General features: G+C 54.3%; 96 protein-coding genes, 9 tRNA genes and 2 rRNA genes (1 of these 107 running past the window's edge). 92 read left to right on the forward strand and 15 right to left on the reverse strand.

All coding sequences use genetic code 11. From position 1 onward, the window contains the following. From AEAE_RS01030 to AEAE_RS01055, 6 genes are all read left to right on the forward strand, one after another. Positions 1–519, forward strand: a 23S ribosomal RNA gene (locus tag AEAE_RS01030); the annotation flags it as partial. A gap of 156 nt (positions 520–675) precedes the next feature. Further along, positions 676–793: ribosomal RNA gene (gene rrf / locus AEAE_RS01035) — 5S ribosomal RNA — on the forward strand. A gap of 458 nt (positions 794–1,251) precedes the next feature. Beyond that, positions 1,252–2,571 (forward strand): ABC transporter substrate-binding protein, encoded by a 1,320-nt coding sequence (locus AEAE_RS01040; RefSeq protein WP_094689331.1) that lies wholly within the window; start codon positions 1,252–1,254, stop codon positions 2,569–2,571. Positions 2,572–3,017: 446 nt separating this feature from the next. After that, on the forward strand, positions 3,018–3,872 hold the full coding sequence (locus AEAE_RS01045; protein ID WP_094689332.1) for a carbohydrate ABC transporter permease: 855 nt from the start codon (positions 3,018–3,020) through the stop codon (positions 3,870–3,872). Continuing rightward, positions 3,869–4,726, forward strand: a complete 858-nt coding sequence (locus AEAE_RS01050; protein WP_094689333.1) for a carbohydrate ABC transporter permease — start codon at positions 3,869–3,871, stop codon at positions 4,724–4,726. Before AEAE_RS01045 ends, AEAE_RS01050 begins: the two co-directional genes overlap by 4 nt. Before the next feature lie 301 nt (positions 4,727–5,027). Further along, complete coding sequence (locus AEAE_RS01055) at positions 5,028–5,654, forward strand: YesL family protein (protein WP_094689334.1); 627 nt, start codon at positions 5,028–5,030, stop codon at positions 5,652–5,654. A gap of 50 nt (positions 5,655–5,704) precedes the next feature. Here the strand turns inward: AEAE_RS01055 and AEAE_RS01060 are convergent, their stop codons facing one another. Next, entirely contained in the window at positions 5,705–8,146 is a 2,442-nt protein-coding gene (locus tag AEAE_RS01060) for a DUF6020 family protein (RefSeq protein ID WP_094689335.1), read from the reverse strand. A 282-nt stretch (positions 8,147–8,428) separates the two neighbouring features. On the opposite strand from AEAE_RS01060, the gene AEAE_RS01065 reads away from it, so the two are divergent. Beyond that, positions 8,429–10,030: an MFS transporter gene (locus AEAE_RS01065; RefSeq protein ID WP_094689336.1), complete on the forward strand. Its 1,602-nt coding sequence runs from the start codon at positions 8,429–8,431 to the stop codon at positions 10,028–10,030. Between the two features lie 181 nt (positions 10,031–10,211). Here AEAE_RS01065 and AEAE_RS01070 read toward each other — a convergent pair. Then, positions 10,212–10,285 (reverse strand) — tRNA-Pro (locus tag AEAE_RS01070). 181 nt (positions 10,286–10,466) lie between these two features. On the opposite strand from AEAE_RS01070, the gene lysS reads away from it, so the two are divergent. Continuing rightward, positions 10,467–12,230: a lysine--tRNA ligase gene (lysS, locus tag AEAE_RS01075; protein ID WP_094689337.1), complete on the forward strand. Its 1,764-nt coding sequence runs from the start codon at positions 10,467–10,469 to the stop codon at positions 12,228–12,230. Positions 12,231–12,442: 212 nt separating this feature from the next. On the opposite strand, the gene AEAE_RS01080 is transcribed toward lysS, so the two are convergent. After that, the gene (locus tag AEAE_RS01080; protein WP_094689338.1) at positions 12,443–13,765 is read right to left on the reverse strand and encodes a TRM11 family methyltransferase; all 1,323 of its coding nucleotides are present in this window, start codon (positions 13,763–13,765) and stop codon (positions 12,443–12,445) included. Between the two features lie 152 nt (positions 13,766–13,917). On the opposite strand from AEAE_RS01080, the gene AEAE_RS01085 reads away from it, so the two are divergent. Next, positions 13,918–15,021, forward strand: a complete 1,104-nt coding sequence (locus tag AEAE_RS01085) for a prenyltransferase (RefSeq protein ID WP_094689339.1) — start codon at positions 13,918–13,920, stop codon at positions 15,019–15,021. 83 nt (positions 15,022–15,104) lie between these two features. Beyond that, positions 15,105–15,842 (forward strand): phosphoglyceromutase, encoded by a 738-nt coding sequence (locus AEAE_RS01090; protein WP_094689340.1) that lies wholly within the window; start codon positions 15,105–15,107, stop codon positions 15,840–15,842. 181 nt (positions 15,843–16,023) lie between these two features. Here the strand turns inward: AEAE_RS01090 and AEAE_RS06885 are convergent, their stop codons facing one another. After that, on the reverse strand, positions 16,024–16,452 hold the full coding sequence (locus AEAE_RS06885; RefSeq protein ID WP_244569575.1) for a hypothetical protein: 429 nt from the start codon (positions 16,450–16,452) through the stop codon (positions 16,024–16,026). Positions 16,453–16,919: 467 nt separating this feature from the next. Between AEAE_RS06885 and AEAE_RS01100 the strand changes: the two genes are divergently transcribed. From AEAE_RS01100 to AEAE_RS01125, 7 genes are all read left to right on the forward strand, one after another. After that, positions 16,920–17,681, forward strand: a complete 762-nt coding sequence (locus tag AEAE_RS01100) for a CHAP domain-containing protein (RefSeq protein WP_094689341.1) — start codon at positions 16,920–16,922, stop codon at positions 17,679–17,681. A 254-nt stretch (positions 17,682–17,935) separates the two neighbouring features. Next, on the forward strand, positions 17,936–19,069 hold the full coding sequence (locus AEAE_RS01105) for a universal stress protein (protein ID WP_094689342.1): 1,134 nt from the start codon (positions 17,936–17,938) through the stop codon (positions 19,067–19,069). Between the two features lie 169 nt (positions 19,070–19,238). Beyond that, complete coding sequence (locus tag AEAE_RS01110; protein WP_158520458.1) at positions 19,239–19,586, forward strand: helix-turn-helix domain-containing protein; 348 nt, start codon at positions 19,239–19,241, stop codon at positions 19,584–19,586. Between the two features lie 177 nt (positions 19,587–19,763). Next, the gene (locus AEAE_RS07045; protein ID WP_420835604.1) at positions 19,764–20,054 is read left to right on the forward strand and encodes an ImmA/IrrE family metallo-endopeptidase; all 291 of its coding nucleotides are present in this window, start codon (positions 19,764–19,766) and stop codon (positions 20,052–20,054) included. Between the two features lie 249 nt (positions 20,055–20,303). Further along, positions 20,304–21,050 (forward strand): DUF4417 domain-containing protein, encoded by a 747-nt coding sequence (locus AEAE_RS01115; RefSeq protein ID WP_158520459.1) that lies wholly within the window; start codon positions 20,304–20,306, stop codon positions 21,048–21,050. Position 21,051: 1 nt separating this feature from the next. Then, the gene (locus AEAE_RS01120) at positions 21,052–21,579 is read left to right on the forward strand and encodes a hypothetical protein (RefSeq protein WP_094689345.1); all 528 of its coding nucleotides are present in this window, start codon (positions 21,052–21,054) and stop codon (positions 21,577–21,579) included. Between the two features lie 2 nt (positions 21,580–21,581). Then, on the forward strand, positions 21,582–21,908 hold the full coding sequence (locus AEAE_RS01125) for a hypothetical protein (protein ID WP_094689346.1): 327 nt from the start codon (positions 21,582–21,584) through the stop codon (positions 21,906–21,908). Positions 21,909–21,979: 71 nt separating this feature from the next. Here the strand turns inward: AEAE_RS01125 and AEAE_RS01130 are convergent, their stop codons facing one another. After that, positions 21,980–22,393 carry an OsmC family protein gene (locus AEAE_RS01130; protein ID WP_094689347.1) on the reverse strand — a complete coding sequence of 138 codons (414 nt, stop codon included), beginning with the start codon at positions 22,391–22,393 and terminating at the stop codon, positions 21,980–21,982. 149 nt (positions 22,394–22,542) lie between these two features. On the opposite strand from AEAE_RS01130, the gene AEAE_RS01135 reads away from it, so the two are divergent. From AEAE_RS01135 to AEAE_RS01155, 5 genes are all read left to right on the forward strand, one after another. Continuing rightward, on the forward strand, positions 22,543–23,415 hold the full coding sequence (locus tag AEAE_RS01135; protein WP_094689348.1) for a thymidylate synthase: 873 nt from the start codon (positions 22,543–22,545) through the stop codon (positions 23,413–23,415). Between the two features lie 147 nt (positions 23,416–23,562). Then, positions 23,563–24,291 (forward strand): dihydrofolate reductase, encoded by a 729-nt coding sequence (locus AEAE_RS01140; protein ID WP_094689349.1) that lies wholly within the window; start codon positions 23,563–23,565, stop codon positions 24,289–24,291. A gap of 43 nt (positions 24,292–24,334) precedes the next feature. After that, positions 24,335–24,850, forward strand: a complete 516-nt coding sequence (locus AEAE_RS01145; RefSeq protein ID WP_094689350.1) for a low molecular weight protein-tyrosine-phosphatase — start codon at positions 24,335–24,337, stop codon at positions 24,848–24,850. Between the two features lie 387 nt (positions 24,851–25,237). Continuing rightward, positions 25,238–25,540 carry a hypothetical protein gene (locus AEAE_RS01150; RefSeq protein ID WP_094689351.1) on the forward strand — a complete coding sequence of 101 codons (303 nt, stop codon included), beginning with the start codon at positions 25,238–25,240 and terminating at the stop codon, positions 25,538–25,540. A gap of 266 nt (positions 25,541–25,806) precedes the next feature. After that, positions 25,807–25,882 (forward strand) — tRNA-Gly (locus AEAE_RS01155). 103 nt (positions 25,883–25,985) lie between these two features. Here AEAE_RS01155 and AEAE_RS01160 read toward each other — a convergent pair. Next, on the reverse strand, positions 25,986–28,913 hold the full coding sequence (locus AEAE_RS01160) for a multicopper oxidase domain-containing protein (protein WP_244569576.1): 2,928 nt from the start codon (positions 28,911–28,913) through the stop codon (positions 25,986–25,988). Positions 28,914–29,362: 449 nt separating this feature from the next. On the opposite strand from AEAE_RS01160, the gene AEAE_RS01165 reads away from it, so the two are divergent. From AEAE_RS01165 to AEAE_RS01180, 4 genes are all read left to right on the forward strand, one after another. Further along, on the forward strand, positions 29,363–31,228 hold the full coding sequence (locus tag AEAE_RS01165) for an isopeptide-forming domain-containing fimbrial protein (RefSeq protein WP_158520460.1): 1,866 nt from the start codon (positions 29,363–29,365) through the stop codon (positions 31,226–31,228). Positions 31,229–31,451: 223 nt separating this feature from the next. Beyond that, positions 31,452–32,486 carry a class C sortase gene (locus tag AEAE_RS01170; protein ID WP_094689354.1) on the forward strand — a complete coding sequence of 345 codons (1,035 nt, stop codon included), beginning with the start codon at positions 31,452–31,454 and terminating at the stop codon, positions 32,484–32,486. 285 nt (positions 32,487–32,771) lie between these two features. Then, positions 32,772–34,070 carry an amidase domain-containing protein gene (locus tag AEAE_RS01175; protein ID WP_094689355.1) on the forward strand — a complete coding sequence of 433 codons (1,299 nt, stop codon included), beginning with the start codon at positions 32,772–32,774 and terminating at the stop codon, positions 34,068–34,070. 54 nt (positions 34,071–34,124) lie between these two features. After that, positions 34,125–35,153, forward strand: coding sequence for a lipid II:glycine glycyltransferase FemX (locus AEAE_RS01180; RefSeq protein ID WP_094689356.1), 1,029 nt, complete (start codon positions 34,125–34,127; stop codon positions 35,151–35,153). Between the two features lie 188 nt (positions 35,154–35,341). Here AEAE_RS01180 and AEAE_RS01185 read toward each other — a convergent pair. Together AEAE_RS01185 and AEAE_RS01190 are read right to left on the reverse strand one after the other, a co-directional pair. Beyond that, positions 35,342–35,417, reverse strand: a tRNA-Phe gene (locus tag AEAE_RS01185). A gap of 34 nt (positions 35,418–35,451) precedes the next feature. Next, positions 35,452–35,525 (reverse strand) — tRNA-Asp (locus tag AEAE_RS01190). Positions 35,526–35,747: 222 nt separating this feature from the next. On the opposite strand from AEAE_RS01190, the gene AEAE_RS01195 reads away from it, so the two are divergent. The 7 genes from AEAE_RS01195 to AEAE_RS01225 all read left to right on the forward strand — a co-directional run bounded on the left by AEAE_RS01195 (position 35,748) and on the right by AEAE_RS01225 (position 42,750). After that, the gene (locus AEAE_RS01195; protein ID WP_094689357.1) at positions 35,748–36,650 is read left to right on the forward strand and encodes an IMPACT family protein; all 903 of its coding nucleotides are present in this window, start codon (positions 35,748–35,750) and stop codon (positions 36,648–36,650) included. A 35-nt stretch (positions 36,651–36,685) separates the two neighbouring features. Further along, positions 36,686–37,390 carry an AbrB family transcriptional regulator gene (locus AEAE_RS01200; RefSeq protein ID WP_244569577.1) on the forward strand — a complete coding sequence of 235 codons (705 nt, stop codon included), beginning with the start codon at positions 36,686–36,688 and terminating at the stop codon, positions 37,388–37,390. A 254-nt stretch (positions 37,391–37,644) separates the two neighbouring features. After that, the gene (gene malQ, locus AEAE_RS01205) at positions 37,645–39,813 is read left to right on the forward strand and encodes a 4-alpha-glucanotransferase (protein ID WP_094689358.1); all 2,169 of its coding nucleotides are present in this window, start codon (positions 37,645–37,647) and stop codon (positions 39,811–39,813) included. Between the two features lie 456 nt (positions 39,814–40,269). Continuing rightward, a complete protein-coding gene (rplM, locus tag AEAE_RS01210) occupies positions 40,270–40,719 on the forward strand; it encodes a 50S ribosomal protein L13 (protein WP_094689359.1) in 450 nt (149 codons plus the stop codon). A 26-nt stretch (positions 40,720–40,745) separates the two neighbouring features. Then, on the forward strand, positions 40,746–41,237 hold the full coding sequence (gene rpsI, locus AEAE_RS01215) for a 30S ribosomal protein S9 (RefSeq protein WP_094690059.1): 492 nt from the start codon (positions 40,746–40,748) through the stop codon (positions 41,235–41,237). Between the two features lie 281 nt (positions 41,238–41,518). Further along, positions 41,519–42,088: a M57 family metalloprotease gene (locus AEAE_RS01220; RefSeq protein WP_094689360.1), complete on the forward strand. Its 570-nt coding sequence runs from the start codon at positions 41,519–41,521 to the stop codon at positions 42,086–42,088. Between the two features lie 14 nt (positions 42,089–42,102). After that, a complete protein-coding gene (locus tag AEAE_RS01225) occupies positions 42,103–42,750 on the forward strand; it encodes a hypothetical protein (protein ID WP_094689361.1) in 648 nt (215 codons plus the stop codon). A gap of 235 nt (positions 42,751–42,985) precedes the next feature. Here AEAE_RS01225 and glgX read toward each other — a convergent pair whose 3' ends face one another. Continuing rightward, positions 42,986–45,475 carry a glycogen debranching protein GlgX gene (gene glgX, locus AEAE_RS01230; protein ID WP_094689362.1) on the reverse strand — a complete coding sequence of 830 codons (2,490 nt, stop codon included), beginning with the start codon at positions 45,473–45,475 and terminating at the stop codon, positions 42,986–42,988. Between the two features lie 448 nt (positions 45,476–45,923). Here glgX and rpsJ point away from each other — a divergent pair, with 448 nt between their 5' ends. From rpsJ to AEAE_RS01390, 32 genes are all read left to right on the forward strand, one after another. Continuing rightward, positions 45,924–46,232, forward strand: coding sequence for a 30S ribosomal protein S10 (gene rpsJ, locus AEAE_RS01235; RefSeq protein ID WP_094689363.1), 309 nt, complete (start codon positions 45,924–45,926; stop codon positions 46,230–46,232). A 13-nt stretch (positions 46,233–46,245) separates the two neighbouring features. Continuing rightward, the gene (gene rplC / locus AEAE_RS01240; RefSeq protein WP_094689364.1) at positions 46,246–46,905 is read left to right on the forward strand and encodes a 50S ribosomal protein L3; all 660 of its coding nucleotides are present in this window, start codon (positions 46,246–46,248) and stop codon (positions 46,903–46,905) included. Positions 46,906–46,907: 2 nt separating this feature from the next. Next, positions 46,908–47,582 carry a 50S ribosomal protein L4 gene (gene rplD / locus AEAE_RS01245; protein WP_094689365.1) on the forward strand — a complete coding sequence of 225 codons (675 nt, stop codon included), beginning with the start codon at positions 46,908–46,910 and terminating at the stop codon, positions 47,580–47,582. Between the two features lie 5 nt (positions 47,583–47,587). After that, complete coding sequence (gene rplW / locus AEAE_RS01250; RefSeq protein WP_094689366.1) at positions 47,588–47,890, forward strand: 50S ribosomal protein L23; 303 nt, start codon at positions 47,588–47,590, stop codon at positions 47,888–47,890. Positions 47,891–47,920: 30 nt separating this feature from the next. Continuing rightward, positions 47,921–48,751 (forward strand): 50S ribosomal protein L2, encoded by an 831-nt coding sequence (rplB, locus tag AEAE_RS01255; protein ID WP_094689367.1) that lies wholly within the window; start codon positions 47,921–47,923, stop codon positions 48,749–48,751. A gap of 14 nt (positions 48,752–48,765) precedes the next feature. Beyond that, positions 48,766–49,047 carry a 30S ribosomal protein S19 gene (gene rpsS / locus AEAE_RS01260; protein ID WP_094689368.1) on the forward strand — a complete coding sequence of 94 codons (282 nt, stop codon included), beginning with the start codon at positions 48,766–48,768 and terminating at the stop codon, positions 49,045–49,047. Positions 49,048–49,070: 23 nt separating this feature from the next. After that, a complete protein-coding gene (gene rplV, locus AEAE_RS01265; RefSeq protein WP_094689369.1) occupies positions 49,071–49,436 on the forward strand; it encodes a 50S ribosomal protein L22 in 366 nt (121 codons plus the stop codon). Then, the gene (rpsC, locus tag AEAE_RS01270) at positions 49,436–50,233 is read left to right on the forward strand and encodes a 30S ribosomal protein S3 (RefSeq protein WP_094689370.1); all 798 of its coding nucleotides are present in this window, start codon (positions 49,436–49,438) and stop codon (positions 50,231–50,233) included. Before rplV ends, rpsC begins: the two co-directional genes overlap by 1 nt. Positions 50,234–50,239: 6 nt before the next feature. Next, entirely contained in the window at positions 50,240–50,662 is a 423-nt protein-coding gene (gene rplP / locus AEAE_RS01275) for a 50S ribosomal protein L16 (protein ID WP_094689371.1), read from the forward strand. Next, positions 50,662–50,973 (forward strand): 50S ribosomal protein L29, encoded by a 312-nt coding sequence (rpmC, locus tag AEAE_RS01280; RefSeq protein WP_094689372.1) that lies wholly within the window; start codon positions 50,662–50,664, stop codon positions 50,971–50,973. The genes rplP and rpmC overlap by 1 nt, the downstream gene beginning before the upstream one ends. A gap of 2 nt (positions 50,974–50,975) precedes the next feature. Continuing rightward, complete coding sequence (gene rpsQ / locus AEAE_RS01285) at positions 50,976–51,245, forward strand: 30S ribosomal protein S17 (RefSeq protein ID WP_094689373.1); 270 nt, start codon at positions 50,976–50,978, stop codon at positions 51,243–51,245. 76 nt (positions 51,246–51,321) lie between these two features. Then, a complete protein-coding gene (gene rplN, locus AEAE_RS01290) occupies positions 51,322–51,690 on the forward strand; it encodes a 50S ribosomal protein L14 (protein WP_094689374.1) in 369 nt (122 codons plus the stop codon). Next, positions 51,690–52,025: a 50S ribosomal protein L24 gene (rplX, locus tag AEAE_RS01295; protein WP_094689375.1), complete on the forward strand. Its 336-nt coding sequence runs from the start codon at positions 51,690–51,692 to the stop codon at positions 52,023–52,025. The genes rplN and rplX overlap by 1 nt, the downstream gene beginning before the upstream one ends. Then, a complete protein-coding gene (gene rplE / locus AEAE_RS01300; RefSeq protein ID WP_094689376.1) occupies positions 52,022–52,582 on the forward strand; it encodes a 50S ribosomal protein L5 in 561 nt (186 codons plus the stop codon). Before rplX ends, rplE begins: the two co-directional genes overlap by 4 nt. Before the next feature lies 1 nt (position 52,583). Then, on the forward strand, positions 52,584–52,769 hold the full coding sequence (locus AEAE_RS01305) for a type Z 30S ribosomal protein S14 (RefSeq protein WP_094689377.1): 186 nt from the start codon (positions 52,584–52,586) through the stop codon (positions 52,767–52,769). A gap of 71 nt (positions 52,770–52,840) precedes the next feature. Then, complete coding sequence (gene rpsH / locus AEAE_RS01310) at positions 52,841–53,239, forward strand: 30S ribosomal protein S8 (RefSeq protein WP_094689378.1); 399 nt, start codon at positions 52,841–52,843, stop codon at positions 53,237–53,239. Between the two features lie 16 nt (positions 53,240–53,255). Continuing rightward, on the forward strand, positions 53,256–53,795 hold the full coding sequence (gene rplF, locus AEAE_RS01315) for a 50S ribosomal protein L6 (protein ID WP_094689379.1): 540 nt from the start codon (positions 53,256–53,258) through the stop codon (positions 53,793–53,795). Between the two features lies 1 nt (position 53,796). After that, positions 53,797–54,168, forward strand: a complete 372-nt coding sequence (gene rplR, locus AEAE_RS01320; protein WP_094689380.1) for a 50S ribosomal protein L18 — start codon at positions 53,797–53,799, stop codon at positions 54,166–54,168. Next, positions 54,165–54,878: a 30S ribosomal protein S5 gene (rpsE, locus tag AEAE_RS01325; RefSeq protein ID WP_094689381.1), complete on the forward strand. Its 714-nt coding sequence runs from the start codon at positions 54,165–54,167 to the stop codon at positions 54,876–54,878. The genes rplR and rpsE overlap by 4 nt, the downstream gene beginning before the upstream one ends. Then, entirely contained in the window at positions 54,878–55,063 is a 186-nt protein-coding gene (rpmD, locus tag AEAE_RS01330) for a 50S ribosomal protein L30 (protein WP_094689382.1), read from the forward strand. The genes rpsE and rpmD overlap by 1 nt, the downstream gene beginning before the upstream one ends. A gap of 2 nt (positions 55,064–55,065) precedes the next feature. After that, positions 55,066–55,521 (forward strand): 50S ribosomal protein L15, encoded by a 456-nt coding sequence (rplO, locus tag AEAE_RS01335; RefSeq protein ID WP_169711586.1) that lies wholly within the window; start codon positions 55,066–55,068, stop codon positions 55,519–55,521. A gap of 228 nt (positions 55,522–55,749) precedes the next feature. Next, positions 55,750–57,048 (forward strand): preprotein translocase subunit SecY, encoded by a 1,299-nt coding sequence (gene secY, locus AEAE_RS01340; protein WP_094689384.1) that lies wholly within the window; start codon positions 55,750–55,752, stop codon positions 57,046–57,048. Positions 57,049–57,119: 71 nt separating this feature from the next. Next, complete coding sequence (locus AEAE_RS01345; RefSeq protein ID WP_094689385.1) at positions 57,120–57,689, forward strand: adenylate kinase; 570 nt, start codon at positions 57,120–57,122, stop codon at positions 57,687–57,689. Positions 57,690–57,940: 251 nt separating this feature from the next. Then, positions 57,941–58,159 carry a translation initiation factor IF-1 gene (infA, locus tag AEAE_RS01350; RefSeq protein WP_094689386.1) on the forward strand — a complete coding sequence of 73 codons (219 nt, stop codon included), beginning with the start codon at positions 57,941–57,943 and terminating at the stop codon, positions 58,157–58,159. 27 nt (positions 58,160–58,186) lie between these two features. Further along, a complete protein-coding gene (gene rpmJ / locus AEAE_RS01355) occupies positions 58,187–58,300 on the forward strand; it encodes a 50S ribosomal protein L36 (protein WP_094689387.1) in 114 nt (37 codons plus the stop codon). 160 nt (positions 58,301–58,460) lie between these two features. Continuing rightward, positions 58,461–58,835: a 30S ribosomal protein S13 gene (gene rpsM / locus AEAE_RS01360; protein WP_094689388.1), complete on the forward strand. Its 375-nt coding sequence runs from the start codon at positions 58,461–58,463 to the stop codon at positions 58,833–58,835. A 45-nt stretch (positions 58,836–58,880) separates the two neighbouring features. Next, positions 58,881–59,285: a 30S ribosomal protein S11 gene (gene rpsK, locus AEAE_RS01365; RefSeq protein ID WP_094689389.1), complete on the forward strand. Its 405-nt coding sequence runs from the start codon at positions 58,881–58,883 to the stop codon at positions 59,283–59,285. 80 nt (positions 59,286–59,365) lie between these two features. Further along, positions 59,366–60,364, forward strand: a complete 999-nt coding sequence (locus AEAE_RS01370; protein ID WP_094689390.1) for a DNA-directed RNA polymerase subunit alpha — start codon at positions 59,366–59,368, stop codon at positions 60,362–60,364. Between the two features lie 131 nt (positions 60,365–60,495). Then, positions 60,496–60,990 (forward strand): 50S ribosomal protein L17, encoded by a 495-nt coding sequence (rplQ, locus tag AEAE_RS01375; RefSeq protein ID WP_094689391.1) that lies wholly within the window; start codon positions 60,496–60,498, stop codon positions 60,988–60,990. A 193-nt stretch (positions 60,991–61,183) separates the two neighbouring features. Further along, complete coding sequence (locus AEAE_RS01380; protein WP_094689392.1) at positions 61,184–62,068, forward strand: tRNA pseudouridine synthase A; 885 nt, start codon at positions 61,184–61,186, stop codon at positions 62,066–62,068. Positions 62,069–62,199: 131 nt separating this feature from the next. Next, positions 62,200–63,096 carry an SPFH domain-containing protein gene (locus AEAE_RS01385; protein WP_094689393.1) on the forward strand — a complete coding sequence of 299 codons (897 nt, stop codon included), beginning with the start codon at positions 62,200–62,202 and terminating at the stop codon, positions 63,094–63,096. Positions 63,097–63,491: 395 nt separating this feature from the next. Further along, positions 63,492–63,576 (forward strand) — tRNA-Ser (locus AEAE_RS01390). 442 nt (positions 63,577–64,018) lie between these two features. Here the strand turns inward: AEAE_RS01390 and AEAE_RS01395 are convergent. Then, the gene (locus AEAE_RS01395) at positions 64,019–64,738 is read right to left on the reverse strand and encodes an HdeD family acid-resistance protein (protein WP_094689394.1); all 720 of its coding nucleotides are present in this window, start codon (positions 64,736–64,738) and stop codon (positions 64,019–64,021) included. Positions 64,739–65,173: 435 nt separating this feature from the next. Here AEAE_RS01395 and AEAE_RS01400 point away from each other — a divergent pair. The 12 genes from AEAE_RS01400 to dinB all read left to right on the forward strand — a co-directional run bounded on the left by AEAE_RS01400 (position 65,174) and on the right by dinB (position 72,831). Beyond that, positions 65,174–65,256 (forward strand) — tRNA-Tyr (locus tag AEAE_RS01400). A gap of 1 nt (position 65,257) precedes the next feature. Further along, positions 65,258–65,332, forward strand: a tRNA-Thr gene (locus tag AEAE_RS01405). Position 65,333: 1 nt separating this feature from the next. Next, a tRNA-Met gene (locus AEAE_RS01410) sits at positions 65,334–65,407 on the forward strand. 46 nt (positions 65,408–65,453) lie between these two features. Next, a complete protein-coding gene (gene rpmG, locus AEAE_RS01415; protein ID WP_094689395.1) occupies positions 65,454–65,618 on the forward strand; it encodes a 50S ribosomal protein L33 in 165 nt (54 codons plus the stop codon). Between the two features lie 264 nt (positions 65,619–65,882). Then, a complete protein-coding gene (locus tag AEAE_RS06890) occupies positions 65,883–67,307 on the forward strand; it encodes an FAD-binding protein (RefSeq protein ID WP_244569578.1) in 1,425 nt (474 codons plus the stop codon). Positions 67,308–67,519: 212 nt separating this feature from the next. After that, entirely contained in the window at positions 67,520–68,884 is a 1,365-nt protein-coding gene (locus AEAE_RS01425) for an SGNH/GDSL hydrolase family protein (RefSeq protein ID WP_158520461.1), read from the forward strand. 122 nt (positions 68,885–69,006) lie between these two features. Beyond that, entirely contained in the window at positions 69,007–69,351 is a 345-nt protein-coding gene (fdxA, locus tag AEAE_RS01430; protein WP_094689397.1) for a ferredoxin, read from the forward strand. Further along, positions 69,348–69,749, forward strand: coding sequence for a hypothetical protein (locus AEAE_RS01435; RefSeq protein WP_094689398.1), 402 nt, complete (start codon positions 69,348–69,350; stop codon positions 69,747–69,749). Before fdxA ends, AEAE_RS01435 begins: the two co-directional genes overlap by 4 nt. Before the next feature lie 191 nt (positions 69,750–69,940). Continuing rightward, positions 69,941–70,027, forward strand: a tRNA-Ser gene (locus AEAE_RS01440). A 133-nt stretch (positions 70,028–70,160) separates the two neighbouring features. Continuing rightward, complete coding sequence (locus AEAE_RS01445) at positions 70,161–70,907, forward strand: DUF4190 domain-containing protein (RefSeq protein WP_094689399.1); 747 nt, start codon at positions 70,161–70,163, stop codon at positions 70,905–70,907. 224 nt (positions 70,908–71,131) lie between these two features. Next, on the forward strand, positions 71,132–71,473 hold the full coding sequence (locus AEAE_RS01450) for a hypothetical protein (RefSeq protein ID WP_094689400.1): 342 nt from the start codon (positions 71,132–71,134) through the stop codon (positions 71,471–71,473). A 17-nt stretch (positions 71,474–71,490) separates the two neighbouring features. Then, on the forward strand, positions 71,491–72,831 hold the full coding sequence (gene dinB / locus AEAE_RS01455) for a DNA polymerase IV (protein ID WP_094689401.1): 1,341 nt from the start codon (positions 71,491–71,493) through the stop codon (positions 72,829–72,831). Positions 72,832–72,882: 51 nt separating this feature from the next. Here dinB and AEAE_RS01460 read toward each other — a convergent pair whose 3' ends face one another. Continuing rightward, positions 72,883–74,184 (reverse strand): Mbeg1-like protein, encoded by a 1,302-nt coding sequence (locus AEAE_RS01460; protein ID WP_094689402.1) that lies wholly within the window; start codon positions 74,182–74,184, stop codon positions 72,883–72,885. A gap of 358 nt (positions 74,185–74,542) precedes the next feature. Between AEAE_RS01460 and AEAE_RS01465 the strand changes: the two genes are divergently transcribed. The 8 genes from AEAE_RS01465 (at position 74,543) to AEAE_RS06755 (ending at position 93,843) form a co-directional block, all read left to right on the forward strand. After that, positions 74,543–78,931: a PD-(D/E)XK nuclease family protein gene (locus tag AEAE_RS01465; protein WP_158520462.1), complete on the forward strand. Its 4,389-nt coding sequence runs from the start codon at positions 74,543–74,545 to the stop codon at positions 78,929–78,931. Beyond that, on the forward strand, positions 78,928–83,427 hold the full coding sequence (locus AEAE_RS01470) for an ATP-dependent DNA helicase (protein ID WP_094689404.1): 4,500 nt from the start codon (positions 78,928–78,930) through the stop codon (positions 83,425–83,427). The genes AEAE_RS01465 and AEAE_RS01470 overlap by 4 nt, the downstream gene beginning before the upstream one ends. A gap of 207 nt (positions 83,428–83,634) precedes the next feature. After that, positions 83,635–84,276: a hypothetical protein gene (locus AEAE_RS01475; RefSeq protein WP_094689405.1), complete on the forward strand. Its 642-nt coding sequence runs from the start codon at positions 83,635–83,637 to the stop codon at positions 84,274–84,276. Between the two features lie 6 nt (positions 84,277–84,282). Beyond that, the gene (locus AEAE_RS01480; protein ID WP_094689406.1) at positions 84,283–85,815 is read left to right on the forward strand and encodes an MFS transporter; all 1,533 of its coding nucleotides are present in this window, start codon (positions 84,283–84,285) and stop codon (positions 85,813–85,815) included. 313 nt (positions 85,816–86,128) lie between these two features. Next, positions 86,129–88,033, forward strand: coding sequence for a ribonuclease J (locus AEAE_RS01485; protein WP_094689407.1), 1,905 nt, complete (start codon positions 86,129–86,131; stop codon positions 88,031–88,033). Between the two features lie 144 nt (positions 88,034–88,177). Beyond that, positions 88,178–90,787 carry an aminopeptidase N gene (pepN, locus tag AEAE_RS01490; RefSeq protein ID WP_094689408.1) on the forward strand — a complete coding sequence of 870 codons (2,610 nt, stop codon included), beginning with the start codon at positions 88,178–88,180 and terminating at the stop codon, positions 90,785–90,787. 607 nt (positions 90,788–91,394) lie between these two features. After that, positions 91,395–92,831: an HsdM family class I SAM-dependent methyltransferase gene (locus AEAE_RS01495; RefSeq protein WP_244569579.1), complete on the forward strand. Its 1,437-nt coding sequence runs from the start codon at positions 91,395–91,397 to the stop codon at positions 92,829–92,831. Continuing rightward, positions 92,821–93,843 carry a restriction endonuclease subunit S gene (locus tag AEAE_RS06755; protein ID WP_158520463.1) on the forward strand — a complete coding sequence of 341 codons (1,023 nt, stop codon included), beginning with the start codon at positions 92,821–92,823 and terminating at the stop codon, positions 93,841–93,843. The genes AEAE_RS01495 and AEAE_RS06755 overlap by 11 nt, the downstream gene beginning before the upstream one ends. A gap of 116 nt (positions 93,844–93,959) precedes the next feature. Here the strand turns inward: AEAE_RS06755 and glyA are convergent, their stop codons facing one another. Then, a complete protein-coding gene (gene glyA / locus AEAE_RS01505) occupies positions 93,960–95,294 on the reverse strand; it encodes a serine hydroxymethyltransferase (RefSeq protein ID WP_094689409.1) in 1,335 nt (444 codons plus the stop codon). 210 nt (positions 95,295–95,504) lie between these two features. Here glyA and glmM point away from each other — a divergent pair, with 210 nt between their 5' ends. The 3 genes from glmM (at position 95,505) to AEAE_RS01520 (ending at position 99,152) form a co-directional block, all read left to right on the forward strand. Then, a complete protein-coding gene (gene glmM / locus AEAE_RS01510) occupies positions 95,505–96,860 on the forward strand; it encodes a phosphoglucosamine mutase (protein ID WP_094689410.1) in 1,356 nt (451 codons plus the stop codon). Positions 96,861–96,942: 82 nt separating this feature from the next. Next, positions 96,943–97,746, forward strand: a complete 804-nt coding sequence (locus AEAE_RS01515; protein WP_094689411.1) for a peptide deformylase — start codon at positions 96,943–96,945, stop codon at positions 97,744–97,746. Positions 97,747–97,934: 188 nt separating this feature from the next. Beyond that, on the forward strand, positions 97,935–99,152 hold the full coding sequence (locus AEAE_RS01520; RefSeq protein WP_094689412.1) for an RNA-guided endonuclease InsQ/TnpB family protein: 1,218 nt from the start codon (positions 97,935–97,937) through the stop codon (positions 99,150–99,152). A gap of 149 nt (positions 99,153–99,301) precedes the next feature. On the opposite strand, the gene AEAE_RS01525 is transcribed toward AEAE_RS01520, so the two are convergent. Continuing rightward, positions 99,302–102,001: a hypothetical protein gene (locus tag AEAE_RS01525; RefSeq protein WP_094689413.1), complete on the reverse strand. Its 2,700-nt coding sequence runs from the start codon at positions 101,999–102,001 to the stop codon at positions 99,302–99,304. Between the two features lie 109 nt (positions 102,002–102,110). Between AEAE_RS01525 and AEAE_RS01530 the strand changes: the two genes are divergently transcribed. The 3 genes from AEAE_RS01530 to AEAE_RS01540 all read left to right on the forward strand — a co-directional run bounded on the left by AEAE_RS01530 (position 102,111) and on the right by AEAE_RS01540 (position 111,453). Further along, a complete protein-coding gene (locus AEAE_RS01530) occupies positions 102,111–107,249 on the forward strand; it encodes a hypothetical protein (protein ID WP_094689414.1) in 5,139 nt (1,712 codons plus the stop codon). An 8-nt stretch (positions 107,250–107,257) separates the two neighbouring features. Beyond that, positions 107,258–110,101 (forward strand): NAD-dependent DNA ligase LigA, encoded by a 2,844-nt coding sequence (ligA, locus tag AEAE_RS06760; protein ID WP_094689415.1) that lies wholly within the window; start codon positions 107,258–107,260, stop codon positions 110,099–110,101. 170 nt (positions 110,102–110,271) lie between these two features. Beyond that, a complete protein-coding gene (locus AEAE_RS01540) occupies positions 110,272–111,453 on the forward strand; it encodes a P-loop NTPase (protein ID WP_244569629.1) in 1,182 nt (393 codons plus the stop codon). Between the two features lie 53 nt (positions 111,454–111,506). Here the strand turns inward: AEAE_RS01540 and AEAE_RS01545 are convergent, their stop codons facing one another. Then, the gene (locus AEAE_RS01545) at positions 111,507–112,517 is read right to left on the reverse strand and encodes a linear amide C-N hydrolase (protein ID WP_094689416.1); all 1,011 of its coding nucleotides are present in this window, start codon (positions 112,515–112,517) and stop codon (positions 111,507–111,509) included. Positions 112,518–112,755: 238 nt separating this feature from the next. On the opposite strand from AEAE_RS01545, the gene AEAE_RS01550 reads away from it, so the two are divergent. Next, on the forward strand, positions 112,756–114,384 hold the full coding sequence (locus AEAE_RS01550) for an ATP-binding cassette domain-containing protein (RefSeq protein WP_094689417.1): 1,629 nt from the start codon (positions 112,756–112,758) through the stop codon (positions 114,382–114,384). 230 nt (positions 114,385–114,614) lie between these two features. On the opposite strand, the gene glnA is transcribed toward AEAE_RS01550, so the two are convergent. After that, a protein-coding gene (gene glnA / locus AEAE_RS01555; RefSeq protein WP_244569580.1) for a type I glutamate--ammonia ligase crosses the window boundary here: on the reverse strand, positions 114,615–115,343 show its 3' portion. Its footprint extends 714 nt past the window's final position; only the last 729 of its 1,443 coding nucleotides appear in the window; its start codon lies beyond the right edge, outside the window — the gene reads right to left on this strand; its stop codon occupies positions 114,615–114,617.

Below are 115,343 nucleotides of genomic sequence, written 5' to 3' on the forward strand. Positions count from 1 at the left end.
GAGCTAGTGATCCGGTGCCGGCGTACGGACGCGGCATCGCTCAACGGATAAAAGGTACCCCGGGGATAACAGGCTGATCATCCCCAAGAGTCCATATCGACGGGATGGTTTGGCACCTCGATGTCGGCTCGTCGCATCCTGGGGCTGGAGCAGGTCCCAAGGGTTCGGCCGTTCGCCGATTAAAGCGGCACGCGAGCTGGGTTTAGAACGTCGTGAGACAGTTTGGTCTCTATCCTCTGCGCGCGTTGGAGCCTTGAGGAGGCCTGCCCCTAGTACGAGAGGACCGGGGTGGACGGATCTCTGGTGTGCCGGTCGTCCTGCCAAGGGCGCTGCCGGTTGGCTAAGTCCGGATACGATAACCGCTGAAAGCATCTAAGCGGGAAGCGTTCTCCAAGATGAGGGTTCCGTGAACTTCAATGTTCGGGAAGCGGCATAGAGATGATGTGCTTGATAGGCGGGATGTGGAAGCCCTGTGAGGGGTGGAGCTGACCCGTACTAACCGCTGAAGGGCAATACAACTCTTTTCTGTCAGTCTGCAAAACGTTGGGATGACATGGGAATGAACGTTCACCTGTATCCATGTATCGAACCTGTAGCGTAGTCGTGTCCACTGTCCGGTTTTCTTACAGTCAACCTGTAAGATAAGGAAAATGTTGTGATAGTTGAATATGATTTTGCGGTGGTCATAGCCCCGGGGAGACGCCCAGCCTCCATTCCGAACCTGGAAGCTAAGCCCGGGCACGGCGATGGTACTGCACTCGAGAGGGTGTGGGAGAGTAGCACGCTGCCGCATTAAACTTTGTTGAGGGGAGTTGAGAGCCTGCCAGGGTTGGTAGGGTTGTCTCACTCCCCTCTTTTTCATATCCACACCATTAACAAAAAGAAAACAAGCGGGGAACGTTTGCACAGAGTAGTCAGCAGTACCCAGCAATAGGCTTCAGCCGAGAGCGTGAAGGCTGATAATCTCAAGAAATGCCCAGAGGAACACGTGCGGCAACCGTTTGCAAAATGGAGCTGAACGTGGCACAATAGCTATCGAGAGGAAACATCAATGACGAAAGCCTCTCACCCTTCTCGACGATGAGAAACCGTACACTACATCTGAAGCTGTATGAACGGCGAACATCGCCGAGAAATGCAGGCAGACAGTCTGCGAAACCTGATTGAGCGCTTGGCTTTTGGGTAATACAAGCGGGTCAGGGTTCACAATGGCTTGTCCAATGAGGGGCAATCGGAAAGGTAGGGTTCGTAATGAACGCTCGTATTAAGTCAGCAATCGCTCTTGTTGCAGTCTCCAGCATGGCGCTCGGCGCTCTGGCAGGTTGCGGTTCCAGCAACTCTAAGGGTGAGGTTTACTTCCTGAACTTCAAGCCAGAAGCTGCAAATGAATGGAAGCAACTCGCTGCTGACTACACCAAGGAAACTGGCGTTAAGGTTACCGTGCAAACTGCTGCATCTAACACTTATGAGCAGCAGCTGAAGAGCGAAATGGCCAAGAAGAACGCTCCAACCCTGTTCCAGGTCAACGGCCCAGTTGGTTATGCAACATGGAAGAAGTACATGGCTGACTTGTCCAAGTCTGAGGTCTACAACGACTTGGCCAACAAGGACGTCGCAATGAAGGATGGCAGCAAGGTTGTTGCTATTCCTTACGTCATGGAAACTTACGGCCTGATCTATAACAAGGATCTGCTCAAGAAGTACTTCGCTCTTCCTGATGCAAAGGTGAAGTCTGTTGAAGAGATTAACAGCTTCGACAAGCTCAAGGAAGTTGCCGACGGCATTCAGGCACACAAGGCAGACCTCGGCGTTGAGGGCGCTTTCACTTCCGCAGGCTTTGACGCTTCTTCTGACTGGCGCTTCAAGACCCATCTGGCAAACTTGCCACTGTACTATGAGTTCAAGCAGGACAACGTCAAGGGCCAGCCAGCAACCGTGAAGGGTACCTTCCTTCCTGAGTATAAGAAGATCTTCGACCTGTACCTGAAGGATTCCACCACCGATCCAAAGCAGCTGTCCGGCAAGACCGGCGAGGACGCCACCTCTGAGTTCGCCACCGGCAAGGCTGTGTTCTATCAGAACGGTACCTGGGCATGGTCTGACTTGCAGAAGGCTGGTATGAAGCCAGAATCTGTGGGCATGATGCCAATTTACATTGGTGCAAAGGGCGAAGAGAAGCAGGGCTTGGCCACTGGATCTGAGAACTACTGGGCTGTGAATGCTAAGGCTTCCGAGGCCGACCAGAAGGCAACCTTGAAGTTCCTCAACTGGGTCGTCACCTCCAAGACTGGTGTTGAAGCTCTGACTCAGAAGATGGGCTTCGTTACTCCATTCAAGGCAACTCAGGACGTCAAGTCGGATAATCCATTGGTTCAGGCTGCTATCGACGATCAGAAGTCTGGTCGTACTGCTGTGTCGTGGAACTTCTCCGTCATTCCTTCTGAGAAATGGAAGAACGACCTCGGTAGCGCTCTGCTCGAGTACGCTCAGGGCACCGGCAAGTGGAATGCTGTAGAGAAGGCATTCGTTGACGGTTGGAAGACTGAATACGACGCAGCTCACAAGGGCTGAGGCTAGGGCTGAGGTAAAGCTCGAGCCTGGGTGGCGCTCTCGGTATGCGAGGGCTTCGATCTCAGGACTTGAGATTATCAGCGTGAGTTCGCCATCGGCGAGCTCTACGAAAGCACTGCGGTAACTGTAAAGCAAGGCCGGTTGCCGCAGTGTCGTTCACCAAAGGGGCCGGGCCAAATCCGGCCCCTCTTTACTCTTCACTTGAGAGAACTTATTCTGAACGGCCCTGTACAGGAGATCATTCACAACTGCTCTTCGCGCAACGCATATTCACGTCACACCGGAGAAAAAGCTATCCTGTGAGAAGGAGCACTGACGCTCCGTACGCTCAGCGTTCAGAACACTCATGCAATCAAAGAAGATTGCACAGCAATTGTCAGCGAGCGCCGCTGCCGGCGCGACGAACAATTGCATAAGGCACAGCAATCGGAAAGGAGTGAGCCGAAATGACGAATACCGTAGGCAAGGCAATTCGCAAATGGGGATGGCTATTCGCACTTCCTACCTTCGCAGCCTTCTGCATCGGCTTTATCGTGCCGTTCATTTTCGGCATTTACCTGAGTTTTATGGACTTCACTACAGTGACCGATGCCACTCCTGTGGGCTTGGCTAACTATAAGGAAGCCCTCAGTGACCCAGAGTTCTGGCGAGCATTAGGCACGACAGTGCTGTTCACTATTGTCACCACGATCATCATCAATGTCATTGGTTTTGCCATTGCATACATGTTGACGAAGGCAATTAAGGGTTCAACTCTGTTCCGCTCTGTGTTCTTCATGCCAAACCTCATCGGCGGCATTATTTTGGGTTATGTGTGGCAGCTGCTGCTCAACGGTGTGCTGTCCAAGTGGGGAGCTTCCCTCACCTTCTCCGAAAAGTATGGCTTCTGGGGCTTGGTAATCTTGGTGTCCTGGCAGCAAATTGGCTATATGATGATCATCTACATCGCTGGCCTCCAAGCTGTTCCGAGCGACATCATTGAGGCTGCTCAGGTCGATGGTGCAACTGGCCCGCAGCGCCTGTTCCAAGTGATTTTGCCAATGATGATGCCAACAATCACTGTGTGCACCTTCCTCACCGTCACGAATGGCTTCAAGCTTTATGATCAGAACTTGGCTTTGACCAACGGTGCTCCTTCGAATAAGTCCGAGTTGGTGGCACTCAACATCTTCCGTACCTTCTACGGCCGCGTTGGCTATGAAGGTGTTGGCCAGGCTAAGGCAGTCGTGTTCTTCCTTATTGTGGCAGCAGTCGCGCTGATCCAGAATAAGCTGACAACGAGCAAGGAGGTGGAAGTATGAACGTGAATGAAACTCGTCACCCGAAGTTCTGGACGGTCTTCTTCTCTATTCTCTCGCTTTTGTGGGTGTACCCACTGATCCTGGTGTTGATCAACTCCTTTAAGAAGAAGATCTTTATTTCTGCTAATCCGTTCTCTTTGCCAAGCGGTTCGGTGTCGAACCCGAAGGATACGGCAGCAGGACTGCAAAATTATACGGTCGGTATTCAGCGTACAGACTTCTTTAGCTCCTTCCTGTGGTCGTTGGTCATCACTGTGGGTGCTGTTGCTCTGATCTTGCTGTGCTGCTCGATGTGTGCATGGTGGATTGTTCGCGTGAACAATTGGGCTGCACGTTTGCTGTACACGCTCTTCTTGTTCAACATGATCGTTCCTTTCCAGATGGTGATGTTCACTTTGTCGAATATCACTGATCAGTTGGGCTTGGCAACTCCGTGGGGCTTGTGGATCATTTACCTGGGCTTCGGCGCTGGTCTTGCAGTCTTCATTTTCACTGGTACGGTGAAGGGCATTCCTCAGTCGCTGGAAGAGTCGGCAATGATCGATGGTGCTAATGTTCCGCAAATCTTCTTCCAGATTGTGGTGCCTATTATGAAGCCATCGATTGTTTCTGTTGGCATTCTGGAGACCATGTGGATTTGGAACGACTACCTGCTGCCGTACCTGACCCTCGACCTCAACAAGTACAAGACCATCCCGATCGCCGTACAGTATTTGCGCGGCGGTTACGGCTCGATTGATATGGGCGCTATGATGGGCTGCTTGGTGCTCGCCATCATCCCGATCGTCTTATTCTACGTGGTGTGCCAGAAGTACATCGTTAAGGGTGTTCTCGCCGGCGCCGTGAAGGGCTGACGAATTTCCCGAGATTATCAGCGCGCGTTCATCGCGTCTGATCCGCATTGATTGTGCTAGCTCAAGGGCCGCGTTTGCGGCCCTTTTGCGTTATGCTAGCCTGTGCATGTAGCCGGGCATGCTTGCGCATGCAACCGGCTTCCACCCGCCCGCTGCCCGCAAGAGCGCGCCGCCCGCCTGTGCTCGCTGTGCTAGCTTGCGCTCGCACGGTCTGCGCCAGCTCGCACGGTCTGCGCCAGCTCGCACGGTCTGCGCCAGCTCGCACGGTCTGCGCCGCTCCGTATTCGTCTGAAGGAGAGTTATGAACCCTTTCAACCCGAACAACAAGTTCATGCAGCTTCTCTCCCAAGTGATTGACGCACTGGGGACGAATATCCTGCTCGTGCTCACGAGTATTCCGGTGATGACGATCGGCGCATCGCTCACTGCTGCGCATGATGTTGTGCGTCGTCAGCAGAGGGGAGAGGGGCACCTCACTCGCGCGTATTTCCGCGCTTTCCGTCGCAATTTTGTTCAGGCGAGCCAAATTTGGCTCGTGTTTTTGGTAGCTGGTGGCTTGCTTGCAGCGAGCTGGCTGTACGCTCCAGCGAGCTTGGCTGTGCTTGTTCTCCAGATTTTTGTCGCGCTCATTCTTGTCGTGGGTTTTGAATGGGCGTTCTACCTGCAGTCGCGCTTTGCCAACCCGACGGCTCTCACCTTGCGTAACGCTTGGATTTTCGCCGTTTCCCACATTGGCGTCACGCTGTTATTGGTTGCTTTCGACGCAGCATTTCTCGCGATCATTATTGCCGCATGGTTCTACTGGCCGCAATCCGAATTCCTGATTCTGCTGCTGGGTTACGGCTCGCTGTTACACGCGCATCTGCCCTTGCTCGAGTATGCGATGCGCCAGTATTTGCCGCACGACAAGCGCGAAGAAGATCAGTAGCGCGCCCGTACCGCGCGCAACCTCAGCTCGCGCGCCTGCACCGCGCGCACCTACACTCCCGTGGTCACGGCCTTGCGCTTGCCCTGCGAATTCTCGCGCACGCGCACAGCGAACAAATCCACCAGCACGAAGGCGGCCATCACCGCAATGCCAATCATGTGTCGGTCAAAGTTGTTCGCCGGCGCCAAAACCATCACGCCCATCTGGGCCAACAGAGGCAACATCCAGATCAGCGAGAGCTTCCTTCTCAACCGCATTTGCACGCAGAAGGCGAGCAGCGTGATAATCACCCACGTGTTGCCATGAGCCAGCCAGCCGAGCACCGGGGTTGCGCTGAAATCTTGAATCGCGTTATCCACCGCCGTTCTCACCGGTGACTTGCAAAACTCCTCGTCATGGCCCATCACTTCACACAGAGAGCGGTTCGTCACATAGTAGATCAGTGGCACATACGGCTCGTCGGTGATGTCGAAATAGCCGTAGAATTCGGCGATAAACGCATCGATAGCAATCAGCGGGCTGGACTTCACGGTCTGCCACCACAGCTTGTTGAAATTCTTCATCTGGGCAGCGCTGACCGTACGCCACCGGTAAGTTTCCGGCTTTGGAAGAAGCTCCGAAATGCTAATCCAGGTTTGGTCCTTCCTGTTATCCCACCAATAGGAGCCCGTGTTGATATGCGTTCCTGACGACTTCACATAGTCGGCGTCGTCGGGGAAATAGTTGTGGCTCATCGCGTCGAGGTCGAAAATCTCCGCGAGCTCACGCTTGGTTTGCGCCGGTATCGCACGCGGGTTTCGCTGGTACACCCTGGCAATCTGTTGAAGCTGAACAGCCTTACCCTCAATAGGGTCGGAGTCAGTGGCGAGGCCTGAGCGGTACATGCCGGTCAAAAAACCCTCAAAGATTACCACTGGAATGACCAGGCACAGAATGGTTTTGATTTTGAGCTTCCACGCCATCATCGAGAAGAGGACGACCACCACTTCAATCGCCATCAGATACAGAGCGTACTTCACCGAGATCAGCGAAAGCAGGGTGCTGATAAACAAGCCCACCCACAGCTTGTAATCGGAATGCTTGCGCGTGCCAGCCAGGCCAATACGCGAGATTTCCACCAAAATGGAGCACCACCAGGCGGACGCAAAGCCAAAGAGCGGGGATTTCGTGAGCTCAATGGTGGAGAGCGTCACCATCGGGGAGAGCCAGAGAATTCCCATGGCGATGCTGCGGCCGCGGAAGCCGAGCAGCGGGTGAAGCCTGACCAAGCGCGCAACAATCGAGGCGCAGACGAAGGCGGCGAAAATGTACTGCAAAACGCTCAACACGACGACTGCGGGCACGACGGTTTTAAACAGCGAGTAGGAGAGATTCCACATGCCGCCGTAAAAAAGCGTGAGCAGCAGATTGTGCTGGTTGGACAGGAAAACCGTGTGGTTGCGAGGAAGCAGATAGTGGGCGATCGGGTAGACGTCGAACTGGGTGAAGCCCGAAACCGGCGCCGGCTTTCCTTGCAAGTTGTTGAGGAAGTTGTGCATCTCGGTGGATTGGGCGAGAATGTCGTAGCCAAAAGCTGTGACGAAGATGAGCGGCACCCACACCCAGCCGATGAAGAAGAACCAGAACAGCGTCGACTGCTTGCTTGACAGTTTGAGAATAAAGCTCGGGTAGGCGCGAGCCACGCGGTGAAGGCGCGGGCGTACCTGGTGGCGCCAGAAGTGGCGTAGCGCGTGGACGGCTACTTGCAACTTGTCGATAAAAGATTTCCAGGACGGGTGATTGCGCAAGAAGCGCTGAGACGCGGAATCGAGTTCCTCATCAGCGGCTTCGTCCTGCTCGCGCAAGCTGTTTACATATGCGTCTTCGTCGAAATCGTCACCGCGGCTTAAGGCTGCGTGGCGAGCGGCGATGAGCTCGAGCGCTTGGTCAGGTGTGAGGGCGTCAGCGGGTGCGGTCGCTGTGGTTGCTTTGCTCGCTGCGATGGTTGCGCTCGCGGTGGTTGCGGCGATATCAGCGCCCGCAACCATCTTCGCGCCGGCCTCTACAGCAGCGTCCGCAGCTGAGGTTGGCGCAGAGGGGGTAGGGGCGGAAGCAGGCGATGAAGCGGACTGATAATCTGGAGAAGAAGTGCTGGAGAGAGGGAAAAAGCCGAGCCAACTATCGGGCTGGCCAGTGATCGCCAAGTGCGTGCGGTAACGAATGAGAGCGGTTGCGACGATGATGAGCGACCAATAAATAAGGCTTGCGATGAGGAAAGTCAGAGCGTTGCCGAAGCCGAAAACCGAGAGCGACAGGTTCGCGCGGTAAATCGGGCCGACGGAGGTGCAAAAGCCTAAAAAGAGCGCGACAACGACGGTGAGTATGCGGGCGAAAACGGGGGCCGCGTGGTACTCGTCACGGTGAATTCGCAGGAACCAAGTAACCCAGGTGCGCGTGTGAGCAGTGATGACGCTCGCCACACGGCGAGAATTCTGGGTGATCTGCTCTTTCATGAAACCTCCTCAACGCTACTAGTTTATGGCGTTGCGCCCCGATTAGCCACTCATGCGAATGCGGTTGTCGATGCGGTTGTCGGCGCGGTTGTTAATGCGGTTGTAGAGGTCGCGATACACTCACCAAGGCGGCGAAAGCTCCTACAGCTCAGGCTGTGCAAGGTAACGGAAGACCTGCGCAAGCTCAAGCGCGAGTGGCGAAAGCCTGGTACGGCGCATATGCGCAGGACGAGACGCTGATGCAGTGCACGGCGCGCACAGCGTAAGGAAGAGGTATACAGCATGCTGGAAACCGAGCGGGAAACCGAGCCGGAAACCATGCCGAAGAACACAACACATTTCGAGCAGCAGGGTAATTCTCATCAGAGCAATTCTCTGGCGGAGGAAGCTGCAGGAAAAGAAAGCTCCATGCACGAGCGCTCAGCCCAGCCTGGACGCTACGGTGAGCAACACCTGATGCGCTTCGTGCTCTCGCTCATCGCTGTCGGCGGCTTCTCCTTTATCGGCATTTTCACCGAGACCATGATGAACGTGATCTTCCCCGACCTTATGCGCGAATTTCACATTGACTCTGCAACAGTGCAATGGGTGACTACTGCAGCCCTTCTTCCGCTGGCAGCAATCGTGCCTCTCTCCGTGTGGTTCAACCGCCGCTTCCACTTCAAGCAGATCTTTATCATTTCCGGCACGCTCTTCATCATCGGCGCTCTCATCGCCTTCTGGTCGCCCAGTTTCGCGGCTCTCTTGGTCGCTCGCGTCATCCAAGGTGCTGCTACCGGAATCATCATGCCGGTGATGTTCAACATGGTGATGGAACAAGCTCCTGCTTCTCAGATTGCGCTTTTCATTGGCTTTGGAAACCTTGTGGTCAGCCTTGCACCAGCTACTGGCCCAGTTTTTGGTGGCGTTATGGCAAGCGTGATGCCGTGGCGTGACACCTTCCTCATCATCTTGCTGCTCACTGTTGCCCTGCTGGTGCTCGGCCTGTTCACTATCCGTCAGTCGCATGAGGTGAACCCCCAGCAGCGTTTCTCCGCACTGCAGTTTGCCATGGTGTCGCTAGGCTTGGTGCTCTTTATGGTCGGCTTGCAACAGTCCGGTTTGGCGCTCGAAGCTCAGATCGCTGGCAAGTTTGAGCTCATGACCACGCTTCTGGGTGTGGGCAGCCTGGTGGTGGGTATCTGCTTGCTCGTTGCGTTTGGTTTCACAGCATTACGCTCCAGATTGCCACTGATCAATATGCATCTTTTCCAGCACCGCACGATCACGCGCATCGCGCTGGCTTGCCTGTTTATTCAGATGTGCCAGCTTGGCCAGTCCTTCATCGTGCCGAACTTCAGCCAGATTGGCTTGGGCGTGAGCATGAGCATGGCCGGTTTCGTCGTTTTGCCAGGAGCTTTGCTGGGATCACTGTTCACCATCGTTTCTGGCCGCGTTTACGACGCCATTGGCCCGAAGATCCCGATGTTTACTGGTATCAGCATGGCAACAGCAGCACTGGTAATCTCGGCGCTTCTGGCATGGCATATGAATGCGACGCTCCTCTGCTTGCTCTACGCATTGTATGAGGTGGGTTATGCTTTCGTCTACTCCAATTCGGTGACCTTGGGCTTGAGTTCTCTGCCTGTCAATCTCTCGTCGGATGGTAACGCCTTGATTAACACGCTTCAGCAGGTGGGTTGCGCTTTGGGTACGACTGTTTTTGCCGTTACTTTCTCGATTGGCCAGTATTTGGGTACGCATTCGCACGGCTTGACTCAGGCTCAGGCGTCGATGTGGGGTGCACAAATGGCCTATATCGGCATGGTTGGTGCAGCCTTGTTGTACGTGGCCCTAGCGGCGCCCCAGATTATCAGTGCGGCACGCTCTCGCGCGACGAAGTGAGTGCGAGTGTGAATTGCGAATGCGCGCTGTGCGCTCCTTGCGCTGGAGGTTGTTGCCATGATGACGATACAGCGGTGTAAAGAACATGGTGCCTCCTGAGAGTGTTCAAGGCAAAAAATAATCCTGTAACCGGCCAGCACTTACATAGAGAAAGGAAAAAGCAGCCAATCACAGGATTAAGTCGGGTTGGTGGGATTTGAACCCGCGGCCTCCTCGACCCGAACGAGGCGCGCTACCAAGCTGCGCTACAACCCGAATACGTCACCAGTAACCCCTTCAAGAAACCACAGCCCGCAATAAGCGCGCTGGTAATCTTCCTGCAGCAGAAACTACGCCGTACGAACTCAACATTTTATACTGATAATCTCAAAAACTCAAAGACTTTTGCCCCTGTTGCGTGTCGTTCCTGTAGCGAGGCTCAAGTAAAGTCGAAACCATGAGTGACGTTAAGAATTCTTTGAAGTCTTCCGAGCAAACAGCAGCACAAGTCGCTGAATCGGAAAAGCTGCAAGCCCAGCAGCAGTTGCTGACCGTGCGCCATGCTGAGCTGATGAGCCAGCAGGATGACGACATCCAGGAGCGCATTAACAATGGGCAGGATATGGTTGAAGCTGTCAGCGAGTCGATGGCGAAGTTCGGCCGCGAATCAGCCTCAGAACAGGTGCTCATGCGTACCGCTAAGCGTGCTCAAATGCTGAAGCAGGGCATGGATCCTTACCCAGTTCACCTTGACGTGACCACCACCATTGAGGAAATTCGCGACAAGTACGACGGCAAGCTGGAAGCCGGCGAAGAAACCCAGGATGAAGTGGGTGTTGCTGGCCGTGTGATGTTCCTGCGCAACTCCGGCGGCCTGTGCTTCGTGCAGCTGCAGGCAGGCTCCGGCGTGACCTTGCAGGGTATGATCTCCAAGCGCGAAGTGGGCAAGGAAAGCCTCGACGACTTCAAGAAGCTCGTCGACCTGGGCGACCACCTCTTCCTCAAGGGCCGCGTGATCAGCTCCAAGACGGGCGAGCTCTCCGTGTTCGCGAGCTCCTGGGCTATCGCCACCAAGGCTTTGAAGCCACTGCCAGCCAAGCATTCGACCCTGAGTGATGAGGCACGCACCCGCGAGCCATACCTGAGCATGGTCGTCAACCAAAGCACTCGCGATATGCTGCGTCAGCGTGCGGCTGTGGTGAACTCGCTGCGTAACAACTTCGCCCGCCGCGGCTACCTCGAGGCGGAAACCCCGATGCTGCAGACCATTCGCGGTGGCGCTAACGCTCGCCCGTTCATCACTCATATGAACGCTTTCAACCTCGACCTCTACCTGCGCATCGCTCCAGAGCTCTTCTTGAAGCGCATGCTCGTCGGTGGCGTTGACAAGGTGTTTGAGATTAACAGGAACTTCCGCAACGAGGGTGCTGACGGCACTCACGCTCCGGAGTTCACCATGCTCGAGGCCTACCAGGCTTACGGCACCTACGACGAGATGACCGAGCTGACCAAGGACCTCGTCATCACCGCCGCCAAGGATGTTTTCGGTACCACCAAGGTGACTTTGCTCGACGGCACTGTTTACGACATTGGTGAGGGCTGGAAGTCCATTTCCATGTATGAGTCTCTCTCCGAGAAGCTCGGCGAAGAGGTGAATGCTGACACTCCAATCGAGAAGCTCAAGCAGCTCGCTGCATCCTTGGGCCTTGAAGAGGAAGTGGTGGAGAACCGCGGTAAGTACGTGGAACACATGTGGGAGCACTTCTACGCTGAGGACCCCCACATGCTGTGGCAGCCAACCTTCGTGCGTGACTTCCCAGTGGAGACCACCCCGCTGACCAAGATGAGCCGTTACACCAAGGGCGCTGTGGAGAAGTGGGATCTCTATGTTCGCGGCTTCGAGCTGGCAACTGCTGATTCCGAGTTGAACGACCCTGTTGCTGAGCGTAAGCGTTTCGTTGAGCAGGCCAAGCAGGCTTTGGCTGGCGATGTTGAAGCGATGGCCATCGATGAGGACTTCTTGAACGCTCTGAGCGTGGGCATGCCTCCTGCTGGTGGCATGGGTATGGGTATCGACCGTCTGTTGATTGCTCTGACTGGTGCAACCATTCGCGATACGATCACCTTCCCGTTGGTCAAGCCACTGGCTGCTGGCGCTCGCCCTGCTGATGAGGAGGGTTCCTCTGATGAGAGTTCTGACGACGGTGAGGCTCAGGCCTGAAGCTGAGGCTTCTGGCGGCTGACGGTGCTGAACGCGCCAAACTGCTGAATGCGCTGAGATTATCAGTGCGCTGACTTGCCGCTGACAGCAGAGCATATGCGAAGGGGGCTGGAGTGATAGGACTCCAGCCCCCTTTTGTGTGCCTTGAGCGGATGTCGCGGCTGTCGCTCGCGTGATACGCGAGTACTGCGCGCGGTTTGCGTGGTTGTTGCTTACGCTGCGCTCGGCTTGTGTGCGCACACAGCAAACTCATACAAGGCTTTATTTGAGTTGCGCTTGCGCAGCGTATCAATATGAATATTCGTATAACCCAGAGCTTCCATCATCTGCGCATACCAGCGGTGAGTCGGAACCTCAGTGCCAGAGAAGGTAGAATTCCCAATCACATAGCACATGTCACCACCCGCTTTGAGCACCGGGTCGATCATGAGGAAATGCTGCCACATATCCAAGAAATACTTGTGAACATAAGGGGCGAGAATATCACCCGACTTACCCTTCTCAATATTCTCCAACGCAGCAGCCAACTCAGAAGCGATCGGCAGACTCGCTTCGAGTTCAGCAGGGGTGGGCACAGGAGTGCCGTCCTGAGAATCGTCGGACTGATAATCTGGAGAAATACTGGGTGACCAGCCACGAAGGCGAGTAGAAGCCTTGCCCCACGTGCCACCCGTCGACTTCCAATCCAGGTCGCTCGCCTGCTCGCCAGAAGTGAGGAAACCCAACCAATACATATAAGGGCGCAGCTCGCGAATGTAAGACATGCGGTTGCAATACGGCGGGGACGTGAGCACCATATCGGCCGGCTCAAAAGCGTCAAAAGGAGTTTTCGAATCGCCCTGATGCACCGAAGCAGTCAGGCGCAACGGTTCGGCAAGTGTCGTCACCACCTCGCCAAACTCCAGCTGGAAACGAGTGAGAACATCCTGGTACGTGTTCGCAGGAAGCTCGAAAGCAGGCTGATCCGTGTCTGCCTCGAGCTTTTTCAGACTCATCGACTGATGGTTAAACACTACATTCGACGTGCCCATCATCACACGGCAAAAAGCAACATCCAACAGGTTGCGCACCTGGCCCGAGTGAATATTGATGAAACTTTTCAGCGCGGCCAGAGCCTTCAGCGTCACCGGGTCCCACCAGCGCTCAATATGGTGGATCGGGGGAGTCCAAAACGGGATATCTGCTTTCTCGCACGCTGAAGCCTGGCTCAAAACCTGAGAGGCCGCCTGCTGAGCCTCACTGCGAGTTTGCGGAGAATAATAATCGAGCTTCGCATTGGTAAACCACACGAGGAAAGGGTTGATTTCACGCGCCTGGCAGTGCAAGCCCATCTCCTCAGCGACCAAAGGCGTCGTGCCAGAACCGGCGAAAGGTTCGAGAACGGACGAGCCAGGAGCCAAATGAGCCATGCGCTCGCGCGCCAACGTCAGAGAGTATGCGGTAGTCAGGCGCAGCCAGCCGTGGCGGCCGGAGTGCACGTTGCCGCGGAAAGTGAGGTCTGCGCGCTGCTGAGTTTGAGATCTGTCAGGTAACACCTTCCCAGCTTATCGAGCAGCGATGATGAATGGCAGTGGCGAGGTGATGGGGGAGCTGACAGTTCCGCTGACAGTTCTGCTAACAGTACGGCTTCGGCCTGGTGAGCACTTCCAGCTAGAATGTTCCTCAGACTCGACAGAAAGAAGAAGGAATGAGCTCGACTGAATATACTTCTGCTAGCTTTTCGCAATGGGTGCAGGCTGGCCGCCCGCTCACCCTTCTTCTTGGCCTTTCCAGCTCGGTGACAGGTGTTGCCGTGGCATGGATGGCAACGACAGACCACTCAGGTAACTGGTACACAGTTGCACTGCTGTGCATTCTCACGACGCTTCTGCTCCAGATTGGTGCAAACTACATCGATGATTACGCCGATGGTGTGCGCGGCCTCGATTTGGGTAGGAGCTTCGCGCCAGAGTCTGCTTCTTCGCACGAAGTGACTAGATCTTCTGAGCCAGCCGCCTCTGCTGAGCCAGTCGCCTCACAAGAGCTGGCACAAGTCTTTGAACCGCATGAGCGTGCTCTCGGCCCGGCTCGCTTGGTGGCCAGTGGTGTGAACCCTCGCTCAGTGCTCGCGGCCGCCTTGGTGTGCTTCGCTTTAGCCTGCGCCACCGGGATTGCGGCAACCGTTCTCACCGGCCGCTGGAAGCTGTTGCTCATAGGTGCAGCCTGCCTGTTCGCCGCCTGGAGTTACGTGTGCAAACCATTGCGCTTAGGCTCGCACGCATCAGGTGAGGTGCTGGTTTTCGCCGTGTTTGGCATCGCAGCAGTCTGCGGCACGCAATACGCGCTGGTCGGTTTCGCTTCGGCAATTGGCTGGTTCGCTGCGGCCAGCATGGGCTTCACCGCCGTTACAGTTCTCCTTGTCAACAACACGCGAGATTTGCGCGTTGACAAGGCTCACGGCAAGGTGACGCTTTCCGTGCTCACCGGCCATATCGGCTCCGTGGCAATCATGCGTTTCGCCCTCATTTTGGCTGGCATCGCAACCTTAGTCCCGGCCGTGTGGACGCGCGGCTCGAGCCTGTTTGTCAATATTAATTTGATGCTCAATTCCGGCTCGCCTGCATTTGTCGTCAATATTGTGGCGCTCGTGCTGGCGGTGTGCCCGTTCTTCTTGGCCTTGCTCAACCCGGTGAGTTTCGAAAGGGCACTTTCAGATTATCAGCGCTCTTTCACCCTCACCTGCATTCTCGATTTGGCTCTCGCCCTCGACTTCATCTTGATGGCCGTCGCCGTCACGCCAATCGTGTACTGAGTAACTCTTTAGTTTTTCGCCCCTCAGTTGCACTGCGCTAGCCACCGGCCGCGCTGGTCGAATAAACCCGATATGCTTAAAGCATGACCTACACACTGATTCTGCTCCGGCACGGCCAGAGCGCATGGAATAAGTCCAATCAGTTCACGGGCTGGGTCGACGTCCCGCTCACCGAGCAGGGCATCGAGGAAGCTAAGCATGGCGGCGACCTGATGAAGGAAAAGAACGTCCTGCCAGACGTTGTTTTCACTTCTCTTCTGCGTCGTTCCATCAGTACCGCTTTCTACGCACTTGATCATGCGGACCGCCTGTGGATTCCTGTGAAGCGCAGCTGGCGCTTGAACGAGCGTCACTACGGTGCTCTGCAGGGCAAGAACAAGAGCGAGATCCGCCAGGAGTACGGCGATAAGCAGTTCATGATCTGGCGTCGCTCCTACGCAACCCCACCGCCAGAGATCGCAGTGGACGACGAGTTTTCTCAGTCCAACGATCCTCGCTACGCTGGCGAGCCAGTTCCCCGCACTGAGGCCCTGGCAAACGTGGTGACTCGCGTTGAGCCTTACTTCGAGAACGAGATCAAGCCAGAGCTCAAGGCTGGCAAGACTGTCCTCATCGCAGCTCACGGCAACTCTCTGCGCGCTATCGTCAAGATGCTCGATGGCCTCTCTGACGAAGAGATCGCTAAGGTGAACATTCCAACTGCTATGCCATTGGTGTACAAGCTGGATGAGAACTTCAAGCCGATCGTTCCTCGCGGTGAGTACCTCGACCCTGAGGCTGCTGCAGCCGGTGCTGCTGCCGTGGCAAACCAGGGTAAGTGACCTGCTTGAGCTGGTATAGCTTAAGATTGTCACCACGGTTGAAGCCATGCATGGCTTGTTAACAACCGCAGAAAATGAAGGCTGGCATACTACGATGTATGCCAGCCTTTGTCGTCTCAGTGAGCTATTCGGCCACGCGCTGCGAAGCGATGCCATTGTGGCTCGCTTGCACTCTGCGCTGTTATGCGCGAGCGCTCTCGGCCTCGACTGAGTTCTTTTCGTCAGTGCTCTTTTCAGCAGTGGTAATCTCAGCGTGTTCCTCAGAAGTACGCCCTGATTCTTCTTCGCTGCTATCTTTGCGACCGTCGTCTTCAGAGCTTCCCTCAGCGTCTTCTTCAACGATGACGTCATCTTCAGCAAGCTTCATGTAGTGCGAACGAGTGCGCTTCTCCCATAGCAGCATGAAGGGGCCCAACACCAAACCAAAAGCGCAGGTAAACAGGGTGAGCGTATTCAAGCGGGTCTGGGAGGAGAGGCGTAATACTAACGCCAAAATGAGCATGACAAACCATATCGCTTCACCAGCGAGGAAAATTTTGCGCAAGTCAACGCGCGCAGGCTTGGGGCTCGGGCGGCGAGCGGCTGGGTCAAGGATAGGTGCAAGTTTCATAGTCTCCATCCTATAGCAGTGCGACAACTGGTTGACTAACGGTATCGCAGCGGCTAGGAACCGTGACGGGGAAGTGCAACGTTTGTTGGCTTAAACGCGCTGTGTGATGAGCTGTCGGCATGCTGAGTGCGCGGCCTGACTTTCTCAGCCCGCTTGTCATCGAGAGTGGGCTTTGCTCTGGGCAAAGCGACACGGCGACAGACAAATTTTCAGGATATTTTGAGGTTTCTTCACAAATGAGCTGCGTCTCAAATCGGCCCCAGTAGAAAGCCTGTTATTCCAACTGTTACAAGTTGAAGAAAAATGTCCACAGAATCCACCGTACTGAAAATCTGATAACGAAATATCGCAAAAGTGGGCACCACACTAAAATTGCTCTTATGTAATCCTGCTCAAGGGCTACTATAAAGCTTGGAAGTCCGTAAGGGTGTTACCCATCCCCAAAGCTCTCACAGTGAAGGAACAAGATGAGAAAGTCACGACAACTGCGCAAAACTGCTGCTTTATTGGCAACTGCAACTATGGCAGTGTCCCTCGCTATTCCAGCTCTGGCAACCGCTCAAATCTCTACCGTAGCCGGTTCCGAGCGTTCCTTCCCAGCACAGGGTGGCGCTGACCGCAAGAACATCCTTGCTGAAGCTACTTCAATTTCTTCCGATTCCAAGGCCAACTGGGGCGGCATCGAATCCCTGACCATTGAGAAGACGGATTCCCCAGCCGAGGTTTCTGCCAAGGAAGCAGCCCGCAAGGCCGCTGAAGAGGCTGCAGCTTCCCAGCGCGCTCAGGCTCAGAAGCAGGCTGAAGTATCCCGCTCCGAGCAGCGCTCCACCGTTGGCGTCATGGTTTTGAAGACCAGCTCCAACGTCAACTTGGGCACGTATGACCCTGCTTGGGCTGGCACTTACCCCTTCGGCCAGTGCACATGGTGGGTTGCTATTCGCCGCGCTCAAATTGGCCGTCCAGTCCCCGGTAACATGGGCAACGGCAAGGATTGGGCAAATTCCGGCCGCGCACATGGTATGAAGGTTGATCACACTCCTGAAGTGGGTGCCGTGCTCGTCTTCCAGCCTGGTCAGCTCTACGCCGATCCAGTCTACGGCCACGTCGCATTCGTTGAGCAGGTTCTCGACGACGGCTCGATTATCACCTCCGAAACCTCTGGTGGTCGCGGTGGCGTTGGCTTCTCTCGCCACATCTACAACGCCAGCGTTTTCGAGTACGTCCACTGAATTCGTTGAGTTCTGAACTCCCCGAGTAACGGTTTGTAGCTCCTTGTGAGCTCGCTTACTCTCGAGTTCTTAAGATTTTCACTGTGCTTATGCCTCGCTTCGGCGAGGCATTTTTGTTGCTCGCCAGCGGGTTTCTTCCATCCGTCAAGCAAGCGTTATCACAATGATTTCCGCATTTCTTGCTCAGTGCGATATCCTTAAAGTAACTGCTCGTGCAATGGCGATGCTGCTATTGCTGAAGGAAGGAGGACGCAATGAGCACCGAGAAGAAGGCTGTGCTTGTCGGCGTTGATGGAACCGATGCGAGCTATAAGGCTGTGTGGTGGGCTGCAAATTACACGAAACATGCTGGTTTGGAACTGCAGATTGTCTGCGCATATTCTTTGCCTAGTTATGCTGCTGTCTCCTTCGATGCAACGTATACAGCATTGGGTGACGATGCTGTAGCTCATACTGATGCTCAAGAAATTTTGGCCCGTGCAAAGGCTATCGCTTCTGAACAGGGAGTTGATGCTCGAACCCTGATTGTCACTGGCGACCCGAGCTCGGTTTTCGTTGAGCTTTCTCGCAACTACAAGCTCATCGTTATCGGCAACCGTGGTAAGGGTGGTTTGGCAGAAAGGCTTTTAGGCACTCCTAGCTCGAGCTTGCCTGCTTACGCTTACTGCCCGATTGTCGTTGTTCCTTTCACTGATGATGAAGATCACCTCTTGCATTTGAACAATGAGATCAAGAAGGTTGCTGTCGGTTCAGATGAATCGCGGTGGGGCATGAAGGCTCTCGACATTGCTGCCGAGTTTGCCAACTCGTGGGGTGCTGAGCTCAACGTTCTTTCCGCAGTACCAATCTATGGCACGTTGGGCGGCGTTTTCTCTGTTGCTCCTACTCAGGAGGATATGCGCCGTGTGGTGGATTCCTACCTCGATGATCTTCGCGCTCGCGTCACGCCAATTCGTCATCGTTACCCTGACCTGTCAATCAACTTGAAGGTGATTCCTGGTTCCGCTGTGGACGCTTTGGCGAAGGCTTCCGGGCGTAATGACGTTGTCGTTGTCGGCTCTCGTGGTCGCGGTGGCTTTACTGGTCTGATTCTCGGCTCGACATCTCAAGGCTTGGTTCAGCACTCGGTGTGCCCAGTCTATGTGGTTCCGCGCAAGTACGTGGAGGCTGAGGAAGCTGAGATGAGCAAGCTGGAGAAGGTCGTTCCGGTGGAGAACATCGAAGGCGTTCAGACTGTTGAAGTCGCTTCTTCTGGTAAGGCCGATGCTGAGCGTATCGAAGCTATCATCGACCCGTTGAAGGAGAGCCCGCGTGAGCACGACAAGTCGGATGTAACGCCACAGTTGCCTCACTTGGACCCAGAGGAGCGTTTAAGCGCTGACGAGTAACTCAGTTTCTCAAGATTATCAGCGCCAATGCTGAGCTAGCGCTCTAACGTTGAGCTGATTTTGTTGTTATCAAGGGCGGAAGTTTTTCTTTCGCCCATTGAATAATCTCAATCTTTCCGTTATGATAAACTTAAGAAAAATAATTACCGACCGTATCGAGGTAAGGGCGATGAATGAAGGTATAAACGCGATTGAATTTGGTAATCGACTGATGTCATTAATGAAAGCTCGTGGTATGACTCAGCGTCAACTTTCTGAGGTAACTGGACTGACTGAAGCCGCTATTAGTAGGTATATATCAGGGAAAAGAACTCCAAGAGCTCTGACCATTGGGATTATTGCTAATGCGCTGAATGTTACTTCAGACGAATTAATTGGTATGTCATCACAGGAGCGGAACACTTTGAATGATGCTATTGACCTTGTTCAGCGCAGTGCGAAGCAGATTCCTTTGAATGAGAAGAAACAGCTAATTAGTGAATTGGTGAAGTATCTAGATAATACTGAAGGAGATTAATTGAATATCCAGGAAGCATCTAGGACTGGACTTGCACTCACGTCCAGTGACTATAGCTCGATTATGCGTGCAGCTATCGAGACTTCTCTAGACTTTAATTTTATTCAGTATCCAGTCTCAATGGAGAGGGTACTGAAGACTCTTCATATGCGCACAGTTAGGTATCAACAACTTCCTATGGACTTACGGCGAAAAGTTGATAATTCAGATGCTTTGACAATCCCTCTCCCAGATAAAACATCCGCTGAAGGATTTGCCATCTTTGTTAAAGACTATTCATGGATCCCTGGATCGAGAATACGTTTTAGTCTAGCTCATGAATTAGCACACCTTGTTTTGCCAGAGTATCAAAATCACCCTATGGATGAACGGGCGTGCGAGTTCTTTGCAGCAAATTTTTTAGCTCCAACTTGTCTAATTCTCAGGGAGGGATATTCAGAAGTAAGTAATGGAAGCATTTCATGTTAGTCGATCTTGTGCAGCACATAGTCTTCACAGAGCACAACAACATGCGGGAAAGCCTCTGCTTGATTGTGAGATAGAGCTGATGAGAGAGGCAACCGTCTTGAGAAGAGTGTGAACCCTTAAAATAAAAACGTGCTTGCTAGAACTGCAATTCTAGCAAGCACAAGATCGCATGATTACATACGATACGACAAAGCTAATTGTGTCATGCGATCCCCATTTTGTAAAACTGTCAAAAGGATGGTGTTTCTCTTGACTCAACAAAATAGCTTTTTATACAAAGATGGCATACCTGAGTTACGAAAAAGAAATCTTTCGTTTCTGAACCTTGTCGATCGTTCTTTAACGACCGATGATGAATATCAATTCCCAGAGCTTTCATGTGATATCCACATGTTACCCGACTATATTGCAATGTCTTCACAACCGCACTTGTTTCACAATACTTCACGGACAGCAGTAGGCTTCTGGGAATATGACCGAAGATTCAACAACCCACAGGGTTTGACTGCAGCACTATATTGGGATGATAAGAAGCAGCTGGAAAGGTACAAACAACGTTTTTCTGGTGTGAAGTATATTTTTACACCTGACTATTCAGTTGTCGAAGATATGCCAGCTTGTCTTGAATATTCTTATGTCTATTTTTCACGTATCGTTGCCCTGTGGCTGATGACTGAAGTTGGAACTACCGTGATCCCTACAGTTTCAGCATCTACTATTGAGAGATTGTCTGTCGCATTATTGGGTCTAGACAATTGCAACGTCATTGCTATCAGTACTAAAGGCTATCTCAGAAACTCAACTGAAAAAGGTTATTTGAGAGAGATGGTTCGATATGTTGTTGATCACAAACAACTTGATTCTATTGTTGTTTATGATACTTGTTCTTCTGAGGATGAGGTTTATGACATTTTTGAGTATGCTCTCGAACATAATATCAACATTGATGTTCCGCTAAATTCCTATAGAGAGCTTCATATGAAGGAGCGGGGCTGATATGGGTCGAGTCAAGCGGAAGGTGTTCCTTCATGGAACTAAGAGAAACCCTCAGTTGACACTGGCGCAGGCGGCTTCCGCTGTCGGCGCTGAGTCGAAGCTTGGGGTTCGGTTTACTGATTCGCAAGATGCATGGATTGATGAGTCTCTTGTCGTTGAATTGCAAAAGAACAAGGTGAAATTCTCACGAGAAGATATGGTCTTTATCACTCGCGACAAGTCAGGACAAATTATTTGGTTAGAAAGAGGAAATGATACCGCGGGCTTGAAACATATGTCCAAGCATGAGGGAGGCACGTCTCACATCGAACAGTTTATGAGACGGTTTCATGTAAGTGAGCAAGAAGTCCCTGGCCTGCTCAGAGATGTAATAAGCCGAGGTTCTCTCATCTCTGAGCGTGTCGAGATTCGGCATGGCAGAGAATCTTTGGAAAAGATATATCGCTTTCAAGGAAAAGACTTAGTATTAGCAGGAATTGGTTCCAACGGCTTCATCGTATCAATGTACCCAATTTCGAGAAAGGTATGACAATGCAAACGGTCGTGCTCCAGCTGGATTTTAGGCAAGGACCATTGTGGATCAGTGATTTCAGCACAGGTACTCCACAAACTGGAATTTCTGTGATTGATACCGATGAACAGGTGAGAAAACTCAACTATGAGATTCAAGATCTCTATGATTCTTACTACGAGTTTGATAGTCATGGTCAGGCGGTGTGGTTTAACGAGGAGAAGGAGAAGAGGGATAAGAGCAAGATGTTGGATCTGTTTGCTCGGTTGAATGCACGGCTTGCAGAAATTAACGACGGAACTTTCGTCGTCGATGATAGGGAAACAGAGAGAATCAGTAACCTGTAATGATTGTGGCCTCCGGGAATAACTCTCGGAGGCCACAGATATGTTTATTGCACTGACAATCTCATGTGTGCTCAGCGCTTGATTTCAATTTCAATGTCAACAGGAGTGCGCTGAATATATGTGTGCACCACAGTGCAATCCTTCTCAATATGGGCTCGAATGCGCTTTTGGAGTTTACGAACATCCTCGTCACTCAAGCCCTTATCACTAGCATCCACGATCACTTTTTCGCTGAAGCTGTTATAGCGATCATTATCATCATCATAATCGCCAGAAACTTCGATACGAGCGCCCTTATTCTCGCCCAGCACTCGTTCAACAGGCATGCGAGAGCTCATAGAACCGCACGCTGCCAGAGCGATCTTCATCAGATCGCCAGGGTTAAACATTCCCTCTTCATGACCAATGACGATAGAAGCGCCCTCAGAAGAGTGACCTTCCCAGTTACCGTCCTCACGACGCTCAACCCACAGCTGCTTTGCCATAATGCTCCTTGAACTCAACAATGTGATCCACCTCTATTATGAGCGCGAGCAGCGCAAAACTCAAAGTCTCGCTCACAGTGAAAGGTAGGAGATCGCACGCACCTGCACGCTGAGGGGCGAAAGCCCAAGCACTGCGATAGTCTGAAGGCATGGCTTTAACACAAGAACAGCTCGACGACATTCGCGCGCGCGTCCCTCACCGCCCTCAGACGAGCATTCCTACCCCTTATGAGGACCTGTGCCGTAAGATCTTGCTCGAGGGAAACCTCAAGAATGACCGCACAGGAACAGGAACAATTTCCCTGTTTGGCCAGCAGATGCGCTTTGACTTGAGCGAAAGCTTCCCCCTTATCACCACCAAGCGCGTGTGGTTCAAAGGCGTAGCATACGAGCTGCTCTGGTTCCTCAAAGGCTCGTCAAACGTGAAATGGTTGCAAGCCCACGACGTACACATTTGGGATGAATGGGCCGATAGCGAAGGAAACTTGGGCCCGGTCTACGGTGTGCAATGGAGAAGCTGGCCAGCACCGACCTCTGATGACCCTCACCGCACAATCGACCAGATTGCCAAAGTCATCGAGCAGATCAAGGTCAACCCTGACTCGCGCCGTCTGATCGTTTCGGCCTGGAACCCGGCAGAAGTCGACGATATGGCTCTGCCTCCCTGCCACGCGCTCTTCCAGTTCTACGTGGTGGATGGCAAGCTTTCCTGCCAGCTCTACCAGCGCTCCTGCGACATGTTCCTGGGTGTTCCTTTTAACATCGCTTCTTACGCCTTGCTCACTTGCATGGTGGCACAGCAAACTGGTTTGAAGCCAGGGGAGTTTGTGTGGACTGGCGGCGACTGCCATATTTATGACAATCATGTTGAGCAAGTCATCGAGCAAATCTCGCGCACGCCGTACCCTTACCCAACGCTGGAGATTACCAAGGCTTCTGGCATCGACCGGTACAACTATGAAGATTTCCACGTGCTCAACTACCAGCATGGAGCAACCATTAAGGCTCCCATCGCTGTGTAAGGCAGCAGTGGAGCCTGGATAGAAGGGATGTGCGTTTCAGGCGCGCATCTCACAGAGTAAAGGGTAGAAGTGCGAGCAGCGGTTTGTGTTCGTCGTGCTTTCTCGCTACGATGTTCTTCTGAGTTTTAGCAAAGGAGCCGTGTCATTATGGATGCCGAGGGAAGTAGTAGTACCCGTCCTTATCACGAACCTAAGCCCGCGCTGAGCGGGCACAATGAAGATGCGCCAGAGAATGATCCTTGGCAAGATGCATGGGATGAAGAAGATTCTTCACCAGCTCTGCCCAGCACTCCCGCACGCATCAATTTGATCTGGGCAGAAGCCTTCTCTTCAGAAGGTGTTCCAGGAGCTATGGGCAACAATGGAACCATTCCGTGGCATGTTGCGGAAGATCTCCGCCGTTTCATGGCTCTCACCGTTTCCCACCCCGTCATTATGGGGAGGAAAACCTGGGATTCTCTGCCGAAAAAGCCTCTGAAAAACCGCGATAACATTGTGGTTTCCTATGATGACGAATTCCGTGCTCCTGGCGCTACCGTTGCCGACTCCTTGGATGAAGCGCTCAAGCTCGCCAGCACCCCGGCAATTCCTGACGATGGCATGGACCGCTCCGAAATTTGGATTATCGGTGGCGCCTCCATTTTCCGCCAGTGCCTGCATCTGGCCGATAGCGCTTATGTGACGCAGATTGACCTTCACGTTCCCGCCGATACTTTCGCTCCTGATATGGATGCTGAGGTATCGGAAGGCCAGTGGAAGCTTGCTGAGGACGGCATGTGGCAAGCTGCAGCAATGACGCAAGAAGAGCGCGCTGCTGGAAAGCCTGTGACTCGCTACCGTTACTTGCGCTATGAGCGTCGGGAGGCTCACGAGTAAGGCCTAAGATTATCAGTACTGATAATCTTGAGAGAGGAAAAAGATGACATCACTGCCATACACCATCATGACTGTGTGCACTGGAAATATCTGCCGTTCACCTATGGCAGAGATCGTGCTGAGAAAGCAATTCCACGATGCCGGCCTTGACGATGAGGTTTTTGTCGACTCCACCGGAGTGAGCGACGAAGAGTGGAGCCATCCCATCGACCCTCGCGCCAAGAAGGTTTTGCGAGAGCGCGGCTATGAGATTCCTGACCATCGTGCACGACAAATCAGCCCAGGAGAGGCTGCGACAGTTGACCTTTTGTTGCCAATGACAGCTGACCATAAGCGCGAACTGTTGTGGGTGGTTCCTGATGATCGTAAGGATCATGTGCGCCTCTACCGCAGTTTCGACCCTGCACTGCCAGCTCAGAAGAATGCGTATGATACGTCTCTTGATCTGATCGACCCGTGGTATGGAACTCCGCGTGATTTCATTCGCACGATGGATCAGATCGAACATGTGGCGCCGTACATCGTCGAGTGGGTGAAAGGCCAGCTCAACCAGCGCTGAATGTTCGTAGTTTGACGCTGAGTGGCCGTGGTTTGGCGCGCTGAGTGGCGGGTGGCCGTGGTTTGACGCTGACCGGCGTGGCTAGTGCGACGGCGACTGCCTATTACATTTGATGAGCGGGGAATATTTTCCCCGCTTTTTTGTTAATCTCATAGTCACTGCAGTACAAGAAGACTACAGTGAAAAACAGGAGCGCTACTCGAGCGCTCACTTGCCCGCGGGCTTGTCAGTGGAATATGTGGCTAGATGAGCCAGTACGAATGAAGAGAATACAAGCCAGCCCGCGTAAGGCACGAATGAGGCGTGCGGTGTCAGAGCGCGCCAAGAGGAAAGAACCCGGAAGGTCCGGGAGCTCGAAAGGTTCGAGCAGAAGGAAAGTAGGAAAAAATGAAGAACACTATTGAGAAGAATATGTACTCTCAACTCACCCAGTCGGGTAAGGATGCTCGCTTGAGCGGAGGCACTCGAATCGTCGTTCCGCGCGATCGCGTTTTCTCGCTTGCTCGCGACATTGCTGGTCAAGATGAATATGTTCGCAGGCTTGCAGCAGGTAAGCATTTTGCCCAGATTGTCAATCTGGTTCGTTCTGCCTTCCAACATCTGGGAGTCAGCGTGCAAGAAGATGATATGAACCGTTACGCTCAAGCAGTTCACGAAGGACGAGACTATCGCTTTGTCGTCGCCTTCTGATTGCTCACGGCTTGCGCTCTGTGGCGTGAGTTACTCGGTGTGAAGCACCTTGGCGGGGCCTTGTTTGACTAGTGCTGTTTGGCATTGTTTCGTTTGGCATAGCGTTTTTTGACACTGTGTTGTGAGGTGTGAGACTTCAAGTGTGAGGTTTTCAGTACGAGGTTCCTCAGTACGAGGTTGCACACTGAAAGGAGAACACGCCGGAAGCCTTCTTGCACTTGCCAGGTGCTGAACTCGTATGTTACACTCTTCAAGCGTTCAGCATTGCGGACATAGCTTAGTTGGTAAAGCGCAACCTTGCCAAGGTTGAGACCGCGGGTCCGAGTCCCGTTGTCCGCTCCACGTAAGGCCACCACACGGTGGCCTTTTGCATATGTGACTTCTCAGCGGTCTACCTGAGTAACTCGACAGGTCTGGGTTGCTCTCTGTAGCTATCCCGCATGGGTTATTCCACACGTAAAATTCCGTGTGCACCGCGTTCAGCGAGGCTCATCACATGGTTAACAATTGGATAATCACCCTTCTTTGGCACAGTTAATTCGACGAATCCACCCTGTGCTGGCAGCAGCGAGAGCGCTTGCGAGCCAGTAGCATCTTCTGATGCATTTTCACGCGCGTCGTAATTATCAGATTGGTTTGCTCCAGCTGCTGTATTATGCGCACGAGCGTTCGCTTCACTGCCTGTTGTATTCGGCTGGTGATCATCTTTCACCCAGTAATGACCTTCACTAAAAACAGTGGAAAATTGTGTGCCGACAATATGAAACGACAGGGGAGAATTAGGCCCAGCGTTGAGAACCCATATGCGTACGTGTTCTTTTGCCTTCATAGTCAAAGGATGAGCATCGTATTGGAATGCTCGACCATTGAAAGCGACAATATCCGGGTTCATGCTCGCAATGCGAGTGGCATCAGCACTGTGGCCAGAACCGCCTAAATACTGTTCTGACTGAACGAGCACGTATTCATGGTCAACAGCAGGCAGCTCATGGGCTGGCTCAATGATCACTGCTCCAAACATTCCATTGGCAATATGCATAGACATTGGCATGCTCGAACAGTGATACATCCATATTCCCCAGCGAGTAGCTGTAAAGGAGTACACGAGTGATTTCCCTGGCGCGATACTACGCATTACCTTATTGGGTACAGCATCTGCTCCCGCATGAAAATCGATGGAATGGTCCATATGAGTCGTATTTTTCACTGTAATGATGAAATGATCTCCCAGCTTTCCACGCAGCACAGGGCCTGGCTGACGTGAGTTAAAAGTCCAGGTTTCCCGGCTCAGATCGTTGGTAATCTGTTGTTTTCCTTGAGAAATAGTGATGGTATAGCGTCTGGTTGTCGTCTCTCGGTTTCCTGCTGTATATCCCTTGAGATTGGCAGAGTAGGGAGGCACTTTCTTCGCAAACTGTTGCAACTGAGCAGCAGAGATGAGGCTCGAGAGCGAAGAATTGGTGTTCTCACTGCTAGCAGATGTGCTGTTGCTGGTATCGTCCGCCTTCTCAGAAGTTGCGGAGCGCTTGGCACCGCCTTTCAGCACAATATGGAGGGACATTCCCATCTGACGATGGCCTGGAAGTGAACACCATCCTTCGATCGGCGAGGTGACAAGAGGAACATGCAGCTGCGCTTTTTGCCCAGGCGTTAGCCTTCCTGACGTAGCGCCTGTACTGAGCACCAAATCATGAATCTGGTTTCCTGTATTAATAAAAGTTATGGTCAGAGAGTCCCCTGCAGGCACCGCAAGAGTAGATGGAGTAAAACTCATTCCTTCTACTGAGATTGTCACTGCGGTTGTATGCCCGGTTGGAGTCACAGGTGTAGCAGTTCCTGACGATCCAGCCTGTTCAGTGCTGGTAGAGCCAAGAGATGAGGAAGGCGATGACGAAGAGGATGCGGAAGAAGCAGACGCGGAGGCGTGTGGTGCGGCTAGTGAAGCTTGCGCGCTTGTTGTCGCAAGGTCAGGACGGATCAGCAAACCAAAGCTGCTGAGCACTAATGCTGTACACACAACCCATGTGAGAATCTGAGATCGTTGCAAGGCAAGCTGATCTGTGGTGTTGGACAATCTGGTGTTGCTCTCATGACGTGAAGGAAGCTTCGTGGCAGATTGTCGTGTTGTTGATGCAGATGATTGCCTTTGGCGGGAAGCCTCATGTTTCATACGAAGAGTAACGGATGGGCTGACAATCCGGGGCCGACGATGAGAGCGAGCAAGCATCGTGATGACACTTGCTACCAACGCGAGCATTCCCAGAGCATTGAAGCAATCGCCAGCCTGCCACACAGGCATAGCAACGCGAACAGTGCCAATAAAACGCAAAGCAAGGCCAAGGGTAAAGAGAACCAGAGGAAGCCACAGAATCGGATGGAAAGGCATGCTGCGGTGAATGATAGAGGGGACAATAACACAAACATGCGCAACAACCATCGTCATAATAAAACCAACTGCAAGGCTGTGGACAGCGAAATCCCACCACAAGCTCGAGTCTGCTAAGCCACCCGAATTGCTCACAATCCACGTCAGCGATGCGCACAAGCCCCAGAAATAAGCAACAAGCATAGAAATGCCCATAAAACCAGTGACGCCAGGAACGCGATACGTTTTTCTTGCTGTGTCAAAAAGAAACATCAACACGAGCAAAGTAAGTGTACACAGGCCGAGCAGCGAATAACCCCAGGAAGGGGCGATGAGCGAGCAGACAAGGCTTATCAGTATTGCAGCGCTAACACACACTAAGCCTGGTTTTGCAACCGGATGAATAAAAGCGACATGAGCCAGTTCCAAGCGTTCACCCACAATGGTGAGCACGAGCATCATGAGCCACCACGGTGTGAGAATATCACTATCCAACCTGGTCCATAGCAGCGCTGAACATGCGCCGATAACAGCTCCCATCAGCTGGATGAGGACGGCGAAAGAGTGCTGCCTCGCGTATACCCCTACATAAACAGCGCTCAAGATTATCAGTGACACTGTCCAGCTCAAGCCAGGGAGAATTCGCGTGTATTCGACAGGAAGCGGTGACAATACCGTCACAGCAACGAGAAAGTTAGCAATCACCGAAAACAGAGGCGCTGTGAACGCCCAGCGTGGATGTTTCGGGCTACCAGCGCGGTACGCTACTGCTCTTTCCAGGCTAATTGCAGTACCGAGGAATCCAAACACCATCAGTGCTCCGTGCAGATTCGGTAAAGCTGGGCGCAAGCTTGCCCATGGCCCGGGAATAGAGGCCCTGACAAGCGAGGCGAGCACTCCTATGAGCATGCTTGCCGCTGCAGTGAGAAGAAGCGCAATGCGGAAGGCAGGAAGAGGAAGTTTCTTTCCTGAACGACGCATTGATGATAGTGAATTCAATGATGGCATAACTCTACTGTACCGAACAGCTGAATCGTAACGCGCAGAATTGAGAGGGGCGGTGCAAGCGCTTCTCTGTGAGCTCAATATGGCGTTTTCTACACGTGCTCTGTGAGGTGAGAGTTGTATGACTTTGCCTCGCTTGAGTGAGGATGTCGGTAATTATTTTCCGATTTTTCTGAGCTATGGTCTGAGGTTTTCCCTGGTACTACCGAGGTCGATAACGCCTCAAATGAAACTGTTTAAAAAGTATATTGAACATAAACGCTAAATTCGTTAATGTTGATAGAATAAGTATCAGATATGCCGAGAACAGGGATAGAGAGAAAGTTAGCGCTTCCCGCAAAGGAAAGTGGTTTCTCCTTGCTGGAAATGCTGATCCTTGGATGAGGATATATCCCAAGCTGCTAAGGAGCGTTTTCTTAGCAGGTTAAATAACGACTATGAGAGGAAGAAAGATGATTCAACGTTTGCATCGTTTCGCAGTTGCGGCGATCGCAGTGTTGGCTGGCATCGCCATGGCATTCATTCCCTTCTTGAATGCCGCTCATGCTGCTGAATCTCTCATCTCTGCTGATGATTTGGGCAAGGATGTTACCTTAACTGTTAAAGGTACAGAAAGCCTCGCTAACCACACGCTGGTTGCCTACCGCTTGGGTGACTATTCTGCCGCACGAACTGATGGCACTAACCTGACTGGCTATGACATTAAGGATTCTGGTTACGCCACTCAGGTGAATGCGGCTATTGTTGCTGCCGGAATTGACACGAGCAACTCTGACCCGGTTGCTTATGAGGCAAGCGACCCAATGCCATGGGTTGCTTCTCACCTGCTTCAAGCATCGAAGTACCCCTATGCTGACGACAATGCACATCAGCCAAACCTTCGTGCATTCCTGACGGAGCTCATGGCACAAATGTCCCAGGTTACGGCTGTGGAAAATACCTCTTACCCACTCAGCGCTAGCGACAGTGATAACAAGACTGCTACAGCAACTGTTAAGCCAGGTCTCTACGTAGTGTTCGACCGTACTATTGCTAACAAAGCTGATACCGTTGCTAGCGATACGGCATCCATCCCAATGTTTAACGGCACTGGTGTGCACTTCGGTGATACTGTTCTGACCAAGCTCGTCAATGGTGACACGACCTATGACCTAGGCACTGTCGACTACAAGGTCACTTCCAGCACAGTGACCAAGAAGATCATCGATTCTGACGACAAGGCAGTTGATTACGCCACTGCTAACATTGGTCAGCGCCTGAAGTTCCAGCTCACCACCACTGTTCCTAACTGGACTGGTTACAAGAACAAATACTCCTTCATCGTCAAGGATGAACTGAGCAAGGGCCTGAGCTTCGATAATGCTGGCATTACCGTCAAGGTGACTACCACTGATAACCCAACAGGCACAACTCTTGAGGTTGGTGATGGTAAGGGTTATCAGACCTCTCGCGAATCTAAGAGCGATGGTAGCGAAGAAATTCGCTTCATTCTTGCTCCACAAACCTCTGACTGGGTCAACGACATTCGTAACGACGCCACTGGTCCTGAGGCCTCTAACCTCGTTCGCAACGATGAAACCAAGGCACTGTTCCCAGTAGGTGCTACTGTAACCATCACCTACTACGCATACCTGGACAAGGACGCCATCGTTGATTCCACGGGTAACCCGAACAGCGCCTATGTTGATTACTCTCACAACCCCAACGATCCAGACGACGTTGAGCGTTCTGAGAAGAGCACTGTCAAGGTGTACACCGGCCAGCTCACCATCACCAAGACTGATGTGAAGGGCAAGGTTCTCGCAGGTGCCGAGTTCCAAGTTCTCGATGCACAGAATAACCCAGTCACCTTCATGGATTCGTCTACTGGCGACTACCGCGTTGCTGACAATGGTGAAAAGAATGCTCAGCAAAACCTCGTCACCACAGTGAAGACCCCAGCCTCTGGCGTCCTCACCTTCACTGGTCTTGCTCCAGGAAACTACACTGTGAAGGAAACAAAGTCTCCATTCGCTGGCGGAAACCTGACACTTCCAACCTTCACCACCACTCTGAGCATTACAACTCCAGAGGCAACTGCAGAAACTGAACATCCAGCTACCGTTGCTAGCTCTTCCATCTCCGGTTCTACCGGTGATGTGAACAAGCTGGTTACCGTGGCACAAGACAACGCAACCGTTGTCAACCCACGCAACCTGATGGAAATGCCAAAGACAGGTGCTGCTTGGCTTGCCATCTATGCTGTAGCTGCGCTCTTCTTTGCACTGGGTGGCATCCTGCTGCTCGTGAAGTCTCGTCGCAACCGTGACGACGAGTGAAACTCGGTAACGTCGAGCTTCACTTTCCCGCCGCTTCAGTGAGTTTCTTGAGATTATCAGTACTCACCATCATCTGCACACAGATGAGCGGCTAGCGCACTCAACGAGGAACAGGGCCTTCCCGTCCTGTTCCTCGTTGCATATCTGCATACTTTTTCATAGTCTTGCGTATTCTTGCACAGCCAGTGCAAATATCTCGTAACAACCTGACAGCGAGGCCAGAATGCCAGAAACACAGACGAAGGCACAACCAACCCACAAGCCTTCCTCAAGCAAGCGTCGCCTTTCCAAGACGACCATAGCTGGCCTCATCCTTCTCACTCTCAGCATCATTTCGGCAACACTTCCCTTCATCCTCATGGTCGTTAACTCCGGTATGTCTACTCGCGCGGTTGGCGCCCACGAAAGTGATGTTGACAAATTGAGCGTTGCGAAAGCTAACGAAGCATTCGCACAAGCAGAGGAATATAACGCTCGCCTTTTCCAAGAAGGCGCTCATGTTCTCGGCGAAGTGAGCGACCCGTGGTCCGATGGTAAGAATTCTGTTGCCGATGAGGACAAGACGTACCAAAAAATGCTCAGCATTCCTGCTGATGGCATTATGGCCACCGTCCGCTATCCGCGCCTTGGCATTAACCTTCCCATTCGCCATGGTACGAGTGATGTCGTTCTCGCTTCCGGTGCTGGCCACCTATATGGTACGAGTTTGCCTGTCGGTGGTACAAATACCCATTCGGTTATATCAGCGCATACCGGCTATGACCGTCTGATGTTTGATCGCTTAAGCATGGGCCAAGGCAGAATCGGTGACTTCTTCTACATTACTGTTCTCGGCCATGTGCTGGCTTATCGCGTCAGCAGCATCATCGTCATCGAACCCGATGATTTCTCCCACTTCGCCATCGAAGCGGGAAAAGACCAAGTAACTTTGCTCACCTGCACACCTTACGGCGTGAATAATAAGCGAATGCTCGTCACAGGCCAGCGAGTGAAAATTCCCAACCCTGCACCTGACCCGAAAACCGTTCCACAAGATCACCCTGAGTATTGGTTGATCGCAGGCGTGGTACTGGTGTGGCTTCTCTTCATGCTCTTTGTATTCCTGATTGTCACCAAGCGACGGAAGAAAAAGCTTCCCGTTCGTTCACTCCCAGCTCATCACGCCGCAGGCGTGAAAAACAGTGCGCATAGTATAACGAGCTCAGAGAGTAACGGTAATGGCAGCCCCATCCCTGGTTTACGAAACCACCACCGATGAAAATGGGAGCAATGCCACAGACTGGCCTCGGCTGGTGGGTGTTCGTCCTGCTCGGTTCGGCTCTTCTCACCTTCGCAGGTGCCGCCTGGGAGTTGACTCGCAAGGACGACAGCGAGCGCGAGTAATAACGAATAATTGGGAAATGCCTCCACGGCATGCTGTGTTACCACAGTGTGCCGTGGAGGCATTACTATGTAAGTAGTATCGTGAATGATCTTCTGAGATGCACATGAGTAGCAAAGAAGCTACGGCAAGTGCAGTGCTCAGCCGATAGGGGAGAGAAACATGGTAGAACCTAACTACTCGCAACGCTCAGAAGATTACTTACGCCCCAATGAGCCCGTCAAAAAACACAAGCGCGGCCGATTCGGTGGCCTCATCGTCACCCTCGTCATCATCATCGCCCTCGTCGTCACCGCCGCTTACGTCATCCGATTCCGTAACTCTCATCACACTTTCGCAGCAGACTCGCGCACACCCAAATCCGTGGAAAACGCGCTGTCAGACTATTCCAGCCGCATCAGGCAAGCCATTCTCAAACCGCAAGAAGACGCGGATGCAGAAGCCGCAGTCGGTGCAGGCACGGATGATGTGAGCAAACTGGCAATCTTGAACGCTACAGGATTAACAGAAAACGAATACCTCAAGCCCCAACTGGCAACAGTTAACCAAGTAGTTGCTTCCTTCACCAAAAAGCCGAGCGGCTACGAAGTACTGACCTACCAGACGAGTGTCGTGGAATATACGCCCCAGGAAGGTACGACGATCACCATTAATGGTGTGAAAAAGGACCTGCTTGTCACCTCAACATCGCAAATGCATCGCTTGAGCATGAAAGCTGAAAATGGGATTGGCAATCTCAGTGTGAACAAGGATGAGGTAGTGTCACCCTCTGCCGCGCCGACAGCCACCACCATGCTCGCCACACTGCCGCAAGAAGACGGCGACGCAGCCAAACCAGCAAGCTCAAGTGCCACCTCAGTCAGCGGCTTTAACCCGGGACGAGCCGTAGAATATGCGGAAAACTGGGCGCGAGTGGGAGCAGAAAGCGTCGACGATGCAGAAGTGCGTGGCGGACGCTACCCGGGCGAAGTACTCAACCAAAAGTACCCCTATTACGGCAACGACAATTGCGCGAACTTCGTCTCCCAAGCCCTCGCGGCCGGAGGGCTGAAGCGTGCCAACTCGCTCAAGCTTGACGTGAAGAATCCGGATGCCTGGAGCGACGGGCTGTGGCTCACCCTTGGGGTGAAAGCGACCCGAACCTGGACTCTCGCTAATGCCAACTTCGCGTACATGCTCTCCCAATCTGGCCACTACGTCCAAGCCGGAGAAGCGGATGGCAAGAGCATGAAGCAGATGGCCGGTTTGAAGCCCGGCTCGCTCATCTACGCTGCGTGGAATGGCGGAGAAAACAAGGACCATGTGGCCCTCGTCGTCGGGCAACTCAGCCGCGGCAAGAAGTCGCAGCCGATCATCTCGCAAAAAGGCTGGAACCAGTACAACATGCCGTTGAGTGCTCACCGCGCCCACGAGCTGCAGCAGCACAAGAACGCGCGTTGGACGGCGCTGGCAGTAAAGTAGTGGCGCACCACGGTAATTTTTTGAAGAATTAATTCCGCCGGGAGGGAGGGGCACATGCTCCGCGTTGATGAGTTGACAGAAGAACAGGTTCGCGCCTTGCACGATGAACACCACATGGTCAGCCCGATCGAGCAGACTCCAGCTTGGGCGTGCTACCAAGCGAGCATCGAAGGCCGCGAGCCGTGGGGATGGCTGGGAATCTATGAGGATGGGCAGTTCCTCGCCTACGCTCTCGCCATTGCATACCATACGCATGGCTACACGTACCTCAACGTGGCTCATGGGCCATGCTGGGTTAATAAGCCCGACGAGCAGCGGGAAACGCAGGCTTTCGCCGCGCTGCGCACATTTGTTCATAGCCGCGATAAGTCCGTGGTTTTTGTGAGATTAGCAGCGTGGAATGCAAGCCTGACGAGCCCTGTTCTTTCCACTATTGCGTATGATTCGACAGTCGTGGTTGACTTGCATGGTGGCGATGAGGAAATTTTGAGGCGCATGTCGAGCCGTGGGCGTGCAAACGTTCGTAAAGCGTTGCGTGAAAGCCCAGCTGAGTGCGCGGATGAGACGCAGCGGGCTCTTCGGGGCTTTGACGAGTATTACGGGGTGATGGTGGATACCGCTCAGCGCGATGGTTTCACTCCTGCTCCGGCCAGCACCTATGCTTCGATGTTGCGTGAATTGGGCCCCGAGCACGCCCGGCTGTACGTAGGCCGAATTGACGGGGTGGTGTCGAATTGGTGCTTGATGACGCTCAATGATAATCAGGCGGTGTACTACTACGGATGCATGAGTACGGCCGTTCGCAAGTTGCGTGCGCCGGACAAGCTGTTCTACTACGCTTTCTGCGACCTGGGCCGGCAGGGTTATGACACTCTCGACATGATGGGCATCGGTTCGCCGTTCTGCCCGCAGCTCAACACGCTCAACCAGTTCAAAACGAAATTTGCGCCGAAGATTACCACTATTGCTCCGGCACGAGATCTGCCTGTTCGTTCGCATTTCTATGCGGCCTTAGTTCAGGCCAAAGCGCTGCGTGCCAAGTTGCGTACTGTTCTGCGCACGCTGAAGAGCCAAGCGAAGTAGGAGAGTGGTTGCGGCCGGTCACCGCTGGCTGCTGCTACAGTGCGCGGTGGCGTGTGGTTGTGTGGGGTTGTGGTTGGCCGTCAGTGGCGGCTGGCTGCCGCTGCAGGCCGCTGTTGCTGTGCGCGGTTGCGGCCTCAGTGTTAGACGGGCCAGATACGCAAAAAGCCTTGGGCGAACCCAAGGCTTCGTGGTGGCTCCGAACGGTGTCGATCCGTTGACCTCACGATTTTCAGTCGTACGCTCTACCAACTGAGCTACAGAGCCAAAACAGCTTCCTAAAAGATTAGAAAACTGAAAGCGACCCGTAACGGACTTGAACCGTCGACCTCCGCCGTGACAGGGCGGCGCTCTAACCAACTGAGCTAACGGGCCTGGTGTGAAAACAACCAAGAGATAAATATACAGATATCCAGAAAGGATGCAACTGCCAAAATGAGGAAGTGAGCAATTGCAAGGGCTCAACGGCGTGTCATTATAGTTCGAGCGAGGTACTTTTTAACCTTTTTGCAGCTGGTCATTCGTTCAATTTCTCTGTTCGCGGCGTGTTGCTTCATCGCACACCGGCCGTAGGCTGGAAACAAGTGAGGAGGGGAGATGGGCCACAAAAATAAGGCAAATAAAGCCAGTAGCGCGAAGCAAAGCGTGACTACAGCCGGCAACACGAATAACGCGAGCAAAGTACCAAGCGTCTCTGCGGCCGGTGCAAACCCCGCCGCCAGTGTGCCGACTCAGAGTGCTGCTGACACGACAGACTACGCGGCAGATTACACACCAGCTGGCTACCACGCAGGGCTCATCACCGTCGTCACGCCGGGCAGTGACAAACTTCAGGCAGCTTTCGCCTCGGCGGACAAGCAAGCCATCGCCCAGGCTGCCAGCGAATTCGAATTTTCACGCTATGAAGACCGCAAATCCGTATTCCTCGGCCACATCAAGCATGTTGAAACCGCGCAGGAAGTAGACGAATTCGTCGCACAAATCCGCCAGGCAAACCCCGCTGCCCGTCATGTGACGCACGCTGCAGTGCTCTCCTCAGGCTCGGGTATGGAACGGATGAGCGACGACGGTGAGCCGCAAGGAACCGCCGGTCGCCAAATTCTCGACATCATCCGCAAGAAAGGCCTCAGCGACGTCGTGTGCACAGTGACGCGCTACTTTGGTGGCATTCTGCTGGGTGCCGGCGGCTTGGTTCGTGCCTACGCGTCGACCGCCGCGCAAGCTCTCGATGCCGTGCCTCAAGCCCAACTCGCCTTGCAAGCGCGCTTTGAGCTCACGGTGAACTACTCGCAGCAAAAGGACCTCGACCACATTCTCGACAGCCTCGACGCCACGGTAATTTCGCGAAACTGGGCAGAAAACGTCGAGTCGCTGGTAGGCCTCGACCCGCTCCAGATTGACACTTTTCGTACTCGAATCCGCGACAGCTTTGCAGGTGCTGTTACGCCGGTTCAGCTCATGAGTGAGCCAACGCAAGTGCCGGTGAAGAAGGCGGACTGATAATCTTGAGAAATACTGAGTAAGGGGAGGGGAGCATGGCAGAAAGCAAGCCAGTAGATGAGAATTACGAGACGCTGACGCAAGCCTACGAGCGGATTCGCCACTCGCACGATGCCCAAGTTTTGCATGAAATTGCTCGCCAGCCGCTGCCTCAACGCTCCGACCAGTCAGCCTTCTCGCGCGCCACCGCACTGTTGGAGGCTGTTGCGGGAAATTTGACGACGCCGGTTGAGGACAGGATTTACCTTGGCCAAGAAATGCCCTTCCCTAACGTTTTGGTTAAGCTTTCCTCTGACCCCGACCCTCGAGTACGTGAAGCTGTAGCAGGAAATGCTAACGATAAGAATTGGCTTGTTGGCCAGCTGACCAAGGACCCCGAGCAGCGGGTGCGAACGGCGGCGCTTCTCAACCCCCAGACGTCGTGGAAAATGAGGCTTGAGGGTGCGCAGGATGCGAACACCTCGGTGGAAGCGTTGGAATATTTGGCTAAGCAGGGCTTGGGTGAGGATGCCAAGGGGCCGGCGATTTTGGCGACGATGGTGCGTCACGCGGTTGCGCTCAACCCGACGTCGCCGCGCGAGCTGGTGGAAAGCTTGAAGAATGACCCTGAGGAGGATGTGCGCAGGGCGGTGAAGAGGCGTCTGGAGAAGGGTGCGACTGAGAAGGTGGTGACGCCGTTGCCAGTGCAGTCGGTGCCGGGGCGCGGGCCGATTGGGCTGAGGAGTGCGGACGAAAGCTGATCACAAGCGGTTCTGCTGAGAGCTGGGAGGCCAGCTAGCTGGTTCATGAGAGCTGGTGAGGCCAGCCGGCCGATGAGAGCTAATCTCGAGCTGTCCTCTTAATGGAGCGATATCGGAATGAAAACGATGTCAGTATGAGGCGAGCAGCTCACATCTAAGTCCTAGAGATTGCAATAATTTCATAATCATGAAAACTAATGCAATAATTTAAGAGAAAAGCTGAAACGGCCGCCAAATTCATGTATCGTTAAAGTATGGCAGAAATGACAGAAAGCCAGGAGCGCCTCGCACGTCCGCTCATTAAACTGGCTCGCTTAAACAATGTAGCAACGTCGTACATTGGTCAATTGGGAGAATTCCATGAGATCGACGATGACGTTCTCGTGCGCGTTCTCGAAGCTTTAGGTGTTGATGCATCCAGCCCCGAGGCGATTTCTGAATCGTTGAAGCAGACGAGCGCAAAGAAGCGCATTCGCCTTGTTTCTGGTACGAGCTTGGCCACTTTCGGCAAGGAATCTCGCGTGTACATCAACCATGATGCCAACGAAATCCCTTCTGTTTCGCTGACGCTGGAAGATGGCAACACATACGAGGGAAAGCTTGCTGTCAGCGATGGTGATGGCAGTGCTGCTTACCCCTACAATGATGCCTTCTATGTTTCCTCGTCCGTCATTATTCCAGCAGATGTTCCGCTCGGCTATCACACGCTGAAAGTTACGTGCGGCGAGCAAAGTGCAACTTCGCGCCTGATCGTCGCTCCTGAGCGAGTTCCGCTGCTGCCAGGCTTGGTCAATGGGCAAATGTGGGGCTGGATGGCTCAGCTCTACTCCGTGCGTTCGCACACCTCGTGGGGTGTGGGCGACTTTGCTGATCTCGCACTCTTGCTGCGCGATGCTGCCCAAAAGACTCACGCTGACTACATGCTCGTCAACCCGTTGCATGCTGGTGAGCCTGTCGCTCCTTTGACCCCATCGCCATACCTTCCTGATTCTCGCCGCTTCATCAACGTCACGTATATTCGCCCAGAAGACGTTCCTGAGTACGAGAGCCTCTCGGCCGCAGACCGCGCTGAAGTGGAGAAGCTCCATGCTAGCGTTTCTGCACTCAATGACGACGTGACGAAGATCGATCGTGACGCCATGTGGACGGCAAAGATGCCAGCTCTGTGGCGCATCTACCGTGCTCCTCGTTCAGAAGCTCGCCAAGCTCAGTACGAGAAGTTCTTGGCCGCGCAGGGCTCGGAGCTGGATGCTTACGCTACGTGGTGCGTGTGCTTCGACATGTGGGGTGAGCCGCAAGATACTCCAGATTCATGGATTCACAAGTATTCCATCACATCGCCTGAGGTGAAGGAGCTCATTGCTTCCCACCAGGAGACCTTCGATTTCTACCGCTGGCTGCAATGGGTTGCCACTGATCAGCTGGCAGCAGCTCAGCATGCTTCTCAGGCTGCTGGCATGCGCATCGGTTTGATGATGGATATGGCCGTTGGTGTCCACCCGCTGGGCGCTGACGTGTGGGGCCATCCTGAGCGCTTCGCCAAGAACGTCTCTGTTGGTGCCCCGCCAGATTTCTACAATCAGCAGGGCCAGGATTGGTCCCAGCCGCCATTCAACCCGAACTACCTGGAGGATTCCGGCTACAAGGCTTACTCTGACCTGATCCACCAGATGTTCCAGGGCGCTGGTGCACTACGTATCGACCACATTCTCGGCCTCTTCCGCCTGTGGTGGGTTCCTGCAGGCCGCACGGCCAAGCACGGCACTTACGTTCACTACGATTACAACGTCATGCTCGGCATTCTGGCTATTGAAGCCACTCGTGCTCATGGCGTTATTGTTGGTGAGGACTTGGGCGTCGTTCCTGATTACGTCGCTACAGAGCTCAAGAAGCATGGCCTGCTCGGCTCCGTCATCGAGTGGTTCTCTAAGGATGGCAATGGTAACTTTGTCGATCCGAAGACGTATCGCGAGATGGCAATCACTTCGGTGACAACTCACGACCTTCCTCCGACGGCTGGCTACCTCAACTATGAGCAGGTTAAGATTCGTGAAGAGCTCGGCTTGTTGACTGAGCCTGTGGAGAGCTTTAAGGCTGAGATGGTCAAGGAGCACAATGCTTTGCTGAACTTCTTGGTTTCTGGCGGTTTCTTGGATCAGTCTGCTGCCGATGATGAGGCTCATCACGAGCAGGACATTATCGAGGCAATGCATAAGGTGATCAAGGCTTCCCCGTCGAAGCTTCTGAATGCTGCTATTGTCGATGCTGTTGGTGAGAGGCGTACACAAAACCAGCCTGGTACGAACAATGAGTACCCGAACTGGCGTGTTCCTCTGGCTGATGGTGAGCTCAACCCGGTTTACGCTGAGGACCTCTTCTCGCTTCCTCGCGTTCAAAGCTTGGCTCGCGTCATGAACCAGTAGGCCTCAAGATTATCAGGCTGCGCTCAATCACTGGGCTGGACCCAATCATTCGGCTTTGCTGAATCTTCGGGGGTGTTATGGGGCTCCACTGAATCATCGAGCTGCTCTGAATCATCGAGCTTCGCTGTGGGGTTTGTGCTGTTGCACAAACCCCATTTTTTATGTTCTGGCACTGCATTTTTCGGGTTTACAGACCTGTGGGTGCGATGGTGAGAAATACTTATGTTTTCAGTGAAACGAACGCGCATCGGTGCCGTGGAATGAAGCTCAGCTGAAGCGTTGAAACGGGGGAGGGGTTGCTCTATAATCGGCAACGTTGTGTTTCCTCGGGTCCAGCTGAAAGCGCCTTCCCACTCGCTGCGCGGACTTCAGGGAACCCACGGAAAGGCAGTACGTCATTCTGATGCAACTAGGAGTGATACGGCTGCAGAAACACAATAGAGAAAAGGTCCAATCGTGAAGACATTTTCACCAAAGCCGCAGGATCTGACCCACAACTGGTACATCGTCGATGCTTCTGACGTTGTGCTCGGTCGTCTTGCAAGCCAGATTGCTAACGTCCTTCGTGGTAAGACGAAGCCAACTTATGCTCCACACGCTGATTCCGGCGATTTCGTCGTTGTGATCAACGCCAGCAAGTTCGTCACCACTGGTAACAAGGATTCTAAGAACCTGTACCGCCACTCTGGTTTCCCAGGTGGTCTGCGCGCTGCTTCCTACTCCGAGCTTCGTGACAAGGATCCAGAGCGCGTCATCAAGAGCGCTGTTAAGGGCATGATGCCAAAGAACAAGCTCTCTGCGGTTCAGCTCAAGCGTCTGCGCGTCTTCCCGGGCGAGGACTATCCATATCAGGCACAGAAGCCAGTGAAGCTGGAGATCGCTAAGATCAACCAGCAGGCTAAGTGAGTTCGGTCAAGGAAAGGATCATGGAAATGGCAGAAAACACCAACATGGCTGCTCCAGAGCTGAACTCTGAGGATCAAGCCGTTTACACTTCTGAAACCAACGCTGGTGCAGGTACTGGTACCTCCATCGTTGCTCCTGGTTATGGCACTGGCCGCCGCAAGGAGGCTGTCGCCCGTGTGCGCCTCGTTCCAGGCACTGGCAAGTGGACGATCAATGGTCGCAGCCTTGAGGAGTACTTCCCAAGCCTGCTCGCTCAGCGTGAAGTGAACGCTCCAATCGTTCTGTTGAAGCTCGAGGGCAAGTTCGACGTCATCGTTCTCGTTGACGGCGGTGGCATCTCCGGCCAGGCTGGCGCAATCCGCCTGGGCGTGGCTCGCGCTCTCAACGCAATCGATCGCGACAACAACCGCGCCACCCTCAAGAAGCATGGCTTCTTGACTCGTGACGCTCGCGTGGTCGAGCGCAAGAAGGCTGGTCTGCACAAGGCTCGCCGCGCTCCACAGTTCTCCAAGCGCTGATTTACGCAGCTCCTGTGTGGCCGATTGGCTATGCACAATGGCTTCCAGATTTTCTGGAAGCCATTTTTTTTGTTGCGGGAGCTTTTCTCAGCGTGATAATCTCCCTGGGGTACCCCGGCACGATTTCTCTCACCATGTTCACCGCTTTACATAAAAAGGTGTATACTCAGATCAAATAAGCAGCGTGGCTTATTCCTGCTTCTCTAACACGCCTCTTTATGACCCGTGCGGTTTAGCCTTCGGGCTCGGACAACTAATTGGCTTCGAGAAAATGTAAGAACATGAAAGGTAAATTTTCTTCAATAACAAGAGGTTTTATACTCCGGTTCGTTTGTGTAATTACAACGATCTGTGCTTTGGTGGTTTGTCTTACCTTCGCATCTCATGCACGGGCGTATGAGATTTCAGGGCATAAATGGAGTAGTTCCACCATCATTGTTGGAGCGTATGGAGATGTATCTGGAACGTATCGTACTGCTTTGCAACAAGCAATAGACAATTACAACCAACAGACACACGTCCATCTTTCAATACACAATGGCGGTCCAATTGTTGCTCAAGTCGTTTATGAAAGTCATAAAGATTGGGCTGGATTATGTGAGAGAGACGGTTCACAACCTCCATACCGAATAACTTGGGCAAGAACAAAAATGAACACGAGGTGGATGACATCAGGAACTTCTGTTGCCAAGAAACGCCTTGTATGGCTTCATGAGTTGGGCCACGCACTCGGTTTAAATCATACAAATAATGCAAGTACCGTGATGTACTTTAATGCTGATTATTCATCCTTCAATGGTGTTCAGTACCTGACGAGGGATGACATCAATGGCATTAATGCTCAGTACTAAGAGAAGAGGCAATCATGAAAAAGAACATCGTCGTTCAAGCTATTGCGGTTACTCTCTCAGCTTTGATATGCGCGTCATTGGCTGGCTGTGGCTCTGCCGGGGCAAATCAAAAGATTGCTCAACCGAGAATCGGAATTTCGCAGTCCACATCGCGTTTTCAATTCTCGCGTGTCAAGCTCTATTCCTCGATGAAAGAAATGGCTGACGATAGCTCGCACATTGTAGCAGGCATCGTTACGAGCCAAAAAGTTGAGGAAGATGTCGCTGCTCCCGGTACCCATGTTACGTTGAGTAAATTCCGCATTATGGATTCACTCAAGGGTGATAAGAAAGCAGGGGAGGAGATTACCATCAATCAAGACGGTAGAGACGACCCAATGATTATAAAGAAAAATGAGGTTGTACTGTTATTCCTCCATGAAATGTATACGGGTGATGCAAGGGATCTTCCTTGGAAAGGTCAGTATTCCGTAGCGGGAGTATGGGCGGGTATTTATTCGCTGAGTAAAGTCAACGAATTCACTACGCTCTCAACAATTGAAAGTACGAGTTCCAACAGAGAAAAGAACGAAGAAGAAGTTAATTTCTCTCGTTTTATGATCTCTGACTCGGATCAGCTGCCAGAAACTGTTTCCTTGTCAGAAGTGAGAGAGATGAAGTAGTCATTTTTATTAGGCTGCTGAGTCTCTTTCAGAAAGCACAGAAGCCTTCCCGCTTATTCACGCTGAGCTAATAATTCGCAGTGGAATAAAGAAGGAAGGCTTTTCATGTCCAGCGCTCCTCGATCACTCCCGTGGTGACAATCTTAAACAATGGTGAGCGCCAGGGGAGTGACCGAAAAGCTGAAGGGAAAGCTACCGAACAAGCTCAGAGGAGGTGACTAGACAAGCCGAGCGGTTAGCGCTGCAGCCACAAGCTAATGGTGAACCCAGGAATTGCCACATGCTCACCCGGATTGGCCACATCGAGCTGATGCTCCTGCTCATCAACCTCCTGCGCGGCGCGAATTGTCGTCGAAACGAGGAACATCTCTTCCTCGGTAGTCGCGCTCTCCTTGTCGAAATGGAAGGCGTCAAGGCTCGTCTGGCTCGGCAGCGCGTCCCCACCCGCTGGGTAAGGGTAACTCGTCGGCTCATCAACCCTCTCCTGGGAACCCTCCGCCGGCGTCAGATGAATATTTTGCGAGGTCCACAGCAACTCCCAACCGCAATCGTGGGGGAGTAAAAAGTCTCTGGTAATCTGGTCGCCATTAATAACAACCAAAACATCACTGAGATTATCAGAGCGCAGACGCATCACAAACGAACGTTGCTGGGTGTTGAACCAATCGTTATCGCTCGGATGTTCACCGTTGGCAATATACCAATCCACCCATTGAGAAGGCGAAAGGAGGCCCAGCTTCGTCGTCTTCGTAAAGAAAGCATGATGGTGGAACTGGTTCAGGCGCTGACGCAGATGCAACAACTTACGAGTGGAGCGGAAACGCTGAGTTTGCCAGGCTTCTGTACCCAAAGTAAGCCACGACCAATCCAACCACGACACAGGAGAATCCTGACAATAAGCGTTGTTATTGCCCTGCTGAGTGCGGCCAAACTCATCACCAGCCTGCAGCATCGGAGTGCCCAAGCTCATCAAAAGCTGACCAATCATACCCAAAGCAGCGCGCTGGCGCAGCAAACCGATCTGAGAATCTTGAGTAGTGCCCTCAACACCGAAGTTATCAGAGAAATTAGCCGAAGTACCATCCATATTGTTCTCGCCATTGGCCTCGTTATGTTTGTGATCGTAACGAGTCAGATCGGCAAGAGTAAAGCCATCGTGAGCCGTCAAGAAATTGACAGAAGCAGCAGCGCCACGGCCAGGCTCCGACGCAAACAGATCCGACGAGCCGCACAAGCGGGTGGCAATCTCCTGCATGCCAATCTCAGCAGGCCAGTTATTGCGCAAACGAGCCTGATCCGTCAGCCAGAAGCGACGAGTCGAATCGCGGAAATGGTCATTCCACTCCGAGAACGGCATATTGAACTTGCCAGTACGCCAACCGCCGCCACCGGTATCCCATGGCTCCATAATCAACTTCAAATTGCCCAGCAACTTATCCGCGCGAATCGCGTACAAGAAGGGGTGATGCGGGGTGAAATCGTACTCCAGACGAGCCAGAGAAACAGCTAAATCGAAGCGGAAACCGTCCACACCGATAGTCTTAGCCCAATAACGAAGTGAGTCGACGGCAAGATTGATCACCTCCGTATTGAGGAAGTTAAAAGTGTTACCAGTACCCGTCGTGTCAATTAACTGAGACGGAACATCAGGGTTACGACGGTAGTAACTAAAGCCATTCAGCCCTCGCCACGACAGAGAATAACCATCCTGAGAGCCCTCGCACGAATGGTTATAAACAACATCCAAAATGACCTCAAGGCCAGCCTGATGCAAAGCGCGAACCATATCAATAACTTCTTGACGCACCGCCTTCGCACCCAAACGCTGATGCTCCTTCGTCGCATAGGCCGGGTTAGGGGAGAAGAAGTTGAGCGGAGAATAACCCCAATAATTATGCATACCGCGAGCAGCAATACCAGGCTCGGTCTGGCTTGCCAAAATCGGCAGTAACTCAACAGAGGTAATGCCTAGACCCTTCAAATAAGCGATAGTCTGAGGGTGGGCAAGGCCGGCATAAGTACCCCTCAAATGCTGAGGTAGCCACGGAGCTTGAGCAGTGAAACCCTTGACGTGCAGCTCATAAATAATAGTGCGCGCCCACGGGATATGCGGATGGTCAAGAGTAGGCTCCCGCGTCTCATCCTCAGAATTCGTGCCATGAGACGTGAGGAAAACAGAGTAAGGAACATAACCAATTGAATCCAGCTCGCTTCGAGCAGAATAAGGGTTACTCGTCACCGATCCGTCATGATGAGTAGTAGCCAAGCCGGCGAAAAGCTCGGGGCCATAGTGAGTGCCACCCTCTAAGCCCTTAGCACACGGGTCGATGAGAAACTTGCGAGGGTTAAATTGCAAGCCTTCCTGCGGGCGCCACGGGCCATCAGCACGGTAGCCATAGCGCATGCCCTCCCACACGCGAGGAATATGGACCATCCACTTGCCATAATTCGGCCCCTGCATTTGGAAGAGAGTTTCGTGAACGTCATGGATGACGCGGGAAACCACAGGGTTGCGCCGTGCTGCATCGAAAAAGGCATCAGAATCGATTCCCTCGCCATATTCCAAAGATATATCAGCGAAGACAGAAGGTTTACCAACATCCTCGATGACAGACAGCCAGAGAGCTTCGGCGGTGTCGGACCATACGACGGCATCGGCGCCGCCGTCATCAGTGAGAAAGACGCCAGGGCGAGTGGCATAACGGTGTAATGCAGGAAGCTTCATAATGTCAATGATAACGTTCTCAGACGGGGTGGGGCAGGCATGTCGAGAGGTTTATTGACAAGGTAATTGATTGGAGCGACACGCCCGGACATAGCCATCGAAGAGTGTTGCAATGAAGGGATTCTTCGTTAGTCCTGCCGTGTGCGTAAAGTTGAGATCACTGTGAGTTCTATAGGGCCGGCAGTGACGACGAAAGCGCCTTCCTCAAGCGAGGTGCTGGGGGAGTCTCTCGCCGCGACACTCCCGGGTTGCGCTCGGCAAAACCCTATGGTTTCATAGAAAAGTTGCCTGTTTCATGGCTCGCATATTTGAACTTGAATAGCGAGCGTATCGGCCGCGGTTCGGTATGGTCGGTACGCACTCATGTGTCTACGGACTATTTGCGCCGTGCCGGAATGCCATGGGAACAGACTGTGTACATATAACGATTAGGAAAGGGCGTACGGCAATGGCGGGACAGAAGATCCGCATCAGGCTTAAGTCCTATGACCATGAGGTCATTGACCAGTCGGCGAAGAAGATCGTCGAGACGGTCCAGAACGCGGGAGCAACGGTTGTTGGCCCGGTTCCGCTGCCAACTGAGAAGAACGTGTACGTCGTGATTCGTTCTCCTCACATGTACAAGGATTCGCGCGAGCATTTTGAGATGAGGACTCACAAGCGCCTCATCGATATCATCGATCCTACCCCGAAGGCTGTTGACTCCCTGATGGGCATTGATCTGCCTGCTGATGTCAACATCGAGATCAAGCTCTGAGGGAGGCTGACATATGGCAAACGCAGAAAAGAAGGTTCGCAAGGCTCTCCTCGGCAAGAAGCTCGGCATGTCCCAGGTATGGGATGAGCAGGGTTTCTTCGTCCCAGTGACTCTTGTTGATGTTTCCACCAACGTTGTTACCGCTGTGAAGACTGCTGACGGTGCTGACGGTTATGACGCCGTCCAGCTTGGCTTCGGTGCTGTTGATCCACAGCGTGTGTCCAAGCCTCTGCGCGGTCACTTCGAGAAGGCAGGCGTGACCCCACGTCGTCATCTCGTTGAGTTCCGCACTCTCGATACCGAGGACTACAAGGTCGGCGACGAAGTTGCTGTTGATACCTTCGAACTCGGCTCCGAAGTGGATGTCACTGGCACCACCAAGGGTAAGGGCTTCGCTGGCACCATCAAGCGTTGGGGCTTCAAGTCCTATCGCCGCACTCACGGTTCTCACAAGAACGAACGTCGTCCAGGTTCTGTTGGCGCATGCGCAACTCCAAGCCGCATTCTTCGCGGTAAGCGCATGGCTGGCCGTATGGGCAACGCACGTCGCACCGTGCAGAACCTGCAGGTCGTCATGATCGATAAGGAACAGGGACTCATTGCTATCAAGGGCGCTCTGCCAGGTGCTAAGGGTTCCATCGTTCTGGTTCGCACCGCTGTGAAGGGAGCCTGAAAATGGCAGATGTCTCTCTGAAGCTCACGGGTGTCAACGGTTCTGAGAACGGAACTGTTGCCGCTCCTGAAGAATATTTCGGCATCTCCCACGAGGAGATTGCTAATCATGTCCCTCTGATCCACCAGGTTGTGATGGCACAGATGGCCGCTGCACGTCAGGGCACTCACGCCGTCAAGAACCGTTCCACCGTCTCCGGCGGCGGCAAGAAGCCATGGAAGCAGAAGGGTACTGCTCGTGCTCGTCAGGGTTCCACTCGTTCTCCACAGTGGACCGGTGGCGCAATCGTCTTTGGTCCAGTGCCTCGTGATTACTCTCAGCGCACTCCAAAGAAGATGAAGGCTGCAGCACTTCGCTACATGCTTTCTGATCGCGCAAACGCTGGCCGCGTGCACGTGGTTGAGGCTCTCTCCGCTGAGAAGCCAAGCACCAAGGCTGCACTTGCAGCACTCACCCCAGTCGTCGACAACCGTTTCACCACTGTTGTCGTGGATCGTCAAGACCTCAACGGCTGGCTCTCCGTGCGCAATCTGCCATTCGTTCACGTTCTGTTTGCAGACCAGCTCAACACCTATGACGTTGTCACTGCTGAGGATGTCGTCTTCACCAAGGCTTCACTCCAGGAGTTCCTGGACTTCCGCAGCCAGAAGACCTCTGAGCAGCAGAAGGAGGACTGATTTCAATGGCAGTCAACAAGGCAGCCCACGATATCATCATCAGGCCAATCGTCTCCGAGAAGAGCTATGCCAACTCTGATCGCGGTCAGTACACGTTCGAGGTTGCCCCGAGCGCAAACCGCGTTGAGATCAAGCATGCTGTTGAAGAGATCTTCAAGGTTAAGGTCGTTTCGGTCAATACTCTGCACCGCCTGGGCAAGCGCGTTCGCACTCGCACCGGCTGGGGCAAGCGACCAGACCAGAAGCGTGCCATCGTGAAGCTGGCTGAAGGTCAGCAGATCGATGTCTTTGGCACCAACAACAACTGAAGGCTAGCCGAGAAAGTTAGGTACTAAATTATGGCTATCCGTATTTACAAGCCAACGAGCGCAGGACGCCGCAACGCTTCGGTGTCGGATTTCTCCGACATCACGCGCAACCGTCCAGAGCGCAAGCTCGTTCGTCCGCTGCATGCCACTGGCGGCCGTAACTCCTACGGTCGTGTGACCTCCCGCCATCGCGGTGGTGGCCACAAGCGCATGTACCGCGTGATTGACTTCCGTCGTTGGGATAAGGACGGCGTTCCAGCACGCGTTGCAGAGATCGAATATGATCCAAACCGCACCGCACGCATCGCCCTCCTGCACTATGCCGATGGCGACAAGCGCTACATCATTGCTCCAGAAGGTCTTCACGTCGGCAATGTGATCGAGACTGGCGCACAGGCTGATATCAAGCCAGGTAACAACCTGCCACTCTCCGAGATCCCAACCGGTACCGTGATTCACGCAATCGAGCTCCGTCCTCTGGGTGGCGCAAAGATCGCTCGTTCCGCTGGTGCTTCCGTGCAGCTCGTCGCTAAGGATGGCGCATATGCTCAGCTGCGTATGCCATCTGGCGAAATTCGCAACGTGCTCGCAGCATGCCGCGCAACCATTGGTGAGGTCGGCAACTCCGATCATGCCAATCTCGAGCTCGGTAAGGCAGGTCGCGCACGCTGGAAGGGCCATCGTCCAATCACCCGTGGTGAATCCATGAACGCTGTGGACCACCCACATGGTGGTACTACCCGCGGTGGTAAGAACCCACGTTCTCCATGGGGCAAGGGCGAAGTTCGTACTCGTCGTCCAAAGAAGGCCTCGAACAGGCTCATTATTCGCCGCCGTCCTGCTGGTAAGAATCGTCAATAAGGAAAGCGCCAGAAATGACTAATCGAAGCATCAAGAAGGGTCCTTTCGTCGACGCCTCCCTTCAGAAGAAGGTTGACGAAGCAAACGAGAAGGACAGCAAGAACGTCATCAAGACGTGGTCTCGTCGTTCGATGATCACGCCAGACTTCATCGGTCTGACCTTTGCCGTTCACGACGGCCGCCGTCACGTCCCGGTTTATGTGACCGAGGCAATGGTTGGTCACAAGCTCGGTGAGTTCGCTCCAACACGTACCTTCAAGGGCCACGTGAAGGACGACAAGAAGGCACGCCGCTGAGGCGAGGAAGAGATTAGAGACACATGGAAGCTAAAGCAATTGCACGTCACGTCCGCGTGACGCCTCGCAAGGCTCGCCGCGTCGTCAACCTCATCCGAGGCAAGAAGGCAAGCGAAGCCCGCGTCATCCTCCAGTTCGCACCACAGTCCGCTAGCGAACCGGTGCTCAAGGCTCTGAACTCTGCCGTCGCCAATGCGCGTCAGCAGGCTCAGAACGCCAACAAGTCCTTCCGTGAGGCCGACCTGGTGGTCTCCGAGGCCATGGTCGACGAGGGTGTTACCCTCAAGCGCTTCCGCGCTCGCGCTCAGGGCCGTGCTGCGTCCATCATGAAGAGGACCAGCCACATCACCATCACCGTCTCCACCAAGGACGAGGAAGGAAACCGATAATGGGACAGAAGATTAATCCATTCGGTTACCGCCTTGGCGTGACCGAGTCCCACCGTTCGAAGTGGTTCTCTGACTCCACCAAGCCGGGCGAGCGTTACGCCGATTTCGTTGGCGAAGACGACCGCATCCGTAAGGAACTGAATGCTGACCTCGAGCGTGCAGGCGTGTCCCGCATCATCATCGAGCGTCAGCGTGACCGCGTTCGCGTCGACATCTACACCGCACGTCCAGGCATCATCATTGGCCGTGGCGGCGCAGAAGCTGATCGCGTTCGTACCAAGCTGCAGAAGATGACTGGCAAGCAGGTTCAGCTCAACATCTTTGAGGTTCACAACCCAGAGATCGATGCTCAGCTCGTTGCACAGTCCATTGCCGACCAGCTCACCAACCGCGTGACCTTCCGTCGCGCAATGCGCAAGGCACAGCAGGACGCAATGCGCGCCGGTGCTAAGGGCATCAAGATCAAGGTGAGCGGCCGCCTCGGAGGCGCAGACATGACCCGTGCAGAGTATGCACACGAAGGTCGCGTCCCGCTGCAGACTCTCCGCGCTCTCATCGATTATGGCTTCTTTGAGGCTCGTACCACCTATGGCCGCATCGGCGTCAAGGTGTGGGTCTACAAGGGCGACATGACCGATACTGAGTTCGAAGCCCAGCAGGCTGCCCAGGCAAACCGTGGTCGTGGCAACGCACGTCGTGGTGGCTCCCGCCGTCCACGTGCACCACGTCGCGATGCACGCCAGAATAAGGCAGCAGCAGCCCCACAGGCAGCTGCGCCGGCAGAAACGAAGGAGTGAGTTCACATGGCTCTTATTCCTAAGAGGGTTAAGTACCGCAAGCAGCACCGTCCTACCCGTAGTGGTATGTCCAAGGGCGGCAACGAGCTCGCCTTCGGTGATTTCGGTATTCAGGCTCTTGCCCCAACTTATCTGACCAACCGTCAGATTGAGGCAGCCCGTATTGCAATGACCCGTTACATCAAGCGTGGTGGCCGCGTCTGGATCGACGTGTTCCCAGACCGCCCACTCACCAAGCACCCAGCCGAAGCTCGAATGGGTTCCGGTAAGGGCGCTCCGGAGTTCTGGGTCGCCAACATCAAGCCAGGCCGTGTCCTGTTTGAGATTGGTGGCGTCCAGGAGACCGTGGCTCGCGAGGCACTTCGCCGCGCAGTCGATAAGCTTCCTATGAAGTGCAGGATCATTGCACGTGAAGGTGGTGAGAACTGATGGCTCTCGGTACCAAGGAGTATTCGATCAAGGCTCTCAACGAGAAGACCAACGCCGAGATTGAAGAAGCCCTCAAGAAGTCCAAGGAGGAGCTCTTCAACCTTCGTTTCCAGGCTGCAACGAGCCAGCTGACCAACAGCTCTCGTCTCGGTGCTGTGAAGCACGACATCGCAAGGATGTACACCGTCCTTCGCGAGCGTGAGCTTGGTATCACCACCGAGCCAGCTGAGTCGAAGAAGTCCGACAGCGACAAGAAGGATTCCAAGAAGGCCGACAAGGCTGAGGATTCCTCCAAGAAGACTGAGGAGTGAAAATGGCTGAGGCTCAGGAAGAGCGCAACTCGCGCAAGACCCGTCGTGGCGTGGTCGTCTCTGACAAGATGGATAAGACCATCACCGTCGAGCTCGAGCACCGCACAACCCACCCACTGTATGGCAAGGTTGTTCGCACGACGAGCACGGTCAAGGCGCATGACGAGAACAACGATGCTCATGTTGGCGACACCGTGAGTATTATGGAAACTCGTCCGCTCAGCAAGACCAAGCGTTGGCGTCTAGTTTCGGTCGTCGAGCGCGCTAAGTAATAAGTTCGGCAAGGCTTGGGGCTACACCGGCCAAGGCGGGTGTAGCCCCAAGAACCAGCTCGACTAAGGAGAATCAATGATTCAACAAGAGTCGCGACTTCGTGTCGCCGACAACACGGGTGCCAAGGAAATCCTGACTATCCGCGTGCTCGGTGGTTCGAAGGTTCGCTACGCGGGCATCGGTGACGTGATCGTCGCCACCGTCAAGGATGCAATCCCTGGCGGCGCCGTGAAGAAGGGCGATGTGGTCAAGGCTGTCGTCGTCCGTACCAAGCAGGGAACCCGTCGCCGTGACGGCTCCTACATTCGTTTCGACGAGAACGCTGCCGTGATTCTTGGTAACGGCACCGATCCTCGCGGAACTCGTATCTTCGGACCTGTGGGCCGCGAGCTTCGTGACCACAAGTTCATGAAGATTGTTTCCCTTGCCCCGGAGGTGATCTGATGGTAGCAAAGATCAAGAGTGGTGACCTGGTTCAGGTCATCCGCGGCAAGGATAAGGGCAAGCAGGGCAAGGTTCTGCGCGTTCTCAATGACGACCGCGTTGTCGTCGAGGGCGTTCAGGTTGTCAAGAAGCATGTGCGTGCTCGCTTCGAGGGTCAGCAGTCTGGCATCGTCAGCGCTGAGGCTCCAATTAACCGCTCTAATGTCATGGTTGTCGATCCAGAGACCGGTAAGCCAACCCGCGTCAGCGTCGTTGAGAAGACCGAAGTCCGTGACGGCAAGCCAAAGACGGTGCGCGTGCGCGTCGCCAAGAAGTCTGGCAAGGAGCTGGCATGAGCGAAAATAATCAAGAGCCACGCCTGAAGAAGGTTTACCGCGAGCAGATCCTCCCTGAGATGGAAAAGCAGTTCACCTACGCAAACCCAATGCAGGTGCCGAAGATCGAGAAGGTCGTCGTCTCCATGGGTGTGGGTGAAGCTGCCCGCGATTCCAAGCTTATCGAAGGTGCAGTTGCCGATCTGACCAAGATCACTGGTCAGAAGCCAAAGGTGACCCGCGCTCGTAAGTCCGTTGCACAGTTCCACCTGCGTGAGGGTCAGGCCATTGGTGCCTTCGTGACCCTTCGCGGTGACCGCATGTGGGAGTTCCTCGATCGTCTTCTGACCCTCGCTCTTCCACGTATTCGCGATTTCCGCGGTATTGATGGCAACAAGTTCGATGGTCAGGGCAACTACAACTTCGGTTTGACCGAGCAGGATGTCTTCATGGAGATCGATCCAGATAACATTGATCGTCGCCGTGGTATGGACATCACTGTTGTTACCTCAACCAAGGACGATAAGGAAGCTCGCGTCCTGCTCAAGGACCTCGGCTTCCCATTCAAGGAGCAGTGAAATGGCAAGGACATCGCTTAAGGTAAAGGCTTCTCGCAAGCCGAAGTATGCGGTTCGCGCCTACACGCGCTGCCAGCGTTGCGGTCGTCCGCACTCTGTGTATCGCAAGTTCGGCCTGTGCCGTCTGTGCTTCCGTGAGCTCGCCCACCAGGGTCAGCTCCCAGGCATCACGAAGTCTAGTTGGTGAAATATCGACGCTGAAGGTCTGCTGTCCGACAGGCAGTGGAAACCACAGCGAGAAAGGGCATAAGCCCACAAATGACAATGACAGATCCAATCGCAGATATGCTCACGCGTCTGCGTAATGCGAATGCGGCAAAGCACGAATCCGTTTCTATGCCGTATTCCAAGTTCAAGGCGAATATCGCCCAGATCCTCAAGCGCGAGGGCTTCATCAAGGACTTCGAGGTTCAGGATGCCAAGGTCGGTAAGGACCTGGTTCTCTCCCTCAAGTACGGCGATCATGGCGAGCGCTCGATCCAGGGTATCAAGCGCGTTTCTAAGCCAGGTCTTCGTCGCTACGCAAAGTCGGATAGCCTTCCTATGCCACTGGGTGGCTTGGGTGTGGCCATCATCTCGACCAGCGCTGGCTTGATGACCCAGAAGGAATGCGTCCAGCAGGGTGTGGGCGGCGAGATCGTCGCTTACGTGTGGTGAGAGAGGAGAGAAGCACATGGCATCGCATATTGGTTCTCGCCCGATCACCATTCCTTCCAACGTGGAGGTGACACTCACCGACACCACCGTTTCGGTGAAGGGCCCAAAGGGACAGGATTCCTTCGTTATTCCAGAGGGTATCTCCGTCAAGCATGAAGGTAACGAGCTCGTCGTTACCCCACTGAACAAGTCCGGTGAAACCTCTGCCAAGCACGGTCTGACCCGTTCCATCATCGCTTCTCAGATCGAGGGTGTTGAGCGCGGCTTCCGCAAGGAACTCGAGATCGTGGGTACTGGTTATCGTGTCGCCCTCAAGGGCAACACCCTGACCTTCTCCCTCGGTTACTCTCACACCATCGACGTGCCTGCTCCAGAAGGCATCAGCTTCGAGGTCAAGGATGCAACTCATCTTGCAGTCCTCGGCATTGACAAGCAGAAGGTCGGTGAGGTTGCGGCTGAAATCCGTCGTCTGCGCGCACCAGAACCATACAAGGGCAAGGGCGTGAAGTACGTGGGTGAGTACATCCGTCGCAAGGCCGGAAAGGCTGGTAAGTGATATGACCGTCAAGATTTTCGGTAAGGGAAGTGCAGTCGCTCGTCTGCGCCGCCACAACCGTGTTCGTAAGCACGTGTTCGGCACCGAAGAGCGTCCACGTCTCGTCGTTCGCCGCTCCAACCGTCACATGGAAGCTCAGGTCATCGATGACGTCAAGGGCGTTACCTTGGCTTCTGCTTCTACCAACACTGCTGATTTCGCTGATTTCCAGGGCACCAAGGTTGAGGCTGCTAAGAAGGTTGGCGAACTTGTGGCGCAGCGCGCTCAGAAGGCCGGCGTTTCCGCTGTTGTCTTCGACCGCGGTGGCTACCAGTACCACGGTCGCGTTGCCGCTGTCGCTGATGGCGCACGCGAGGGAGGTCTGAAGCTGTGAGCGATCAGGAAACTAAGGAAACGAAGATGGCAGAAGAAACGAACGCCACCTCCGCACAGAACAACGATCGTAACAACGATCGCCGCGGTGGTCGTGGTGAGCGTCGTGGTCGCCGTTCCCGCCGCGATCGTAATGAGAACCGCGAGGAGCTGCTTAACCGCGTCGTGACCATCAACCGTGTGTCCAAGACCCACAAGGGCGGACGTACCATGAGCTTTACCGCACTCGTTGTGGTGGGCGATGGTAAGGGCACCGTCGGCGTTGGCTACGGCAAGAGCCATGAGGTTCCAGCCGCAATCGCCAAGGGTGAGTTGGACGCCAAGAAGCACATGTTCACCGTCCCACGCATTCGTGGTACCGTGACCCACCCAGTGGTTGGCCACGATTCCGCAGGTACCGTCATGTTGCGCCCAGCAGCACCAGGTACCGGCGTTATCGCTGGTGGTCCAGTTCGCGCCGTCCTGGAGTGCGCTGGCGTCACCGACATTCTCTCCAAGTCCATGGGTTCTTCCAACGCTATCAACATTGTTCGCGCAACTGTCGCAGCATTGAAGCAGCTCGAGGAGCCAGAAGAGGTTGCCGCTCGCCGTGGTCTCGCTCTCGAGGATGTCGTTCCAGCAGCAATCCTCCGCGCTCGTGCAGAGGGTCTCGCTGAGGAGCGCAAGGCTCGCGAAGAGGCTCAGGCCAAGGCTCAGAAGGATGGTGAGTGATGGCTAAGCACATCAAGGTCACTCTGATTCACGGTCTCGTTACTGAGAACAAGCGTCAGAAGGCTTCCGTCCACTCCATGGGTCTGCACCGCATCGGTCAGTCCGTGGTTCTCGAGGATGTTCCGTCCAACCGCGGCCAGGCGAACGCAGTTCGTCATCTCGTCCGCGTTGAGGAGGTTGACTGATTATGGCAGAGAAGGAAGTCGACATCCTTCAGATGCACGACCTTCGTCCAGCCCCAGGCGCCAAGACCGCTAAGACTCGCGTTGGTCGTGGTGAAGGCTCCAAGGGTAAGACCTCCGGTCGTGGTACCAAGGGCACCAAGGCACGTTACCAGGTTCGTCCTGGCTTCGAAGGCGGCCAGCTGCCGCTGTACATGCGCCTGCCAAAGCTTCGTGGCTTCCGCAACCCGAACCGCGTTGAGCTCCAGGTGGTTAACCTTGACCAGCTGCAGAAGCTCTTCCCACAGGGTGGCGAAGTGAGCGTGGCTGATCTCGTCGCCAAGCACGCAGTGCGCGACGGTTACGGCGTAAAGGTGCTCGCTGAAGGCGATGTTACCGCTAAGTTCGAGCTCAAGGGCATGAAGGCTTCTAAGGCTGCTCTTGAAAAGATTGAAAAGGCCGGCGGCTCTGTCTCCGAGTGAGACAGCCTGACCGGTTAGTGAAAGAACCGTTCCGGTCGAGGACAGTGTCCCCGCCGGAGCGGTTTTTTTATCAGATTTGCACTAACGAGTAATTCAAAAGCATCAAAAATGCGAGAAACAACGCATGTTTGGCTTTTGCTTTGCTATGCTGGAACGAGTATGACGTATGGTTGCCTGTCTGTTCTGAGAGGCACCGGGCCCCAGAGCAGGAAGAAGTAAGGAGCAGTTGTGAGAACGCTCATCCAGGCTTTTAAAACCAAGGAGCTGAGGAATAAGATCCTCTTTACCTTGGCCATCATTTTGATCTACCGAATTGGTTCCTTTATCCCGACCCCAGGTGTGGACTATAAGGCAGTGCGCGCATGCGTCGCCTCCGCAACCAACGAGAACTTCGTCGGCTTGGTGAACCTCTTCTCCGGTGGCTCTCTCTTGCAGCTGTCTATCTTCGCACTGGGCATCATGCCGTACATCACGGCATCCATTGTCATTGAGCTTCTGCGCGTGGTCATCCCTCGCTTCGAGGCTTTGCACAAGGAAGGCCAGTCCGGCCAGGCAAAGATGACGGAGTACACCCGTTACCTCACCATCGGCTTGGCACTCTTGCAGTCCACCACCATTCTGGTGACCGCTCGCTCCGGCGCTCTCTTCAACTACGCCTGCACCAAGGACGTCATCCCAGATGGCTCTTGGGGCAACATCGTTATGATGGTCATCATCATGACTGGTGGTACTGGCTTGGTCATGTGGATGGCTGAGTTGATCACCGATAAGGGCTTGGGTCAGGGTATGTCCGTGCTCATCTTCACCTCCATTTGCTCTGGCTTCCTGCCTCGTCTGTGGAGTGTTGGCACCGACAACTCGTGGACCGCATTCGCCATCGTTCTCGTTGTCTTGCTCACCATCATGATCTTCGTGGTGTTTGTTGAGCAAAGCCAGAGGCGTATACCCGTTCAGTACACTCGCCGCATGATCGGCCGTCAGATGTACGGTGGCTCTTCCACCTACATCCCACTCAAGATCAATATGTCCGGTGTGATCCCACCAATCTTTGCGTCCTCCATCTTGGCAATCCCTACCTTGATCGCTCAGTTTGGTAAGAAGACCGATGGCTGGGTTGATTGGATCAACACGAACCTCGGTGCATCCACTACGACGTGGTACATCGTGCTGTACGCCATTATGATCGTGTTCTTCACCTTCTTCTACACCTCCATCACCTTCAACCCAGAAGAGGTTGCTGATGACATGAAGGAGTACGGTGGCTTCGTTCCTGGTATCCGCGCAGGCTCTCAGACTGCCGCATACCTGAGCTACATCATCAACCGTTTGAACACGGTGGGCGCTATCTACTTGCTCTTCGTTTCGCTGATCCCAACGGTTCTGGTTCGCGCACTCAACATCAACACGAACCTGCCGTTCGGCGGCACCACCATTCTGATTATCGCCGGCGTCGGTTTGGATACCTTGCGTCAGGCTTCCGCACAGGTGGAGCAGTTCGATTACAAGGGCTTCATTGAAGAGAACTGATAATCTCAAGAAATACTGATTGCGTGGCTGGGCGGGATATCCTGCTCAGCCACTTGTTATGAGGAATTACTATGCGACTTCTCATTATGGGCCCTCAGGGCGTTGGTAAAGGTACCCAGGCAGCTCGCCTTTCTGAGCACTACGGCATCCCGCACATCTCTACGGGCGACATTTTCCGTTACAACCTCAAGAACAATACCCCTCTGGGTCAAGAGGCTGGCCAGTACATCAACAGGGGTCAGCTCGTTCCTGATGAGGTGACGGATCGCATTGTTGAGGATCGTCTCAAGATGGATGACGCTCAGGGCGGCTGGATTCTCGATGGTTACCCTCGCAATGCCGAGCAGGTTGAGGCGCTGGACCGTATGCTGGAGCAGTTTGGCCAGAAGCTCGACGCGGCTATTGCTCTGGACGCTGACCATGAGGTGTTGATGGAGCGCATGAAGAAGCGCGCCGCTTTGGAAGGTCGCGAGGACGACACCCCTGAGACTATCGCTAAACGTTTGGATGTGTATGCCAAGCAGACGGAACCTTTGCTCGCTACGTATGAGCAGCGCGGCCTGCTGGTGCGCGTTAACGGCGTTGGTGAGATTGCCAGCATTACTGAGGCCATTGTTGCGGCTCTTGACTCTCGTGCCTGAGGTCGGCTGAGTTCGCTGACGTGCTCGTGCTGAGGCTGGGGGAGGAGCCAAGAAGATTATCAGTACCGCACTTCTCCCGTTGCGCGACACGCCGGAAGACTCTTGAAAACCTTTCTCGGCCTTGGTAATCTAAGCATTTGAGTTGTGAAATCCCTCACTACCCTTGCGGGTCGTGGGGGATTTTTAGTATTGTATAGAGTCGGCGTGTTTTCATAAGAAGCACGTGAAGTTCAAGGATAGGACAACAACATATGGCAAAAGCCGGTGTGATTGAAGTCGAAGGCAAGGTCGTGGAGGCATTGCCGAATGCAATGTTCCGTGTCGAGCTGGAGAACAACCACGTCGTGCTCGCCACGATCTCGGGCAAGATGCGTAAGAATTACATTCGCATCCTTCCTAATGATCGAGTTGCTCTTGAAATGAGCCCATACGATCTGACTCGTGGTCGGATCACGTACCGCTATAAGTGACCTAGTCACTCCAAGTAAAGGAAAACCATGAAGGTTAAGCCATCTGTGAAGCGAATCTGCGAGCACTGCCGCATTATTCGTCGTCACGGCCGTGTCATGGTGATCTGCACCAACCCGAGGCACAAGCAGCGTCAGGGCTGACTTCAGACCACAACGGTAATAAATAGATAGGTGCTGAATCGCAGCTTCCTCCGGACCTTTCCGTGAAGCCGTACCCCAAGTACGGAGGCTTGGGCCACGAAGGTGGGCCACAACTGTGGATGATTCGGCGCACGACCTCCGCTAAACAGAAGGAATCGCAATGGCACGTCTTGCCGGAGTTGATATTCCCAATGACAAGCGCATTGAGATCGCTCTGACCTACATCTATGGTGTAGGCCGCACTCGCGCGCAGCAGACATTGGCCGCGACCGGTATTAATCCGGATACTCGCACCAAGGATCTGACTGATGACCAGCTGATCGCTCTTCGTGATTACCTCGAGGGCAACTTCAAGATCGAGGGTGACCTCCGTCGTGAAGTCGAAGCTGACATCCGTCGTAAGATCCAGATCAATTGCTATCAGGGCATTCGCCACCGCAGGCATCTTCCTGTGCGCGGTCAGCGTACCAAGACGAACGCACGTACCCGCAAGGGTCCAAAGCGCACTGTCGCAGGTAAGAAGAAGGCTAAGTGACCTTCTTCGTGAGAAGATACTTGAACAACTAGGAATAGAGGGGCAATGCCAGCAGTAAAGCAGGCCACCGCTCGTAAGAATACGAAGCGCAAGGTCCACAAGTCTGTGCCGATGGGCCAGGCTCATATCAAGTCCACTTTTAACAACACCATCGTTTCTATCACCGACCAGTCCGGCAAGGTTCTTGCTTGGGCTTCCGGTGGCGACGTCGGTTTCAAGGGTTCCCGCAAGTCCACGCCATTCGCAGCTGGTATGGCTGCTGAGGCTGCGGCTCGCAAGGCTCAGGAGCACGGCGTCAAGAAGGTCGACGTGTTCGTGAAGGGTCCAGGTTCCGGTCGTGAGACCGCTATCCGTTCTCTGCAGTCCGCCGGTCTTGAAGTTGGTTCTATCACCGACGTCACTCCGCAGGCATTCAACGGAGTTCGTCCTCCTAAGCGTCGTCGCGTCTGACGCTGGGCTAGTCCAGAAATAAAGTCCACCCGCGAAAGCTGGTTTGGTGCACGACCAGCTGGAGCTGAAAGGATGAAAAAGTGCTGATTGCACAGCGTCCGACACTGACGGAAAAGAAGCTCAGCGACCGCCGCTCCCAGTTCACTCTGGAACCGTTGGAGCCAGGTTTCGGTTACACGCTCGGTAACTCCCTGCGTCGTACCCTTCTGAGCTCTATCCCTGGTGCTGCCGTAACCTCGGTTCGCATCACCGGTGCTTTGCACGAGTTCACCACTTTGCCAGGTGTGAAGGAAGACGTTACCGAACTCCTTCTCAACATCAAGGGCATCGTTCTCACCTCTGAGTACGACGAGCCTGTGGTGATGTACCTGCGCAAGTCTGGTGAGGGTGAGGTCACAGCCGGCGATATTAATCCTCCGGCGGGCGTCACGATCTGCAACCCAGATTTCCACTTGGCAACCTTGGCAGAGGACGGATCTCTCGAGATCGAGTTCACTGTTGAGCGTGGCCGTGGTTACGTTCCGGCACAGATGAACAGGCAGGAGAGCCATGAGATCGGCCGCATCCCGGTTGATTCCATTTATTCTCCTGTTCTCAAGGTGAGCTACAAGGTCGAGGCAACTCGAGTTGAGCAGCGCACTGATTTCGATCGTTTGATCATCGACGTGGAAACCAAGGAAGCAATCTCTCCTCGCGATGCAGTTGCTTCTGCAGGCTCCACCCTTGTCGAGCTCTTCGGCTTGTGCAAGGAATTGAACGATCAGGCCGAAGGCATTGAGGTTGGTCCAGCTCCAGCACAGCTGTCGGATGATCCGCAGCTGGCGAAGCCGATTGAGGAGCTGAATTTGACTCAGCGTTCTTACAACTGCCTCAAGCGTGAAGGTATCCACACTGTGGGCGAGCTGGTGTCTCGCTCCGAGCAGGACCTTCTCAACATTCGTAACTTCGGTTCGAAGTCCATCGATGAGGTCAAGGATAAGCTCTCTTCCATGGGTCTTTCCTTGAAGGAATCCGCATTGGGTAGCTTCGATACGACCAGCCTCGCAGGAGGCACCTATTACACTCCAGACGACGAGTGATGAACGGGTGGCAGTTCCACAAGGGTTAACTGGGATTGCCACCGCTCATTTTTGTTGACTGAAGTGACGATACACAGTTCAGGAAGGTCGCTGGGCGAATGCCCGCCCGCCTGAACCCATAAGGAGATACTATGCCTACACCAAAGAAGGGCCCACGCCTGGCTTCTAGCCCAGCACACGAGCGCCTCATGCTCGCCAATATGGCTACCAGCTTGTTCCGCAACGGCCATATCACCACCACTGTGAAGAAGGCAAAGCGCCTTCGTCCTCTGGCAGAGCGCCTCATCACCTTCGCAAAGAAGGGTGATCTTGCAGCTCGTCGTCGCGCTCTTCGCGTTCTTCGCGATAAGGACGTCGTCTACAAGCTCTTCACCGAGATTGCAGAGCAGATGAAGGAGCGCGAGGGCGGTTACACTCGCATCACCAAGGTCGGCAACCGTGGCGGCGATAACGCTCCACAGGCTGTGATCGAGCTCGTCACCGAGCCAGTTGCTAAGAAGGCTGTTGTCGCTGAGGCTGAGTCTGCTGCCAAGGCTGCAGATAAGCCAGCTGAAGAGCCAGAAGAGAAGGCAACTGAGGCTGAGAAGCCAGCTGAGAGCGAAGAGAAGGAAGAGTCCGCTGAGTGAACTCAGTGAATGACTCACCATCTCGACAGTTTTACAGCTGCTGAGCGCAGAGCACATCAGATGAGTGCATCTGAGGCTTACAGAAAGAGGGCCGTTCCTCGGAGCGGTCCTCTTTCTGTATCCTGAGAATGAACTCGAAGACGTGGGATATTCATTGAGTGGGACACTGCACCGGCTGAAAAGGAGGAGAGCTATGAGAATTCGCCTAGACCTTGCCTACGACGGCACAGATTTTCACGGCTGGGCCCGCCAACCTCATCTGCGCACCGTACAGGGCGAGGTGGAGAAGGCGCTGAGCATGATTCTGCGTATTAACAAAGCCCAGGGTGACGATCCGCTTCTCCTCGTCGTGGCAGGCCGCACCGACACTGGCGTCCACGCACGCGCGCAGGTGTGCCACATTGACATCCCTGAAGAAATTCTTTCCCGCGCGCTCGGCCACATGAAGAGCAGCCCTCTGGAGGCTTTAGAGCACCGTTTACGTCACGTCCTGCCTGCAGACATCACCCTTCTGGCCTGCAGTGAGGCTCCAGAAGGTTTCGACGCGCGCTTCTCGGCCCTAGAGCGCACCTACGTGTTCCGCATTGCTGACACGCTTTCCCGCCCTGACCCTCTGTTGCGCCACTGTGTTCTGCCCATCACCAAGCCTCTCGACCTCGACACTCTCAATCAGTGCGCACTGTTAATCCCGGGCCTTAAAGATTTTGGCTCCTTTGCCACCCCAAACCCTGGTGGTACGACGATCCGCGAGGTGAAGAAGGCTTTTTGGAAGCGCACGCCTGTGGAGCCGCGCGACAATGGCGACCTTGCCTTGGGTAGCGGCCTGCTGGAGTTTACTATCGTCGCTGATGCGTTTGCTCATAATATGGTGCGCTCGCTGGTTGGTGCGCAAGTCGTTGTCGCGCAGGGCAAGAAGAGCGTGGAATGGTTCGCTTCGAAGCTGGCCAGCCCATCTCGGGAGGGGCAAACCGGGCCTATCGACCCTCGAGGCCTTACTTTGGAGCATGTTGCATACCCTGCTGATAATCTTTTGGGGTCGCGTGCCCAGGCCATCCGAGCTAAGCGAACGCTGGAGTAAAATTGCGTCAAGTTCAGCGCTCAAGATTAACACAAACCGTGTCATCATGCGCTTTTGCCTTCGTTCAGCCGTGCCAAAAATGAGGATGAGCTGTCGGTAGAATGGAGGTAACACAAGTTCGGTAAAGGAGCATGATGGTTTATCTCGCTGTTGTGATTGCGCTGGTTGCGTTGTGGGCTGTGTGCGGCCTGTTCGTGGTGTCGCAGCAGTCTGCCGTCATTATTGAGCGCTTTGGCAAGTTCCACCGCGTGTGCTTTGCCGGCATCCACTGGAGGCCGCTATTTGTGGATCGCATTGCGCACCGCTCGAGTTTGCGCGTTTCTCAGCTCGATGTGAAGTTGGAAACGAAGACTTTGGATAATGTTTTCGTCAAGATCGTGGCGAATACACAGTTCCGCATTAACCCTCAGGATGTGATGAAGGCTTATTACGAGTTTTCTGACCCTTCGGCACAGCTTCAGGCTTACTTAGAGGATGCGCTGCGCTCGGCAATCCCGAACCTGAGCTTGGATGATACTTTTGCCAGGAAAGACGACGTCGCCTTCGACGTGCAAAAGACGGTGGGTGAGGAGATGGCCCGCTTCGGCTTTGAAGTGGTGAAAACGCTGATCACCTCTATCGACCCGTCGAAGCAGGTGAAGGATTCGATGGATTCCATCAACGCTGCTCAGCGTGAGAAGGAAGCCACCCGCCAGCGTGCTGAAGCTTTGCAGATTCAGATTGAAACGCAGGCAAAGGCTGAGGCGGAAAAGACGCGCTTGCAGGGTGAAGGTCAGGCTAACTACCGTCGTGAGATTGCCGACGGTATTGTTGACCAGATCAAGAGCCTGCAAGAAGTGGGTATGGATATTGACGCGGTGAACACGGTGGTGTTGTTTAACCAGTACCTCGATGTCACGCGCTCGCTGGCAGAGTCGAATAATGCGAAGACGGTCGTATTGCCAGCGGCAACCCCTGGTGGTTTCAACGATTTCTACCAGCAGATGGTCGCCGCTTTGCAAACTGACAAGGCTGCCAACTCTCATTGAGAGCGGCAAGAGGGACCGTAAGCGATCCAGGCTCTCGCTGAGAGAGCAGAGTGGCTTGAGACGATTCAGGCTTCGACAGCGATGCTGTGAAGCACGCGGATGAAAGAGTCTGAATCGTTCAGGCACGGCACTACATCATAGCGTCCGCCGCCGTTGCTCATGAACACATTGCGATTATCCAGCTCGAGTTCTTTGAAAATTCGTCATGAGCTGAAAAGAAGGAGGGCGGGAGGGCGGGAGAGGTTGGAGGAGTGGAAGTGTGTCCAAGGGAGAGGAAAAGAGGGAACGAGAAGTTTTCATTCTTTCTGGCATGTTGAGTTTAAACGTGGCATAATGTCATTTTGTCTGTGGCTGAAGGGCAAGCTTTGGATTGCTCATCAGCAATGCACAGACATGGAAGAGTGTCCGAGCGGCCGAAGGAACACGCCTCGAAAGCGTGCGTAGTGAAAGCTACCGCGGGTTCAAATCCCGCCTCTTCCGCAGCTGGGAACCTTTCGGGGTTCCCATTTTTTTTGTTTCTGGCCGTGGTGTTACTCGTTACAAGGTATCACTCATCGGTAGGTGTCACTCGTCATCAGAACACAAGGCAGCAGCGATCAAGTCAGTGCCGTTTGTAAAACGCCCAGCCTTTTGAGACGCAAAGAAAGCGTTACCTTCTTTCATTGCCTTCGCGCTTTCAGTGTTCGGCTCTCGAGAAGAGGCGTTGACTTCTTCACCGTGCGCACTTGAAGAGCTGTTGAAAGCGTCGTTGTTGGCGTTGATCTGAATTCTTTATCGGGCATTCAAGCGAATAACGCACTTGATGAATAAAGAAAAAGCCCTCGCGGAAGCGAGGGCTGAAGCGGGATGATAATCTCAAGCCATTGTGGTGCAATTCTAGCAAGGCAGGCTGCAGGAATTGCGAGCTTGCGGCAAAAGCGAGTTAGGCCTTCGGCATCATCAGGCCGCGCACCAAGAGAATAATGCCATCAATCAGAACTGTGATGGCCAGCAGCAGGATGAGCGTTGCTGTTGAGGTAATTGGCCAGAAGAGCAGCGCCAGGCCGCCCAAGATGGAGATGATGCCGGCGAAGATAGTCCAGCCGTTGCCCAGGAAGCCAGCAGACTCGATGATTTGGGCGATGCCGGTCATAATCCAGGAAATGCCGACGAAGATGCCGGTAAACCAGATCAAGAAACCGGTCGAACCGGCGAGATTACGCAACATGGTTGCTGCGGCGAGGATCGAGAAGAAACCTACCAGGCCGGTCATTACGCGCCACGAACTTGGGGTGCCCTTCGCGCTAAACGCTCCAGCAACCGCCGACACGCCTTGGATCAAGAAGGCGACGGCAAGCAGACTGGTGGCGACCATCAGGGACCTTCCTGGCCAGACAAGCAGCGCCACGCCGAGCAGGGTGAAGATGATGCCGAGAGCAATCAGGCCGCGGCGCAAGCCCTTGAGGAAGCGAGCAGCAAGATTAACAGGGCTCCAAGCGAAGAACGGGTCGTCAGCGACGTTGCGCATAAACGGGTTGCTCGGGCCGGTGTAGGCGCTTTGCGAAGAAGAGTTCTGGTCGTTTGGATCGAATTGAGGATTCGGCTGAGAGTAGGGGTTCCGGGAATCCTGTGGGTTCTGCGGGGTGAAGTTCGGCTGTGTCATGTCAACCTCCTTGTGGCGACTGAGTATTCAACAAAACGCTTGGCATGGGCATATCAGAATGCACGTGTTTCACAGAGTAAAGCGTATATATCTACATGTTCTAACAGATGTCAGAAGGCTTTCATTCCGCCAGAAACGCTGAGGTGAGCTTGACGATAGGCGAGGGGACGGCATGCGCTATACTGAGCTGCGCAAGGGTTTGACCTTTGGCGAGGCTCAGTAGTTAGCCATGCGCATCACGAGGGTGTGCAAGGCAAAATTGGGCTGGCGCGTGTTGCAAGCGTGTTGCGCAAGAAAGCGCAGAATGACGCGGATTTGTGTCACGCGAAACGCCGAAGAGGAAAAACTTGAAGCAAGGGGGTTGCGGATTTGCTCCTAAAGTGGTTAACTGTTCAAGTTGCCTGATGGAGCAAAGCTCTTGATGACAATGCGTGGGGCGGGTTTCCCAAGTGGTCAAAGGGAGCTGACTGTAAATCAGCCGCCGTCGTGCTTCGTAGGTTCAAATCCTACACCCGCCACGCCCCGATGGCTCAGTGGTAGAGCACTTCCTTGGTAAGGAAGAGGTCGTGAGTCCGATTCTCACTCGGGGCTCCATGGCGAGGTAGCTCAGCTGGCTAGAGCGTACGACTCATAATCGTAAGGTCGAGAGTTCGAGCCTCTCCCTCGCTACAAAGCTGAGGTTTTCCTCGCAAACATTTATTCGAGAGGTGTTGACATGGCTAAGAACGATGTTCGTCCGGGCATCACTCTTGCTTGCACTGAGTGCAAGGAGCGCAACTACATTACGACGAAGAACCGTCGTAACACTCCAAACCGCCTGGAGCTGAATAAGTTCTGCCCACGCTGCGGTAAGCACACTCTGCATCGCGAGGCCCGCTGAACGGTTTTTATAAGAGCCCGGTTAATCCGGGCTTTTTTCGTATATACACTGCTGTGTTTGCGGGTGGCACTTGCGCGGCAGCGCTTCTGAATAGCTCCTTCGTATAGGGCTTCCGCAGTGGCGTTTCCGCAGAGGCGCTGTTGGCGGCACGTTCCAGTGGCGCCTCTGAGCATCCCTTCCGAGCAGCGCCGCCCACCAGTGCATGCGCCCACACGAGTGTCGATAAGCTTGAGAATAGTTTGAGAAGAGTCTGAGAAGGTCAAGATGAGCGTTTCTCCTCGTTTCGCTGATATCACCACGATTGGTGTGGGTGGTGCGATTGCCCATTTCGTTGAGGCTCACTCTCGCGACGAGTTTATTAACGCCGTCTGCTTCGCCGATGACGAAAAGCTGCCTTTGCTCGTTATCGGTGGCGGCTCCAACCTTCTCATCAGTGACGAGAACTTCCCCGGGGTCGTTGTGCGCGACGCTCGACACGCCATTCATGTTCTGGGCAGTGACAGTGGCGATGCGAACTCCGATTCTCACGCCGCCCCGGCCCTCACTATCCGCGCCGATGCGGGAGTGCGCTGGGATGCTTTCGTCGCTTTCGCAGTTTCGCATGGCTTGAGTGGCATCGAAGCGCTCTCGGGAATTCCAGGAACTGTGGGCGCCTCTGTCGTGCAAAACATTGGTGCGTATGGCCAAGAAGTATCCACAAGCGTGAAAGAAGTGGAAGTGTGGGACCGCAAAACCACATCCACCAAGCATCTGACCGCCTCCGAAATGGGCTTCGGCTACCGCATGTCTGCGCTCAAAGAAAGCATGTACACCGCCCCGGCTCAGCCCGCAGATCGTTACTTCCCAACCCCGCGCTACATCGTGCTGTCGGTGACGTTTACCTTGTCCTGTCAATCTTATGGTGTCGTTAACTACTCCCAGCTGGCTCGCGCGTTGAACAGCGAGGTTGGCGTCCACATGCCGATCGAACAGATGAGGCGCATGGTGCTGCGCGTGCGCGCGGGTAAAGGCATGGTCGAGGACGCGACACGCTATAAGAATCAATGGATGCGGACGCTTCTGCAGCCGATCGACGTCGACGACGCTGACAACCTTCTGGCAAGTTTCAAGCTCAGCGCTCAAGATTATCAGTCCGCTAATTCGCCCGCTGCGCCTCAGAAAACGGGTGTGGTGAGTGAGAGCGCTGGCCGCGAGAGTGCGGTAGGTGAGGCACGCGAAGGTGCTGGCCGCGAAGGTGCGCTGGCTGATGTGAAGTTGGAGGATGTCGACGAGCAGCTTGTTGTGAGCGGTATTCCGTCATCAGTAGAGATTTCTGGCCAGCCCACCTATGACAGGCACTCGTGCGGATCGTTCTTCATGAACCCCATTCTGAGCGTAGAAGACGCTGAGAAGTTGCCTGAGGATGCACCTCATTTTGCCGCCAGCATGCCGGGAACGGAAGAAGAAGGCGTGAAGACGTCGGCCGCCTGGCTCATTGATCATGCCGGTTTCCACAAGGGCTTTACCGGTACAGCTCCTCAGGCGTCGCTATCGACGCTGCACACGCTCGCGCTGACCAACAGGGGTGAAGCGAGCAGCGAGGATGTGCGAAGTCTAGCGCGCATCATTCAAGAGGGAGTGCAGAAGCGCTTTGGAATCTGGCTCGTGCCGGAGCCGGTATGCGTGGGAGTTGACCTCGCGCAGGACTGAGCGAAGTCTGATAATCTCAGTATTTGCAACTACTTAAGCGGTTCGGTTAGGGCACCTGTCATACTGTGATACAGCAGCGTGCCCCTACCGACAGTGTCTCTGTCAGCGTCGCGTCTTGAAAGGTGTCACGTCACGGCGGTTTCGTGTCTATGTCGGCGTTATGCCATACCAGTGTCGTGGCACGCAAAGGACGAATGTTCAAGGAGGAACAGATGAGTGAGAAAGTGATCCCGATTCGCGAAGTCTCTGGCCTGCTCGTGCTCGGACGGGAATCGACGCGCGATGCTGGAGCGATGAAGGTAAGCGGAACTCAGGCCAAGCCAAGCGCGAGCTCGAAGGCAAGTGCAACTTCGGCGCAACGCGAAACTTCGCCGGCAAGCGCAACTTCACCGGTGGTTTTGTGGCGAAACGGCTCCGGAATCGAATTCACCACCAACGCGAGCGCAGTGTGGGTGCGTTTCGAAGCAGACTGGCAGCGCATGGAACCGTGGGTTGCCATCGACCTTGACGGAGTGCAAATCCAGAGGTTTGCCGTTGCTCCCGGGACCAGCGAGATGCAGATTTTCGGCAACATGAACCCCGGGCAGCTGCGCGACTGGCATGTGCGCATCGTGCGCGAAAACCAGAGCGAGCCTGGCGATGACCAGCAATATCTTGCCATCACCGCCCTGCGCGTCGAAGGCGTTGAGCAAGGCAGTGGCTTCACTCCAGTCGAGCCCTACGCTCGGCGCATCGAGTTCATCGGCGACTCGATCACCACCGGCGAAGGCGCGACAGGGGCTCGCGGCGACAACGACTGGTCATCCGTGTTCTTCAGCTACGAAAATTCCTACGCTAACCTCGTCGGCCGCGCGCTCAATGCCGACGTGCGCGTGTGCTCGCAATCTGGCTGGGGACTGAGGGCCGACTGGCGAAACGACCGCGCAAACCGTATCCCGCTGATTTACGAGAAGGTGTGCGGCGCGAGTACCGGCGAGTCTCAGCAGGCACGTGGCTCGCAAGACGCATATGATTTTTCCTCGTGGCAGCCGCAAGCCGTCGTCATCAATCTTGGCACGAACGACCGCAACGGTTTCCGCATGCCCGCCCTTGCTGACACCACCTCGAAGCTCGAGCCGCAGCCTTTGTTCAAGGAACACCAGGCGGGAGAGCGTGAGCTCGAGGAAAGCATGTGGGTCAACGCTCATATTGCCGGGCAGTTTGAGCTTGCTGGCACTGATAATCTGGAGAAATTGCGCGACGACGCGCTCAAGATTGCCACTACGCTGAACGCCGACGCCCTGGATATTGCCCTGTTGCAGCGTGACGCCCGCGAGTTTGTGGCCATGGTGAGGAAGAACAATCCGACCGCGCTCATCGTGTGGGCATTCGGCCTGTACGAGCCAGAATTTGGCGTGGTGTTTAACCGCGCGCTGGAGCAGTACAGTGAGCTCAGCGGCGATACCAATGTGAAGTTTGTGCTGCTGCCGCAGATGCGTGAGGAGACGACCGGCGCGCACGAGCATCCGGGAGCCAAGGCGCATCAGGAGTGTGCTCAGGTGCTGGTCAAGGAGTTGAAGGCCGCGCTGAAGTGGTGAGGATGAGCAACCGCGGGAGTTGCTGTGAGCGTGAGTTTCCGAGTGCGTGAGTTACCCGCCGCCAATCCAAAGGCGTGCCGCGAGCTGCTTTCGAGTAGACTAGAGGGGTTAAAGGAGGGTTTATGGCGTACGTAATTGCTGAACCGTGCATCGACGTGAAAGACAAGGCTTGCGTCGACGAGTGCCCTGTTGACTGCATCTACGAAGGCCCTCGAACGCTGTACATCAACCCCAACGAGTGTGTAGATTGCGGCGCGTGTGAGCCAGTCTGCCCTGTCGAAGCCATCTTCTACGAAGACGACTTGCCTCAAGATTGGACGTGGTACCAGCAGGTTGCTGAGGACATGTTTGAACGCGAAGGCAACCCTGGTGGCGCGCAGGATCACCCTCTGGCACAGGACGACCCGAAAATTGAGGCTATGCCGCCAATGAATGAAGAGCTGCGTAAGAATCTGGGACGCTCATGATTGCCAGAAACTCAGAATCGAACGCAGAAAACCGCGAGCAGCAGGACGAGAGCTACCCTCAGCAGGAGAGCTACCCTCAGCAGGAGAGCTTCCCTCGCCAAGAGCGCAAGAGCTTCTTTGTGCCAATGAAGCCGTCGATTAACCCTGCCAGCCCGCGCACAGATGTGGCAATCCTCGTTGTGTGCGTGGTGGTTGAAGTTCTCGCTGTGACGATAGGTGCGCTCACGCACGACTGGATGTTCTGCGGTTTCTTCATTCTTCTCGGTCTCGTTGGGATTGCGTGGGCGGTTGCCACGAGCGACACTCTTGCGCAGGCGCGGGAACGCAAGAAGCTTGCTCGCGCTCACGAGGAAGAAATGGCTGCAGATACCGAGCACTCTGGTAGCAGCGACGAGTGACTGTGATGATTGGCCGAGACGAGCTGAGCTACTGACGAGCTGAGCTGCCGACGAGTATCAGTGAGTACTGTGTCAGAGGCTGCGACGAGTGATTTGCGCGGTGTGTTGGCGTTTTGTTTGCGAAATGCTGATTGCGTGATAAACTTTGAGACGTTGCTTTGCCGCCCTTGCGGTGAGTAGCGTTCATAATTGGAGACGTGCCTGAGTGGTCGAAAGGGGCACCCTGCTAAGGTGTTAAGGAGCTTGCTCCTTCGAGGGTCCGAATCCCTCCGTCTCCGCTTCTGAGCTTCCGAGAAATCGGAAGCTTTTTTGTTACTAGGGCAGTGTTGCCAGTGGTGTCAGTGTTGCCGGCAGAGCTTCTGCGGTGGATTTAATGCACAGGATTACAACACCTTCAATCCAACTTCTGATATGCCGCAGGTGAAGGTTGGTGTGAAGGGCTATGAAGTGTCGTTGGATGGCGGCAAGACGTGGGCTGAGGATGCTACCGTTCCTGCCGTTAAGCTTTCTCCAACTGACGCATTCCGTTTCGACTACACTGCTCAAGGCATTGTGTATAAGAGCCATGACGGCAAGGATGTTCTCACCGACTTGGGCGTGAAGGATCTTCCTGCAGTTCAGGTTCTGTACCGTGTTGCTGCTTCGAAGTCGGATAACCCGTCGAACCCAGGAAATGAGCCAGCTCAACCAGCTCAGCCAGTTCAACCAGCACTGGCACAGCCAGCTCCACAGGCAGCCCTAGCCCAGCCAGCTGCAGGCCAGGTACCTACTACTGGTCAGGTTCCTCCTGCAGGTCAAGTTCCGCTTGCTGGCCAGGTTCCTCCTACCGCTCAGCCAGTTCAGCAGCCTGTTGTCATGCCAATGCGCCCCGCAAAGCATGGCGCAGCCGTTGCTTCGATGGTGCTGGGCATCATCTCGGCAGTATTCTGCTGGTTCGGAATGAGCGCATTGATCTCTGTGGTCTGTGGTATCATCGCCGTCTCGCTGGCTCCAGGAGCTCTGAAGCTGACGAAGAACCGTCCAGAGTTCCACGGTGAGCACACCATGGCTATGGCAGGTGTGATCTTGGGTGCTATCTCGCTCATCATTGCGGCTATCACGCTGATTACCACCATCATGTTCGTTGGCGCTGCTGTGAACGTGCTGTCGAATATGTGATGAGTACAGCGCTTGCGCATAAACGTCTCACTGCTCCCTGCCGCAAGGCGGGGAGCAGTTTTGTGTGCTGATAATCTTGAGAAATTCCAAGCCGAGAGAGGAGAGACGTTAAAAAGTGTGCAAGTGAGTTGGTGTTCAGCGTATTGGCGACTTATAATAATTTAGTTGTCGCCGTATATACCCTCAGGTAAGAGAACCTGACTCCGCAAAGAAAGGGTGTCGTGATGGACCATTACACCACCGATACCGATCATATGGTTGCAAAATACACCAAACAGCTGTTGCGTGAGCACGGAATTACCCAGGATCAAGTGCGTGAGATTCTCTCTTCGGAAGGAACAATCCGAAGCTCTTCCTACGTCAATGACCGCCTCAATGCACGCCGTAGTTTTGCCCTCTCCGAGCTGGACCGCATTGCTCAAGCGGTGGGGATGAAGGATGCTCTCGACCTTGTGGCGGCGGCAAAGTATGGCTCGCGTCCTACCGAAGACGTGCGAGAAAGTTTGTATATTTTGCTCGGAGCTTTGGCGCGTCGTGAAGCTCTGAGTGGAAATTCGAACAAATGATCGACTAGAATGGTGGTATGAGTACAGCACCACGTTCGCAAGCAGTAAGGAAAGACTGGGGTCATGACGAGTCCGGTTGCACCTTTTTGCATGTGGATATGGATGCCTTTTTCGCTTCGCTGGAAACTGCCCGCCATCCCGAATTGGTGGGCAGGCCAGTCATCGTCGGAGGAGTGGAAGGAGTTCGCGGCGTCGTGTCAACGGCGAATTACGAAGCGCGCCGGTATGGAGTTCACTCTGCTCAAGCAATGGCAACCGCTCGACGACTCTGCCCGCAAGGCGCCTTCCTGCCCGTCGATCACCACTATTACTCACACGTCTCTCATGAGATTTTCACCCAGATTGTTGCGAAAATAACCGACCAAATCGAACAAGTCAGCGTCGACGAAGCCTACATCAACGTGGCTCCCGCCCTCAGAGAATGGAAAAGCCCGCGAGCTATAGGCGAATGGATTCGCCAGCAGGTTTACCAGCGCTTTCACATCACCTGCTCCGTGGGCATCGGCTCCAACATGCTCATGGCCAAGCTTGCCTCGACGAATGCCAAACCCAACGGTCTGCTTCTCGTACCCCAAGCGAGAAACGCTGAATTTGTGCGGCTCCTCGACCTCCGTGCCATCAATGGCGTGGGCCCAGCATTAGAAAAAAGATTATCAAGCTGGGCGGTAACCACCGTGGCGCAAATACAAGAGTTGAGTGAAGCTCAAGTCGTGCGCATGGTAGGCTCACGCCAAATCGGACACTGGCTGTGGCTTGCCTGCCAAGGTGAGAGCGAACGAGTGCTCGTCACTCACGCGCTGGAAAAATCAATCGGCCAAGAAATGACCTTCCCTGAAGACACGAATGATCTCGCGAAAATTCGCGCTCTCCTGCGCAACTGCTGCGACCACATCGCTAGGAGACTGCGCGAAAAACAACTTGTCGCCAGAACTGTCAGCGTGAAAATCCGATTCGCTGACCTCACCTACGCAACGCGCTCGCAAACCAGCCGCGTACCCATCCAAAACTCTGTGCAAATGATGCAGATTGCTGACCAACTCCTGCCAGCAGCGCTCGCCGCCTGGAAAAGAGGGAGAGGTGTGGCTGACGCGGGTGCCAGCCGCGAGGAAGTAAGCGCTGACGCTGGCCGATCTGCCGTATCTCCCACTTTCGTGAGATTAGCAGGAGTGTCCGTTTCGGGGCTTACCGAGCAAAGCACCACTCTCTACCAGCCCGAGCTTGACTTCGACGACACGCAAGAAAATAACGAAACGGGGCTGAAAAAGAATAATGAGCTGGAGAAAGCCCTCGACGCCGTGCGAGCAAAATACGGCTCCTCAGCAGTACGCCGAGGAGCCACCTCCTGGAGAGATGAGTAGAGGAGTTGACGGTGGATGGGGAGGTGAATAGCCGAGTAGCCGAAGCTCGACTCAGCTGTTCTCCTCACCACTTGGCAACACGATCAGCTTGACGAGCTCACCAATCGCCGAGGACAGCTGATTGCGATCCGTGGCAGGAAGAGAACGCAAATACTGCGAAATCACAGGAATAACAGTGTTCCAATTCTCCCTCAACTGTGAGAACTGAACATAACCCGTCGAATCCAAAGCAGAGAACAAGGTTTCAATAAAGCGCTCGCGCTGAGCAACATCCAAGCTCTCCCGCCACCCATTAAGCGTGTTCGCCAAAGCCTGCGAATAACGGGAAAGATGCTCAGTTCTGTCCAAAACCCACAAATCAGAAGGCTGAGGAGCTGACGCTGTGACGGCAACAGGCTCGTTGGAAGGCTTGAGCGCAGGTTCGTGCGCAGGTTTGTGCGCCTGCTCCTGCGCTTGCTCGCTCGCCGTTTTCAGCGATGTTTCAGGTGCCTGCTCGTGCGATTCTTCGCTCGTCGATTTCAGCGCAGGTTTCTGCTCTTCGCCCGAAGCTTCTTGCTCGATTTGAGGATGAGTAAACAGCCACGTGGAGAGGAAATGCTGCTCCGAACCATGAGCGTTCGAGCGAACCACCGTCTCCTCAACGCCAGAATCAAAAAGCATGCCCACCATCGACGACTCAGGAACATACTTGTGAACACGAGAACGGATCGCCTGGAACTGCTTACTTTCGATGAAAGAGCGAATAAAACCAGGAGAATCCTGCGCATAAACCGCGCGAATACGAGACTGCACACTGTGTGGCGCGACAGCCGCAGCATAGATTGCAAGGTTTCCGCCCATCGAATGGCCCGTAATGATAATCTCAGGCCGTTCAGCCAAGTGAGCAGAAGCGTGAGATTTCAAGTAAGCGAGAGCCCGAGCCTGGGAGTCGAGGGGAGGGGTGACGAAAAGCAAGCGGTAATCCTCATGCCAGCCAGCAATCGTGCCATCCGTACCGCGAAAAGCGATAACGCGCGTCGAATCAGGCAGGATGAAAGTCGCCGCACAAAAACGGTTTGGATCGGCCGTCGAGTTCGGAGAAATGCGATCTGCCAATCTCACATCGCGAAAACGAGGGCTTTCACCGCACAAACGCAACAATTCCAAGGCTTCCTGGCCATGCGACATCTCGTCAATGAGAGCCGGGTAGGTTTCACGACGCAAAAGCTGTTGCAAAGTCAGGCTTTTCGTCGCCAGCGCGTCAGGGAAAGAAAGGTAAACCAACTGCGAAAAGATCAGCGCATCCTCGCCACAAAAAGGCTGCTCGGCAAAAGTGCGAACCTCATCGCGCGCATAATCCAGAAAAGTCGCCATAATGCAGTTCTAACACGGGTGGCTGAAAGGTGACTGAGGTGGCAGCTAGATGTCGGGTTGAGTTGAGCGGCAGCTGGGTTCTGGGTTGAGTTGAGGTGGCGGCTAGGTGTTGGCTAAGTGTTGGGTAGTGATGTCGGGGTCTGCTGGGTGTTGGGCGGGCTGCTGTTACTGGGCGGCGAATTCTCAGCTCAGAGCAAAATTTTGAAAAGTGACGGCAGGAAGAATGGCGTCATTTCGCAGGAAGATTATCACCTCGAGAAAAACGCGTCCTACCTGAATGTCGACTGCGCGAAATCCTGCGGAAAAAACAGTCCGAATTGCGCGTTCAGTTACTATGCATGCTTCCTACACTAGAAGTATGAGCACAAAGCCTGTAACGTTGAACCAAGCGAAGAAGCTGATCGAGCAGTTCGCCACCGCGAACACACCGCAACGCGCCGCCACGAAGGCTCGCGCGAAAAATGGCTGCGCGCCACAGCTCAAGGTGATGAGAATCTCTGGCTCGCCGCTCTCTGGCAAATCAACGCTCGCGTTTGAAGCATTCACAGGGCAGTGGAACCATGAGGCTATTCGCAACGGCAAAGCCTACCTGCTCGTCAGCTCCAAAGCAGCAGCTGACCAGCTCAACACCCCAGTGATCAACGTCGTCCAGCATGCTCAAGAAGGAAGGCCTGTCAGGACGATCGGCTCGCTTGCCTTCTCTCTTCTCACACAAGAGCGCGCAGAAAAAGGTAAGGCGCTGCCGCACTTCGTCGACGATGCTGAACGCGGCCAAGCAGTGCAACAAGTGCTCGAAAACCACCGCCAACACATGATTGCTGGCAATGACTGCGAAACCTGCGATCTTCTGCGCACCTACCTCTCTCTCCACGAGCAAGACAAGCGTGCCGGTGAGCGTACTCAAGCTTCGAATAGTGCGCAAGGCGAGGTAAATCGCGAGCAGAACGCACCCAGCGAGCAGCTTCTCGTCGACGTCATGACCCCAGCGTTCATCGACCAGCTCGTTCACCTCTTCGACATGTTCAACGGCTTGGGTGTAGCCAGTGACTCCGAACATTTCGACGCCATCTTGCACGACCCAGCAGTAGACCAGCGCATGGTGGAAGAATGGCAGCTCGGCCGAGTATTGCAGCACGAAGCGCAACACGTCCTCCAAGAAGAAGCGCCGGGCCTCTTCCTCGCCGACTTCTCCGCTGTTCTCGCCATCGTTACCCAGGCGTTGAGTGAGAATACGAGCACTGTGAACGTGCCTCGCGTCGTCATCATGGATGATTGCCAGGACCTCACCGTCGCCGGCTACTCCTTCCTCGAACAGCTGGCAGCCCACGGATGCGCGGTCATTCTCATTGGCAACGATGATGAAGCAACAAGAACCTACCGCGGAGCATTCCCAGAAGCCCTCAGCGCATTGGAAGAGAAGGGCTGGAAAGCTGAACAGTACGAGCTGGTCGAGCAGCTGGACCGCGCCACGGATGATGACACGTACGATGACTTTGCTGATGCCGCTGGCGATGTCACTGCCGATGAGGTCAGTGTCGATGAGAACAGCATCGAAGCTGAGCTGAGCTACCGCACTCAAGTAGCCACTCGAGTAAGCCTCGCACTCACTTCCTCAATGGTCAGCACAGATGTAGCGCTACCTCTACGCCCAGGAAAACTGCGCGCAGCACAAATGGCCTTCATGAAAGACCCTCGTCCAGTGATGGTCGATCACACATTGCAGGGCCGCCTTCTGCGCTCCAACGAAGAACTGTTAGATGACCTCGTGTGGCAAGTTACCACCAGCGTGATGCATAATGAGAAGCTCTCATGGAGCGACTGTGCGATTATCGCGCATACGAATTCTGTGCTCAGGCAAGTAGGAGAGCGCTTCGAAGAGGAAGGAATTCCTGTTCGCTACTCTTCAGCCTCGCAGCTTCTCAAGGATTCTGCGATAGTCCAAGGCTTGCTGGCAATCATTCGTTTAAATGCTGCGATTGCGAAGAAAGACCTTTCCAACATCACGCGCTACACTGACTTGTTCACGCAAGTGATCACCTCACCGCTCTTCCCAGTAGTCACGAAAGTCGACGGCAGTGCGACGTACCGCAGCGTGCGGGAAGATAAAATGCTCACCATATTCCAAACCATCGCTTACCTGTCGCAAGTTGACGAAGCTCAAACTACTTTTGACAGCTTGCACAAAGATTGGCAGGAACTGAGCAACAGCAGCGAACCGCTGAATAGGGATGCGATTATTCTCCTGCTGCTCATGGGCTCGGAACAGTCACAAGAGCAAATTTTGAGCATGTACGATCGCATCGCTCGTACTTCTCGCACGCAGGAGAGCTCGGAAGATGACGGTGATGATCAGTCTCAGTTCGTGAAGTACTGGGAAGCTGTTCGAGCCAAGAAAGGCCCGAGCCATTCGGATGAGGAAGTTCTCATCCGAGCTATCAGCATTATCCGCACGCTTGAAACCACAGCCGATGAGGATGAACTGCTCTCTCAACCATCCATCGCCTTGTGGAATGCGTGGACTGCCTGCAATATCAGTGACTTCTGGCGTCAAGAAGCATTGAGCGTAGGAAAACAAGCCGCACGCGCCAACGACTACCTGGATACGGTGGTACGACTCTTCCGCCGCGCAGAAACTCGAGAAAACGAGGAAAGCGCAGAAGAGTTTGCCGAATGGATTGAAAGCCTCGAAGTGGAAGCAGGCTCACTGGCTCAAGTAGCACCCAGGCCTGATTCCGTTGTCCTTGCCTCTCCAGATTCGGCTAACACCCAGCACTTCAAGAAAGTGTGGATTATCGGCGTTCAGGAAGGCCAATGGCCGAACCTTGATGCTCCTGATTCTCTTCTGTCTGGTCAAGCATTCTCCACAGTGGCAATCTCCCATATTTTGAAAGAACAAGGAGTAGAACTCAACCAAGAGGCAAACCAAAGCCCAGAGAAAGCGGAAATCGAGCTGATGCACACGCTCGACCAGCATGTTTCAGACTTCGAGCTACGCGCCTTCCTCGTTGCACTGACTCGAGCGAGCGAAGAAACAGTGATTTGCGCGGTGTGGAATGACGACGAAGTACCAAGCGAATACTTGACTTCCTTCCTGCCAGAAGTGTTCTGTGACACGGGAATTCGCACGGCTGATAACGATTCTGAGCGACACTACACGCCCACTGGTTTCAACCCAGATTTGCAGGAATCTGCCCTCTTTGCCGGTTTTGACACCAGTGTGGATGGTCTCGCCATAGCTGCGAAAACAGTGCTCGTGGGAAGCCTTGCTGAACAAGAGCGCACAGGTGACACCGACCCAGCACAATTGCAGGATGCACTTTCCGCACTGAAAATCTTGCAAGGAGTGACCAAACAAGCACAACAGCTGAGCACCGGCTTTGTCGGGCAGCAGGTGGGCAACAAGGATGACGACGGCTTCACCAAAACTCGCCCAGCACAGCACAAGCCAGTGACGCTCAGCCCTTCCGCAGTGGACGCTATTTGGGATTGCCCACTGCGCTGGTCGCTGCAAGATAGGTTCGCGGGTCCACGCCGCAGCTCGGAGGAAATGACCTTCGGAACCATTATCCACAACTGCGCGCAATGGGCAACAGACAATGGTTATGACCGCTCGCTGGGTAAAGATGAGCTGCTTCAAGCGCTGATCGAGCATTACCGTGAACTGCGTGAGCAATCACATTTCACCCCTGCAACGTCAAAAGAGCTCTTCAAGCATCAAAGCAATGACCACGAAGTGACTGATGTGTTGGACAAAATAGCCACCTATTTCGTTGATTCTCGCGATGCCAACTATGCTCCAGTGGGGGCCAAGACAGAACAAATTCCAGCAGGAAAGCTCACGGGTTCTGCAGCAGAAGTGAGCGTCAACATTCCGCTGTCACTGTCGGCGATCCTGCCGTTTGTGCGTAATCTCTCCGGATTAGAGCACACGACGAAAGCAGAACTGTACAGCGCTCTCTCCACGGTGGCAGGTGGTTTTGTCGACGACGAACCACAAGACCTTCGAGCATTCATGAGCGCTCGCGTGGACCGAGTGGAACGACGCGAAGATGGTGATGGCAACACCGTGTGGAACATCATCGACTGGAAGACGGGTAAAATGCCTCTGAACAGTTTTAATGATCTGCAGCTCATCTGTTACCAGCTGGGGTTAGCATTCTCTCCCGCTTTGCAGGAGATGAACGAAAAGCTCGAGCAGCAGGCGAGCGAACAATCACTTCCGGTATATGAGGTGAAGCAGAAGAGCCGTATGCCTGAAATTAAACGATCCATGCTCTTCTACCCGAGAAAGCAAGACGCTCCAGCACAAAGTTATAGTGCTGAAAATGGGTTCCAGCCTCAGCTTTTTGAAGGAAATGCGCTGTACGAGGCATACCCGGTTCGTTCGCATTTCCCCACATTTTCCAAGCTTTTTACACCGGAAAGTACTTTTCGTGATCTGCAGCGTGCTCAGGGAATGTCAGATATTGCACAATGGCTCGTTACAAAGGCACGCGCTGTTGTTGAGGGTAACGAAGCAGAAACCAGTAGTGCCGTGTGGGCTCTGACCATGCTCTCGCGCGTCTTCTACGCCATTTCCTACTCGCAAGCGGATTACTTCCCTGCGAAGAAAACATCGAAATGTAGTTATTGCGAGTTCAAACCTGTTTGCCCGCTCTACTCACACGAGTCGCAAACTGTATTTGGACCATTGGCTGGAATGAATATTGAAGAAGTACGTCAGCAGGTGAAGAGGAGAAGCGCATGAGCATCACACTGACATCAGAGCAAGAGGCCATTGTCACCGGCCCGCGCGAAGAGAACTCACTGATCATTGCTGGCGCAGGTTCGGGTAAAACCTTTACGATGACACAGCGTATTATCTGGCTACTCACCCACCCAGATAAGAATGGTCAGAAAGTAGACCCAGGAACAATACTGGGCCTGACATTCACCAACAAAGCTGCAGAAGAGCTTCGCACTCGCGTCCACACAGCAGTTGATGAGCTTGAAGAGAAGGGAAATGGAGAACCCCAGTTCACGCGTATTCCTTCCACTCAGCGGCCTCACATCTACACGTATGATTCCTTCTTCCAGCGTTTAGTGCGTCAATATGGTCTGCTCATTGGCGTAGACCCCAACTCCACGCCTCTCAGTTACGCGGGAGTACACCAGCTGATTGATGAAGTAATCGATGAAAATATCGATGGCATCATGGCGCTCAATTATTCGACCGATCGTTTCTGGGAAGGTTTCAAGCCAGAAAGTAGGAATACTTTTGTAAACAATATGAATAAGCTCAACGATGAGATCTTAGGGTACATGATCTCTCCTCAGTGCCTCACCTTCGAAGCAGCAGTAGAGAGTGTGCGTCAGTGGAACAATGCTCTTATTGAACAGTGCGAAAAGCTGTGTGACGAAGTCATTATCACTAATCCCCAGTTATGGACTGCTGTGGTGAAAGCATTTATCAATAACTCCAAGCCAAAGGTTGGAAGAGGAAGGTCGAAAAAAGAAGAGGAAATACGAGCTAATCTCAAAGAAACAGCTCAAAAGCTTGACCTCTACAATGTGCGGCAGATTTACAAAGCGGCGAAAATCCGTGATCTACTTCTCGACTTGTGCTTGCAATTGCAACGCAAGAAGCAGGAAGGCCACCTCGCCCAGTATTCTGATTTCCCCGTCTACTCGCTCCAACTCCTGCAGCGTTTCCCCAGTATTGCGCAGCAATATCGTCGTCGCTTCCGCTACGTATTCCTCGACGAATATCAGGATACTTCTTCCACACAAGCCTCACTAATCGCCCAACTATTCCATCGCGCTGAAAACACTGAAGGAAACGAAGAAAAGAACGGGCAAGACCGCAACAGTGTCGTCACCGCAGTGGGAGACCCTTACCAGTCGATTTACGCCTGGCGAGGAGCAAGCCCGAGCGCATTCATCCTGTTCAAAGAAGACTTTGACGTGGTGGAGAAGAGCATGCACACCTTGTCGCGAACACACCGCAACAAGCCACTCATCCTCGACTTCGCCAACGCAGTCACCTCTCGTCTGCGCGATATGAACACCATCCATCGCAAGGTCAGCTACCCTGATGATTCACTAGGGCCAAGCGTGAGCGTGAAAAAGCTCGAGCCAATGCTCATGGAAAACACAGAGGAAGCCCGACGAAAGGCACAAGTCGGCAATCCCGATGACGCAACATTCACCGTGCTCAACTGCCTCTACGCCAGCCAAGAAGCGAAAGCCGTTGCCAAATGGGCGCGCTACCAAGTACTCAAATACAAGAATGACCCTCGCCATCGTAATGAACAGGGCAAAGGCCCGATTGTTGCGCTGCTGGATCGTGGTGGTAAAAACCTCGGCCTGTACCAACAAGCGTTAGAAGAGCAAGGCTTGACCTGCCAATCTTTAGGCTGGAGTGCTGTGGCCAACAAGCCAGAGATTCGCGACATCATGGCCGTAGTGGCATCTCTCGCTGATACGAGTGATTCTTCCCACCTCATGCGCCTGCTCGCCACCCCGCGCTTTGCTCTGAATGCCGAGCAGCTCAACAGTTTGGCCACTCAGGCGAAGAAAGTGAACGAAAACCAGCAATATAACGCTCTGGTCGCTTCAGCAATCGCCAGTGGAGATGAGGATGAGAAAGCTCGCCGCGAACTGCTACGCCAGTATCGCGATACTCTGCCGATGGCGATGTCCCTCGTGGATATGCTGCTCAGTGATGACAGCGAGCAGCTGTTGACTGCAACTTTTGATGATCAGCACAAGGCAGCTGAAAAGAACGGCGAAAGTGCTGCTGAACAGGCCAACGCGCAAGATGGCGAACACGCATCTGAAAGCGCCACTGAACAGAATCCTCAACAGAAGTCTGAAGCCTACGGCAGTGGTGCCGGCGAGAGCGATGATAATCTTTCTCAACCCCTCGATGAGGCCACCAGAGCAGCCTGCCGTGAAGTATCGCGCATCTTGCAAGAAACCGCACGACACAAGAGTGAAGGAGTGATTGCTTGCTTGAAAGCAGCAGCCTCTGTGCTGGGCATGACATCGGACCTTTCCCTCGCTCGCGCCTTGCAAGCAGGGGATGCCTCGCTCCACTCCCGAGCTGAGATTGCCACGAACATTGACTCTCTTATCGAGCTTGCTCGCACCTACATGAAGGAAATCCCGGCAAACGTGCGACCCAGCTTGTCTGGCTTCGTCACATGGTTTGACTCATTGCCCGACCGTGAACAGGATGCTACGGAAGTAGAGCAAGACCCCAATGTGGACGTCATCTTGATGACTATGCACCGTTCGAAAGGCTTGGAGTGGCCTGCTGTCGCCATCGTTGATGTGACGGAAGGAAACCACACTGCAGCAAAGCTGAAAGTGGCGAAGCTTAGCCCACTCGCGGATGCTGCTCAGGATCCATTGTGCCCACATACTCTTTCATGGATGGAATATCCCGGAAGTGTGCCAGTGCCCATGCGTTCAGACGCATACACTCTGCCAGCGTTCCCCCATAACGTCTCCTTCGACTCAACTGGCTTGGGTGTTGACCCGATTGCTGACTTGCGTAAGTTCACCACAGTGGAGAGTCTGGCACACGAAGTGTTTAACCCCGACTCACACTTAGTTGACAATCCACTTTTGGAAAAAGGTGTTGATTACCCTGACTTCCTCACGCTAGAAGAGCGAGAAGGAGAACGTGAATTCGCTGATGAGAACCGACTGTTCTACGTTGCTCTCACACGCTCCCAGGGTGATGTTCTCTTCGCATCACATATCTATACGGATGAGGAAGACATTGAGCAAGCGTATCTGAAAGACGAAGATAGGAAAGCGGAATTTAACTCGTGTGGAATTAATAAAGCAGGAGTGTTCTACCAGCAAGTAGCACAACATGCTCTTGCTCTTGCTGGATATAATGACTTCTCCGGTGTGAAGGTTCCTCAACCCGAGGAAAGTTCGTCGAAGCGAAGAAAGTCTTCCAATGAGGATGTTCCTCCTCTCGCAGTCACGTATATTGCTGATCAGATTCAAGTCCAGCAAGCAGTACTGCCCAGCGCTCCTATCACCGTGCAGACGAGTTTGGAGGACTCGGAGCGTGTTGATGTGGACGGGTTGAGTGTGGGCGTCGACGCTCAGGCTCAAGCTGCTCTGTTCGGAGATGATCTGGAATATCAGTCAGTTTTGGCTGATCGTCTCGAAAAATCTCCGAGCGCAGCAGCACAGGCATTTGGCCATGGTGCGCCCGTCTTCTGGCCAACGCATGTGGATAAAACCACGATGTCAATCTTGAGGCGTGCTCAAAAACTGCTTGACGGACTGGCGAGCGCCACCCATGCGGAAACTCTCACCGAAGAGCTGAACGAGCAGCAAGAAGAGCAAGCTGGGCCATTGACCCGACGCGCGCAAGCTCTCGTACAGCTCACGCGAAGAAACCACGAGCTTGACGAACTTGCGCAACAAGACGAGGCGCAAACGCTCAAAAAGCTTGGGGAGATTAACACGACGCGCTCCCTGACGGCCACCAGGCTGCAGCACATCATCATGCCGCAAAAACAGCAGGATGTGCACGAGCTACTGGCCCAACAGCTACGCCCGATGCCCCATATTCCTACTGCCGCTTCGACGCTGGGAACGCTTTTCCACGCTTGGGTTGCCGACCAGCTCGACCCGCTTTCCGGCCAAGATTGGCAGAAAATCAAGAAGCTCGAGAGTATTGCACAATCTTCTAGCGAGCGAGCCGCCACAGTCCAGCGCTGGCAGAAGGCTTACCTCAACTCACCATGGGCTAGACGTCGTGTTTTCGCCGTGGAGAAGGAATACGACATTTCCCTTGCTGGCAGGAGAGTGCCCGCCCGCCTCGATGCTATCTTCGCGGGAGCTTTGCGCGACCAGGCTGGTGAGGAAACGGCGAACCGCTACACCATCATCGACTGGAAGACAGGCCGCTCGCCGTACAACGAGGAAGATAAGCGCAGGAAGCTGCTACAGCTGCAAATCTACCGCCTCGCCTTCGCCCAAGCGCAAAATGTTGCTCTCGACGATGTTGACGCCGCTCTCTTCTACGTTTCTGCAGGCTCAGCTGGCAAGCTCATACCGGTGGAGCACAAACTCAGTGAGCAAGAGATTATCAGCATGATCTATGGCTCACACCGTTTGCTCGCCTTCCTGCAAGAAGACGACTGGGAAGAGCAGGCTGATGAGAACGAGGCCGATGAGGGAGAGGTTGGTGAGAAAGAGCCTGATGAGAACGAGGCTGATGAGAAAGTGTGACGAAATCCGCCGAAAAATCTGAGAGCAAACACGCGCGGCTTTTGTCAACGGCTCTCTGTTAGAGTTGGTTCATTCACAGGGGAACGGGGAGGCACAACCTCCTCTTCCCCTCTCATTTTTTGCACACAAGGGGATAACGCCAGGCAAAAGCTAGAAACACTAGCTCGCACGAGCGCTGGGTAAACTTCGCAACAGAAAGGGAGCTCAATGCCAGGAATGAACAAGGTCACCATGCGACGCATCATGCCACAAGACATTCCTTGGATTATTTCTCTTGACCAACGAACCTGGTACCCCCACGAAGAAGGGGACGCCCCCGAAGCAGCACAACTCGAAGCAACCCTCGAAGTTGAAGCTCTCCTCACAGGCATCACATGGTCATGCGTCGTGGAAGTCAACGACAAGCCAGCGGGCATTGCCGTAGGCACAATCAACAGTGAAAAAGACGCAGTAGCCCCAGCAATCCAAGCAGAACTCACCCGTCTGGGAGACGAAGCGCGCGAGCAGCTCGCCCGCCTCAAGCCTCAGGCAATCCGCTTCCACGCAGCAGATATCGCCGAAGACGAAAAGCTGGAAAAGCATGCGAAAGCAATGACTGACGCTGAGCTGAGGCTTTTCATTATGGAGCCAGAAGCTCGCGGCTACCATCTGGGTTCTCGAACCTTCAACCAATGGTTGACCGCTTTGCGCCAAGCCCAAGCGAAAACATACTTCCTCTTCACCGACTCATCCTGCTCTGTCGGCTTCTATGACCATCGAGGCCTGACCCGCGTGGCCAGCATGAAGTCGGCCATTTACCCCGAACTGGAAAAGTACATTTACGTCGGCATGACAAACGAAGCCGACTGACCCACCATGAAGAAAACTGAGGACACTGTGGCAAGTCAGATGAACGCGGCTCAGAACATGCCGTCACAAAACAGCAGAAAACCCCGCAAAGAAAAAAGCCCCTACCTGCAGATTCTCAGCTATGCAGAAGGCCGCCGTTTCTCCTTCTCCGCAGCAACAGCACGCCTGACGATGTCCATGCTCTCGCTGGGAATCGTGCTGGCCATGCGCATGATCTACAACGATTGGACGAACGCAGGAACACTCTCTGCCGTCTACGTGTTCTTCGCCGCCGTGTGCACGCCAATCTACGCGCGCTGCTTTGACAAGTTCGGCCAATACATCACCGGCCGCATCGCACTGCCACTCTCCTCTGGGGCACTGCTCGTGTTCGTGCTCGCCCTCGTTTTCCGCGCGCCTCTGTGGTCACTCTATATTTTCGCGATCTTCCTCGGCCTGACTCAGTTCTCCTTTGGCGCTCTGGCTCGAACCCGCTGGACCAACCTGCTCAGAAAAGAAGCAGCAGACGGAAAAATGAGCGAAGAGAAGGCCTCCCAGCTGCTCTCCACCGCATTCGCCTGGGAAGCAGCAATTGATGAGCTCATCTTCATCATCGGCCCTATTTTTGCTACTTCGTTGGCAACCTCCGTCAACCCGACTTCGCAGCTCATTTTGCCTCTGATCGCCCAGACTATCGGTGGTGCCATCTTCTTCACCCTGCAGTCGGCGAAGGCCAAGTCAACCGCGCTGATCACCGAAACGACGAGTAAGCCGCAGTCCGCCGAGGCCAACGAACAGAACGATTCCGCTGCGCAGGCTGCTCCAGCCGACAGCACGATCTACCGCATGGACAGCGACGCCCCGATTTCCGACCAGCAGCGCTTGAGCCGCTTGAGCCCGCGCCGCTGGCTGAGGCTGAAGCGAAGCATGAAGAAGAACGCGCCTAAACTCGCCCTCGGCTTCCCGGGCATGGTCACACTCTTCCTCACCTTCATCATCTATTCCTCGAGCTTCTCTGCCTATGACGTTTCTGTGGTTGCCTTGGCTCAAGCTCACCACATTGAAGCAGCTTCTGGCGTCTACCTTGCCGTCTACTCGGCTGGCTCTTTGGTGGGTGCCATTATTTACGGTTCGCGCTCGTGGAGAATGCCACTGTGGTCACGCTTGCTGACCATGATGCTCCTGCTTGTGGTGGGCTTCGGGCTTATCGACATGTGCAAAGACGATCTCCTTCTCTTCGTGCCAGCTGCTTTCATCACTGGTATGGTGATTTCCCCAGTCTTTGCAACAGTCAACATGATCGTGGAAGACACCGTTCCTGGTACCTTCCTCACTGAAGGCTTGAGCTGGCTGAACACCGGTTCTGCGGTGGGTAACTCCATCGGCTCGGCAGCAGTTGGCGTGGTGCTCGACCACTTCGGCTACCAATGGTCCTTCATGATGCCCTGGGTTTCCGTGCTGTTCGCGGCCCTCTTCGTAATGGCAACACACCCGAGCGTGGTGCCCGAGCTCGCCTCTTACATCCGGTTGCGCATCCGAGAATTGCGACAGGTAGCATAACGAGCGAAAGTGAATAAGCAGGTTGGTAATCTTGAGAAATACAAGAATTTCTCCAGATTACCAACCTGTTTCCAGTTCAGGGCAGGCGCACGGGTAGGCTGGAAGAGTTGAAGAGACTATCACACATGCGAGCACTGTGAACACGCACAGTACCGCCGATAGCGTGACAGAGCTAGCAACCGACGTAAGCACAGGCAACTGGTGCTAGCGCTCTGTTGAATGAGGCCTACAAGCTAGTGCGACTGGCACTGGCCCGAGCGGAAGTTCTGTAGTTGCTGACGGACTTTCGCCAAAGAGAAAGAAAAATATAGAAATGGTTCGAAATCATTCAGTCCATTCCTCCAGGGTGCATCGTGCGAATTCCGCATCGCGCAGCACGCGCCTGACAAGCCACTCCACCCATCGAACCGGCGCTGCTCACGGCAATGCTGCAGTTCATTCGCGCAAATACGGCCGTCGCGCGCAGGGAAGAATACCAATGAAGCCGCTGCCAGTGCCGAATGAAAACCAGGTGCCGAAGGATGACTCCGAGCTCGTAGCGCCACCAAAGTACCGTCGCGGCAGCATGCGTATCGTCGCTCTCGGTGGTTTGGGCGAAATCGGCCGCAATATGAACACCATCGAATACAACGGCCACCTGCTGCTCATCGATTGCGGTGTTCTCTTCCCTGACTCCCAGCAGCCAGGCGTTGACCTGATTTTGCCGGACTTCTCCTACATTCGCCCACGCCTGAACAAGGTGGATGCGCTCGTGCTCACCCACGGCCATGAGGACCACATCGGCGCTGTTCCTTACCTGCTGCGCGAGAAGCCAGATATTCCGCTCTACGGCTCCTCCCTGACCTTGGCATTCGTACAGGCAAAGTGCGAAGAATTTGGAATTAAGCCAATCTGCCACGTGGTAGACGATAAGGACACCGCCAAGGTAGGCCCGTTCAACTTGGAGTTTATTTCGGTGACGCACTCCATCCCGGACGCTTTGGCTGTTGCTGTCTCCACTCCAGCAGGCCGCTTGATTGACACTGGCGATTTCAAGATCGACCCGCTTCCTATCGACCACCGCATCACCGACTTGCGCGAATTCGCCAAGCAAGGTGAAAAGGGAGTGGACCTGCTCATGGCAGATTCCACCAACGCCGAAATCAAGGGCTTCGTCAAGCCGGAGAGCTCCATCACGCCAGCTCTTGACCATGCCTTTGCTACTGCTCGTCGCAAGATCATTGTGGCCAGCTTCTCTTCGCATGTTCACCGCGTTCAGCAAGTGGTGGATGTGGCACACAAGTATGGCCGTAAGGTCGTGTTCGTCGGCCGCTCCATGGTTCGCAACATGGGTATCGCCGCTGACCTAGGCTTCCTGAAGCTTCCTGAGGACACTGTTGTTGACCTGCGCGATGCACAGAAGATTCCAGATACGCAACTGGTGTACATGTGCACGGGTTCGCAAGGTGAGCCACTTGCCGCGCTGGGCCGTATTGCCAACGGCAACCACCCAACCATTCAGGTCAACGAGTTTGATACTGTCATCCTCGCTTCCTCGCTCATTCCAGGCAATGAGAGCGAAGTGTACCGTGTGATCAACCAGCTGACTAGCTTGGGCGCTCAAGTGATCAACCGCGACAACGCAGCCATTCACGTTTCCGGCCACGCTGACGAAGGCGAGTTGCTCTACCTGTACAACATCGTCCAGCCAAAGAACGCCATGCCAATCCACGGTGAATCCCGCCACCAGGTGGCCAACGGCTTGATCGCTATCAAGACGGGCGTTGACCCACAGAATGTGGTTCTCGCCCGCGATGGCGATGTGGTCGACCTCTACCAGGGCAAGGCTGCCATCGTCGGCTCGGTTCCATGCCACTACGTGTATGTGGATGGTTCCTCGGTGGGTGAGCTGACCGATGAAGAACTCGAAAAGCGTAAGATTTTGGGCACCGAAGGCTTTGTGTCGAGCTTCGTCGTCGTCGATACGCGCATCAACAAGGTGGTGAAGGGCCCTCGCATCTTCCTCAACGCTGTTGCTGAAGATGAAGAGGAGTTTGCCGCTGTTCGTGACGATGTGACCAACACTTTGGAGCGAGCCATGCAGGACGGCACTACGGATACTGGCCGCTTGCAGCAGGTGATGCGCCGCACTTTGGGTTCGTGGATTGCCCGCGAATTGCATCGCCGCCCCATGATCGTTCCTGTGGTGACCGACTTGGCAGTGAAGTCAAAGAAGTAAGTCCAATAAGTAAGTTGCCAGGGCAGCGCATAACCGAAGAAAGTTTGTGGGGCACTTGACTGAGAGCAAAAACAGCAGTGAAAACTCGAGGTCGGGTGTCCCACTGTGTAGCATGTGTAAGAAATCACTGATGAAAGGGGCAGCATGCCAGGAGTGAACCTGACGCGCGTGGAAGCCGAAGAGCGCTTTGCCACCGTGTCCAACCCTCGTTACTGGGTTAACGTTGACCTCACCAAGGGTGATGAGACCTTTGTCTCCCACACTAAGGTGACGTTTGATGCCGTCGCAGGCCGTTCGACCTTCCTCGACCTCGTGGCAGCAGAAGTTCGTTCTGTGCGCCTGAACGGCAAGGACCTCGACCCGAAGGCTGTATTCGCAGATTCTCGCATCCAGCTTGATAATCTTGAGGAACACAACGAGGTCGAAGTCGACGCACTCGCCATTTACTCGCACACTGGCGAAGGCTTGCATCGCTCCGTCGACCCGACCGACGGCAATGTTTACCTCTACACTCAGTTCGAGGTTCCGGACGCTCGCCGCGTTTACTCTGTTTTCGACCAGCCAGACCTCAAGGCTGTGTTCTCCTTCACCGTCACCGCGCCAGAATCATGGACTGTTCTGTCCATCATGCCGGGCAAAGCTGAGAAGGTGGAAGGCGAGACCGAAGAGGGTACGCTCACTGGTGGCAAGAAGGAAGGTATTAAGCGCTGGAGCTTCGAAGACACTCCAAAGATGAGCTCTTACCTCACCGCCATCATCGCTGGCCCGTACGCTTCCTGGCACACCGAGTACAACAATGAGGATGGCCGCGTGGTGCCAATGGGCATCTACACTCGCCAAAGCTTGAAGGCCGGTATGGATCGTGACGCCCAGTACCTCTTCGACGTCACCAAGGCCGGCTTCGCCTTCTATGCCAAGACGTGGAACGTGCCTTACCCATACGCCAAGTATGATCAGATCTTCGTGCCAGAATACAACGCTGGCGCTATGGAAAACATCGGCACAGTGACCATTCGCGATCAGTATGTGTTCCAGTCCAAGGTGACTGACGCTCTGGTTGACCGCCGTGATGAAACCATTTTGCACGAGCTCGCACACATGTGGTTCGGCGATCTGGTCACCATGAAGTGGTGGAACGACCTGTGGCTCAACGAGAGCTTCGCTGAGTTCATGTCCACTCTGTGCACTGCTGAAGCAACGCAGTGGAAGAGTGAATGGGCAACCTTCACCTCTGGTGAAAAGAGCTGGGGTCAGGCGCAGGATCAGCTTCCTACCACTCACCCTGTTGTAGCTGAGATCAACGATCTGCATGACACCGAAGTGAACTTCGACGGAATTACCTACGCCAAGGGCGGTTCGCTTCTCAAGCAGCTCATGGCTTATGTTGGTCGTGACAAGTTCTTCGAGGGTATTCACAACTACCTGGTCAAGTACCAGTACTCCAACGCTACTTTGGCTGACCTTCTCGCTGAGCTGGAGAAGACTTCTGGCCGCGATATGAAGGCATGGAGTGAGAAGTGGCTGGAAACTTCGGGTGTGAACACCTTGCACTCTTTGGTGGAGACTGACGACGATGGTGTGATCACCGAGTTCGAAATTCGCCAGACTGCTGATGTTGACCACCCAACCTTGCGTCCACACCGTCTGCGCGTTGGCTTCTACAACATGCAGGATGGCTCTGTAGTGCGCACCTCCCAGGTGGAGTTGGACATTGACGGTGCTTGCACGAAAGTTCCACAGCTTGTGGGCCAGAAGCGTCCTGACTTCATCTTGCTCAATGATGATGATCTGACGTATGCAAAGCTGCGCTTCGATGAGGATTCGTTGAACTTCCTCGTCGAGCATCTCACTGATTTCGCTGATCCAGAGGCTCGTGCAACCTCCTGGCTGGCTCTGTGGGATATGACTCGCGATGCTGAGCTTCCTGCCAAGACTTTCGTTCAGACCTCTTTGAAGGCTTTGGCAACAGAAACTCAGTCCACTACCTTCCGTTACGCTCTGTCTGAGATTCAGAAGGCTGCAGCTTACTATGTTGCTCCTTCCGAGCGTGAGATGGTGCTCTCCGACGCTGCTCGCGAAATGTGGCGTTTGGCTTTGTTGAAGCCAGGCTCTGATGAGCAGTTCCAGTTGGTGGGCGCATGGCTTTCCTTGGCTGCTGACCCTGCCTTTGCTGATGAAAGCAAGGCCTTGTTGGCTGGCACTTCTGCGATGAAGGGCCTCGAGGTGGACAACAACATGCGTTGGTCCATCCTGCGCGCTCAGGCTCGTGTGGGCTTGATTGGCGACTTCGAGATTGAGGAAGAGCTCGCTAAGAACGACACCACTGAGAACCGTGAGTTCGCCATGGGTGCTCGTGCTGCGAAGCCAACTCCAGAAGCGAAGGCGTGGGCTTGGGATGAAGCTCTGCACGATAGCAAGCTCACCAACGCTCAGATTGGCGAAGTAGTCAATGGCTTCTCGTCCAACTCTGACCCGAAGCTGTACGCCGAGTATGTGGATAAGTTCTTCGATACCATCAATTGGATTTGGGAGAACAAGAGCTTCCACATGGCTGAGAACATCATCAACCCTCTGCGCGGTGGTGGCTTGTATCCTCACTTCGCTGATGCTGGCAAGCTCGTCGAGGCTGGTAACGCTTGGTTGGATAAGAACCCTGATGCCGCTCGCGCACTTCGCCGTATGGTTCTCGAAAACTTGGATGGCTCTCGTCGTGACCTTCGTGTTCGCGCTTATAACACTACTCTTGGCGAGTAAGTTGTCATCACCTGTCAGCTTCAGTTGATGGCTTGAGATTATCATTGCCATTCATCTCAAGCAGGGGAGATCAGGTGTGCGAAAAAGCCCGCTGTACTCAGTACAGCGGGCTTTTTCGCACACGTAATTGCTCAGCAGGAAGCTTGGCTGGGTGTGAACTAGTATTGCCTTATCGTTAGAGCACATAAGATTAAGTCCTAGAAAAGGAATGAACATTGATCCGCGAAAAAATTGTCAACACGGTAGGCCTGAATTACTTAACTACTAACGTTGAAGAAAGCGAATTTAGCTACCCGAAAGCATTCAAAGCAAAGGGAATTGAATTCATTCCAATAAAGAAGCGGGGGGGGGGGATCGTATTTGGCAAAAAATTGATAGAAGATTTGAGCTCGATGGTGTCTCCCTGCTAATCGAGACGAAGACAGATTTTGATAAGAAGACATCTGAAGTAGAGGAGCAATTAGCCGCTTACGTTGAGTATGAGAAGCAACTAACCGGAAATAAAATCGTTGCGATGGTAGCTAATACCAGTGATGACAGAATTCTTGTATGGAGATCTGAAGTTGAGAACGATACGAGGTTAGTAAACGAAACTGCAATACGTTCTATGCCAGAATATGTCGCGATGTTCGATGCGAAGCATACAAATAACAAAGAAGAAGTTATGCGCAACACCTATCAGCTCAATGAGTTGTTGCATCGCCACGGTATTGCAGAGAAGCTGCGCTCTCAGTTTGTTGGAACGTGCCTGTTGGCTATTAAGAACGGGCTGAATTACAACAGAAAAATGGAGACCTCCCAGGTTATCAGTGGAATTCGGACAATTCTGGGAAATCTGCTCGAAGGCTCTTTGCAGAAGGCTGAGAAGCTGACTTTGATTGATCAGCGAGTTCTTCAATCTCAAGATGTTCGTGAAATGGATAGCGAGAGCTTGTGTCTGATTCTTGATTTCATTAGGACGCGGATTTTCCCATTTATTAATGACAAGAGCACAGCAGGGCAGGATCTTCTTAATCTATTCTTCATTACATTCAACAAGTACGTTGGAAAATCAGATAAAAACCAGGCTTTTACACCAGATCACATTACAGACTTCATGACTAAAATATGCAATGTCAATCGAAACTCTGTGGTGTTGGATATGACGTGTGGAAGTGGTTCATTCCTAGTAAGGGCGATGACGAAAGCACTTGCAGATTGTCACACCCAGGTAGAAGAAGATGCAGTTAAAAAGCATCATATTTATGGTGTTGAATACGATGAGCTTGTATATGGCCTTGCCACAACAAATATGTTGATTCATAGTGATGGTAACTCCAACATAGTTCAGGGTAGTTGTTTCGAAGAAGTTCCTCGCTTTATAGACGACGGTGTTAAGTTCAATGTGGTGCTGATGAACCCGCCCTATAATGCCATGGCTAAGCAAGTTCCGAAAAACTATTCGAGCACATGGGGAAAGAGCAAAACTGATCCTTCGAAGGGACTTTATTTTCTCAAGTTCATTCTTGACCAAATGAACGAGCATAACATGTCAGGAAAGCTTGCAGTGTTGCTTCCCATGGCTGCTGCTATTGGTAATAACACATTGATGAAGAAGATGAAGAACGCAATTCTGAAGAATAATACTCTTGATGCAGTGTTCTCGCTACCAGATGACATCTTCTACCCTGGCGCAAGTGCCTGCGCGTGCTGCATGGTCTTTGACGTGGGTACGCCGCATAAGTCTGCTAATCGCGAGACGTTCTTCGCCTACTGTAAGGATGACGGCTTCAAGAAGCGAAAGAACCTTGGACGCGTCGAGCAGATGGACGAGAACGGTACTAGCCTATGGTCGTCCATCGAGAAGAAGTGGCTCAACACGTATAAGAATCGTGATGTCATTACTGGTTTCAGCGCCCGTCAGATGGTTACTGGTAACGATGAGTGGCTGTGCGAAGCGTACATGGAAACTGATTACACGACACTTACAGAGGACGATTTTCAACAGACGGTCAATGACTACCTCGCTTATCTGGTGAAAACGGGGGTGGTGTATGAAGCTTGATACGACTAAGTGGAAATGGTTCCAGCTTGGCGGTGATGATGGACTGTTTGATATTCGCAAAGGCAAGCGCCTAACTTCCGAAGATCAAACTGAGGGTAATACGCCGTATATCGGGGCAATAGATTCCAACAATGGTGTCTCGAATTATATTGGGCAGGAACCCATTCATGAGGGCAATACGATTTCATTGAGCTATAACGGCTCGGTGGGAGAAGCGTTTTACCAGCCGACACCCTATTGGGCTACTGACGATGTGAACGCTTTGTATCTTCGCCCTGAGCACGGAACGCTTTCCCCCGCAACGGGTCTGTTTGTGTGTGCTGTTCTCAAGCATGATAAATACAGGTATTCATACGGTCGTAAGTGGACTCTCGACAATATGACGGCCACCAAAGTCAAACTTCCTGCCACATCCGATGGCAAGCCTGATTGGCAGTGGATGGAGTTGTATATCAGTTCGCTACACAGTGAGCCGCTAAAGACAAGAAATGCTGGGAAAAATACTCTAAAACCTCTCGAGTTTGATATACATGAATGGCGTGAGTTCCGTGCCGAGGAATTATTCGACTCAATTTATAAAGTTGCGGCATATGATGACAGTGAGCTTGAGCAAGTTGGCGTGTGGAACGAAAAGGTAATTCCGTATGTTACCAGAACTGATTTAGATAATAGTGTTAAGTCGCTCGTAGTAAATGCGGGACTGGGCAACGTTGAGAATGGGAACGCAATTGTTATCGGTGATACGACATCCACAATATCGTATCAGCCAGGGCCGTTTGTGGCAGGCGAACACATTATCGCGGCACGTGCTGATTGGATGAACAAGTACACAGGTCTGTTCATCACGTGTCTGTTGCGGCGGGAGCGGTACAGATACTCCTACGGCAGGGCCTTTAAGCTCGATTCAATTCGTAATACAGAGCTTAGGCTTCCTGTGACAAGCGATGGAGTTCCTGATTGGCAGTGGATGGAGAACTATATTAAGTCATTACCATATGGCGACCGATTGTGATAGTTCATTACAGCTGTGACAGTATAAGAAAAGCCCAACGTTTCTTGTGAACGCTGGGCTTTTGCAGTGATTATCTGCAGTGACAATCTGAAGTTCTGCCTTGTTGACGGTGCAGCTTAATTGGCAGCAGGGAAGTCAGCGACTGAACCGTGAGTTTGATCGAGGCCTTCGTACAGCGGGAAGTTTTCAGCCAAGCGGGCGGTGCGAGCACGCAAAGCCTCAACATCAGCAGACTTGCCATCACGCAGAGCAGTGGCAATAATGTCGGCGACCTCTTCAAATTCCTGGGCACCAAAGCCGCGCGTTGCCAAAGCAGGAGTACCAATACGAAGGCCAGACGTGATTTTGGCTGGGCGAGGATCCCACGGCACAGCGTTGCGGTTGACGGTGATGCCAACCTGGTCGAGGAGGTCTTCTGCCTGTTGTCCATCCAAAGCGGAATTGCGCAAGTCAACGAGGACCAGATGAACGTCAGTGCCGCCAGTTACCAGGCTAATTCCCGCGTCTTTCACATCATCAGCGAGAAGGCGAGAAGCCAGAATCTTCGCACCCTCCAAGGTTCTGCGCTGACGGTCTTTGAACTCTTCGCTCATGGCAATCTTGAAGGCTACTGCCTTACCAGCGATGATGTGCATGAGCGGGCCACCCTGCTGACCAGGGAAGACTGCCGAATCGAGCTTCTTGCCAAATCGTGCAGCATCGCGAGAGAGCAACATTCCCGAGCGTGGGCCGCCGATAGTTTTGTGAATAGTGGTGGAAACGACATCGGAATACTCAACCGGGTTGGGATGCAAGCCAGCAGCAACGAGGCCAGCGAAGTGAGCCATATCCGTCCACAAGTAGGCGCCGACTTCATCAGCAATATCGCGGAAAGCTTGGAAATCGAGCTGACGAGGGTAAGCTGACCAGCCGGCAATGATCATCTTCGGGTGCGTTTTCAGCGCCTGCTCGCGAACCATGTCCATATTGATGCGGTAGGTTTGCGGGTCCAGCCCGTAGGAAACCATGTGGTAATTCTTACCAGAGAAGTTGATTTTCATGCCGTGAGTCAAGTGACCGCCATGAGCCAAAGCCAAGCCCATTACCGTGTCGCCAGGCTCGACGAGAGCGTGATAGACAGCCGCATTGGCCTGAGCACCAGAATGAGGCTGAACGTTGGCATAGTCAGCGTGGAAGAGTGCTTTGGCGCGCTCAATAGCAAGGTTTTCCACTTTGTCGACTTCTTGGCAACCACCGTAATAGCGACGGCCAGGGTAGCCTTCCGCATACTTATTGGTGAGCACCGAGCCCATGGCTTGCATGACGGCACGAGGCACGAAATTCTCCGAGGCGATCATCTCCAGGTAGGTTTGCTGGCGGTGTAGTTCGGAATCGAGAACAGCGGCGACATCAGGGTCGACCACAGAAATTGGTTCATTCAGAACGCTGGCGGGTGTGTGTTCCTGGGTCATGCTCTCTTCTTTCTCTTGCAATGTGCTACCTTTAGCTTCTCTCGCTGTGAGCTGGTTGCGCGCATGAGAGTGCGATAGTGAAAATTCTACCGGATAGTGGTGCTCTTTCGCTGAGGTGAGCTCAGATACTGCTGGGGCAAGCTCGGATACCGCTGGGGCAAGCCTGCGGCTACTCTATAAGCAGAAGAGTTTCATGAAGGAGGCACAAACATGCCACGTCTGTTCGGAACTGACGGCGTTCGAGGAGTCGCCAACCAAGAGCTCACACCAAAGATGGCGCTCGACTTGGGTGAAGCTGCTGCTCGCGTTTTAGGTAAGGATCACACGGGGGAGGGCCGTAAGCGCGCTCTCGTGGGGCGCGATACTCGCGTCTCTGGTGATTTCCTCTCCTCTGCTTTGGCTGCTGGCATGTCGGCTGGTGGTTTCGACGTCATTGATGTCGGCGTCATTCCCACCCCAGGTTTGGCTTATCTGTCTACTCAGCTCAACGTTGATTTTGCTGGTATCGTCTCGGCTTCTCATAACCCGATGATTTATAACGGCATTAAGTTCTTTGCTCGTGGTGGCTTCAAGCTTTCTGATGAGAAGGAAGACCAAATTGAAGCCATTCTGGGCCAAGATTGGCAGCGTCCAACAGGCAAGAACGTGGGCCGTATTCACCACGATTCTCAAACCCCAACCCAGATGTACCGCGAGCATATTGTGCGCTCGGCAACCTCTCAGGACCCGGCACCTTTGAAGGGTCTGCGCATTGTGGTGGATTGCGCCAACGGTGCAACGTCTGCTGTTGCTCCTGATGTTTTGCGCGAGGCCGGTGCTGAGGTCATCGTCATCAACGCCTCTCCTGATGGCTACAACATCAATGAGAACGCTGGTTCTATGCATCCGGAGCAGCTGCAGGCGATGGTCGTTGCTGCGAAGGCGGATATGGGTGTTGCTTGCGATGGTGACGCTGACCGCTGCTTGGCTGTGGACGGTAAGGGTAACCTCGTCAATGGCGATCAGATTATGGGCATTCTCGCTCGCGCGCTGAAGAATGAGGGCAAGCTCAACCATGACACTCTCGTGGTGACAATTATGAGCAATTTGGGCTTGAAGCTCGCCTTGCGTGATATGGGCATTAAGACTGTTCAGACTGCCGTTGGCGACCGTTATGTTCTGGAGGAAATGCTGGCTCATGATTACACGCTGGGTGGTGAGCAGTCAGGCCATGTGATCAACCGCCAGTTTGCCACGACTGGTGATGGCACGTTGACTGCTTTGACGCTGGCTCACGAGGTGTGCAAGTCGGGCAAGAGCTTGGAAGAACTTGCCGCTGACTTCCCTCAGCTTCCTCAGGAGCTGATCAACGTTCGCGTTCCTCGCAAGAATGAGGCCAATACGGACCCTGAGATTCGCAAGGCGGTTGAGGAGCAGGAGAAGGTTCTGGGCGAGACTGGCCGTGTGGTTTTGCGCGCGTCGGGCACGGAGCCTTTGGTTCGTGTGATGGTTGAGGCTGCCAGCGATGAACAGGCTACTGAGGTGGCTCAGAAGCTCGCTGCCGTCGTTGCTGACCGTTTGGCGTAGGCTCGCCGTTGTTGAGCCTCGCCGTCACCTTTTCGGCGCGGTTCAAGGCCGCTTGTAGCGGCTCGCTGTTGTAAGGAGTGTTATGGCTTTCTCAGGCCCTATTGATAAGCAGCTCAACCACGAGGTGGAGGGCATGCTCAAGCGTTTCCCAGACGGATTGTTGCCTATCGTGAGCCTGGGAGAGCCCGTTTTACGCGCCGAATGGCAGGAGTACACCGGCCAGCTGTCCAGCAAAACTCTGGCCAAGCTCACCAAGGCGATGCGCAAGACGATGTTGGAAGCTCCGGGCGTTGGCCTGGCAGCCCCTCAAATTGGCTTGCCGTTGGCTTTCGCTGTCGTTGAGGATCACGTCGTCGACCTTTCCGACCTTGACGCTCAAGATTATCAGTCCGCTTCTTCCCTCGACGCCAGCTCTTCCTCTGCGGCTGGTTCGGATGCCGACGAGGCTTTCGACGCTGAGGATTATGAGGATGAGGATTACGACGAGGATTACGACGGCGAAGAGCTCGACATGCTCACCCCGCAAAACGACCCTCGCGAAGTCGCGGAATTCCCCTTCCATCTGATTATCAATCCGGTGTATAAGCCGATTGGTGAGAAGACGGCAAGCTTCTACGAAGGCTGCCTTTCCATGCCTGGTTATCAGGCAGTGCGCAAGCGCTGGCTGGATATTGAAGCAACCTGGTATGACGAGAAGGGCATGAAGCACAGTGAAAATCTTCATGGCTGGCCGGCTCGTATTTTCCAGCACGAAACTGACCACCTTTCTGGCGAAGTCTACATTGACAAGGCAGAAACGCGCTCGCTGGCTACTGACGAGAATTTGGGCGAGCTGTGGTGGGATCCGCGCCTGATGGACGAGGCGAGGGCAACTCTCGGCTTCTGAAGCTACGCGACTGCTGAGCACAAGCTGAGTGATCCGAGATTATCACCGCGATGAGCGCTGAACCGTGTGGTTCAGCGCTTTTTTATGTTTTGCGCTGTACAACCTCCGGCTTTAGCCGGGGGATATAAGGTGCTTATCTTTTTACTATTCTAGCTCACATATGTAAAGTAGTGTGCTATATTGGAAACATGAACACCAAGACAGTAAAGCGGGCATACCGGTTCCGCTTCTACCCCACGACGGAACAGGAGAACATGCTCCGTCGTACTCTGGGGTGCTGCCGCAAGGTGTACAACATGGCCTTGGACGCCCGCTCGACCGCGTGGACTCTCCACCGGGAGAAGGTCGGCTACTCGGACACGAGCCGAATGCTCACCGCTTGGAAGAAGACAGAGGAACACTCCTATCTGACGGAAGTGTCGTCTGTCCCGTTGCAACAATCGCTACGGCATTTGCAGGCTGCGTTCAAGAGGTTCTTCGACAAGACCGGCTCCTATCCGAGATTCAAAGCGAAACACGAGGGCGGTTCCGCCACTTACACGGTCTCCGCGTTCACATGGGATGGGGAGCACAGAGCGTTGACGTTGGCGAAGATGCGCGAACCATTGCATATCCGGTGGTCGCGCACCCTGCCACGTCCAAGCCGACCGTCCAGCGTGACGGTCAGTTTGGACGCGGTTGGACGCTGGCACGTCAGCATACTGGTCGAAGATGTCATCTTTCAACCAGCCAAGAATGGAAACATGGTTGGCATCGACATGGGATTGGAACACTTCGCCATCCTCAGCAATGGTGAGAAAATCGACAATCCACGATACTTGAGAAAACACTTGAAGAAACTCGGGCTGTTGCAACGAAAACTCGCCCGGAAGAAGAAAGGAAGCAACAATTATCGTAAAGCCCGGTTGAAGGTGGCTAAGGCGTACGCGAAGGTCAAAGACAGTCGCACCGACTTTCTCCATAAGCTCTCGACGAGAATCATCCGTGAAAACCAAACGGTTGTCATCGAGGACTTGGCTGTCAAGAACATGAGCCGACGCTGCAAGCCAAAACCTGACTCGGACAATCCGGGACAGTACCTGCGCAACGGGCAGAAGGCGAAAAGCGGTCTGAACAAAAGCATCAGGGACGCAAGCTGGCGACAATTCCGCACCATGCTCGAATACAAGGCCGAATGGTACGGACGCCAACTCACGGTCATCGACCAATGGTATCCCAGCAGTCAAATCTGCCACACGTGCGGCAAAAACACTGGCAGGAAGACATTGGACGTCAGAACATGGGAATGCCCATACTGCCATACCATGCAAGACCGCGACCTGAACGCCGCCATAAACATACTATCCGCCGGACTGGCGGTTCGAGCCTGCGGGGATTCACGCCTCACCGAAGCAACACTCCGGTAAACACAAGAGCGTGAATCGTCTCAACCTACAGGAAACTCTTCCCCGTGAGGGGAGGAATCCCCCGACTTCAGTCGGGGGAGGAAGTCAAACCGTGAAAACTGTAGAGACAACTGCGGAATCTGGCCGTGAGACCGGAGCAAAGGGCGGGCCTAAACCGTGAAACCGTTCACAAACAGTGCGCGCACGCTAAACCACAGGTTCGAAGCGTTATCGTGTAAGGTCGAATTGCGCAGAGGGCTCAATATCATCATCAACAGCAATAAGAACGTTGCTAAAGTGATCAGGCCCACAAAGGAGTGAACCAGAGCAAGCCCGCGCGTCTTCGTCAAGCCGAAGCGGTGATGAGGTGTATCCGGCAAACTACGCGCCCACGCCTGGGCGAGGAGCGCGCCCAAAACCGCAAGAAGGGCAAAAGCCCAGGCAAAATCGGCGAGATAGCGCAGTGATAATCCTGCGTAGTACGAGTCGAAAGCGCACAACAAAAGGCCCAGCAACCACAAGCCAGAAACCAAACCCACCAAGTGCTTGGCGCGAAGCTGACGCCACGCCACCAGCGTGATCAGCGCGAGCAAAGTAAACGGGATTAGCCACGGTAGTCCGCCACTCCACTGCTCCTCATACTGCCACGAGCTCAACGGGGTAGCCGCAATACCCAAGAAGGGGAAGTGAGCCGAGAATTTCACTGGAATGAGCAAGTAATAGTACATAATCGGCGCGAGCAAGTTGAGCGGCTCTTTATACGTCGTCAAATCGATGACGGTGAGCTGATACTTGTTGCCAAAGTCAGTAAACGAGCCGAAACGCCAGTAATTGTAAGCCAAGAACGGCAGGAAAGTGAGTAGGCCGGTGAGGATGACACTCGCATCATTTGTCAGCGATTGCCAGCGTAACTGACGCGCCTTGCCACCGTCCTTCTTCCAGGCGTTCGCCTGAAGCCAGGTGAAGAAGACGCCACGGCGAATCTCCGGCCAAAAGATCACGAACGCCAACAACGCCGTTGCTACCAAGTGTGGGCGGGCGCCAATATTCGCGGCGAGCAGCAGCGTTCCCCACACCAAGTGCAGGCGGGAAACATAGGTGATGGTGAGCTCCGGATGCGTTGACCACAAGGCTTGAGCTTGGCGCTTGTTTGTGGCGAGGTGTGCGTAGGCGGCAAACTCACGAGCAGAGGTACGAGGAGAGCTCGCACTTGCCGATGAGCTCATGCGACAAGCAGCACGGAGATGCGAAGGCTTGTGCCAGCGCACCACCTTCGAGCTCGCCAGCGGAGGGTAGACTCCATCGCTCAAGGCCCACGGGCGGGTGATGAGCTTATCGCGCGGTGACAATCTTAAGAGCAGGGAAGCGGGCAAAACATGACGAGCGAGCCACGAGCGTTTGCCAGGACGAACTCCCACCACCACGCGACGAGCCGACAGCCAGCACCACAAGCCTTGGAAAGCCAGCAGCACGCCGAGGGCCACCGGAGTGGCGTAAAAATCAGGCTTAAACAACAGGAAGAACAGATTCGAGCCGGTCATCACGCCAAAGAAGAGCATCAACGCCATACCCAAACTCGTCTGTGGGAAATAGCGCTGAATCAGGCGGCTGACGAGCAGCACACACCACACGCTGAGCAGGAAAAGCGTGAGCAGAACAGCATCCGTCGCTGGTAATCCGTAGCCCTGCCCGCCGTTAAAGAGCATGGTGAGCAGCTCAAAGGGTACGAAGAAGAGCAGAGCGGGGAGCAAGCCGAAGTACACGTACCAGCGGCCACCCCAAAACACGTGATCCCAAAACACAGGAGCCACACCCTCGGAGAGCATTTGAGCGCGCAAAGCCATAGAATACGGGTTGCGAGCTTGGGCAAGCTGGTCAGGAACAGGAAGGTCCAGCCAAGGATGCCCGTGAATCAGCGCGTCGGCAAGGCGAGCGTACTGGTCCTGCTCGTAGGTGTAATTGCCAATCGTTGGCTTCACTGGCCCAATATTCGCCCCACCCAACAAGATTGGCACCACAATGGCAGCCAGAGCGAGAGGAGCAAGCCCCACGCAGATGAGTGCCAGCTGAGCCGGGCTGCGCGGGTTGTAGCGACGACGGTAGAAGGCTGAGCGTGGGTCGACAAAACAAATGATGAACAGCGCGACGAAAACCAGAAGAGAAACGCGAAGAGGGCTGATGCTAAAAGGCGGGCGGTCGTTGAGGCGCAACGAGCCAAAAGCAAAAGTCGAGCCCAGGGGAGCTTGGAACCACAAGCGCAAAGCTTGAACGCGCTGATGGGGGTTATTGAGCGCATCTACCTTCAAGTAACTCGAAGCTTCAACGCCAGGAGCGTAAGTCTGTTCTTCACCCGTCACCCACTGGTTCGAACCGACGGGAAGCACTTGCACGCGCACGCCAACCCACCACTGCCTCTCGCCGGCAACCTTTGCATCGCTATCCGTGCTACTACCCACGAGCTCGGCGGAGGAGTCGGGAGTGTATTGAGGGGTGGAAATGACATGAACCATGTCAATCGGGTCGGAAAACTCATAGCTATCAATCGGCTTGACCTCAACGTAGCTCTTCTGCCCGTCAATCACCGTGAAAAGCTCAGAACTCGAACGCTGTAAGCCAGAAGAGTAAGTGACGCGCACTGACTGCGGGTCAAGAGCGCGAGGGGAGGAGAAGCTTTGCCAGAAGCGAATGTTGAAAACGAAGATTTCCACCAGCAAAATCACCAAAACGGCGCACAAAAGCGAGATCGCCAGGCCGCGACGCCGACGCAACCATGCTTTCGCGCGGGCAATGCGCGCGGAATTATTGTCGGCCGTTTCTCTTGTCGTGGCAATCTTGAGGCCAGTGCCTTGAGGTGATTGTGCAGTACTCACGACTTCGATTCTACCGATTCAGCAAGAGCAGGGCTCGAGGAGAGTTTGAAACGGTTATAGTTGAAGCAGTGGCTTAACACGAAACAGCCACTTGCCAGGAGGGCGAGTGATGATGCAAAAGGATCATGGTGAAGATTCTCATCAGTATGTCAAGTTTGTGGAGGATCCTGCCCTACTGAGCACGCATCTGCACCAAGGTTTAGAGCGGATCATGCTTCTTGCGCCGCTCAGTACCCCGATTCCGCTGACCACGACCATGCGCGTGTACGATCCGGTTGACGGCCAGCCTCAGGGGGTGCGATTCGGTTGGCTTCAGCTGCCTTCCGACAAGGCGCAGTTTGAGCTGGGCTACTTCTTCGTCGGTGAACCTCACCGGCTGAGCGAGGTGCAGAAAGAAGACCTGCGCGAGCTGGAGAAAATGTACCTGCGCGTGATGGGCGAGCAGTCGGGTAAAAGGCTGATTTTTGACCTCACGCACTTGGGTAACTTGAAGGAAATGCCTGCCCTGACCGCGGATAACGTCTGGATGGCTTGGCGTAACACTGATTTTGACTTTTCGACTTGGACTGAGCGCTTCAACACTTTTGAACAGCCCGAGCAGCCGGTGAGCGCGGCCGACTTTGTGGACGAGCAGGGTAGGTCGTACTGGTTCCATCGCATTGCCCTTGGCGACTCGCTGGGCAACATTCATACGGCTAATGCTGAGCCGGAGGAGGACGCTCAGCAGGGGAAGTGTGCTCTCGCCTTTTCCCAGATTGACAGTACGCAAGATTTCGACTCTGTTCGTGCATGGCTGCCTGCGGAGAAGGCCAGTGCGAAGGCGAAAGCGCGTTTTGACGCTCAACTGCGCAATGACAAGCCTTTCGAGGTAGATCTGGATTCGCAAGTGCAGGTGAGTGAGGAGGGCTTCACTCGTTTTGGTTTGTGGGATCCGTTGAAGTTTGAGGATTCTAGTAGGGCTCGTTTGTTTGAGTATGCTCAAACCATTCCTGATGATGTGAACATTATGCAGGATGATTATCAGGCCCGTGCGGTCGGCAATGCTCACTCTCAGGCGCAGCTGATTCGCCAGATGAACCAGATGCTGGGCTGGGATGAAGAGAATGAGCAGACTGGTGAGGCTTACGAGTCTGACCAGGGCCCCGAGTTTGATGAAGCTGACCAAGCTGATAACTACGGTTCCAACCCGTGGGGAACTGCTCTGCGCTCATTCGATGAGAATGAGGCAAGTGACGAGAGCGGTGAGAGCGACCAGCCCAACGAGCGCGATACATATGGCGAAGCTGCTGCAAGTACAACACATACCACGAGTGCGGCCAGTGCCTCTGAACCGTTGGCTCGCCATCGCATTTTCACCTCGAGCCTGAGTGAAGAAGACGAGCCTTACCACCTGGTTTCCCCGAACTATGTGGGTGGCGAACCGACCCTGTTCAACTATGAGGATGAAGACGAGGACAATTCTTTCCCCGCACCTCAGGCTGACCAAGCTGATCAGAGTGGTTTTACTGGTAACACGAACGGTGATGCCAACAACGGCGCTTCTGAAAGCACTTCCACCAACAACGAGGATGCTGATAACAAGGCAAACTCGGCACATGCCAACGCTACTGGCAGTTCTGACGATGCTACTTCTGGCAATGCCACTTCTGACGGTTTAAATAACGCAGATGGCTCGAGCACTTCCAACAGTGCTGATAATGCTAACAGCTCGAGCAACACCGCCAGCTCCCATACTGCAGACAGTGCCAACGAAGAGGACCCATGGCAAGCAGAACTGAGAAGGCAATCTCAGTTCGCCACCATTGACTTCTTCAGCGAAGAAAAAGACAACGCAGTACGCAGCAACAACACAGACCTCCCTGAAGACTGGTGGGACCATAACGCCAAGCCTGAGGAGAAGAGCGAACAAGATTTCTCCACCTACTCTTCTGACGACTCCGCCTACGAAGACGCTGACTTCTCCGCGCGCAACTTCTACGTCATGGACGACAGCTCCACCCCATCAGATGACGACGAAGACGACTCCGACGATGATGACGACGATTCCTTCGTTCCTCGCTCCTGGGTTTCCAAGCTTCTCAGTTCAGAAGACGAAAAGGTAACCCTGTGGTCGCGCAAACTCCAGCCGTCAGTGCGAAAGACGAAGAGGCCACAGGAAGGCAAGCACTTCCTCACAGAGCGTGCAGGAATTCTCGCTCACGGCAGCATCGTTCTGGGTAGGGAGAATGTTGAACTGGGCCAATGGTTCCGCACTGCCGACGGCTTCTCCATTTCCGGTTTGCGCATGCACTTGCCTGTCGAAATGCAAACGAACTTGGACTATCGCGACGCCCTGGCAATCTCCTTATTCTATATGGCTATTTTGCCATTGCAGGCTTTACGCGCCTCAGGAGCAGACACCGGCGTGGGAACGATAGGGTTGAGGGGCTTGGGTGGCCGCTACATTTTCGCCGACCTGCGCAACCTCACCACCGTGCGCGCTATGAGCAAGGTGTATCACCAAATCACCGGCTTGCGCAAAACCGGCCTGATTATCACATCCAGCGAATGGTACTTTGTTAATCTGGTGCGCCACTGCGCTCGCGAGCTCGACACCCTGTTCAAAGATGGCGTTGAGGACGAAGTGGAGGCCACCTGGCCAGGAAACGGAATGTTCGGCGTCAAATTCACCGAGCAGACGTATGACCCCATCGCCCACCAAGCTATCGCCACTATCGATGCGGCAATTAACGAGTTCGCTTCCACCTGGGTAATGGCCTCGCGCGCGCTGCCGAGCCTGCTCAACATCCCTAGCGACTTGCGTTTCAGCCCAGCCGAGTTCTCCTCGCTGGTGGAAACGGTGCTCAATGACCCGTCATTGTGCGGTTATTCGCATGCTCTCAGCTCGATCCACGACGCCATGCAGCCGGTGAAGAAGGAGCTGGAAGACCAAGACGACAGCTGGGTGTACGGAGTATGGCCTGCCAAGGACGGTGACGGTAAGGAGGACACTCTGCCTCTGCCAGTCGACCACCCGGAGCTTCTCGACCCGAACTGGCTACATGTGGCGAACTACCCGTATATTGGCAGGCGTACCGCTCAGATTTGGGAGAAGTGCGTGCCGCTGATCACTACTCAGATGGCTGAAGCCGTGGAACGCGAACAGAGCGAATGGGCTTTCCGCATGTCCCTGTCCACGCTGATGGCCGAGATGGATGCGCCGATTGACCTCGCTCCTCTCTTCCACGTGCATGTGGCACAGGGACGTATGGTCATTGTGCTGCATATGGTCAACCCTGACCGGTGGCCGGATTTCCGCTTCCGCGTTGCCGACGAGGACGGGACGGTGGAGATGGAGAGCTTGAGTGGCAAAGAGCGTACGCTCGCAGCTCTCGACTACACGCTCAAAGTGGGAGGAATGATCGCGGCTGTGGCCTTTGGCATCACGTCCTCGCTCACAGAGGTGACGGTGAATGTGCAAGGCTTCTTCCAGATGTCGCGCACCTTCATTCATTCCCCGCTCTTCTCCTCCATGTTGCAGGGCAACGCCTCGCACCCAGGGCCGATGGGTTTGCAGATGATGGATATTCCTACCGAGGTTCCCGATTCCTTGGTCAAGCAGGTGGATGACCAGAAGAAGTGGACTACTGATGACATCATTTCCGCCGCGGAGAAGGCCTTGGAAAACAATGCTGAACCTCACGGTTCCAACCCGACCGGCGCGCAAGCTGACATCGCCACGCACGACACCACTGAGGACGGCAAGCACTTGCGCGTGCTCTCCGCCGAAGAGCAGACGGGCATCGACTTGTGGGACCTGACCATGGTCAGCGACAGGTTAAAGCGTGACGAAGCTCTCGAGATTATCAACACCGTGGGGTTGAAAGATCCTCGCAACAATCTGTTCGCTCATGCTCTGTACTCGATGTTGGACAATGGTAATCTTCAGGCAATTGAGCCTGTAGAACGCTCGACGAGCATGTCCTTCAGGCCTTCGGGTGCCGGTGAACTTCCAGAAACCTCACGGCGCGAGCTTTCCCCTCAAATGGCGAAGACTCTTGGCGCCCAGTCGCTCTCTGACCTCGCCATTGAACGCGACAAGATGTACGAGGATATCGCCCAGCAAATCGAAACCATCTGCGACCAGGCGGCCAGCCGCATGATGAGTGCGCGCGACGCTTCCAAAGAGGTGCAACGCTACCTGGAGGAGTTCCCTGACCCGGAGCTGCTCGAGCAGAAGAACGACATTTTCCAGGCGATTTTCGATGGCAAGAGCTACAAGGTATCCGACACGATCAGCCACGAGCTCGCCACCTTCTACCAGCAGCTGTCCCTATTTGCGGCGAATAATGTGATCAACTCGCATGATGAGGCAGTTGTGGAGTACCGTCGTAACTTCCTCGAAGCGGTGGATCGCGCCCGCTACCTGTGGGACCGCAACCCGCGTGTGAAGGCTCGTTACTTCGTTGACTACGCTCAGCGCTTGCGCTACAACCAGGTACATATGGTGCCGTTGCACGAGCAGCAGGAGAAGCTGAATGCCAAGCGTGTGGCTCATCATTTGAAGCCGCTGCCGCTCACGCAAGTGATTCCCATTCCGGAGAATCTGTTCGCTTGTGTCGACCTGATTTTCCGCTATGCTGATGCTTTCGGCGTGGACGGGCTGGGGCAGCTGGCCAGCGATTGGATGATTGAGCATTCTCCAGCTATCCCGACGAGCCACTACCTGCAGGGCGGGCTGATGCACTCGCATAGCGACGATGAGTCGGCTTTGCACGCGGTGTTTAACGGCATCAGCACTTCTCTTAATGCGCGCGATGCGGCGGCTGGTTACGACACGTTGAGCGTGATTTTGTGCAAGATGACGCCGGATATTGCGGTGGCTTGCTCTTTGCGTGCGCTCGAGCTGTCGGGAGATTTGCCGGGTAGCTTCCGTGAGCATTTGAACACGAACCTTCAAATGGCTCGCGACTTGTGCCAGCGTCGTGGTTTTGTCGAGCCGCAGGAGGATGAGATTACTGATATTCTGCGCAACTTTGGCATCCCGATGTGGCCGGTGGTGGAGGACCAGATGATGGTCTCGCTTTCGGCTTACGCGCTGGTGGAGGCTGGGCTTTTCGTTTTGGCACAGCCGCTTGTCGGCTCGGCTTTCGGCTCAGGTTGGGTTTTCCACAACGATGTTGACCAGAGCGCGGTTGACCAGCCAGGTACTGATTCGGAAATTCAGATGTTGGCGAAGCGTTACTTCCTGACATCTTTGGGACGCTAGGGGCTCATATGGCTTCTTTCCAAGATTATCAGCAAGGCCTTTTTGACTTTGACGATGAGGCTCAGCCTTCTTCTGCGGTTGATGAGGCTCCCGCTTCTGGTACTCGCGCGGAGGCTCAGCCTTCCCGCCCGGTCGATGAGGTGCTGGGCGAACTCAATGGTAGCGATTCTGATATCACTACCTTGGGCGCTCTCGATTATCAGCACATGTCACTCGAGCAAGCACGCCGAGCTCATGATCTGCTTGCTGGTTTCGTCTTGGAAGACCAAAAAGCGTATTACATCGATAACGCTCCGACGAGTTCGGACGCGGCTTTCGATGCGCGGTTGCGCGCTCTTCAACAAGTGGAGAAGCATTTCCCCGAGCTTGATACTGCTGATTCGCCGTCACACATCGTCGGTGGTGCAGGCTTAGAGCAGCTGCTGGAGCGCACGAGCGCCGACAACGTGAACGAAAGTGTCGCCAACACGAGTGCTGACGGCGTCGACCCGGAGCTCGCCGCCACTCCCGCGAAGAACGACGCACCCACCGAGCAAGAGCAAAGCTCCGAGTTCCCCGACATCGAGCACCCCACGCGCATGCTCTCCCTGGACGATGTGTTCAGCATCGAAGAACTGCGCTCCTGGTACGATTCCACTCGCCGCAGCCTCGAAGTGGGGGAGAATGAGCCGCTCGAAATGACCTGCGAGGTCAAAATTGACGGTCTCGCCCTCGACTTGATCTACGAAAACGGCATTCTCACCCGCGGTGAAACTCGTGGAGATGGGCGTATCGGCAAGGATATTACAACCAACATCAAGGCCATCCGTTCCATCCCACAACAGCTCGACGGCTCCCACGCGGACATCCCTGCCTTCCTCGAAGTGCGCGGCGAAGTCTTTCTCACCTTCGACTCCTTCAACGCCATCAATGCTAAGCGCGAGCAGGAAGGAGAGCCAGTGTTCGCCAATGCGCGCAACACGGCCGCAGGAACTTTGATGAATAAGAACGTGGATGTGCTGCGCGAGCGTAACCTTACCTTCTACGCTCACGGTATTGGCGCTATTCAATACAGCGCTGAGGAGAGTGAGCGTGGTGACGCCATGCTCGACCAGTCGCAAGCCTATGAACTGTACAAAGCGTGGGGAATCCCGATCTCGCCACATAACCGCGTGGTGACGAATTTCCAGCAAATCGAGGACATGATCGACTACTACCTCGAGCATCGTTACGACATTGAGCACCCTCTCGACGGCATTGTGGTCAAGGTCAATGATATTTCCCGCCAGCGTGAGCTGGGTGTGACGGCTCGCGCCCCTCGCTGGGGTATCGCCTACAAGTACCCGCCGGAAGAAGTGAACACGATGTTGGAAAACATCATCGTTCAAGTGGGTCGTACGGGACGAGTCACCCCAGTGGCAATCTTGAAGCCTGTGTCGGTAGCAGGCTCGACGGTGGCGCGCGCAACGCTGCATAACGAGCAGGAAATTGAGCGTAAAGGCGTGCTCATCGGCGACTTGATTACCGTTCGCAAGGCTGGTGACGTGATTCCGGAGATTGTTGGCCCGGTGCTGAGCTATCGCGCCAAGCATACCGATAAGGTTCACGCTTTCACCATGCCCACCGTGTGCCCGGAGTGCGGCACCCCGTTGGTCCAGGAGAAGGAGGGCGACGTCGACTTGCGCTGCCCCAACGCCGAAACCTGCCCGGCACAGCTGGAGGAGAGGCTCATACATTTGGCTTCCCGCAAGGCTTTTGACATCGATTCGATGGGCGAGCAGGTAGCTTTGTGGCTGACCAATCCGGAGGCCAACCGTCCTGACAGCGTCGACTCGTACGACCCGTCCACCAAGATTATCAGCGTGGCGAAGGGTTCCGCGCCAGCCGCATACGTGCCCGCGCCAGGCCTGACGCTACCAGCCCCTCAGCAGCCGGTGCTGCGCAATGAAGCGGGCCTTTTCGCCCTCACTCCGGAAATGTTGAAGGACGTGTACAAGTGGGTGGAAATCCCGATTCAGGACGTGTGGGAGGTTGAGGTTGCTCAGCCGGACGGCACGGTCAAGAAGGTCAAGAAGCGCGCCAAGCGTGAGGGCTCAGGCCGCTTCCGCCGCGAGCGTGCCTTCTTCAACGAGGGCAAGCGTCATAAGAATGAGCAGGGTGAGGTTGTTGTTGACCCGCCCACCCCGTCGGCAAACACGGTCAAGCTTTTCGAGCAGCTGCAGAAGGCTCGTCACGCCCAGTTGTGGCGAGTGCTGACGGCTTTGTCGATTCGCCATGTGGGCGATACGAAGGCGCGCGATCTGGAGCGTCATTTCGGCTCGCTGGAGGCTCTCGAAAATGCGAGTAAAGAAGAGATCGCTCAGATTGATGGCATGGGCGAGGAGATTGCGCAGTCGATTGTCGACTGGTTTGCAAAGGCTCATGAGCCAGGCGATTGGCGTTATGATCTGCTCACCAGTTGGAAGCTTGCTGGTGTGGGCTCGGTTTCGTATGAGAATTCGAGTGAGCAGACTTTGGCAGGCCTCACTATTTTGGTCACCGGCTCGATTGCGGGCATGACTCGTGAGCAAGTCAAGGAAAGCATTGAGGCTCATGGTGGTAAGGCTTCCTCGGGTAAGCCGTCGAAGAAGACTACCGTCGTGATTACTGGTGAGAACCCCGGAGAGTCGAAGGTGGTGAAGGCTCAGGAGCTGGGCGTTCCGCTGATGGGAGAGGAAGCGCTGTTTGCCATGCTCGAGCATGGTCCGGCAGGTATTCTGCCGGGGTACGGCGACGCCCCCGCCTCGGGGGATTCGGCCTCAAACCCGGCCAGCTCGGCTAGCGCAGCCAGTTCGGCTAGCCCAGCTGATGCGAGCGAAGGAGCCGGCGAGTGAGTGAGTTTCGCAAAACTGATTTCCACGCCACTTCCTACCGCGAGCCAACAGCTGACACCAGCCCGCGCCCTGACAAAGCGCCTCACAGTGACGACGCACTTAACAACGCCAGCGCCTCTCGCGGCGCGCGCACGAGCGACTTTGCCCGCGCTGCCAACGAAGCTGCACACATCCTCGAACCCACAGGCGACGCGAAAGCCTATGCCATCGAGCAGCAGGTGTACGCGCGCCTCACTGGTGTGATCGACCCGGAACTGGGCCGCTCGATTGTCGACATGCAAATGGTCACCGGTATTGACGCGCAACTGCGCCCCGCCGATAGCGACCTCGACCGCCCGGTTCAAGCAGGCCCCAACGATGACGTCTACGATGTGACAATCCGCCTCGAACTCACTGTTTCCGGCTGCCCGCTCACCGAGAAGATTCTTTCCGACATGCAGCAGGCAGTGCAAACCTACCCGGACGCCATTCTCGTTCCGCGCATCTCCGTGTCGGCAATGAGCAAGGAAAAGCTCAGCGGTTTGGTGGAGCGCCTGCGCCAAGCCAGGCGTGAAAACCCGTTCGCACCGAAGGATGGCAGCAGCCCGGACACTCTGATTATCGCCGTGGCTTCGGGTAAAGGTGGCGTCGGTAAATCAGCCGTTGCCGCTAATCTTGCGGCAACCTTTGCGGCTTTAGGCTACAAGACGGCCGCCATCGACGCGGATATTTACGGCTTCTCTCTGCCTGGCATTTTTGGCGTGCGCTCGCGGCCTACCGACCTCGACGGCATGCTGATGCCGGTGGATGCGTGGGGAGTCAAGCTCATGAGCATCGGAATGTTCGCTGGCTCGGATCAGCCGATTTTGTGGCGCGGTCCGCGTTTGCAGCGTTCGCTTCAGCAGTTCCTCTCCGACGTGTGGTGGGATAACCCGCAGGTGATGGTTCTTGACCTTCCGCCGGGCACCGGTGATATGTCGATCTCGGTGGCGCAGATGTTGCCGAGCGCTCGCATTCTGGTGGTCACGACTCCTCAGCCTTCCGCCTCGTCGATTGCTGTGCGCGCTGGCCTCTCTACCCTTCAGCTTCCTGGCAAGGTGGCTGGAGTGGTGGAAAATATGGCTTGGTATGAGCATAACGGTGAAAGGTTGCGCATTTTCGGCGAGGGTGGTGGTGCTCGCGTCGCGCAAAGCCTCACCCAGCAGGTGGGCTACCCGGTCGAGCTGCTCGCCCAACTTCCTCTGGACACTGAGATTCGCACTGTTGCTGAGGCGGGCCGCCCGGCGGTGCTCACTGCGGATGGTAGCCTGGCTGACACTGAGCTTGCTCGCAGTTTCGTGCGCATGGCGCGCTCGTTGTGGCAATCTCAATAAGGTTGAGGGTTGGGTAGTTGCGGCTGGTATTTCTCCAGATTGTCAGGCTGCGCTTAACCCAACAAGCTCAACTCAGCCTTTTCAAAATTAGGTGTGTTCTGCAACGCGACTTGCATCAGGCTTGAGCCTTCCAGCGCGTCAGTTGACGGGTGGACTGCCATAATGCGGCGGTTATCATACGTGGTGACGTAGTAGGCAAAATGGCTCATGTCGAGCGCCGCAGAGTAGAGCGTCACCTCAGCCAGGCCTTCACCGTTCACCGTCGCACCAGCAACCATGCTCACCGCATCCAAAATGTGGAAAACCTGCGTGATACTCGCCTCAACAGTGTCGGGACGAGTTGCGTGTTGAACGTGGAAAGCGGCACGGATGAAACGTGAAGCGGCAGTGGAATCCCCCGGAATGCCAATCTGGCCAAAGCCTTGAGCGTTCGGGGCCAGCGACAATGCCGAGCCAGAAGCGCTGAAATTATTCGCAGGTGCAGTAGGGCTCACATGCATGAAGTAGCGCAAATGCTCCAGCTGGAACTCCAAAGGCGGATTATTCGTCAACACCTGCGCAGGGTCATCCTTGAGCTCCAGCCGCTCACCCGTTTGCTCGGCGACGAGGGCCTGGCCAGTGAGGTCGGTGAGGAAGAAATGCAAGTCAGCAACAGGCAAACCCGGCGCAAAAGCCTCATCGGTGAGGTAAGCGTCAGCCAACAGCGTACGAGCCTGCTCAACGGTGTGCGCATGGGTGAGCACATAGGTGATGAACTCGAAAGACGCGATCCCTAGGCTTGCCGAGCTCTTGCCGCGAGGAACAAAGTGAGCTGAACTAGGGAAGTAGAGGCCAGCCATATACAACCCGGCCTCGTTGATCGCCTCAGCGTATAGGGGTGTATTTCCCGCGGCTGTAGCCATACCGAGCAGCGCTTCATGCTGGGCTAGCTGCTCACCATTGCGGAAGGTGAGGGGAAGGTTACGTGGGGTGAGCACAACACGCTCTGAAAAATGACGGTCGAGGTCGAGATTGCGCCCGGCGAAGGTGCCGGCAGGCGTAGGAAACACAAAGGTAGTGCACATAGAAGTAACTTTAGCGCTGTTGTACGCCACTCGTTCTCTGGCCAGTTCACCTCACTTGTAGGCTCGTTCTCTTTTCCTCGTTCTATCGGTGTGTTAATCTCAACTCGGACGCCGCTGCATGCTACACAGGTAGCCATGCTACACAGGTAGCCGGCTCGCGTTTGGTATTCCTTCGTCGAAAGGCTGACATGAGGCTCTGATGTAGTTCACGCCATCAAATACATGCAAGGAGCTTACTATGTCTATTTCTCCCGTTTTTCGTACTCTTTCCGGACTTCGCGTCTCGCATTTGAGCTTTTCCTACCCTGGCGCAGACCCGCTTTTTGAAGATATTTCCTTCAGCCTTCCTCGCGGCTGGACGGCACTCGTTGGCGACAACGGCCTGGGCAAAACTACGCTGATGAATCTGCTGGTCGGTGCGCTTAAGCCTCAGCAGGGCACGATCTCTCCCGCGCCCGAGCAGCTCGTGAGTGCAACTTGCGCGCAGAACAACACGGTAATCCCTGATAATCTTGAGGAATTTGGTGCCGACTGGTCGCGCTCAGCCTTGAATTTACGCGACTTGCTGGGCATTGGCGACGACTGGGCTTACCGGTGGGCCGAGCTTTCGGGAGGCCAGAGGAAACGACTTCAGATTGTCACGACTCTGGCGAAAAATGCCGACCTGGTGATTATCGACGAGCCGACGAACCACGTTGACGAGGAGACGAAGGCCCAGATTATCACTGCCTTGCAGCAGCAGCGCGATGTTGTGGGGCTGATCATCTCGCATGATCGTGATTTTGTGGATGCGCTGGCAGATAACACGCTGATCATGACCCGCGAGCATGTTTCAGCAGGTGCGGGTTCGCTGGGGCGTGGTTCTCAGGGGCGCGCGGTGCTGGGACGTGCGCTACCCGGGCATAATGTGACGGTGATTCGCCACTATGCGTGCAATTTCAGTGAGGCTCAATCTCAATTGCGCGGCCAGCAGCTGAGCAATGCCGGCAAACTCGACCAGGCGCAAGCTCAAGTAAAGCGCTTAGAAAACCTGAAGCGGGATCGGCAGGCGCAGGTCGCGAAAATTGAGAAGGTGAAGGCCTCGGGTTCGCGCATTGACCGGCATGACCATGATGCTATCCGACGCTTACAAACGGCGAAAATGATGGGTGCGGATGCGTGGGCGTCGGCGGGAGCTCATCAGGTGGATGCGAAGCTTCAGGCAGCGCAACTGGCTCTGAGCCAGGTCAGTGTTGCTGCGAAACGGTATGACGCTCAGTTGGAAGCGCTCATGCGCAGCATTGAGCCGAGCTCGCGCGCAGTAGTGGCGAGCGTGGAACGCGATTTTCTCGGTGACGTTGATCAGGGGAGTGCCGCTACTGGGCAGGCGAAACTTACTGTGGGAGCGCAGGAGCATATCGGCATCATTGGACGCAATGGTGCAGGCAAAACCACGCTGCTGGAACGCATGAATGCTGCGCTGAATGCTGATATTCCTGCGTACTATTTGCCGCAGGAGATCAGTGCGGAAGAAAGCCAGGAGAGCGTGAGCACAGTGCTCGATTTGCCTGCTGAGCTCAAAAGCCAGGTGCTTACTGCTGTGGCAAGTCTCAATGCTGACCCCGATAAGCTGCTCACGGGCAAAACCCCATCGCAGGGAGAAGTGCGCAAACTGTTGTTGTGCATGGCATTAGTGTGTGATCGTCCGCAGTTGATCTTGCTCGATGAGCCGACGAATCATCTCGATATTTCCAGCACGGAAGCGTTGGAGCAGGCGTTGGCGGCGTACCGTGGAGCGCTTGTCGTCGTCTCGCACGATCATCGTTTCCTGCGCGCATGCACCACCACTACCTGGACTGTTCGCGACGGCCAAGTGGACGTGCAGTAAAGCGGGCGGGGGAGCCTGCGCGGCCACAGAAGTTCTTTCGACGCAGTTGAGCACTGGCCTGAAAAGCAAGCTGCGGAGAGAGCAACAAAAAACGGGAACCGGCTTGGCCGGTTCCCGCAATCGCGCTGGTAATCTAGCGCGCTGTTAATCTCAAGAAATTGAGACCCTAGCAAGCTCAAGCTCCAGCAAGCTCACCTTTCAGCAAACTCAAGCTTGCCAGCAGGCACGACTCACAGAGTGAAGTAAGTCTCGTATTCTTTCGGGGTTGGCAGAAGCTGCTGCTCAGCAATCTCCGCACGCTTAATCTCCACCCAGGTTTCAATGAGGTCAGGAGTGAACACATTGCCCTGAGTCAGGAAGTCATGGTCGCGCTCCAACTCGTCCAAAGCCTCAGAGAGCGAGCTTGGAACGAGCTTGATGCCCTTAAGCTCCTCAGGAGGAAGCTCGTAGAGGTCCTTATCCACTGGCTCTGGTGGGTCGATGCGGTTCATAATGCCATCGAGACCAGCCATCAACTGAGCGGAGAAGCCCAAGTATGGGTTGCAGGTTGGGTCAGGAACGCGGAATTCCAGACGCTTGTTCTTTGGAGAGTTACCAGCCAGAGGAATGCGGATGGCGGCAGAACGGTTACGAGCCGAGTACACCAAGTCGACAGGAGCCTCATAGCCTGGCACCAAGCGACGGTAAGAGTTCGTCGTTGGGTTGGTGAAGGCGAGCACTGCACCAGCGTGGTGGATCAGGCCGCCAATATACCAGCGAGCGATGTCAGAAAGGCCAGCGTAACCTTCCTCGGAGTAGAACAGCGGCTTGCCGTCCTTCCACAGGGACTGATGGCAGTGCATGCCAGTGCCGTTCTCACCTGGGATTGGCTTTGGCATGAAGGTGACAACCTTGCCGTTCTCAGCAGCAGTGTTACGCACCACATACTTGTACTTCATCAAGTCATCAGCAGCGTGAGC

Source organism: Aeriscardovia aeriphila (assembly GCF_002259595.1).
GTDB classification, from domain to species: Bacteria; Actinomycetota; Actinomycetes; order Actinomycetales; family Bifidobacteriaceae; genus Aeriscardovia; species Aeriscardovia aeriphila.

Excerpts from the sequence above, each read along its gene's own strand:
- rpsJ (WP_094689363.1), top strand. The coding sequence starts at position 45,924 with ATGGCGGGACAGAAGATCCGCATCAGGCTTAAGTCCTATGACCATGAG.
- AEAE_RS01105 (WP_094689342.1), top strand. The coding sequence starts at position 17,936 with ATGAGCACCGAGAAGAAGGCTGTGCTTGTCGGCGTTGATGGAACCGAT.
- AEAE_RS01465 (WP_158520462.1), top strand. The coding sequence starts at position 74,543 with ATGAGCACAAAGCCTGTAACGTTGAACCAAGCGAAGAAGCTGATCGAG.
- malQ (WP_094689358.1), top strand. The coding sequence starts at position 37,645 with ATGGCAGAAATGACAGAAAGCCAGGAGCGCCTCGCACGTCCGCTCATT.
- glyA (WP_094689409.1), bottom strand. The coding sequence starts at position 95,294 with ATGACCCAGGAACACACACCCGCCAGCGTTCTGAATGAACCAATTTCT.
- AEAE_RS01225 (WP_094689361.1), top strand. The coding sequence starts at position 42,103 with ATGAAAAAGAACATCGTCGTTCAAGCTATTGCGGTTACTCTCTCAGCT.
- AEAE_RS01160 (WP_244569576.1), bottom strand. The coding sequence starts at position 28,913 with ATGCCATCATTGAATTCACTATCATCAATGCGTCGTTCAGGAAAGAAA.
- AEAE_RS01170 (WP_094689354.1), top strand. The coding sequence starts at position 31,452 with ATGCCAGAAACACAGACGAAGGCACAACCAACCCACAAGCCTTCCTCA.
- AEAE_RS01425 (WP_158520461.1), top strand. The coding sequence starts at position 67,520 with ATGAGTGAGAAAGTGATCCCGATTCGCGAAGTCTCTGGCCTGCTCGTG.
- fdxA (WP_094689397.1), top strand. The coding sequence starts at position 69,007 with ATGGCGTACGTAATTGCTGAACCGTGCATCGACGTGAAAGACAAGGCT.
- AEAE_RS01135 (WP_094689348.1), top strand. The coding sequence starts at position 22,543 with ATGGCTTTAACACAAGAACAGCTCGACGACATTCGCGCGCGCGTCCCT.
- rplO (WP_169711586.1), top strand. The coding sequence starts at position 55,066 with ATGGCAGAGAAGGAAGTCGACATCCTTCAGATGCACGACCTTCGTCCA.
- dinB (WP_094689401.1), top strand. The coding sequence starts at position 71,491 with ATGAGTACAGCACCACGTTCGCAAGCAGTAAGGAAAGACTGGGGTCAT.
- AEAE_RS01545 (WP_094689416.1), bottom strand. The coding sequence starts at position 112,517 with ATGTGCACTACCTTTGTGTTTCCTACGCCTGCCGGCACCTTCGCCGGG.
- AEAE_RS01495 (WP_244569579.1), top strand. The coding sequence starts at position 91,395 with ATGCCAGAATATGTCGCGATGTTCGATGCGAAGCATACAAATAACAAA.
- rplW (WP_094689366.1), top strand. The coding sequence starts at position 47,588 with ATGGCAGTCAACAAGGCAGCCCACGATATCATCATCAGGCCAATCGTC.
- glmM (WP_094689410.1), top strand. The coding sequence starts at position 95,505 with ATGCCACGTCTGTTCGGAACTGACGGCGTTCGAGGAGTCGCCAACCAA.
- AEAE_RS01175 (WP_094689355.1), top strand. The coding sequence starts at position 32,772 with ATGGTAGAACCTAACTACTCGCAACGCTCAGAAGATTACTTACGCCCC.
- infA (WP_094689386.1), top strand. The coding sequence starts at position 57,941 with ATGGCAAAAGCCGGTGTGATTGAAGTCGAAGGCAAGGTCGTGGAGGCA.
- rpsQ (WP_094689373.1), top strand. The coding sequence starts at position 50,976 with ATGGCTGAGGCTCAGGAAGAGCGCAACTCGCGCAAGACCCGTCGTGGC.
- AEAE_RS01460 (WP_094689402.1), bottom strand. The coding sequence starts at position 74,184 with ATGGCGACTTTTCTGGATTATGCGCGCGATGAGGTTCGCACTTTTGCC.
- glgX (WP_094689362.1), bottom strand. The coding sequence starts at position 45,475 with ATGAAGCTTCCTGCATTACACCGTTATGCCACTCGCCCTGGCGTCTTT.
- AEAE_RS01220 (WP_094689360.1), top strand. The coding sequence starts at position 41,519 with ATGAAAGGTAAATTTTCTTCAATAACAAGAGGTTTTATACTCCGGTTC.
- rplN (WP_094689374.1), top strand. The coding sequence starts at position 51,322 with ATGATTCAACAAGAGTCGCGACTTCGTGTCGCCGACAACACGGGTGCC.
- AEAE_RS01090 (WP_094689340.1), top strand. The coding sequence starts at position 15,105 with ATGACCTACACACTGATTCTGCTCCGGCACGGCCAGAGCGCATGGAAT.
- AEAE_RS06890 (WP_244569578.1), top strand. The coding sequence starts at position 65,883 with ATGAGCGTTTCTCCTCGTTTCGCTGATATCACCACGATTGGTGTGGGT.
- rplF (WP_094689379.1), top strand. The coding sequence starts at position 53,256 with ATGGCATCGCATATTGGTTCTCGCCCGATCACCATTCCTTCCAACGTG.
- rpsK (WP_094689389.1), top strand. The coding sequence starts at position 58,881 with ATGCCAGCAGTAAAGCAGGCCACCGCTCGTAAGAATACGAAGCGCAAG.
- AEAE_RS01180 (WP_094689356.1), top strand. The coding sequence starts at position 34,125 with ATGCTCCGCGTTGATGAGTTGACAGAAGAACAGGTTCGCGCCTTGCAC.
- AEAE_RS01475 (WP_094689405.1), top strand. The coding sequence starts at position 83,635 with ATGCCAGGAATGAACAAGGTCACCATGCGACGCATCATGCCACAAGAC.
- AEAE_RS01345 (WP_094689385.1), top strand. The coding sequence starts at position 57,120 with ATGCGACTTCTCATTATGGGCCCTCAGGGCGTTGGTAAAGGTACCCAG.
- AEAE_RS01395 (WP_094689394.1), bottom strand. The coding sequence starts at position 64,738 with ATGACACAGCCGAACTTCACCCCGCAGAACCCACAGGATTCCCGGAAC.
- AEAE_RS01145 (WP_094689350.1), top strand. The coding sequence starts at position 24,335 with ATGACATCACTGCCATACACCATCATGACTGTGTGCACTGGAAATATC.
- AEAE_RS01435 (WP_094689398.1), top strand. The coding sequence starts at position 69,348 with ATGATTGCCAGAAACTCAGAATCGAACGCAGAAAACCGCGAGCAGCAG.
- rpmC (WP_094689372.1), top strand. The coding sequence starts at position 50,662 with ATGGCTCTCGGTACCAAGGAGTATTCGATCAAGGCTCTCAACGAGAAG.
- AEAE_RS01195 (WP_094689357.1), top strand. The coding sequence starts at position 35,748 with ATGGGCCACAAAAATAAGGCAAATAAAGCCAGTAGCGCGAAGCAAAGC.
- rplB (WP_094689367.1), top strand. The coding sequence starts at position 47,921 with ATGGCTATCCGTATTTACAAGCCAACGAGCGCAGGACGCCGCAACGCT.
- AEAE_RS01140 (WP_094689349.1), top strand. The coding sequence starts at position 23,563 with ATGGATGCCGAGGGAAGTAGTAGTACCCGTCCTTATCACGAACCTAAG.
- AEAE_RS01085 (WP_094689339.1), top strand. The coding sequence starts at position 13,918 with ATGAGCTCGACTGAATATACTTCTGCTAGCTTTTCGCAATGGGTGCAG.
- AEAE_RS01055 (WP_094689334.1), top strand. The coding sequence starts at position 5,028 with ATGAACCCTTTCAACCCGAACAACAAGTTCATGCAGCTTCTCTCCCAA.
- AEAE_RS01150 (WP_094689351.1), top strand. The coding sequence starts at position 25,238 with ATGAAGAACACTATTGAGAAGAATATGTACTCTCAACTCACCCAGTCG.
- ligA (WP_094689415.1), top strand. The coding sequence starts at position 107,258 with ATGGCTTCTTTCCAAGATTATCAGCAAGGCCTTTTTGACTTTGACGAT.
- AEAE_RS01125 (WP_094689346.1), top strand. The coding sequence starts at position 21,582 with ATGCAAACGGTCGTGCTCCAGCTGGATTTTAGGCAAGGACCATTGTGG.
- rpmJ (WP_094689387.1), top strand. The coding sequence starts at position 58,187 with ATGAAGGTTAAGCCATCTGTGAAGCGAATCTGCGAGCACTGCCGCATT.
- AEAE_RS01385 (WP_094689393.1), top strand. The coding sequence starts at position 62,200 with ATGATGGTTTATCTCGCTGTTGTGATTGCGCTGGTTGCGTTGTGGGCT.
- AEAE_RS01130 (WP_094689347.1), bottom strand. The coding sequence starts at position 22,393 with ATGGCAAAGCAGCTGTGGGTTGAGCGTCGTGAGGACGGTAACTGGGAA.
- lysS (WP_094689337.1), top strand. The coding sequence starts at position 10,467 with ATGAGTGACGTTAAGAATTCTTTGAAGTCTTCCGAGCAAACAGCAGCA.
- AEAE_RS01470 (WP_094689404.1), top strand. The coding sequence starts at position 78,928 with ATGAGCATCACACTGACATCAGAGCAAGAGGCCATTGTCACCGGCCCG.
- pepN (WP_094689408.1), top strand. The coding sequence starts at position 88,178 with ATGCCAGGAGTGAACCTGACGCGCGTGGAAGCCGAAGAGCGCTTTGCC.
- rpsI (WP_094690059.1), top strand. The coding sequence starts at position 40,746 with ATGGCAGAAAACACCAACATGGCTGCTCCAGAGCTGAACTCTGAGGAT.
- AEAE_RS01515 (WP_094689411.1), top strand. The coding sequence starts at position 96,943 with ATGGCTTTCTCAGGCCCTATTGATAAGCAGCTCAACCACGAGGTGGAG.
- AEAE_RS01485 (WP_094689407.1), top strand. The coding sequence starts at position 86,129 with ATGGTTCGAAATCATTCAGTCCATTCCTCCAGGGTGCATCGTGCGAAT.
- AEAE_RS01305 (WP_094689377.1), top strand. The coding sequence starts at position 52,584 with ATGGCAAGGACATCGCTTAAGGTAAAGGCTTCTCGCAAGCCGAAGTAT.
- AEAE_RS01040 (WP_094689331.1), top strand. The coding sequence starts at position 1,252 with ATGAACGCTCGTATTAAGTCAGCAATCGCTCTTGTTGCAGTCTCCAGC.
- rplQ (WP_094689391.1), top strand. The coding sequence starts at position 60,496 with ATGCCTACACCAAAGAAGGGCCCACGCCTGGCTTCTAGCCCAGCACAC.
- rpmD (WP_094689382.1), top strand. The coding sequence starts at position 54,878 with ATGGCTAAGCACATCAAGGTCACTCTGATTCACGGTCTCGTTACTGAG.
- rpsS (WP_094689368.1), top strand. The coding sequence starts at position 48,766 with ATGACTAATCGAAGCATCAAGAAGGGTCCTTTCGTCGACGCCTCCCTT.
- AEAE_RS01165 (WP_158520460.1), top strand. The coding sequence starts at position 29,363 with ATGATTCAACGTTTGCATCGTTTCGCAGTTGCGGCGATCGCAGTGTTG.
- rplX (WP_094689375.1), top strand. The coding sequence starts at position 51,690 with ATGGTAGCAAAGATCAAGAGTGGTGACCTGGTTCAGGTCATCCGCGGC.
- rpsH (WP_094689378.1), top strand. The coding sequence starts at position 52,841 with ATGACAATGACAGATCCAATCGCAGATATGCTCACGCGTCTGCGTAAT.
- AEAE_RS01110 (WP_158520458.1), top strand. The coding sequence starts at position 19,239 with ATGAATGAAGGTATAAACGCGATTGAATTTGGTAATCGACTGATGTCA.
- AEAE_RS01450 (WP_094689400.1), top strand. The coding sequence starts at position 71,132 with ATGGACCATTACACCACCGATACCGATCATATGGTTGCAAAATACACC.
- AEAE_RS07045 (WP_420835604.1), top strand. The coding sequence starts at position 19,764 with ATGGACTTACGGCGAAAAGTTGATAATTCAGATGCTTTGACAATCCCT.
- AEAE_RS01380 (WP_094689392.1), top strand. The coding sequence starts at position 61,184 with ATGAGAATTCGCCTAGACCTTGCCTACGACGGCACAGATTTTCACGGC.
- AEAE_RS01550 (WP_094689417.1), top strand. The coding sequence starts at position 112,756 with ATGTCTATTTCTCCCGTTTTTCGTACTCTTTCCGGACTTCGCGTCTCG.
- AEAE_RS01060 (WP_094689335.1), bottom strand. The coding sequence starts at position 8,146 with ATGAAAGAGCAGATCACCCAGAATTCTCGCCGTGTGGCGAGCGTCATC.
- AEAE_RS01100 (WP_094689341.1), top strand. The coding sequence starts at position 16,920 with ATGAGAAAGTCACGACAACTGCGCAAAACTGCTGCTTTATTGGCAACT.
- rplC (WP_094689364.1), top strand. The coding sequence starts at position 46,246 with ATGGCAAACGCAGAAAAGAAGGTTCGCAAGGCTCTCCTCGGCAAGAAG.
- AEAE_RS01480 (WP_094689406.1), top strand. The coding sequence starts at position 84,283 with ATGAAGAAAACTGAGGACACTGTGGCAAGTCAGATGAACGCGGCTCAG.
- rplP (WP_094689371.1), top strand. The coding sequence starts at position 50,240 with ATGGCTCTTATTCCTAAGAGGGTTAAGTACCGCAAGCAGCACCGTCCT.
- rplV (WP_094689369.1), top strand. The coding sequence starts at position 49,071 with ATGGAAGCTAAAGCAATTGCACGTCACGTCCGCGTGACGCCTCGCAAG.
- AEAE_RS01445 (WP_094689399.1), top strand. The coding sequence starts at position 70,161 with ATGCCGCAGGTGAAGGTTGGTGTGAAGGGCTATGAAGTGTCGTTGGAT.
- rpsM (WP_094689388.1), top strand. The coding sequence starts at position 58,461 with ATGGCACGTCTTGCCGGAGTTGATATTCCCAATGACAAGCGCATTGAG.
- AEAE_RS01520 (WP_094689412.1), top strand. The coding sequence starts at position 97,935 with ATGAACACCAAGACAGTAAAGCGGGCATACCGGTTCCGCTTCTACCCC.
- rpsC (WP_094689370.1), top strand. The coding sequence starts at position 49,436 with ATGGGACAGAAGATTAATCCATTCGGTTACCGCCTTGGCGTGACCGAG.
- rplD (WP_094689365.1), top strand. The coding sequence starts at position 46,908 with ATGGCAGATGTCTCTCTGAAGCTCACGGGTGTCAACGGTTCTGAGAAC.
- rpmG (WP_094689395.1), top strand. The coding sequence starts at position 65,454 with ATGGCTAAGAACGATGTTCGTCCGGGCATCACTCTTGCTTGCACTGAG.
- AEAE_RS01045 (WP_094689332.1), top strand. The coding sequence starts at position 3,018 with ATGACGAATACCGTAGGCAAGGCAATTCGCAAATGGGGATGGCTATTC.
- rplE (WP_094689376.1), top strand. The coding sequence starts at position 52,022 with ATGAGCGAAAATAATCAAGAGCCACGCCTGAAGAAGGTTTACCGCGAG.
- AEAE_RS06885 (WP_244569575.1), bottom strand. The coding sequence starts at position 16,452 with ATGAAACTTGCACCTATCCTTGACCCAGCCGCTCGCCGCCCGAGCCCC.
- AEAE_RS01530 (WP_094689414.1), top strand. The coding sequence starts at position 102,111 with ATGATGCAAAAGGATCATGGTGAAGATTCTCATCAGTATGTCAAGTTT.
- AEAE_RS01120 (WP_094689345.1), top strand. The coding sequence starts at position 21,052 with ATGGGTCGAGTCAAGCGGAAGGTGTTCCTTCATGGAACTAAGAGAAAC.
- AEAE_RS01200 (WP_244569577.1), top strand. The coding sequence starts at position 36,686 with ATGGCAGAAAGCAAGCCAGTAGATGAGAATTACGAGACGCTGACGCAA.
- AEAE_RS06755 (WP_158520463.1), top strand. The coding sequence starts at position 92,821 with ATGAAGCTTGATACGACTAAGTGGAAATGGTTCCAGCTTGGCGGTGAT.
- AEAE_RS01050 (WP_094689333.1), top strand. The coding sequence starts at position 3,869 with ATGAACGTGAATGAAACTCGTCACCCGAAGTTCTGGACGGTCTTCTTC.
- AEAE_RS01065 (WP_094689336.1), top strand. The coding sequence starts at position 8,429 with ATGCTGGAAACCGAGCGGGAAACCGAGCCGGAAACCATGCCGAAGAAC.
- rplR (WP_094689380.1), top strand. The coding sequence starts at position 53,797 with ATGACCGTCAAGATTTTCGGTAAGGGAAGTGCAGTCGCTCGTCTGCGC.